Annotated in this window: 85 protein-coding genes and 3 pseudogenes (2 of these 88 cut by a window edge); 48 read left to right on the forward strand and 40 right to left on the reverse strand. The window is 72.5% G+C overall.

The annotated features are described in order from the left end of the window. The 3 genes from JXZ78_RS11365 to JXZ78_RS11375 all read left to right on the forward strand — a co-directional run. Positions 1–1,406, forward strand: partial view of a non-ribosomal peptide synthetase gene (locus JXZ78_RS11365; protein WP_238782857.1) — the final stretch only. 5,713 nt of this gene lie to the left of the window's left edge; the window shows 1,406 of its 7,119 coding nt (coding positions 5,714–7,119); the start codon falls outside the window, past its left edge; the stop codon is at positions 1,404–1,406. A gap of 68 nt (positions 1,407–1,474) precedes the next feature. Beyond that, complete coding sequence (locus JXZ78_RS11370) at positions 1,475–1,705, forward strand: MbtH family protein (RefSeq protein WP_238782858.1); 231 nt, start codon at positions 1,475–1,477, stop codon at positions 1,703–1,705. Positions 1,706–1,733: 28 nt separating this feature from the next. Continuing rightward, positions 1,734–2,798, forward strand: a complete 1,065-nt coding sequence (locus tag JXZ78_RS11375; protein WP_238782859.1) for a TauD/TfdA family dioxygenase — start codon at positions 1,734–1,736, stop codon at positions 2,796–2,798. 68 nt (positions 2,799–2,866) lie between these two features. On the opposite strand, the gene JXZ78_RS11380 is transcribed toward JXZ78_RS11375, so the two are convergent. Beyond that, positions 2,867–3,211: a hypothetical protein gene (locus tag JXZ78_RS11380; RefSeq protein WP_238782860.1), complete on the reverse strand. Its 345-nt coding sequence runs from the start codon at positions 3,209–3,211 to the stop codon at positions 2,867–2,869. Between the two features lie 253 nt (positions 3,212–3,464). Here JXZ78_RS11380 and JXZ78_RS11385 point away from each other — a divergent pair, with 253 nt between their 5' ends. Beyond that, complete coding sequence (locus JXZ78_RS11385) at positions 3,465–3,920, forward strand: hypothetical protein (protein ID WP_238782861.1); 456 nt, start codon at positions 3,465–3,467, stop codon at positions 3,918–3,920. Positions 3,921–3,999: 79 nt separating this feature from the next. Here the strand turns inward: JXZ78_RS11385 and JXZ78_RS11390 are convergent, their stop codons facing one another. Both JXZ78_RS11390 and JXZ78_RS11395 read right to left on the reverse strand, forming a co-directional pair. Next, complete coding sequence (locus JXZ78_RS11390) at positions 4,000–4,389, reverse strand: VOC family protein (protein WP_238782862.1); 390 nt, start codon at positions 4,387–4,389, stop codon at positions 4,000–4,002. After that, positions 4,386–4,679, reverse strand: coding sequence for an ArsR/SmtB family transcription factor (locus JXZ78_RS11395; RefSeq protein WP_238782863.1), 294 nt, complete (start codon positions 4,677–4,679; stop codon positions 4,386–4,388). Before JXZ78_RS11395 ends, JXZ78_RS11390 begins: the two co-directional genes overlap by 4 nt. A gap of 177 nt (positions 4,680–4,856) precedes the next feature. On the opposite strand from JXZ78_RS11395, the gene JXZ78_RS11400 reads away from it, so the two are divergent. The 4 genes from JXZ78_RS11400 (at position 4,857) to JXZ78_RS11415 (ending at position 7,870) form a co-directional block, all read left to right on the forward strand. Then, positions 4,857–5,081: a DUF4328 domain-containing protein gene (locus JXZ78_RS11400; protein WP_238782864.1), complete on the forward strand. Its 225-nt coding sequence runs from the start codon at positions 4,857–4,859 to the stop codon at positions 5,079–5,081. Beyond that, complete coding sequence (locus JXZ78_RS11405; protein ID WP_238782865.1) at positions 5,078–5,287, forward strand: hypothetical protein; 210 nt, start codon at positions 5,078–5,080, stop codon at positions 5,285–5,287. The genes JXZ78_RS11400 and JXZ78_RS11405 overlap by 4 nt, the downstream gene beginning before the upstream one ends. A 73-nt stretch (positions 5,288–5,360) precedes the next feature. After that, positions 5,361–6,398, forward strand: coding sequence for a helix-turn-helix transcriptional regulator (locus tag JXZ78_RS40715; protein ID WP_238782866.1), 1,038 nt, complete (start codon positions 5,361–5,363; stop codon positions 6,396–6,398). Between the two features lie 215 nt (positions 6,399–6,613). Beyond that, complete coding sequence (locus JXZ78_RS11415; protein WP_238782867.1) at positions 6,614–7,870, forward strand: multidrug effflux MFS transporter; 1,257 nt, start codon at positions 6,614–6,616, stop codon at positions 7,868–7,870. Positions 7,871–7,905: 35 nt separating this feature from the next. Here the strand turns inward: JXZ78_RS11415 and JXZ78_RS11420 are convergent, their stop codons facing one another. Beyond that, a complete protein-coding gene (locus JXZ78_RS11420) occupies positions 7,906–8,463 on the reverse strand; it encodes a DUF6221 family protein (protein ID WP_238782868.1) in 558 nt (185 codons plus the stop codon). 138 nt (positions 8,464–8,601) lie between these two features. On the opposite strand from JXZ78_RS11420, the gene JXZ78_RS11425 reads away from it, so the two are divergent. Continuing rightward, complete coding sequence (locus JXZ78_RS11425) at positions 8,602–9,360, forward strand: aminoglycoside adenylyltransferase family protein (RefSeq protein ID WP_238782869.1); 759 nt, start codon at positions 8,602–8,604, stop codon at positions 9,358–9,360. 20 nt (positions 9,361–9,380) lie between these two features. Here the strand turns inward: JXZ78_RS11425 and JXZ78_RS11430 are convergent, their stop codons facing one another. Both JXZ78_RS11430 and JXZ78_RS11435 read right to left on the reverse strand, forming a co-directional pair. Continuing rightward, positions 9,381–10,574: an FxsB family cyclophane-forming radical SAM/SPASM peptide maturase gene (locus JXZ78_RS11430; protein WP_308280998.1), complete on the reverse strand. Its 1,194-nt coding sequence runs from the start codon at positions 10,572–10,574 to the stop codon at positions 9,381–9,383. A 35-nt stretch (positions 10,575–10,609) separates the two neighbouring features. After that, the gene (locus JXZ78_RS11435; RefSeq protein WP_238782871.1) at positions 10,610–10,855 is read right to left on the reverse strand and encodes a YxD-tail cyclophane-containing RiPP peptide; all 246 of its coding nucleotides are present in this window, start codon (positions 10,853–10,855) and stop codon (positions 10,610–10,612) included. 135 nt (positions 10,856–10,990) lie between these two features. On the opposite strand from JXZ78_RS11435, the gene JXZ78_RS11440 reads away from it, so the two are divergent. Genes JXZ78_RS11440 through JXZ78_RS11450 form a run of 3 tightly spaced genes read left to right on the forward strand, consistent with a single transcriptional unit; the run spans position 10,991 to position 13,359 of the window. Next, positions 10,991–11,617, forward strand: a complete 627-nt coding sequence (locus tag JXZ78_RS11440; RefSeq protein WP_238782872.1) for a 2'-5' RNA ligase family protein — start codon at positions 10,991–10,993, stop codon at positions 11,615–11,617. Between the two features lie 33 nt (positions 11,618–11,650). Then, complete coding sequence (locus tag JXZ78_RS11445) at positions 11,651–12,448, forward strand: MerR family transcriptional regulator (protein WP_238782873.1); 798 nt, start codon at positions 11,651–11,653, stop codon at positions 12,446–12,448. Beyond that, positions 12,445–13,359 carry a hypothetical protein gene (locus JXZ78_RS11450; protein ID WP_238782874.1) on the forward strand — a complete coding sequence of 305 codons (915 nt, stop codon included), beginning with the start codon at positions 12,445–12,447 and terminating at the stop codon, positions 13,357–13,359. The genes JXZ78_RS11445 and JXZ78_RS11450 overlap by 4 nt, the downstream gene beginning before the upstream one ends. 41 nt (positions 13,360–13,400) lie before the next feature. Here the strand turns inward: JXZ78_RS11450 and JXZ78_RS11455 are convergent, their stop codons facing one another. From JXZ78_RS11455 to abc-f, 7 genes and pseudogenes are all read right to left on the reverse strand, one after another. After that, positions 13,401–14,360, reverse strand: coding sequence for an alpha/beta hydrolase family protein (locus JXZ78_RS11455; RefSeq protein ID WP_238782875.1), 960 nt, complete (start codon positions 14,358–14,360; stop codon positions 13,401–13,403). A 158-nt stretch (positions 14,361–14,518) separates the two neighbouring features. Beyond that, on the reverse strand, positions 14,519–14,710 hold the full coding sequence (locus JXZ78_RS11460; RefSeq protein WP_238782876.1) for a hypothetical protein: 192 nt from the start codon (positions 14,708–14,710) through the stop codon (positions 14,519–14,521). 178 nt (positions 14,711–14,888) lie between these two features. Beyond that, positions 14,889–15,158, reverse strand: a complete 270-nt coding sequence (locus JXZ78_RS11465; protein WP_238783066.1) for a hypothetical protein — start codon at positions 15,156–15,158, stop codon at positions 14,889–14,891. Between the two features lie 421 nt (positions 15,159–15,579). Beyond that, positions 15,580–15,804 (reverse strand): annotated as a pseudogene (locus JXZ78_RS11470) (HD domain-containing protein); the annotation flags it as partial. 181 nt (positions 15,805–15,985) lie between these two features. After that, a complete protein-coding gene (locus tag JXZ78_RS11475) occupies positions 15,986–16,549 on the reverse strand; it encodes a CGNR zinc finger domain-containing protein (protein WP_238782877.1) in 564 nt (187 codons plus the stop codon). Positions 16,550–16,657: 108 nt separating this feature from the next. Then, positions 16,658–18,427 carry an ABC-F family ATP-binding cassette domain-containing protein gene (locus tag JXZ78_RS11480; protein ID WP_238782878.1) on the reverse strand — a complete coding sequence of 590 codons (1,770 nt, stop codon included), beginning with the start codon at positions 18,425–18,427 and terminating at the stop codon, positions 16,658–16,660. Positions 18,428–18,507: 80 nt separating this feature from the next. Next, complete coding sequence (abc-f, locus tag JXZ78_RS11485) at positions 18,508–20,142, reverse strand: ribosomal protection-like ABC-F family protein (RefSeq protein WP_238782879.1); 1,635 nt, start codon at positions 20,140–20,142, stop codon at positions 18,508–18,510. Positions 20,143–20,580: 438 nt separating this feature from the next. On the opposite strand from abc-f, the gene JXZ78_RS11490 reads away from it, so the two are divergent. Together JXZ78_RS11490 and JXZ78_RS11495 are read left to right on the forward strand one after the other, a co-directional pair. Beyond that, the gene (locus tag JXZ78_RS11490) at positions 20,581–21,543 is read left to right on the forward strand and encodes a quinone oxidoreductase family protein (RefSeq protein ID WP_238782880.1); all 963 of its coding nucleotides are present in this window, start codon (positions 20,581–20,583) and stop codon (positions 21,541–21,543) included. A gap of 38 nt (positions 21,544–21,581) precedes the next feature. Next, positions 21,582–22,181, forward strand: coding sequence for a TetR/AcrR family transcriptional regulator (locus JXZ78_RS11495; protein ID WP_238782881.1), 600 nt, complete (start codon positions 21,582–21,584; stop codon positions 22,179–22,181). 49 nt (positions 22,182–22,230) lie between these two features. On the opposite strand, the gene JXZ78_RS11500 is transcribed toward JXZ78_RS11495, so the two are convergent. Then, on the reverse strand, positions 22,231–22,602 hold the full coding sequence (locus JXZ78_RS11500) for a helix-turn-helix transcriptional regulator (protein ID WP_238782882.1): 372 nt from the start codon (positions 22,600–22,602) through the stop codon (positions 22,231–22,233). 133 nt (positions 22,603–22,735) lie between these two features. On the opposite strand from JXZ78_RS11500, the gene JXZ78_RS11505 reads away from it, so the two are divergent. Next, a complete protein-coding gene (locus tag JXZ78_RS11505; protein ID WP_275127685.1) occupies positions 22,736–23,566 on the forward strand; it encodes an ANTAR domain-containing protein in 831 nt (276 codons plus the stop codon). A 216-nt stretch (positions 23,567–23,782) separates the two neighbouring features. Continuing rightward, a complete protein-coding gene (locus JXZ78_RS11510; RefSeq protein WP_238782884.1) occupies positions 23,783–26,422 on the forward strand; it encodes a SpoIIE family protein phosphatase in 2,640 nt (879 codons plus the stop codon). A 15-nt stretch (positions 26,423–26,437) separates the two neighbouring features. Here JXZ78_RS11510 and JXZ78_RS11515 read toward each other — a convergent pair whose 3' ends face one another. After that, on the reverse strand, positions 26,438–27,250 hold the full coding sequence (locus tag JXZ78_RS11515; protein WP_238782885.1) for an AraC family transcriptional regulator: 813 nt from the start codon (positions 27,248–27,250) through the stop codon (positions 26,438–26,440). 6 nt (positions 27,251–27,256) lie between these two features. Here JXZ78_RS11515 and JXZ78_RS11520 point away from each other — a divergent pair, with 6 nt between their 5' ends. Then, positions 27,257–27,829, forward strand: a complete 573-nt coding sequence (locus tag JXZ78_RS11520) for a class I SAM-dependent methyltransferase (protein WP_238782886.1) — start codon at positions 27,257–27,259, stop codon at positions 27,827–27,829. Positions 27,830–27,956: 127 nt separating this feature from the next. On the opposite strand, the gene JXZ78_RS11525 is transcribed toward JXZ78_RS11520, so the two are convergent. From JXZ78_RS11525 to JXZ78_RS11550, 6 genes are all read right to left on the reverse strand, one after another. Next, entirely contained in the window at positions 27,957–28,580 is a 624-nt protein-coding gene (locus tag JXZ78_RS11525) for a cysteine hydrolase family protein (protein ID WP_238782887.1), read from the reverse strand. A gap of 113 nt (positions 28,581–28,693) precedes the next feature. Next, positions 28,694–29,686: a GlxA family transcriptional regulator gene (locus tag JXZ78_RS11530; protein WP_238782888.1), complete on the reverse strand. Its 993-nt coding sequence runs from the start codon at positions 29,684–29,686 to the stop codon at positions 28,694–28,696. A 48-nt stretch (positions 29,687–29,734) separates the two neighbouring features. Continuing rightward, a complete protein-coding gene (locus JXZ78_RS11535) occupies positions 29,735–30,436 on the reverse strand; it encodes a class I SAM-dependent methyltransferase (protein ID WP_238782889.1) in 702 nt (233 codons plus the stop codon). Between the two features lie 120 nt (positions 30,437–30,556). Beyond that, a complete protein-coding gene (locus JXZ78_RS11540) occupies positions 30,557–30,757 on the reverse strand; it encodes an AraC family ligand binding domain-containing protein (RefSeq protein ID WP_308280999.1) in 201 nt (66 codons plus the stop codon). Between the two features lie 50 nt (positions 30,758–30,807). Further along, a complete protein-coding gene (locus JXZ78_RS11545) occupies positions 30,808–31,407 on the reverse strand; it encodes a hypothetical protein (protein ID WP_238782890.1) in 600 nt (199 codons plus the stop codon). 152 nt (positions 31,408–31,559) lie between these two features. Next, positions 31,560–32,528, reverse strand: coding sequence for a GNAT family N-acetyltransferase (locus tag JXZ78_RS11550; RefSeq protein ID WP_238782891.1), 969 nt, complete (start codon positions 32,526–32,528; stop codon positions 31,560–31,562). 284 nt (positions 32,529–32,812) lie between these two features. Here JXZ78_RS11550 and JXZ78_RS11555 point away from each other — a divergent pair, with 284 nt between their 5' ends. The 3 genes from JXZ78_RS11555 (at position 32,813) to JXZ78_RS11565 (ending at position 37,079) form a co-directional block, all read left to right on the forward strand. Continuing rightward, positions 32,813–33,589: a phosphoribosyltransferase gene (locus JXZ78_RS11555; protein WP_238782892.1), complete on the forward strand. Its 777-nt coding sequence runs from the start codon at positions 32,813–32,815 to the stop codon at positions 33,587–33,589. Between the two features lie 37 nt (positions 33,590–33,626). Continuing rightward, complete coding sequence (locus JXZ78_RS11560; protein ID WP_238782893.1) at positions 33,627–35,303, forward strand: glycoside hydrolase family 13 protein; 1,677 nt, start codon at positions 33,627–33,629, stop codon at positions 35,301–35,303. A gap of 138 nt (positions 35,304–35,441) precedes the next feature. Further along, positions 35,442–37,079 carry a carboxylesterase/lipase family protein gene (locus tag JXZ78_RS11565; RefSeq protein WP_238782894.1) on the forward strand — a complete coding sequence of 546 codons (1,638 nt, stop codon included), beginning with the start codon at positions 35,442–35,444 and terminating at the stop codon, positions 37,077–37,079. 98 nt (positions 37,080–37,177) lie between these two features. Here JXZ78_RS11565 and JXZ78_RS11570 read toward each other — a convergent pair whose 3' ends face one another. Next, a complete protein-coding gene (locus JXZ78_RS11570) occupies positions 37,178–39,568 on the reverse strand; it encodes an ATP-binding cassette domain-containing protein (protein ID WP_238783060.1) in 2,391 nt (796 codons plus the stop codon). Positions 39,569–39,813: 245 nt separating this feature from the next. Here JXZ78_RS11570 and JXZ78_RS11575 point away from each other — a divergent pair, with 245 nt between their 5' ends. Both JXZ78_RS11575 and JXZ78_RS11580 read left to right on the forward strand, forming a co-directional pair. Next, complete coding sequence (locus JXZ78_RS11575) at positions 39,814–40,947, forward strand: amidase domain-containing protein (protein ID WP_238782895.1); 1,134 nt, start codon at positions 39,814–39,816, stop codon at positions 40,945–40,947. A 201-nt stretch (positions 40,948–41,148) separates the two neighbouring features. Further along, positions 41,149–42,417 carry a hypothetical protein gene (locus tag JXZ78_RS11580; protein ID WP_238782896.1) on the forward strand — a complete coding sequence of 423 codons (1,269 nt, stop codon included), beginning with the start codon at positions 41,149–41,151 and terminating at the stop codon, positions 42,415–42,417. A 119-nt stretch (positions 42,418–42,536) separates the two neighbouring features. On the opposite strand, the gene JXZ78_RS11585 is transcribed toward JXZ78_RS11580, so the two are convergent. Both JXZ78_RS11585 and JXZ78_RS11590 read right to left on the reverse strand, forming a co-directional pair. Beyond that, complete coding sequence (locus JXZ78_RS11585; protein WP_238782897.1) at positions 42,537–44,582, reverse strand: transglycosylase domain-containing protein; 2,046 nt, start codon at positions 44,580–44,582, stop codon at positions 42,537–42,539. Between the two features lie 451 nt (positions 44,583–45,033). Next, positions 45,034–45,570 (reverse strand): hypothetical protein, encoded by a 537-nt coding sequence (locus JXZ78_RS11590; RefSeq protein WP_238782898.1) that lies wholly within the window; start codon positions 45,568–45,570, stop codon positions 45,034–45,036. A 170-nt stretch (positions 45,571–45,740) separates the two neighbouring features. On the opposite strand from JXZ78_RS11590, the gene JXZ78_RS11595 reads away from it, so the two are divergent. The 10 genes from JXZ78_RS11595 to JXZ78_RS11640 all read left to right on the forward strand — a co-directional run bounded on the left by JXZ78_RS11595 (position 45,741) and on the right by JXZ78_RS11640 (position 74,959). Continuing rightward, positions 45,741–46,394, forward strand: a complete 654-nt coding sequence (locus JXZ78_RS11595; RefSeq protein ID WP_238782899.1) for a response regulator transcription factor — start codon at positions 45,741–45,743, stop codon at positions 46,392–46,394. A gap of 13 nt (positions 46,395–46,407) precedes the next feature. After that, complete coding sequence (locus JXZ78_RS11600) at positions 46,408–47,733, forward strand: sensor histidine kinase (protein WP_238782900.1); 1,326 nt, start codon at positions 46,408–46,410, stop codon at positions 47,731–47,733. Between the two features lie 214 nt (positions 47,734–47,947). After that, positions 47,948–58,843: a non-ribosomal peptide synthetase gene (locus JXZ78_RS11605; protein ID WP_238782901.1), complete on the forward strand. Its 10,896-nt coding sequence runs from the start codon at positions 47,948–47,950 to the stop codon at positions 58,841–58,843. Further along, entirely contained in the window at positions 58,831–66,396 is a 7,566-nt protein-coding gene (locus JXZ78_RS11610) for a non-ribosomal peptide synthetase (protein ID WP_275127686.1), read from the forward strand. Before JXZ78_RS11605 ends, JXZ78_RS11610 begins: the two co-directional genes overlap by 13 nt. Beyond that, complete coding sequence (locus tag JXZ78_RS40720) at positions 66,381–70,829, forward strand: non-ribosomal peptide synthetase (protein WP_238782903.1); 4,449 nt, start codon at positions 66,381–66,383, stop codon at positions 70,827–70,829. The genes JXZ78_RS11610 and JXZ78_RS40720 overlap by 16 nt, the downstream gene beginning before the upstream one ends. Before the next feature lie 59 nt (positions 70,830–70,888). Further along, the gene (locus JXZ78_RS11620) at positions 70,889–71,842 is read left to right on the forward strand and encodes an ABC transporter ATP-binding protein (protein ID WP_238782904.1); all 954 of its coding nucleotides are present in this window, start codon (positions 70,889–70,891) and stop codon (positions 71,840–71,842) included. Beyond that, entirely contained in the window at positions 71,839–72,678 is an 840-nt protein-coding gene (locus tag JXZ78_RS11625) for an ABC transporter permease (protein WP_238782905.1), read from the forward strand. Before JXZ78_RS11620 ends, JXZ78_RS11625 begins: the two co-directional genes overlap by 4 nt. A gap of 398 nt (positions 72,679–73,076) precedes the next feature. Continuing rightward, positions 73,077–73,508, forward strand: a complete 432-nt coding sequence (locus JXZ78_RS11630; protein WP_238782906.1) for a DUF3662 domain-containing protein — start codon at positions 73,077–73,079, stop codon at positions 73,506–73,508. Between the two features lie 207 nt (positions 73,509–73,715). Next, positions 73,716–74,621 carry an RNA polymerase sigma factor SigF gene (locus JXZ78_RS11635; RefSeq protein ID WP_238782907.1) on the forward strand — a complete coding sequence of 302 codons (906 nt, stop codon included), beginning with the start codon at positions 73,716–73,718 and terminating at the stop codon, positions 74,619–74,621. Between the two features lie 50 nt (positions 74,622–74,671). Next, positions 74,672–74,959, forward strand: a complete 288-nt coding sequence (locus JXZ78_RS11640; RefSeq protein WP_275127687.1) for a DUF5133 domain-containing protein — start codon at positions 74,672–74,674, stop codon at positions 74,957–74,959. A gap of 203 nt (positions 74,960–75,162) precedes the next feature. On the opposite strand, the gene JXZ78_RS11645 is transcribed toward JXZ78_RS11640, so the two are convergent. Next, positions 75,163–75,588 carry a MarR family winged helix-turn-helix transcriptional regulator gene (locus tag JXZ78_RS11645; protein WP_238782908.1) on the reverse strand — a complete coding sequence of 142 codons (426 nt, stop codon included), beginning with the start codon at positions 75,586–75,588 and terminating at the stop codon, positions 75,163–75,165. Between the two features lie 122 nt (positions 75,589–75,710). Between JXZ78_RS11645 and JXZ78_RS11650 the strand changes: the two genes are divergently transcribed. Then, a complete protein-coding gene (locus tag JXZ78_RS11650; RefSeq protein ID WP_238782909.1) occupies positions 75,711–76,541 on the forward strand; it encodes an SDR family NAD(P)-dependent oxidoreductase in 831 nt (276 codons plus the stop codon). 115 nt (positions 76,542–76,656) lie between these two features. On the opposite strand, the gene JXZ78_RS11655 is transcribed toward JXZ78_RS11650, so the two are convergent. Together JXZ78_RS11655 and JXZ78_RS11660 are read right to left on the reverse strand one after the other, a co-directional pair. Further along, entirely contained in the window at positions 76,657–77,130 is a 474-nt protein-coding gene (locus JXZ78_RS11655) for an RICIN domain-containing protein (RefSeq protein ID WP_238782910.1), read from the reverse strand. 64 nt (positions 77,131–77,194) lie between these two features. Beyond that, a complete protein-coding gene (locus JXZ78_RS11660; RefSeq protein WP_238782911.1) occupies positions 77,195–78,073 on the reverse strand; it encodes a ribosome-inactivating family protein in 879 nt (292 codons plus the stop codon). 415 nt (positions 78,074–78,488) lie between these two features. On the opposite strand from JXZ78_RS11660, the gene JXZ78_RS11665 reads away from it, so the two are divergent. The 4 genes and pseudogenes from JXZ78_RS11665 (at position 78,489) to JXZ78_RS11680 (ending at position 84,416) form a co-directional block, all read left to right on the forward strand. Then, complete coding sequence (locus JXZ78_RS11665) at positions 78,489–80,054, forward strand: sigma-70 family RNA polymerase sigma factor (protein ID WP_238782912.1); 1,566 nt, start codon at positions 78,489–78,491, stop codon at positions 80,052–80,054. 505 nt (positions 80,055–80,559) lie between these two features. Then, entirely contained in the window at positions 80,560–82,923 is a 2,364-nt protein-coding gene (locus tag JXZ78_RS11670) for a non-reducing end alpha-L-arabinofuranosidase family hydrolase (RefSeq protein ID WP_238782913.1), read from the forward strand. A 74-nt stretch (positions 82,924–82,997) separates the two neighbouring features. Continuing rightward, positions 82,998–83,414: pseudogene (locus tag JXZ78_RS11675) on the forward strand (hypothetical protein); the annotation flags it as partial. Positions 83,415–83,930: 516 nt separating this feature from the next. Further along, entirely contained in the window at positions 83,931–84,416 is a 486-nt protein-coding gene (locus JXZ78_RS11680) for a fibronectin type III domain-containing protein (protein ID WP_238782914.1), read from the forward strand. Positions 84,417–84,487: 71 nt separating this feature from the next. On the opposite strand, the gene JXZ78_RS11685 is transcribed toward JXZ78_RS11680, so the two are convergent. Continuing rightward, positions 84,488–86,563, reverse strand: coding sequence for a glycoside hydrolase family 36 protein (locus JXZ78_RS11685; protein ID WP_238782915.1), 2,076 nt, complete (start codon positions 86,561–86,563; stop codon positions 84,488–84,490). A gap of 427 nt (positions 86,564–86,990) precedes the next feature. On the opposite strand from JXZ78_RS11685, the gene JXZ78_RS11690 reads away from it, so the two are divergent. The 7 genes and pseudogenes from JXZ78_RS11690 to JXZ78_RS11720 all read left to right on the forward strand — a co-directional run. Then, on the forward strand, positions 86,991–87,779 hold the full coding sequence (locus JXZ78_RS11690) for a GntR family transcriptional regulator (protein WP_238782916.1): 789 nt from the start codon (positions 86,991–86,993) through the stop codon (positions 87,777–87,779). Positions 87,780–87,993: 214 nt separating this feature from the next. Continuing rightward, positions 87,994–89,289, forward strand: a complete 1,296-nt coding sequence (locus JXZ78_RS11695) for a D-tagatose-bisphosphate aldolase, class II, non-catalytic subunit (RefSeq protein ID WP_238782917.1) — start codon at positions 87,994–87,996, stop codon at positions 89,287–89,289. After that, positions 89,286–90,443, forward strand: coding sequence for an SIS domain-containing protein (locus JXZ78_RS11700; protein ID WP_238782918.1), 1,158 nt, complete (start codon positions 89,286–89,288; stop codon positions 90,441–90,443). The genes JXZ78_RS11695 and JXZ78_RS11700 overlap by 4 nt, the downstream gene beginning before the upstream one ends. A gap of 49 nt (positions 90,444–90,492) precedes the next feature. Next, positions 90,493–91,485 (forward strand): BadF/BadG/BcrA/BcrD ATPase family protein, encoded by a 993-nt coding sequence (locus JXZ78_RS11705; RefSeq protein ID WP_238782919.1) that lies wholly within the window; start codon positions 90,493–90,495, stop codon positions 91,483–91,485. Continuing rightward, positions 91,482–92,432 carry a DMT family transporter gene (locus JXZ78_RS11710; RefSeq protein WP_238782920.1) on the forward strand — a complete coding sequence of 317 codons (951 nt, stop codon included), beginning with the start codon at positions 91,482–91,484 and terminating at the stop codon, positions 92,430–92,432. The genes JXZ78_RS11705 and JXZ78_RS11710 overlap by 4 nt, the downstream gene beginning before the upstream one ends. Positions 92,433–92,527: 95 nt before the next feature. Further along, positions 92,528–93,379 (forward strand): class II fructose-bisphosphate aldolase, encoded by an 852-nt coding sequence (locus JXZ78_RS11715; RefSeq protein ID WP_238782921.1) that lies wholly within the window; start codon positions 92,528–92,530, stop codon positions 93,377–93,379. A 99-nt stretch (positions 93,380–93,478) separates the two neighbouring features. After that, a pseudogene (locus JXZ78_RS11720) lies at positions 93,479–93,568 on the forward strand (4-hydroxy-2-oxovalerate aldolase family protein); the annotation flags it as partial. Positions 93,569–93,572: 4 nt separating this feature from the next. Here JXZ78_RS11720 and JXZ78_RS11725 read toward each other — a convergent pair. Next, on the reverse strand, positions 93,573–94,580 hold the full coding sequence (locus tag JXZ78_RS11725; RefSeq protein ID WP_238782922.1) for an NADP-dependent oxidoreductase: 1,008 nt from the start codon (positions 94,578–94,580) through the stop codon (positions 93,573–93,575). Between the two features lie 36 nt (positions 94,581–94,616). Beyond that, complete coding sequence (locus JXZ78_RS11730) at positions 94,617–94,964, reverse strand: ArsR/SmtB family transcription factor (protein WP_238782923.1); 348 nt, start codon at positions 94,962–94,964, stop codon at positions 94,617–94,619. 134 nt (positions 94,965–95,098) lie between these two features. Here JXZ78_RS11730 and JXZ78_RS11735 point away from each other — a divergent pair, with 134 nt between their 5' ends. After that, positions 95,099–96,208, forward strand: coding sequence for a Gfo/Idh/MocA family protein (locus JXZ78_RS11735; RefSeq protein ID WP_238782924.1), 1,110 nt, complete (start codon positions 95,099–95,101; stop codon positions 96,206–96,208). Positions 96,209–96,291: 83 nt separating this feature from the next. Here JXZ78_RS11735 and JXZ78_RS11740 read toward each other — a convergent pair whose 3' ends face one another. After that, positions 96,292–96,759 carry an RICIN domain-containing protein gene (locus JXZ78_RS11740; RefSeq protein ID WP_238782925.1) on the reverse strand — a complete coding sequence of 156 codons (468 nt, stop codon included), beginning with the start codon at positions 96,757–96,759 and terminating at the stop codon, positions 96,292–96,294. Between the two features lie 460 nt (positions 96,760–97,219). After that, entirely contained in the window at positions 97,220–97,750 is a 531-nt protein-coding gene (locus JXZ78_RS11745; RefSeq protein ID WP_238782926.1) for a methylated-DNA--[protein]-cysteine S-methyltransferase, read from the reverse strand. A 439-nt stretch (positions 97,751–98,189) separates the two neighbouring features. Between JXZ78_RS11745 and JXZ78_RS11750 the strand changes: the two genes are divergently transcribed. Continuing rightward, entirely contained in the window at positions 98,190–99,137 is a 948-nt protein-coding gene (locus tag JXZ78_RS11750; RefSeq protein WP_238782927.1) for a DUF1444 domain-containing protein, read from the forward strand. A 162-nt stretch (positions 99,138–99,299) separates the two neighbouring features. On the opposite strand, the gene JXZ78_RS11755 is transcribed toward JXZ78_RS11750, so the two are convergent. Both JXZ78_RS11755 and JXZ78_RS11760 read right to left on the reverse strand, forming a co-directional pair. Continuing rightward, positions 99,300–99,731, reverse strand: a complete 432-nt coding sequence (locus tag JXZ78_RS11755) for a DUF779 domain-containing protein (RefSeq protein WP_238782928.1) — start codon at positions 99,729–99,731, stop codon at positions 99,300–99,302. Between the two features lie 373 nt (positions 99,732–100,104). Then, positions 100,105–100,884 carry an SDR family NAD(P)-dependent oxidoreductase gene (locus tag JXZ78_RS11760; RefSeq protein WP_238782929.1) on the reverse strand — a complete coding sequence of 260 codons (780 nt, stop codon included), beginning with the start codon at positions 100,882–100,884 and terminating at the stop codon, positions 100,105–100,107. Between the two features lie 303 nt (positions 100,885–101,187). Here JXZ78_RS11760 and JXZ78_RS11765 point away from each other — a divergent pair, with 303 nt between their 5' ends. After that, positions 101,188–104,073, forward strand: coding sequence for a helix-turn-helix transcriptional regulator (locus JXZ78_RS11765; protein WP_238782930.1), 2,886 nt, complete (start codon positions 101,188–101,190; stop codon positions 104,071–104,073). Positions 104,074–104,239: 166 nt separating this feature from the next. Here the strand turns inward: JXZ78_RS11765 and JXZ78_RS11770 are convergent, their stop codons facing one another. The 6 genes from JXZ78_RS11770 to JXZ78_RS11795 form a co-directional block, all read right to left on the reverse strand. Further along, positions 104,240–105,253 carry a lantibiotic dehydratase C-terminal domain-containing protein gene (locus JXZ78_RS11770; RefSeq protein ID WP_238782931.1) on the reverse strand — a complete coding sequence of 338 codons (1,014 nt, stop codon included), beginning with the start codon at positions 105,251–105,253 and terminating at the stop codon, positions 104,240–104,242. Continuing rightward, entirely contained in the window at positions 105,240–107,834 is a 2,595-nt protein-coding gene (locus tag JXZ78_RS11775; protein WP_238782932.1) for a lantibiotic dehydratase, read from the reverse strand. Before JXZ78_RS11775 ends, JXZ78_RS11770 begins: the two co-directional genes overlap by 14 nt. 112 nt (positions 107,835–107,946) lie before the next feature. Further along, positions 107,947–109,884: a TOMM precursor leader peptide-binding protein gene (locus JXZ78_RS11780; RefSeq protein ID WP_238782933.1), complete on the reverse strand. Its 1,938-nt coding sequence runs from the start codon at positions 109,882–109,884 to the stop codon at positions 107,947–107,949. A 109-nt stretch (positions 109,885–109,993) separates the two neighbouring features. Then, the gene (locus JXZ78_RS11785; RefSeq protein ID WP_125043509.1) at positions 109,994–110,176 is read right to left on the reverse strand and encodes a hypothetical protein; all 183 of its coding nucleotides are present in this window, start codon (positions 110,174–110,176) and stop codon (positions 109,994–109,996) included. Between the two features lie 145 nt (positions 110,177–110,321). Next, positions 110,322–111,932 carry a SagB family peptide dehydrogenase gene (locus JXZ78_RS11790; RefSeq protein WP_238782934.1) on the reverse strand — a complete coding sequence of 537 codons (1,611 nt, stop codon included), beginning with the start codon at positions 111,930–111,932 and terminating at the stop codon, positions 110,322–110,324. After that, positions 111,929–113,827 carry a hypothetical protein gene (locus JXZ78_RS11795; protein WP_238782935.1) on the reverse strand — a complete coding sequence of 633 codons (1,899 nt, stop codon included), beginning with the start codon at positions 113,825–113,827 and terminating at the stop codon, positions 111,929–111,931. Before JXZ78_RS11795 ends, JXZ78_RS11790 begins: the two co-directional genes overlap by 4 nt. A gap of 280 nt (positions 113,828–114,107) precedes the next feature. Here JXZ78_RS11795 and JXZ78_RS11800 point away from each other — a divergent pair, with 280 nt between their 5' ends. Continuing rightward, a protein-coding gene (locus JXZ78_RS11800) for an ATP-binding cassette domain-containing protein (protein WP_238782936.1) crosses the window boundary here: on the forward strand, positions 114,108–115,343 show its 5' portion. It continues 1,083 nt past the right edge of the window; 1,236 of the gene's 2,319 nt are visible here — the first part of the coding sequence; the start codon lies at positions 114,108–114,110; its stop codon lies off the right edge, out of view.

Consider the following 115,343-nt stretch of genomic DNA (forward strand, 5'->3'; position numbering starts at 1 on the left):
GATGGACCGCGGAGGGGGTACTGGAGTTCGCCGGACGGGCCGACGACCAGGTCAAGCTGCGCGGATTCCGCGTCGAGCCCGGCGAGGTCGAGGCTGTCCTGGCCCGGCACGACACCGTCGCCGCGGCCGCCGCCGTCATCCGTACGGACCGGCCCGGAGAGCAGCGGCTGGTGGCGTACGTGGTCCCCGCGCCGGGAGCCGAACCGCACCCCGTCGACCTGCGGCGCCATGCCGCGCAGCACCTGCCGGAGTTCATGGTGCCGGCCACCGTGCTGGTCCTGGCCGCCCTGCCCCTGACCACCAGCGGCAAGCTCGACCGGCGCGCCCTGCCGGAGCCGGGCCCGCTGTCCGTGACGGCCAGGCGGCCCGCCCGCACCCCCGAGGAGGAGGTGTTCTGCGGCCTGTTCGCCGAGGTCCTCGGCCTGACCGGGACCGGTATCGACGACGACTTCTTCGACCTCGGCGGGGACTCGCTGGCGGCCATCCGGCTGGTCCGCCGCATCCGGGAGGCGGCGGGCGTCGAGCTGTCGGTCAGCGACCTGTTCGCGGCGCCCACGGTCAGCCGTCTGATGGACCGGCTGCGCCTCGGCGTCCGGGGCGACGCCTTCGACGTCCTGCTCCCGCTGCGCGGCTCCGGCGCACTGCCGCCGCTGTTCTGCGTCCACCCCGCCGGCGGCCTCAGCTGGGCCTACGCCGGACTGCTGCGCCACCTGGGCCCCGACCGGCCCGTGTACGGGGTGCAGGCCCGCGGCCTCGCCCGGTCCGAGGCGTACCCGACCGCCATGGACGAGCTGGTCACCGACTACGTCCGGCAGATCCGCTCGGTCCGGCCCACCGGCCCCTACCACCTGCTCGGCTGGTCCTTCGGCGGCCTCGCGGCCCACGCGATCGCCGTCCGCCTCCAGGCCGAGGGCGAGGACGTCGCCTTCCTCGCCCTGCTCGACTCCTACCCCCGCGACCCCGAGGCCGCGGCCCCGCCCGTGGAGGAGCGGGACGTGCTGACGACGCTGCTCGACTTCGCGGGCCACGGCGAGGACGTCACCGATGCCGAACGGCTGCGCGTCGAGGACGTCATGGAGATCCTGCGCCGCGGCGGCGGCCCTTTGGCCGACATCGAGGAACGCCGCGTCGCGGCCCTGGCCGACGTCTTCGTCAACAGCGCTGAGCTCGCGTCCGCGCACGCGCCCGGCCGCTTCGACGGCGACCTCCTGCACTTCACCGCGACCGCCGGCCGCCCGGACGAAGCACCCACGGCGGCCGTCTGGGAGCCCTTCGCCACCGGGCGCGTGCACCGGTACGCCGTGGACTGCACCCACCACGACATGTGCCGCCCCGAACCGCTGGCCGACATCGGCCGGGTGGTCGCCCAGTGCCTGGACGGCACGGACGACGGCCCCGCCCGGTAGGCCGGCAGAGCACATCACGCCCCTCATCCCTCCCTGAAGCCCCTCTCCCGAGAAGAAGGATCACGCCCATGACCAATCCTTTCGAGAACGCCGACAGCACCTACCTGGTGCTGGTCAACGACGAGGGCCAGCACTCGCTGTGGCCGACGTTCGCCGAGGTCCCGGCCGGCTGGACGGTCGCGTACGGGGAGGACACGCGGGACGCCTGCCTCGCCCACGTCGAGGAGCACTGGACCGACATGCGCCCGAAGAGCCTCGTCCGCACCATGGACGAAGCCGGGTCGCCGTCCGCCCGTTGACCGCCGCGGACCGCGAGGAGACACCGCTGTGCTGACGTACCAGGAACCCCCCGCCGGCGGCACCGGGGCCGTGACGGTGGAGCTGACGCCGCAGGAAGCCGAGCAGTTCCGCAAGGTCGCCGACGAGGTCACCGGCATGCTGCCGCAGGGCAGGGCGGCCGGGCCCGAGCAGCTCGACGACCCCAGGCTGCTCGCGGAGATCGAGGTGGCGGCGCGCTGGCTCCCGCCGCGCCTGGCCCGTGCGCTCAGCCACTTCCGCAGGCAGGGCAACGCGCACGGCGTCCTGCTCGTACGCAACGTACCGCTCGACGACGACCTGCCGCCGACCCCCGCCGACGGCGCCGCACCTCTCCGGTCACGGCTGGGAACCGCGACCGTCGCCCAGCTCGCCGCGGTCTCCTGGCTCGGCGACGTCATCGCCTACGCCGACGAGAAGGCCGGCCGGCTGGTCCAGGACATCGTCCCGGTCGAAGGCGCCGAAGCGTGCCAGGAGAACAGCGGCAGTGTGCTGCTCGAACTGCACACCGAAGACGGCTTCCACCCGTACAAGCCGGACTTCGTGACGCTGCTGTGTCTGCGCGCCGATCACGAGCGCCGCGCCCGCACCACCTACGGCGCCATCACCCGGGCGCTGCCCCGCCTGTCCGCCGAGTGCGTCCGCGTACTGCGCCGCCCGCTGTTCCGGATCCACCTCAGCAGCTCGTTCGGCGGACCCGGCACCCGGACGACGGGCACCGGTACCGGCACCGTCTCGCCGCCGCTGCCCGTACTGTCCGGACCGGACACCGACCCCGAGATCGTCGCCGACTTCCACGCCATGGAGCCACTGGACGCGACCGCGGCGCGCGCGTTCGACGAACTGCGCGAAGCCATGCTCGCCGTACTCGACGGCGCGGTCCTCGAAGCCGGCGACCTGATCGTCGTGGACAACCGCGCGGCCGTGCACGGCCGCACCGCCTTCCGGCCCCGCTACGACGGGCAGGACCGCTGGCTGCGGCGCTGCTTCGCGGTCGCCGACCTGCGCCCGTCCCGCGCCGTCCGGCCCCCCGGGTCCCAGGTGTGCGCGCCGCTGAAGCCGGCGGGCGCGCCGTGACGGCGGGCGGTCGCGCCGTCGCCATGGCGACGGCCGGCTCCCGGCATCCGGCTTCCGCTTCTCGCCTCTCAGCTCTCGTCGTCGGAGAACTGCCGCGCGAGGTCGCGGAGCCGGTCGGCGGCCAGCTTCCTCTGGGCGGGAGTGAAGACCGATCCCACCACGCTGCTCATGCCTTCCACCTCCGCCGCGAAACGCAGGTGCTCCTGACATGCGTGCTCGCGGCAGGCGAGGCAGGTGACACGGTCCGGACGCCGTGAGGTCATCGCGTACGGAACCCGCAGCCCGCAACCCGTGGTGACGACGCTCGGCAGGTCACTGACCAGGCCGAACGTGGATGCCATCAGATTGCGGGCAGCGGCGTCGTCGTGCAGCGCCTTTGCCTGAACGTGGATGTGCGGATCGTGCCCGCTCATGGGTCCTCCCTGCCCCGGCGACCGGCCAGGCCCAGAGCGCTCCCGTCCGGTCGCATTCCGTAGGACGAGTCTGCCAGGTGCCCCGGAAGTGCCGCCCCGGCGGGAGCGTGAGCGGGCGGCGCACGCCGGTTCGGTACGTCTGCCGGTGCGGGCAGGGGAGTGGGTCCAGCCCCACCCACCCGTGGGTCCAGCCCCGTACTCCGCCGCTCACGTGCTCCGTAGCGTCGGCATCACGACACGACGGAGGAAGTCCATGACGAACATCAGTGACATCACGGCCGGTACGGCGCACCACGGCGAGCCCGGCGTCCAGCGCGCCTTCGCGACGGTGCGCACGTGCGTCAAGCTCTACGGCGCCCTCTGCGCCCTCGCCCTTGTGACGGTGGCCGCGGTGGCGGTCAGCGGGCACACGGTGACCACGTTCATGTGGGTGCGGGCCGCCGTGCTGCTCGTGATCGCCCCGGTGGTCCACCGGCTGGCCGTGCGCGCGGGGCAGGGATCGCGACGGCACTTCGAGCGGGTGTGCACGCTCACCGCCGTCATGCCGATCGCGATCATCGCCGTCGACGCGGTCCCCGGTGTCTGCCCGCCGTGGTACGCCGTGCTGCAGGGCGTCTGCTCCGTGCCCCTGATCGGTGCCGCGTTCCTGACCCGGGGGGCCGCGCTGCGCACCGCGTTTCCCAAGCAGCGGCCGGAGGGCCGGTCCTGAGCGGGCATGCCTCGCGGGGGGATCGGTCTGCGCACGGTGCCCGATCCACGCACGGGGCACGCCTTGCGTGGGGCACGCTCTACGCGCTGTGCACGATCTGGATCAGGTTGCCGCAGGTGTCGTCCAGGACGGCGGTGGTGACCGTGCCCATCTCCAGGGGCTCCTGGGTGAAGGTCACGCCCAGGCCGCGCAGCCGCTCGAACTCCGCCCGCACGTCGTCCACGGCGAAGGAGGCGGCCGGGATGCCGTCCTGGACCAGCGCCGTCTTGTACGGCTGCACCGCGGGGTGGCCGGAGGGCTCCAGCAGCAGCTCGGTCCCGTCCGGATCCTCGGGGGAGACCACGGTCAGCCACCGGGCCTCCTCGCCCAGGGGGACGTCGTGCTTCTTCACGAAGCCCAGCATGTCGGTGTAGAAGCGCAGCGCTTTGGCCTGGTCGTCGACGAAGACGCTGGTCACGTGGATTCTCATGGGGTGCTCTCCGGAGTGTCGGTGCTGAGCCATCGGGTCACGATGTGCTCCAGGGGTGCGGTGTCCAGGTCGTGGAACTTGTAGCGGCCCTGGCGCCGCGAGCGGACCAGGCCGGCGGATTCGAGGACGGCCAGGTGCTGGCTGATCGCCTGCCGGGACAGCCCCAGGCCGTGCTTGGTCGCCAGCCGGGCGCATATCTCGAACAGCGTCTGGCCGTTCCGCTCCGCCAGTTCGTCGAGGATGCGCCGGCGGGTGGGGTCGGCCAGCGCCTTGAAAACATCCTCTGCCATGACCTCACCATAGGCAAGTGGAGACTTGCCTGACAAGACGGGGGAGCCGGCGGTGCCGGGGCGGGGAACTGTCGGCTCCGTGCCGAACGACCGACGCTCTCTGGTTGCCGTCCGGGCACGTCAGACGCCAATTGGGCGCGGCTGACCGCGCTGGAGGACGGCTACCACATCGTCACCATGCTGGGCAGCGCGGCCACGGTGCTCCGCGCGATCGCCTTCCTGATCTGGCTCTCGCGCGCCCGGGACAACGTCCGCGCCCTCTCCGGAGAGCCGCCGCGCTACGGCTGGCCGTGGGTCCACGCAGGCTGGATCGCGCCCATCGCGAACCTGTGGGTGCCCCGTGGAGTCGTGGCCGGCATCCACCGGGCGAGCGGCCCGAAGAGCGGCTGCCGCACGCCGTGAACTGGTGGCGGGGCCTGTGGCTCGTCGGGATGCCGAGCGGGACGGGCCTGATGTACACCGTCTCCACGGGCCACGTCATCGAGCGTGCCTACCACAACGTGTACCCGCTCCTGGCCGCCGACACGGCAGTCGTCGCGGCGGCGATGGCCGCCGTCTTCGTCGTCCGCGCCCTCACCGCGGCACAGCGGCGACGCGGCGACGTCTGAGTACGGTACGTCCCCGCCGCGGCCACCGGGCGCGCATGACCGGAGCGCCGGACGGGAGCTAACCTGCGGACTTGTGACCAGGGTGCATCAGCTCGCCGGCGTGGCCGGTTCGGCCGTGTCGGAGGCGACGTCCGCGGCGTACTACGCGTCGATCGCGCAGGCCGAGGAGAGCGGCGACGGCACGGTGCGGCACCGGCTGCGTCCGGAGGTCGGCGACGGCACCATCGAGGTGACGTCGCTGCGCAGCGGGTTCGACATCGTCCGCTACGACGTCGCGTTCGCCGGCGGACACCAGGTCGGGTTCCGGTTCCCGGGGGACCACTTCGAGCTGGAGCACTGCGTCGACGGGCGGATGCACATCAGCGAGGCCGGGGCCGGCGCCGGTGACCTGCGCGCCCGCTCGGTGGCGCTGAGTCCCCGCGGTGCCATCGACGGCGTCGTGGCGCACGGCGACGGCGAGCGGTACCGAGCGGTGTCGGTCACCGGAACCTGGTCCGGACTGGAGTCCTATCTCGGCGGCCTCGGCGCGGGCGCCCTGCCGCCCACCGGGCCGGAGAGCGTCGCCCGCGACCGGTACCTGGGCCGGTCCGCCGCGTTGCGCCCGGTCGCCGGCCCGCTGGAGGAGATCTTTCTGCACCGGCGCTCCTCCCCGGGGCGCCTGCTGTTCATGGAGTCCCGGCTCGTGGCGGCACTCGCCGCGCTGATCGACGGGCTCTCGGCCGGGGCATCGCCCGACGACGCGGCAGCCGCCGGCGCCCGGGGCCGCGCCGAGCCGGTCCTGGCCGACCACGAGACGGCCGCGCTGCGCCGGGTGCCCGGGCTGCTGTGGCGGGAGCGCCACGCACCGCCGACGCTCGCCGACCTCGCCCGGGCGTCGTCGATGTCGGTGCGGCGCCTCACCACCGGATTCCGCGCGCTGTACGGGACGTCGGTGATGGAGTACCACCGGCGTCACTGCCTGGACCGGGCCGCGGCGTTGCTCGTCGAGACCGACTGGCCGGTCTCCCGGATCGCCCACGAGGTCGGTTACGCCTCGGCAGGCAACTTCGGCTACGCCTTCCGGCGCGACCGGGGCACGTCGCCCGCCCGGTTCAGGCAGGCGCACTCCTGACATCAGCCGTCCGGGCCGCGAACGGGCGCGCTCCTCCCGCGGCCCGCCGAGGCGCCCCCATGCCCCACGTCCCGGGCCCCGCCCTCCATGCCCCGGGCCCCGCCCTCCACACCCCCGGGCCCCGCCCTCCACACCCCCGGGCCCCGCGCTCCACACCGCGGCACGTCCGCGGCGCCGACGATGGGCGCACCGCAGGCACCCTCGGAGGGAGACCGATGACCGTCCGCACCGCTTCCGTACCCCCACGGAATTCCGCACCCCCACGGGCCGGAACAGGCCTACTGATCATGGTCCTCGGCGGGCTCTCGGCGGTGTCGCCGTTCGCGATCGACATGTACGCGCCCGGCTTTCCGGAGATCGTCACCTCCTTCGGGACCTCGAAGACGGCCGTCCAGCTCTCCCTGACGGCGTGCCTCGTCGGGCTCGCCGTCGGGCAGGTCGTCCTCGGCCCGGTCAGCGACGCGACGGGGCGGCGGCGCCTGCTCCTGGCCGGTTCCGGCGCGTTCAGCCTGCTGTCCCTGGTCTGCGCGTTCGCCCCGAACATCGTCGTGTTCGACGCGGCCCGGCTGCTGCAAGGCGTGGCGGGCGGCGCCGGCATCGTCATCGGGAGGGCGGTCGTCAGCGACCTGTTCACCGGCGCCCCCGCGGCCCGCCGGCTCACCACGCTGAGCGTCATCGGGTCCACCGCGCCGGTGCTGGCGCCGGTGGCCGGCGGCCTCCTTCTCGGCGTCGGCTCGTGGCGGCTGGTGTTCGTGGCACTGGCCGTGACCGGACTGCTGCTGCTGACCGCGATCTGGGCGTGGGTACCCGAATCGCTGCCCGTCGAGCGGCGGAGGGCCGGTGGCCTGCCGGCCGTGCTCGCCGCGATGGCCGGGCTGCTGCGGCGCCGGGAGATGGCCGGCCACCTTCTGGTCATGGGGTGCGGTCTGGCCGCCCTGTTCGCCTACATCACCGGCTCGCCCTTCGTCTTCGAGGGCGTCTACGGACTGTCGCCCACCGAGTACGGCCTCGTCTTCGCCACCAACGCCGTCGGTACGGTGGTGGCCGGGACGGTCTTCGGACGGCTGGCCGGCCGGGTACGTCTCAACCTCCTGCTCACCGTCGGCGTGGCCGTCACCGTGGTCTCCCTGGCCACGCTGGTGACCCTGCTCGCCGTCGGCATCAGCACCTTCCTCACCACCTGGGCCTGCCTGTTCGGCCTGACGTCCGGGTTCGGGCTGCTGCTGCCCGCGTCGACCACCATCGTCCTCGCGGTCGGCGGAGACGCCCCCGGAGCCGCTTCCGGGATGCTCGGCGGCGCCCAGTTCGTCCTCGGAGCCGCGGCCGCGCCGCTGCCCGGGGTGCTGGGGGACACCACCGCCATGTCGACGGCGGTCGTCGTCCTGGGCTGCGTACTGCTGTCCGCGACAGCCCTGGTCACGCTCGCCCGGCCGTGGGAGGGCCATGGCGAGCCGGCCGCCTCACCCGAGTGAGCCGCGTACGGCCCCCGGGCCGCGCCCGCGTGCTGTCACGGCCTCCACTCCTCCCGCCACTGCCGGTGAAGTTCGTACGGCAGCGCGAGCACCTTCAACCGCAACAGGGCCCTCATCTCGCTGTGCGGCCAGTCGCACGCGTCGTGATCGGGATCGTCGATCGCCTCCTCGCAGTCCCGGGCGAGGCCGTGACGGACGAGGACGTCGTGGCGTACCCGTTGCGGGACGAGGCAGTGGCACCCGGACGCCTCGGCGCCCGGGCAGCCTGCTTCGTGGAACAGGTCGGCGGTCCTTCCGTCCTCGTCCAGACGGGCGTGCAGGAAGGTGGTCAGGAGGGTGAGCTGCGCCGCCGGCGCGGCGGAGTTGCGGGGAGCTCCCGTGGCTGGTGAGCGCTGTACGTCGGCATGGTCCGACCGGCACCGGGTCAACATGCGTTTCATGTCGCGGCGCATCTGTGCGGCCCGGAGCCTGGCGGCTGCCGCTTCGGACCGCATACGGCGGGCCCGGTCGGCCGCCTGCCGTGCGGAGCGGTGCAACCGCTCGTATTTCTCGAACGCGTTGCCGGTCGTGGGGCGACCGATGGTCTGGTGCACGGCGCCTCCCCGGCGACCTACGGACAGCAGCCTCGGTGCTCACGAATGTGCCCGAGGAGAGCGACGACAGACAGGAGGTTTTCAGCCACTCGCCGACGGCGCGCCACCGCGCCCGCCCCCGGCGTCGAGACTGCGGTCATGGACCAGAAACAGGAGATCGCGGCACTGGTCGAAGACGTCCTCGGCCCCACGCTCGTCGGCAGCTACCTCCACGGATCAGCCGTGCTCGGCGGCCTCCGGCCGGCGAGCGACCTGGACGTTCTCGCCGTCTCCCGGCGGCGCATGACCGCGCGGCAACGAAGAGCCCTGCTCGACGGGTTGCGCGGCATCTCCGGCTTCACCGGCGGGGCCCGCCCGGTCGAACTCACCGTCGTCGTCCAGGACGAGGTACACCCGTGGTGCTACCCGCCGACCGGCGACTTCCTCTACGGCGAGTGGCTGCGCGACGCGTTCGTGACCGGTGCGGTCCCCGAGCCGGAACCGATGCCGGACCTGGCCCTGCTCGTCACCATGACGCTGGCCGGCGACCACCCCCTCACGGGCCCGCCCCCGGCACAGGTTCTCGACCCCGTCCCGTGGGCGGACGTGGTACGGGCGAGCGTGCGGGGCATCCCCGGCCTGCTGGACGACGTGGACAGCGACACCCGCAACGTCGTACTGACCCTCGCGCGCATCTGGACCACCCTCGCCACCGGGGTGATCAGGACGAAGGACGCCGCCGCAGACTGGGCCCTCGACCACCTCCCGCCCCGGCACCGCCCGGTCCTGTGCCACGCCAGGGAGCTGTACCTCACCTGCCGGTACGCCGAGGAGAGCTGGAGCGGCGAGCTGAAGGCACGGGTACGCCCGCTCGTGGACCACATGCTCGCCGAGATCCGTCAACTGCCCGGCGGGTGAATGTGGTCCGGTGGACCGGTTCACCGGCGCACCGGCTCGTCCGGCGCTCCTCGCCCTCGTGCCGTCCGTCCTCGTACCGTCTCGCGGAGCCGCTCGCCGATGTGGCGGATCAGGTGCTCCAGATCCGCGCAGTACACCGAAGGGTGATCGAAACCCGACCCGTGCAGGTAACGGTCGGTGTATCTGCCGCCCCCGCAGACACCGGCGACGGGGCAGCGGCGGCAGCTTCCGCAGAGCGTGTCCAGCCCCCTGGCCTGGGCGGCCACGGTGTGCGGATGGCCCAGGGCGTCCTCGAAGTCGTGCCGGAAGACGTCCATCCCCAGGTCGGGCGCGCCCGCATAGGCGGTCTTGAGGGAATCGAGCCGCTGGAGGGCACCGTCGGTGTCGATCACCACCACGGCCAGCGGGGACAGCCCCACCGTCTCGGACCTGCTCGCCGCCCCGAGCAGCAACGCCACGATCTCACCGAACAGGCGGACCGGGACGAGCCGTTGATCCGGGGGCGTGTCCCACCACAGGTCGAAGACCCGGGCGAGCCAGGTGCCGTACGGGACGGGACGCGCTGCCCGGCCGACGGGCCCGGCGAACGGGCCGAGGCCGGGCGGCGGATCGCTCCAGTTCCCGTACGGGAGCAGGAAGTCGAGACCGGTGGGCTCCAGCGCGATCAGTGACCGGTAGGTCTCCGCGGGGTCGGTCGCCACGTCGATGGTGCACAGGATGCCCCCGTACGCGGCGGGCGCACCGGCCAGCAGGCCGGCCGCCCGTCGTACCGCGGGCCAGGAGGGCCGCCCCGCGTGGTCGACCCGCCGGTGGTTGAGCCGGGCGCTGCCGCCGTCGAGACTCAGGCCGACGGTGATGCCGGCCGCGCCGAGCCGCCGTACGGCGTCCGCGGTGAGCAGCGTGCCGTTGGTCTGCACCGAGACGGCGACGGCACAGCCGCCGGGCACGGCGTCCCGGACGGCCCGCGCGTGACCGATCAGTGCGGCGGGGCCGACGAGAAGGGGCTCCCCGCCGTGCAGATCGACCCGTATCGACCGCAGCCCGTGGGTGGTGACGTGCTGGGCGATCCGCTCCGCGGTACGGCGTACGGTCTCCTCGGCCACCCGGGCGGGGCGCTCGCGCCAGCTCTGGTCGGGCCCCTCGTACACGTAGCAGTAGGTGCAGGCGAGGTTGCACCTGCTGTGCACCTTGAGCACGAACTGCCGGAACGGCACACGCTGCCGGGAAGGAACAGGCCGGCCGGACTCCCTCATTCAGGGGGCGCGTCGTCGTAGAACGCGACGACGTCCGAGCTGTCCATCCGTTCGCGCACGCCGGGCAGCAGGGCGCTCAGCACCGGGTGTTCGGTACGGGCCGACAGCTCGCCGAGCGGCAGGGCGGCGAAGTCAGGGAGCCGCGCATCGCTTCGGTTCACGGGCAGCGGTTCGGCGGGCAGCGCTTCCGCGGTCGGCGGCTCTATGGACGGCGGCTCTACGGGCAGGCAGGTCTTGGTCATGCCAGGGCCTCTCTCGCTCGTCGGTCCCGCCAAGGCTTCCACGGTCCGGTGGTGAATTCAGCGCGTCGTTCCGGCCAACGCCCGCAGCGACTCGGGGGAGGGGAGGCGCCCCCGCCGATGGGATCATGTCGCGTGATGAACGCAGAGACGGAAGCGCGGGTACAGGTACAGGTACAGGCCGAAAGGAACGCGGCGGGAGCGGCAGACGCGGAGCCCGTCGGAGGCGGGCCCGCGGCGGCCGGCTGGCCGGACGTACCGGGCGACACCGCCCTGACGATCAAGGTCCCGGAAGCCGACCCGCTGGTCCGTGCGGGCTTCCCCGCCCACGTCACCGTGCTGTACCCGTTCCTGCACGAGAGCCGTGTCGACGCCGCGACGCAGCACGCGCTGACCGGCCTCTTCGCCGGGCACGACGCCTTCACGCTGACCTTCGACGCGTTCGGCCGCTTCCCCGGCGTGCTCCACCTCGACCCGTGGCCCCACGATCCGGTGACCGCGCTGACCAAGGACCTCACCCGGCGCTGGCCGGAAGCCGTGCCCTACCGGGGGATATTCGGCGCGGGCCTCGCCCCGCACCTGACGATCGCGAACCACGAGGGCCCGGCGACCCAGGAGGCCGCGTACGACGCGTTGCAGGCCGAACTGGCCCCCGCGCTGCCGCTGAGCTGTTCCGTGGACGCGGTCCACCTCATCGTCTGGGACGGGCGGCGCTGGCAGGACCGGGCGGCGTACCGTCTGGGCGCCCCGTACCGTGTCGCTTGACCTTGTCGCAGCGGCAACGTTTCTACTGAAGCCATGCGCATCGGAGAGCTGGCCGGCATCGTCGGCGTCACCACTCGTGCCGTACGGCACTACCACCGCACCGGGCTGCTGCCCGAGCCACCGCGGCAGCCCAACGGTTACCGTGAGTACTCGCTGCGCGACGCCATCGAACTGGCCCGGATCCGGCGGCTGGTCGAGCTCGGCCTGAGCCTGGACGAGGTCAAGGACGTCCTGGCGGACGACGCGGGCAAGGACCTCATCGAGATCCTCACCGAGCTGGACGCCGACCTGGCACGCCAGGAGGAGGCCATCCGGCAGCGCCGCGCCCGCCTGGCCCGGCTGTTCGAACAGGCCGAGCGGACCGGCCGGCTGCCGGCGGAGGCCCCCGTCTCGCCCGAGCTCGCGGCCGTCTTCGACGACATGGCCCGCGCCTCGGCGCTGGTGCCCGGACCGGAGCCGGCGATGGCGGCCAAGGAGCGGCAGCTCCTGGCCCTGCTGGAGACCGGGGCGCCGGGTGGCGACCGCGGCTGGTTCGACGGTCTGATGCACACCTTCCGGGCCGATCCGGCGGCGGTACGGCGTGCGTACGAGGTCTATGCCCTGATGGACGAGCTGGCCGAGGCCGCCGAGGACGACCCGCGGGTGGAACAGGCCGCCCGGGCCGTCGTCGACTGCATCCCGGACGAGGCACTCCAGGCGATGCGCCTGCCCGCCGACGGCGACGTGGGGGCCGGTGACAGGTTCGCCGACGCCTTCTTCTCCGACTTCACCCCCGCCCAGGCCGCCGCGGTGTACCGCGCCATCGAGCTGCTCAGGGAGCGTGCCGGGTGAACGCGCTGAGGAAGGCCGTGCGCTGGTCCTTCGCCGCGCTCGTGCCCGGGGAGCTGGTGCTCGTCCTGAGTGTGGCCGGCGGGGTGCGCATCGCCCCGGCCGTCCGGCTGGCCATGGAGCCGGCCGTGCTCACGCTCGCCGCCGCGGCGGCCGCTCTGATCTGCCTGGACCACCGCCGCCACCGCCGCGCGGGCCTCGGCAGCCGGGCCGCCTTCGTCGCCGCGATCGCCGACACCGTCCCGGCGCCGGTGCGCAAGCTGACCACCCACGAGGTGTTCCTCTTCACCAGCTTCCTGCGCTGGGCGGCCCGCCGTGGCCCGCACGGGGTACGCGACGGTGACCTGCCCGTCCCGTACGCGCCGGGACAGACGGCGACCATGTACGGCTTCCTGTTCGTCTGCGTCGTCGAGACCGTGGGGCTCGCTTTCGTCATCCCGTGGCCGGTGGTGCACGCGGTGACGCTCGTCCTCGACATCTGGGGCTGCTACTTCGTCATCGCCCTGCACGCCTCCTGCGTGGTGCGCCCGCACGTGATCGGCGCGGACGGCTCGCTGCGCCTGCGCTACGGTGCCCTGCTGGACATCCGTATACCCGCCGGCCGGGTGGCCTCCGTCCGCCGGGAGCAGAAGTTCCCGGACGGCAAGCTGGCCGTCGTGGACAAGAACGGTGTCGCCGACATGGCCGTGGCCGGCCGGACGACGGTCCTCGTCGAACTCACCGAACCGGTGCGCTTCGTACGCGCCCTGGGCAAGCCCGCCGAGGCCCGCGCCTTCCGCTTCTACGCCGAGGACCCGGCGGCCGTCGTCACCGCGCTGAAAGCCGGGGCCGTAGCGGCCGCGGGCGACCGTACGAGGGAGACCGCCGCGCTCCAGCCGGCGGCCACCGGCCACCGGCCGTCGGCTGAAGCGTAACGCCACCCGGAACGGACGTTCCGGAACGGCGCCCGGTCGCCCTACTTGGCCTCGACCCGTCCGAACGCGTCCGGGCCGGACGTCAGCGCGTCGCAGGCCGCCTCCCAGGCGGAGTCCCCCGGGTAGAGCTGAGTCCGGAGGTAGGCCGAGGTGAGCCGCTGCACCGCGGACACCCGCGCGGGGTTCTCGTCCGTGGTCTCGGCGACGTCGTAGCCGGAGACCCCGCCGAGCCCGTGCTCCGCGCCGAACAGGGTGAGCAGGGACTTGGGTCCGGGGGAGAGGACGTACGGGTCGGCGTGCCAGTCGGGGCCCTGGACCGTCAGGTGGGAGGAGTCGTCCTTGTCGCCGGCGACCACGAGCGCGGGCGTCGTCATGCCGGAGAAGTCCATGCCCGCGAGGAACGGAAGCGCCTCGGCCATGGCCTCGGTGAGGGCGTCACCACCCCTGCCGGGTGCGGCGAGCAGGACACCCGCCTTGATCCGGGGCTCCGTCAGGTCGGCCACCGTCCCGTCGTCCGGGTCGGTGAGCCGGGCGCCGAGCAGCATGCTCGCGGTGTGCCCGCCCATCGAGTGCCCGGCCACGGCGATCCGGTCCCGGTCCAGGCGCCCGGGAAGCTGCGGGACCGCCGCTTCGAGCACGTCGAGGCGGTCGAGGATGTGCCGCATGTCCTCGGCCCGCGAGCGCCAGTGCAGAGGGGCGCCGGGGGTGGCGGGGTCCAGGGTCAGTGTCCTGGAACTGAGGTGGGTGGGCTGGATCACGGCGAAGCCGTGCGCCGCCCAGTAGGTGGCGAGGGGCGCGTAGCCGTTCAGCGAGGAGAGGTGGTTGGAGGGTCCCTGGCCGTGCGAGAGGAGGACGACCGGCAGGTCGCTCCCGGTGACCGGCGCGGAGATCCGTACCTGAAGGTCCACGGCCCGTCCGGGTACGGGCAGCGTCACCGGGCTGACCGAGAGGACGGGGGCGGGCGAGCCGAAGGTGCCGGCCGGGGAGCTCGTTGCATTCATGAGGCGCATGTCCCTTCGAGGGCCGCTGCCGGTGGCCGCGTCGGGCGGTCACGGGAAGAGGCGGGCGGGCGCGTCCGGCTCCCGGGGAAGCAGAAGCGGAACGCTGTTCCGGTTACGATATGGAACAGCGTTCCGCTTTGTCAACGGGAGAGGGGCGCCTACAGGCCGAGGTCCAAGGCCAGGCATGAGAAGTGGTTCCAGGAGCCTTCGGGGTGGTGCGCGTGCTGCGCGCGGCTCTCCGGTGAGGGCTGCTCCGTGACCATGTCCTCGTACGGGATGCGCTCGGGCAGCGTGCCGAACCTGGCCTGTCGGACTGCTGTCGTGCTGTCCGTCGTGGTGCCGGTGTTCATCGCGGGCCTCCGTGTGGGGCGAGTGTGTGACGACTCTGGCAGGTGACGCGTCACCGGTCAAGGGGGTGACGGCGAAAGAGTGTGACGGTGCCGGCGGTGGCGGGTGGGCCGGGGCGGCGCCGAAAGTGTCCCCGGCAACTCTGGTGCTACGGAGGGTTGGTGGGCCGAAAGTCGGCGCTCAGTTCCAGCGGACGTGAAACTCGGTGGGCAACGAACGCAGCGCGTCCAACTTCTCCGCCAGCTCGGGCGCGGCCACCTCGACCAGTTGTCCCTTCACCAGGGGTGCCGAGCTGTAGATCTTGCGCAAGGGGTAGTCCCACCCCGAGCTTTCCCGGGCGCCCTGTGCGGCCGCGACCCGCAACCGGTGCGGTTCGTACCGGATCCTGACGCTCTCCGCCCGCGTGACCGAGCAGGCATCGAACGCGGACCACAGGTGCGGGTCTGTCATACGGGCCAGCCGCTCGGGGGCGAGGTCCGTACTGTCGAGCAGCCGGCGGGGCCAGGCGCCGGACCACCGGGACCGGGCCCACGTTGTCCCACGAGGTGTGCAACCGCGCTTCCGCGCACACCAGGCCGACGAGCAGCGCGGCGGTCTCACGGTCGGTCGACACCGCACGGTCCTCGATGCCGAGCCGCCCCAGTAGGCGAGCGGGGCCGGCATCGAGACGTCCGGCCGCGCGCCCACTGCGCACGTACGAATCGAGGTGGTCGAGACCGAGCAGCCCGGAACGGTTGGTGAGGGAGGAGGGCGGCCGGCCGCCCAGTGCGGCGGCGACGGCCCCGGCGTCGATTCCGTGGCGTTCGAGCACCGGCCGGATCGGGGAGGTCCGCAGCAGTTCCAGGCCGATGGCGTGGTGGTTGAGCCCGGCCATGCCTTCGAAGGTGTGGCTCAGCGGTAGACGGCCGATGTCGTGCAGCAGCGCAGCGACCCGTAACAGCTCGTCCTCCGGGTGAAAGTGTGCGGTCAGGGCGAAGACGCCGAGGGAGTGTTCCAGCCTGGAGTACGACTGCGGCGTACTGATCGCCGACGCCCCGGCGTGCGCGACGAAGTGCAGACGCCGGAGCGGTTCGCTGCGCAGCAGGTCCACTTCCACGGGTTTCAGGCGGACGGAGATGCGCCACAACGGGTCGGTGAACTCGGGGGAGGCACCGGCGACATGCGTCGGTACGGGCCGGGCGGCGGTGTGCCCGGGACCTGGTGGCGAGCTGTGCGAGCTGGGATCTGTTCGGCTGCCCAGCAGGGCACTGTAGGGCGTAGGGCAGCGGCCGGTACGGTCAGCGAGCGGCCGCGGCGGGTGCGCTCTTCTTGCGCGCGCGGTAGGCGGCGGCCTTGATCTTGTTGCCGCAGGACTCCATGCCGCACCACTGCCGCCGCGCGCCCCGGGAGCGGTCGATGTAGACACGCGTGCACTCGGGATTCCCGCACTCCTTGAGCAGCGGCACGTCCGGCCCGCTCAGCAACTCCACCGCCAGACGTGCCACGGCGGACAGCGCTTCCTCCGGGGTGGCGTCGGTCCGGCGGCCGGCGCTCGTGAGCTGCGGGGCCGCGGACGGCTTCCGGGCGGCCTTGTTGAGTACGTCCAAGGCCCGGGCGCCGAACGGCTCACCGAGGCGACGCGCGGTGATCAGCTCGTAGACCGCCTCCCGTACGGACTTCGCGCGCTCCACGTCGGACGGCCGGGCGGGCGTCACGGAATCCACCAGCCCGGACTCCACGAACCACGCGTCCAGCCGCTCCGGTGCCGCGAACACCTCGAAGCGGACGGTGCGGCGGGCGCGGAGTGTCGCGGCGAAGTCGAGGGCGGGATGCCCGCAGACGAAGACGTGGTCGGCATTCACGATCACCATCTTGACGGGTGACCAGGGGCGCGGCAAGGCGCGCCCCTGGTCACCGGGCGGAGGCATCAGGCGGGGGCTGCCTTCCGTGCCGTACGTGTCGCCCGTGTTCTACGGGTCGGACGTGCCTTCCGTGTCGTCCGGGAGTACCTGGTGGCCGGAGCGCAGATGCAGTCGGCGGCCGGTCCAGCGGCCGCGCAGCCACCGGTCGTGACTGGCCACGACGATCGCGCCCGGCCCGGCGCCGAGGGCGTCTTCGAGTTCGTCGCACAGGCGCGGGGAGAGGTGGTTCGTCGGCTCGTCGAGCAACAGGAGGTGCGGCGGGTGCGCCACCAGGAGGGCCAGCGCCAGCCTGCGGCGCTGGCCGACCGACAACCGGCCCACCGGCTGGTCGAGATCAGCGACGCTCAGCAGCCCCAACGAGACGAGCGGAACCGCCGCTGCCCGCTCGGCACCCAGCGCCTCGGTGTACGTGTCGCGCGCCGAGCGGTCCGGGCGCTCGAACACGGTGTCCTGCGCCAGCAGGCCCACGGTCAGGCCGGGCCGTCGGCGTGTCCCGCCCTCGCCCGCGGCGTCGAGCCGCCCGGCCAGCAGGGACAGCAGCGTCGACTTCCCGGCCCCGTTGTCCCCGGTGACCAGGAGTCGGTCCCCGTCGGAAAGGTCCAGGCGCGCGACGCTCAGCCGGCCGGGCACACCCGCGTCACGCAGCGCGACGAGCGGGCCGTCCAGCGGATCGCAGTCCACCGGATCACAGTCCGCCGGATCGCTGCTCGTCGGGCCACTGCCCGCCGGTTGGCTGCTCACCGTTCCGCTGTCCGCCAAAGCGCTTCCCGCCGGCGCGCCGGTCAACGCGCCGACGTGCAGGCGCAGCGGCTTCGGCGGCCTGCCGACCTGCGTCCGTTCCAGTTCGTCGAACCGGCGGGCGGCGTTGCGTACCCGCCGGGAGACCTGTTGCTGGACCCGGCCGGCCCGGTGGCCGTACCCCATCTTCTCGTTGTCCCGCGGCCCGCGGTCCGGGGCGACACGGCGCGCGGTCACCCCGGCCGAGCGGCGCAGCGCGGCCAGTTCCTCCTGCTCCGCCGCGTACCGCTGTTCCCAGCGCTCGCGCTCCGCCCGTTTCTCGGCACGGTAGGCGCTGTAGTTGCCACCGAAGCGAACCGGACCGTTCACCGCCGGGTCGAGATCGATCAGGTCGGTGCAGACCGCGTCGAGGAACGCCCGGTCGTGGCTGGCCGCCACGACGACTCCGGGCAGGGCGCGGATCTGCTCCTCCACGAAGACGGCCGCTTCGTCGTCGAGGTGGTTGGTCGGCTCGTCCAGCAGGAGGGCCGCGGGCCGGCGGACGAGGAGCGCGGCCAGCGCGAGCCGGCCGCGCTGCCCGCCGGACAGCGACCCGAGTGTCCGGTCGTGCCCGAACCCGCCGAGGCCGAGCCCGTCGAGGACGATCGCGGCCCGCCGGTCGGCGTCCCAGGCCTCGCTCTCCTGGGCGTGTTCCAGCTGCTTCCCGTACGCGTCCAGCAGCGCGGCGTGTCCGGGGTGGTCGTCCGGTGTGCCGGCGAGCAGCCGGGTGAGCCGGTCGAGTTCGGCCAGGTCGGCGCGGGCTTCCCGCAGGGCGTCGTCCAGCACCCGCGCGATCGTCGTGGCACCGTCGAACGGCATCTCCTGGTGCAGGAAACCCAGGTCGCACGGGCGGGTGACCTGACCGGCGTCGGGCTCGTCCACTCCCGCGAGCAGACGCAGCAGTGTCGATTTGCCGACACCGTTCTCTCCGATGAGACCGACGCGCCGGCCGGGGGAGACGGTGAGGGAGACGCCGTCGAGCACCCGTCGGGTGCCCAGCGTACGGACGAGGTCATGGGCGAGCAGGGCGGGTCGGGACATGGTGGTCCTCCTGATGTGAGGGCGGTACGCGGCCCGCCGGGTGGGCACCTCGGACGCGGGCCAGGCCGTGATCCGCCGCCTCACACCTCGGGGGCCGCCGTCTCCCTCAGCTCTCCGCCGGCCAGCCGCAGCCACCGGTCGATCCCGATCCGGGCGAGGAACCGTTCGTCGTGACTGACCACGACGAACGCGCCCTGGTAGGACGCCAGCGCGCTCTCCAGCTGCCCGGCGCTGACCAGGTCGAGGTTGTTCGTCGGCTCGTCCAGGAGCAGCAGTTGCGGGGCCGGTTCGGCGCACAGCACACACGCCAGGGTCGCGCGCAGCCGCTCGCCACCGGACAGCACGTCGACGGGGAGATGCGCCCGGGAGCCCCGGAAGAGGAAACGCGCGAGCAGATTCATCCGTTCCGCCGCCGTACGGTGCGGCGCGAAGGCGGCGAAGTTCTCGGCCACGGTCCGGGAGAGATCGAGCACGTCGAGGCGCTGCGAGAGGTACGCGATGCGGCTGTCGGCCCGCTTGACCTGTCCCGCGTCGGGTGCGAGACCGCCTTCCAGCAGGCGCAGCAACGTGGTCTTGCCGGCGCCGTTGGGGCCGGTCAGCGCGATGCGTTCGGGGCCCCGGATCGTCAGGTCGACCCCGCCGCCGGCGAACAGCGGCCGCTCGCCGTGGCTGACACGCAGGCCCTCGCCGAGGAAGAGATTGCGCCCCGCGGGCACGTGGGTGTCGGGCAGGTCCAGCGTGATGCGCTGCTCGTCGCGCACGGCACGGCCCGCCTCGTCCAGCCGGGCCTTGGCCTCGCCGACCCGGGAGGCGTGCATCTGACCCGCCCGGCCCGCCGACTCCTGGGCCCCGCGCTTCATGTTCCCGGCGAAGATGCGGGGCAGCCCCGCGTTCTTGAGGTTGCGCGAGGCGTTGCTCGCACGGCGCTCGGCGCGCTCGCGGGCCTGCTGCAACTCCCGCTTCTCGCGCTTGAGTTCCTGCTCGGCGTTGCGGACGTTCTTCTCGGCGACCTCCTGCTCGGCCTGTACGGCCTCCTCGTACGCGGTGAAGTTGCCGCCGAACAGCCGCAGGGCGCCCGGCTCCAGCTCGGCGATACGGTCCATGCGGTCGAGCAGGGCCCGGTCGTGGCTCACCAGGAGCAGGCAGCCGTTCCAGTCCTCCAGGACGTCGTAGAGCTTGTGCCGCGCGTCCAGGTCGAGGTTGTTCGTCGGCTCGTCGAGCAGCAGCACGTCGGGCCGCTTGAGCAGTTGCGCGGCCAGGCCGAGCGAGACGATCTGACCGCCGCTGAGGGTGCTCAGGCCGCGGTCCAGGGTCAGTTCGGTGAGGCCGAGCCGGTCGAGCTGGGCGCGGGTGCGTTCCTCGATGTCCCAGTCGTCGCCGATGGTCGCGAAGTGCTTCTCGTCCACGTCACCGGACTCCACGGCGTCCAGGGCGTGGATCACCTCGGCGACGCCCAGCACTTCGGCCACGGTGAGGCCGGCGGCGAGCGGGAGGCTCTGCGGGAGGTGGCCGAGGGTGCCGGAGACGGTGATCGACCCGGCGGCGGGACGCAGCTCACCGGCGATCAGTTTGAGCAGGGTGCTCTTGCCGGAGCCGTTGGGCGCCACCAGACCCGTACGGCCGGCGCCCACGGTGAAGGACAGATCCCGGAAGACAGGGGTGTCGTCGGGCCAGGAAAAGGACAGGTTCGAGCAGACGACGGAAGCGTCGGACATGGGGTACCTCGGAAAACACGACGGGCCCGGCAGACACCGGTGCCCGGAGAGCGGGCAGGAGGGCACGACAAGGCAGCCACCACGGCGGTGCGTCCGCGCACCGGCCGGCGGCCGTCAGGTCCGGGTATCACCCGGAGATGTCGTCGTCACCCGCCACAGCTGCGTCTCCTCGATCCGAGATCAGGTCATCGCCAGGTTAACACCCGTACGTGGCAGGCGTGCACGACTGGCCCGGCGGGGCGCCCGAGCCGGCCGTACGCCGTCGAGGCGGAGCCGGCCCTGCCGTGCACGGTCGCCGCCCCCAAAAAACTGGACTTGTGGGTCCATTTTCGCCGTCCTACGCTGCGCCGCAGCTGATGGTCGGCGGTGCGCTCCTCCTCCCCGTCCGTAAGCGAATCGCCTTCCTCACTCGCACGACGCGCAAGAAAGGACATCCCCATGCACGCGATACGCATGGACCGGCACGGCGGACCCGAGGTCATGGACTGGACCGCGTTACCGGACCCGACCCCCGGGGACGGTGAGGTGCTCGTACGGCTCGCCGTCGCCGGAGTGAACTACATGGACATCGGAGCCCGGACGGCCGGCGGCCCCGGCTGGGCCGCTCCCGCGATCCTCGGAGTCGAGGGCGCGGGCCGGGTGACCGCCCTCGGGGACGGCGTCGAGGGCTTCGCGCCAGGTGACCGCGTCGCCTGGTTCTACCACCCCGGCAGCTATGCCGAACTGCTCGCCATCCCGCAGGAATCGCTGGTCAAGGTGCCCGACGAGGTGTCCGACGAGACCGCGGCCGCGGTCATGATGCAGGGCCTGACGGCCAACCACTTCACCACCGAGACCTACCGCGTCGGGCCGGGAGACACCGCTGTCGTGCACGCCGCGGCCGGCGGTGTCGGACTGCTGCTGACACAAATGATCAAAGCGCGCGGCGGCCGGGTGATCGGGCTGGTGTCCCGGGAGGAGAAGGCGGCCGCGGCGCGGGAGGCGGGCGCGGACCATGTCCTGGTCTCCCGCGGAGAAGGGTTCGAAGGCCAGGTCAGGGAGCTGACCGAAGGCGAAGGCGCGCATGTGGTGTACGACGGGGGCGGCACCGCGACGTTCCGTTCCTCGCAACGGGCGCTGCGCCCGCACGGAGTTCACGCCTACTACGGGCCGTTCATGGGCGTCCCGTCCATCGCCCCGACCGACCTCCCCGACAGCATCCTTCTGACGTACCCCGTCGTGCACCACCACGTGCCCACGCGTGCGGCCCTGGTCCAGCGCACCGGAGAGGTCTTCGGCCTGGTACGGGACGGGCGGCTGACACCGCGCGTCGGAGGGCGTTACGCCTTGTCGGACGCCGCGCGGGCCCACGCCGACCTCGAATCCCGCCGGACCACGGGCAAGCTCCTGCTCGTACCCTGACCGTCTGGCCCACCGTCCGCCGTCCGGGAGGATCATTCATGCCGCTGACCCGCAAGGGCGCCGCCACCCGGCAGCGCATCGTCGAGGGCGCGGCTTCCGAGATGCGCCGGCTGGGCGTCTTCTCCCTGACGCTGGACGACGTCCTGCGGCGCACCGGGACCAGCAAGAGCCAGCTGTTCCACTACTTCCCCGGCGGGAAGGACGAGCTGTTGCTGGCTGTGGCCCGCTACGAGGCGTCCGGCGTGCTCGGCGACCAGCAGCCGGAACTGTCCGCGCTCAATTCCTGGAGCGCCTGGCGGAGTTGGCGTGACAAGGTCGTCGAGCGCTACCGCGACCAGGGTCCCAACTGTCCGCTCAACGCGGTCATGGGGCAGCTCGGCCCGACGTCGGAAGGGGCCCGGGCCGTGGTGCGGGAACTTTACGCCCAGTGGCAGGGCGAACTGGCCGCGGGCATCCGCAGTATGCAGAGCCAGGGCGAGATCGAGCCCGCCCTGGACGCCGAGCGCGGCGCACGGGCCCTGCTGGCCGGCGTCCAGGGGGGTGTGCTGATCCACCTCACGACCGGGAGCCTGGAGCATCTGGAAGCGGCCCTGGATCAGGGGATCGAGTTCCTGCGCCGGCCACGGGCGCAGGCGTAGGGCCGCACGCGGGCCGCGTCGCGACCAGCGGTCCTCCTGGCGACGTCCCTCAGGCCGTGCTGGGGTGACGGTGGCCGTCGGGGAGCGAGGTGGTGCGGTCCTGCTCGTCCTGGACGAGCAGCGAGAGCAGGGACGCCACGGTCAGGCCGGCTTCGGCCGGGTGGCGCAGCACCTTGCTGGGGTCGATCCGGTAGGTGTTGCTGCGGCCCTCGCGGGTGTGCGAGAGATAACCGTCGCGCTCCAGGTCAGAGATGATCTTCTGGACGGCGCGCTCGGTCAACCGGCAGTGTGCCGCGATGTCACGGATACGGGCGTTGTGATCGTCGGCGATAGCGGCCAGTACCCGGGCGTGATTGGTCACAAATGTCCAGCCGCTGTGCGGTTCGGGTACTCCGTTGTTCGACTCGGTCAGTCCATCCATGCTCCAACTCTACCGACCGAACATTCACGCGTCTCGATACACGCAATGATTTTCGTGTATTAGTTGACGGGTGTCTGTCGATGGGCGAGCCTGAGATGGACGGCGGCCGAGCCGACGACGGGAGAGGAAGACCATGCCGGAAGCTGCGCACTGGGCGTGCCTCCCCGAAGATCCTGCTGAAGGCAACGGGGACGGCGGCCCGTCGGCCGTGCACACGCCGAGCCTGTCGCGGATCGAGGCTTCGCGAAGTGGCGACCGCACACTGGTGTCGGTGCACGGAGAGCTGGATCTGGCCTCGTGCCAGAAGCTCGAAGGCGGTCTGTACGACGCCTTGAGCCATGCGTCCGGAGGCATCGACCTCCACCTCGGCGCGGTGCCGTTCTGCGACTGCTCCGGCCTCAACATGCTGCTGCGGCTGCGCCTGCGGGCCGTCGCGCAGGGCAAGACCGTCGTCATCGTCTCCGCCGCCCGTGCGGTCGAGCGGCTGCTGGAGCTGGCGGAAGCCCGCGAACTGTTCATCCCCCCGGAGCCGCACCTCGCCCCGGGCCCGAACCGTGCCCCGGACGGTGGACACCTGATGTTCTCCACGATCGACGACTCGGCCTGGCCCGAGGACGCTTCCCGGGATCTGCCCAGGGAGAACGCACAACTGCGCCGCGCCATGGAGACCCGCCCGGCCATCGACCTGGCCCGGGGCATCCTGATGGCCACCTTCACCCTGAGTCCGGAAGCTGCCTGGTCCGTTCTGGTCAGCGCTTCCCAGAACACCAACATCAAACTGCACCGTCTCGCTCAGGACCTGGTCAACAGCGTTCAGGGGTCCGCACTGCCGGAAGCGGTGCAGGGCCATCTGGGGGCCGCGGTCGCCAAGGCGAAGGCGGCTCCGACGGTCCCGGCGCAACAGGGCGCGGCCACCGTGCGCGACACCGTGCCCGAACCGTGGTGCGCGGCGCCCGGCGAGTGAGCACGGAGCGACTCCGCGGTGATCGGAAATCGCTGCCGCAACACCCCCGGCAAACCGGGCCGCCCCCCGGCAAACCGGGCCGCCCCCCCGGCCCGGCTCCGCGACCCCGGCGGGCGACCCGGCCCCCTCACCCAGTTGATGGATTCCGGCGCGCACGTTGACGAGATACCTCGGGAGCGCAGCGCCTCGGGGAGTCGCGTACCGCACACTGACGGCATGGACCACATCAGTCAGCCGAAGGCGGTGTCCTCGCAGCGGTTCCCGCCGCGGCCGGAGAGTGCGGGGCAGGCCCGGCGCTTCGTGCGGACTGCCTTGGCCGACCGCGCGCCGGACGCGGTGGAGACCGCCGAGCTGCTGGTCAGCGAGCTGATGACCAATGTGGTGCGGCACGCGCGCACGGAGGCCGAGGTGTCGGCCCGGGTGCTCGACCACCTGGTACGCGTCGGAGTCAGCGACGGCCGCCCGTGCCGCAGGCCGGTACCCGCGGGGGAGTCCGCCCCGTACGCCGGAGCGGGACAGGGACTGGCGGTCGTCGGGCACCTGGCCTCCCGGTACGGCGTCGATGTCGAAGACGCGCGCAAGACGGTGTGGTTCGAGCTGTGGCTCGACGGACGGCCGCCGCCGCCCTCCGACTGGCGGAGCGCCGCGCCGCCCTGCGGCCCGACCCGTACCGTGACGCTCGTCGACCTGCCCGGCACGCTGTACCTGGCGTCCCAGCACCACCGGCACGCACTGCTGCGGGAGCTGACGCTGGCCGCGTTCGCGGGTGCGGACACCGGAGTGGACCCGGAAGACCTCGCCGCCGCGCACGACGCGAACCACGCGATCAGCGCGGGCATGGCGGCAGCGCTGGACGGACAGCCGTCGGTGACCCACGTCCACTCCCTGAGCGTCACCCTGCCGGCGGGCGTCGCACGGGCGGTACGGATCCTGGGCCGGGTCCTCGACGCGGCCGAGGAGGCGGCCCGGGACGAGCGCCTGCTCACCTGGCCGTCGCTCCCCCAGAACCGCGCCTTCCGCCGCTGGCTGCTCGACCAGGTCACCGGCCAGCTCACCGGCGGGCCGCCCACCGCGTGGACCATGGTGCCCCGCGAGCCGAGCGCCAGCCCCTCGGAACTGGTGTCCTGGGACGCCAGCCAGGTATGGGCGAGCAGGGTGCCCACCATCGCGGCCGACGACACGAACCGGATCATCGTGGTGAACGGGCCGGCCGCCGACATGCTCGGCTGGCAGGAGGACGAGCTGGTCGGCCAACGGCTCACCGTACTGATCCCGGAGCACCTCAGGGACCGGCACGTGACGGCCTTCACCCGCCTGCTGCTCACCGGTCAGCCCCGCATCCTGGGCCGCTCGGTACCGCTCCCGGCGCTGCACCGGGACGGCAGGCTGGTCCCCGTCCGGCTGTTCATCCAGACCCAGGTGACGGCTGACGGCCGTACCGTCTACGTCGCCCAGCTCGCCCCCAGGACCGCCCCGCCCGTCCCCGCGCCACTGGCCGCCGGAGAGAGCGAGGCCGTCTCCCCGCAGCTGCCCGGCGGGCCGGAGCTGCCGGACGATCCGGAGCGCGTCACGGGCGCGGACGGTGACGAGCCCGACGGGCCGGCCCGGGAACGCCGGCTGCTGGCCGACATCGGGGAGTCGCTGAGCAGCACCCCGAACCTGGACGAAGGGCTCCAGCGGGTCTGCAAGATCCTGACGCAGCGGCTGGCCGACTGGTGCGTGGTGGACCTGCTCGACGAAGGCGAACTGCTGGAGCGGTTCTGCGTCGCGCACCACAGCTCCACGGAGCTGCCCGCCGAGGCGTACGCGGGCCGCCTCCCACCGGTGACCGGCGCGGCACGGGGGCCGCTGGCCCGGGTGCTGCGCGGCGCCGGACCGCTGCTGCTCACCGAGGGCCCGGAGCCCAGCCAGGTCAAGAGCCCGCTCGACGCCCACGACCGCGAACTGTTCGAACGGGTGGGGGCCAACAGCGCGGTCATCGCCCCGCTCCGGACCCGCGGGGCCGTCTTCGGCGCCCTCACGCTGATCCGCACCGACGGCGAACGGCCGTTCACCGAGGAGTCGCTGCCCCTGATCGGCGACCTCGTCCGCAGCCTCTCCCTGGGCGTGGAGCACGCCCGCCTCTACCAGGAGACCCGGCACATCGCCGAGCGCCTCCAGCGCTCCCTGCTGCCCGTACTGCCCGAGATCGCCCACCTGGACATGGCCGCCCGCTACGCGCCCTCCTCCACGACCGCGCAGATCGGCGGCGACTGGTACGACAGCTTCGTCGTCCCCGGCGACCGGACCGCCGTGGTCATCGGTGACGTCACCGGACACGACCTGGAGGCCGCCGTCGCCATGAGCCAGCTGCGCAGCATGCTGCGCGGGATCGCCATCGACCGCCAGGAACCGCCCGAGGAAGTGCTGCGCCGCCTGGACGTCGCGAACCACAGCCTGTCCGAGGAGGCCACCGCCACCTGCATCTACGGCCTGGTCACCGGCCCCGCGAGCGGGCCCTGGAAGCTCAACCACTCCTCCGCCGGGCACCTGCCGCCGCTGCTGACGACCAGAGAGGGGGACACGCGCTACCTCGACGCGGGCTCGGGCCTGCTGCTGGGCATGGAACCCGACATGCCCCGCCCGGGCGCCATCGACCCGATCCCGGCGCACGCGACCGTCCTGCTCTACACCGACGGCCTCATCGAACGCCGCGACGAGTCCCTCGACCACGCCATGGACCGGCTCCGCCGGCACGCCGCCGCCCTGGCGGACGAACCCCTCGACGTCTTCTGCGACGAACTGCTCATCGCGCTGAGCGCCGACAGCGCCGACGACATCGCCCTGCTGGCCTTCCGTCCCGTACCGCGCGACTGAAGGACGGCGCCCGCCTCACGGCGAGAAGTAGGTCCCGGGCGGCACCCCGACCACGCGCCGGAACGCCGCCACGAACGCGCTCGGCGACGCGTACCCGACCCGGCACGCCGCTGCCGCCACCGTCGCACCGCCCGCCAGCAGCGGCATCGCGCTCTGCAGACGCGCCCGGGTACGCCACTGGCCGAACGGCATCCCCGTCTCCGCGGCGAACGCGCGGGCCAGGGTCCGCGCGCTGGCCCCGACCTCCGCACCCCACTCGGCCAGGGTCCGGTCGTCCGTCGGACACGCGCGCAGGGCGTGCGCGACGCGGCGGGCCCGGTCGTCGCGGGGGAGGGGCGCCAGTACGGTCGCCACCGACACCGGCCGCAGCTGATCGAGCAGGACCGCTTCCGCACGTTCCCTGGCGTGCGCCGTCAGACTGTCGGCCGCCAGGTACCCGATCAACTCGCGCAGCAGGGGCGACACGCCGACGACGGTCGGTGCCGTCCAGCGCACCGGACAGCGGTCGGGCTCGTAGTACAGGCTGTGGCCCTCGACCGGACCGGAAGCCCCTGTCGCGTGCTCGACGCCGGCCGGTATCCACAGCGCCATGGTCGGCGGCAGGACCCAGGTGCTGCCCCGGGCACGTATGGCGACGACCCCCTTCTCCGCCCAGGCCAGTTGGTGCGACGTATGCCAGTGGCGCCCGTACCACTGGCCGTCGGCGACCACGAACGTGCCGACCACCACCGCCGCGTCCGGAAGCCTGTCGCCCGGTACGAGATGTCCGTACCGCGACAGGATGTGTCCCCCTACCTCGTGGTGGACGTCGTCCGCGCTTCTTAACATCGCCACATGGCCTCCATGAATCGCTTGCACCAGTGGATCTGCAGTTCCGAGAGGTGGGCGCGAGGGGTGGAGCGGAACCTGCTGCCCTGGGCCCTCGACGGAGTCGAACTCGGCACCGGAACCCTGGAGATCGGTCCCGGTTACGGTGCCACCACACGCGTCCTCGCGCGCCGCGCACCAGGCCACCTCAGTGTCCTCGAAGTCGACGCGGAGTACGCCAAGAAACTCCAGGACGACTACGGGGGGCGGGTCGAAGTCGTACACGGCGACGGGACGTCGATGCCGTTCCCCGACGGCGGTTTCGACACCGTCGTGTGCTTCACCATGCTGCACCATGTGCCGTCCCCCGACCAGCAGGACCGGCTCTTCGCCGAGGCCCGGCGGGTGCTGCGCCCCGGCGGCGTCTTCGCCGGCTGCGACGGCTGCGCGAGTACGGCCTTCCGCCTGCTGCACCTGGGCGACACCTATGTGCCCGTCCCGCCGGAGACCCTGCCGCGGCGGTTGCGTGCCGCCGGGTTCGGGTCGGCCGAAGTCACCCTCGGGAAAGGGAGGTTCCGCTTCCGAGCCGTACGGGAGTGAGCCGCGCCCGGCACGCGTACGCGGGTGGGGGAAGGGGCGGGGAGAGCGCGGTCATACGGTCCCCGATCACGGAACGGGGGTGGGGACCGTATGGCCACGCGCTGCCGAAGGCCAGGCCAGCAGCAGGTCAGGCAGGCAATCCGTCCGCGGTGGGAACGACGAGCCCGAACAGGTCGGTGACCGTGGTCAGGGCGGCGGTCCGGAGGGCGGCGGCCGGCAGGACGGTGCCGTCCGGCGCGGCGAGGGCGCGGGTGGCGGTGGTGTCGGCGACGACGGTGGGCCGGTATCCCAGGTTGAAGGCGCCCTGCGCGGTGGAGGCGACGCACATGTGCGTCATGAAGCCGGCCAGCACGAGATCCTTGCCGCTGCCCGGCCCGAAGCCCAGCTCGCTCAGGGTCTGCTCCAGCTCGGTCGCGTGGAAGGCGTTCGGGAACCGCTTGACCACGACCGGCTCCCCCGCGACGGGGGCGACCCGGTCGCTGATGGCACCGATGTCGGCGCGGATGTCGTACGGAGTCCCCTCGCCGCCGTCGTTGACGATGTGGACGACTGGGGCGCTCGCGGCACGGGCGCGCTCCAGCAGGCGGGCGGCCGCCCCGAGGGCCTGGTCGGCGCCGTCGAGGGCCATGACGCCGGTGCGGTAGGTGTTCTGGAAGTCGATCATGAGCAGGGCGGACTCGCTCAGCCGCGGCGGTCGGCCGTCCAGTCCGATCACGTCGCGCAGAGGCGTGGCGGGGGAGTGGGCGTTCATCGGGAACCTTTCGTCATGAAGCAGCAGAAAAGGAAAGGGAACGGCAGGGCGGGAACTTCCGCCTCGCTGTGCCGGGGGAGAAGAACGGATGGGTGTGCCGGTGGTGCGGCGGGTCAGCCGGTCCGGGTACGGAAGCGGCGGCGGTAGGCCGCCGGGGTGGTGGCGAGTTGCCTCCTGAACGCCCGGTGCAAGGTCTCCGCCGAGCCGAGTCCGGCGGCGGCCGCGACCTGGTCGAGCGGGCAGTCGGTGGTCTCCAGCAGGCGCCGGGCCAGTTCGGTACGGGCCGCTTCGACGTAAGCGGCGGGGCTGCTGCCCGTCTCCTGTTTGAAGACGCGGGCGAAGTGCCGTTCGCTCAGGCACATCCGGGCGGCCAGGGCCGGTGCGGACAGATCCGCGTCGAGATGGTCGGAGATCCACAGCCGTAGCTCGTCGATGTCCCGGCGCTCGGCGGCGGGACGGCTGAGCGGTACGGAGAACTGGCTCTGACCGCCCTGCCGTTTGAGGTACATCACCAGGTGGCGGGCGACCGCCAGGGCCGTCCGCTCGCCCAGGTCCTCGGCCACCAGGGCCAGCGCGAGATCCAGACAGGCACTGATCCCGGCCCCGGTCCACAGCCGGCCGCAGCCGGAACGGACGAAGATCGGGTCCGGGTCGACCACGACGTCCGGGTGGTCGGCGGCGAGCTGGGCGGCGGTCGACCAGTGGGTGGTCGCCGTCTTCCCGTCCAGCAGCCCGGCCGCGGCCAGCAGATGCGCGCCCACACACACCGACGCGACCCGCCGGGCGTACGGGGCGGTCTCCCGCACCCACGCCACGACAGCAGGATCGGTACGGGCCACCGGGCCGTCGTCGGTCATGTCGACCGCGCCCGGTACGACCAGGGTGTCCACCTGCTCGCCGACGTCCGCGAAGGCCACGTCGGCGAACAGCCGCACACCCGCCGACGTACGGACCGTGCCGGCGGCCGGCCCGGCGAGGCGCACCTGGTAGCCGGCGCGGCCTGCGGTCTCCCGGTTGGCCAGCGCGAAGACCTCGGCCGGGCCGGTGACGTCGAGAAGATCGACATCGGGGAAGACCGCGATGACGACACGGTGCGCAGTGGGCATGAAGCGATCCTCATCGCTGCCGTCGGCGACCGCAATGACGATTACCTGTCACATTCGGACACGGCCGTGCGGGCGGTCGCGCCATACGAGCGTGTACCGCCAGAACAGCCGACGGCGCGGGCGGGCGCCGGGCAGGACGCGGCGGGCCTCGCGGGCGATGGTGGCGAAGCCGGTGTCCGCGGGGCGGGTCAGGGCGGTCATCGCGACCGGCCGGGGTGCGGGCGAGGTACGGCCGCGGTGCTTGAGCCAGCCGGTGGCGGCGTTGAGCGGGGAGGACACGGCGGCGAGCAGGTGGTCCACGGGTGTCTGCTGACGGGCGAGCCCGACGATGACCAGGGTACCGCCGGGAGCCAGGTGGGCACGGAAGACGGCGAGCGCGTCGGCGAGCGGCAGGTGGTGGAGGACGGCGACGCAGGTGATGACGTCGTAGGAGCCGCCCGGGATGCCGGTGAGCGCGTCAGCGACCGTGAAGGTCACGGTGGCCGCGTTCGGGTTCGGGTTCGCGGGCGGAGTCAGCTCCCGCGCGCGGGCGACGATCACCGGGTCGGGGTCGATGCCGTGCACCCTGGCGGCCCGGGTGGCCAGCAGCCTGGCCAGGTCACCGCTGCCGGAGCCGACGTCCAGAGCGCTGTCGAAGCGCCGGGGAAGCTGCCGCAGGATCCACGGGTGGAAATGGGCGTTGTGGTCCCAGGGACGCGCGGCGTTGAACCGGTCGAGCGCCCGGAGGAGGCGGGGCAGCAGTGGCGTCATGCCGCCAGTCCATCAGACCGGGCCCGATGGCCACACCGGACGCCGCCAGGCCCCGGTCGTAGCCTGCTCAGGCCCCGCTCAGGCCCTGCTCAAGCCCGCCCGGGCACGGTCGGCGGCCCGTCACGCGCGGCTCCTCACACTCGGCCTGGTATGGGTGCCGCCCCGGCAGTGGAAGCTCTGCGCGCCGGCGTCGGTGATGCCGAAGGAGTAGCTGTGGTGGCTGTGCGGCGGGTAGACGTGGTCGTAGAAGTGCGCGTGCAAGGCCTTCACGGGGCGGTCGCCGTCGCGCCAGTACCGCACCCGGCCGTCGGCGGTGGTCATGCCGACATGGTGAAAGACGCGGTGGCGTCCCGGACCGGTGGGCCGCCGCCTCAGGCTCGCGCGCGCAAGGAGGGCGCGGTCGCGGCCCGGGAGACGCCGGTCCGCCACAGCGGGGAGTACGACAGCAGAAGCAGTGCGGCACCGAGCGGGATCAGGTCCTTGAAGGTGAAGGTGAGCAGGGAGGCGGCGAGGACGAGGACCGGCGCCCACGGCGCGAGGGTACGCAGGGCGGCCAGCCGGCCGGTGAGCAGCAGCTGGCCCACGAAGAAGAGCAGCGGGCCGACGGTGTAGAACGCGAGCTCGACGCCCGGTACGGACTGGAAGTCGCCCGTCAGCCCGGCCATCTCCGTATGGCTGTCCGCCATCAGTCCCGTCGTGATGTCGACGCTGAACTGCACCGCGAGCGCGACGACTCCCGCGCCGCCGATCCAGAACCCCGCCGACGACCACAGGTCGCTCCCCGCCGCCTTCCGCATGCCGGCGAATCCCTGAGCGAAGAAGACGAGGCCGACCAGAAAGCACAGGTGCCCCGCCGTCCAGGCGAGCCCCGGCCCCCTGACGCCGTCGAGCCCGTCGAGCAGACGGATCACACCGTAGGCGCCGAACAGAAGGGGGCCGGAGAGGAGCGAGCGCTGTGCTGTTGTCATCATGCGTCAAGGGTCGTGAAGGCCGGCCTCCCGTTCATCCGGGACATCCCTGGTAGTACCCCGAGGGCGGGCTGAGGGGTGGTCAGGGAGCCGGAGACATTTTTCCCGGGGCGGGGCGGGGACCACGGCATCCGGGTGGTCCCGCCCGTACCGGGTCAGCTCCAGGTCATCTTGATCTCCCGCTCGAAGTCGCGGTAACCGGCGCGCCGGAAGGCGTTCGCCATCGGGACGTTGCCGAGGTCGGTGGACGCGCGGACACGGGGTACGTGCTGCTCGGCGAGGACGCGGGTGCCCTCGGCGAGGACGGCGTCGACGTAGCCGTTGCCGCGGTGTGCGGGCAGGACCGCGAGGTAGGCGATGATCGGGTTGTAGGCGTTGCGGGCCGGGACGACGAAGCCCACCGGCTCGCCGCCGGGCAGGGTCGCGACGCGCCACCAGTCCCGGGGGCTCGGGTAGCGCGCCAACTCGTCCTCGTAGTGCCGGACGGCCGCTTCGCGCACGGACATCCGGGTCAGGTCGTCACGTCCGTGGGCGTCCAGCGTCCCGTCCAGGGCCGAGGCCATCAGGGCGACAAGTTCCTCGGCGTCGTGGACCGGCCGGAAAGCGAGGCGCTTCCCGGGCTCGGGGAGCGGCGATTCCGGACGCCATTCCAGGCGCAGCCGTTCGACGAAGAGCCGGGCACCGGTCCGTTCCAGTACGGCCATACGGTCTTCGACGGCTTGCCTGGTCGCCGGATCCGCGCGCCAGTGCGGCGGGACGAAACGGCTGTATTCGACGGGACTGCCGTCGGCGGGACGTGGCCCGCCCGGGAGGGTGGCGGCCATCGCGGTGCGCAGCAGCCGCACTCCGATGTCCACGTGGTCGCATTGCGCGTCACCGTCTTCGATGTCGACGATGTCCAGGACCTGCGGTGGGTCGCCGGCCGACCGGCACCACCAGGCCACCCTGGCCAGCAGGCGGTCACCGCGCAGGGCGACCCACATCCATTCCGGGCGCCGACGGCCGGCGGCGAGGTCGTCCGCCAGTTCGTCGTCGAGGACGTACGGCAGCCGGCGGAAGAGGGCGAGTTCGTCGCGCCCGGTGATCGGGCGCAGGGTCAGGTCGTTCGTGTCGTTCGTCTGCACGGTCGAGGCACGCTCCGGTGAAGGCGCTCGTCCGCTCCGGGGTCAGACGCGGTCCGTACTCCGGGAGGACAGCAGCGCGGTGATCATGGGGATCATGGGCTTTACCCCTCCTTTCGGTGTCGTGTCCCCGCACCCTTCATGGCGAGGTACAGCGGTACTGTCTATCCGGCCGACGCCCTGCCCGCAAGCACTTTTGATCGCCCTGGTGGCAGGCAGAGGCGGCTTGTCCCGGTCGCCGCGGTACGCCCCGAAGTCCCCTCGGCGCCCGAGGACAAGGAGCATGCATGCGCTTCACCGACCGCCGGCACGCGGGCCGGGCTCTCGCCCAGTGGCTGCGCGCGCCGACCGACACCGCGACCGGCCCGACCGGCTCGTCAGAAACGTTCGGCCCGTCCGCCTCGTCAGACATGTCCGGCACGACCGGCCCGTCCACCTCATCCGTCTCGTCCGAAGCACCAGACCCCGCGACATGGCCGTACGGCGCAACCGACCCGCTCGTCCTGGCCCTGCCGCGCGGCGGTGTGCCCGTGGCCGCCGCGGTCGCCGAGGAGTTCCGGGCGGACCTCGACGTGCTGGTGGCCCGCAAGATCGGCGTACCCGGTTCGCCCGAGACCGGCATCGGCGCCATCGCCGCCGAGGAACAGCCCGTCTTCGACCACCGGGCCCTGCGGTTCCTGGGCCTGGCCGAGGACGCGCTCGCCCCCTCCGTCGCACGCGAACGCGCCGAACTGCACCGGCGGGAGGACCTCTACCGCGAGGGCCGCCCCGAACCCCGCGTCACCGGGCGGACCGTACTCCTCGTGGACGACGGCCTGGCGACCGGCCTGACCGCCCTCGCGGCCCTGCGGCACCTGCGCCGTCGACAGCCCGCGCACTTGGCGCTCGCCGCACCGGTCGGTTCCCGCGACGCCGTCATGGAACTGTCCGGGGAGGCCGACCGTGTGCTCGTCCTGCACCAGCCGGACCACTTCCGTGCGGTCGGCGAGTGGTACGACGATTTTGGACAGGTCGGTGACGACGAGGTGATCGCCGTCCTCCGCGCCGCGTCCTCCGCGACGTGAAAGGTGCGGACCGTACCGCGAACCGAAAGGCAGCCACATGACCGCACCGCACTCTGCCGGCGGCATGCGCCGCGACACCCGCGACTGGTGGCGGCAGGCCGTCGTCTACCAGGTCTACCCGCGCAGTTTCGCCGACTCCGACGGCGACGGCGTCGGCGACCTGCCCGGCGTCACCTCCCGGCTCGGCCACCTCGCCGACCTGGGGGTGGACGCCGTCTGGCTCAGCCCCTTCTACCCTTCCCCACTCGCCGACGGCGGCTACGACGTCGCCGACTACCGTGACGTCGACCCGCGCCTGGGCACCCTCGCCGACTTCGACACGATGGTCGGCGAGGCACATCGGCTGGGCCTGAAGGTCATGGTCGACATCGTGCCCAATCACTCCTCGGATCAGCACCGCTGGTTCCAGGAGGCGCTCCGGTCCGCTCCCGGGTCCGCCGCGCGGGAACGGTACGTCTTCCGCGAGGGCACGGGCGAGCACGGCGCGCTGCCGCCCACCGACTGGGTCTCCTGCTTCGGCGGACCCGCCTGGACCCGGCTGCCCGACGGCTGGTGGTACCTCCACCTCTTCGCCCCGCAGCAGCCCGACTTCAACTGGGACCACCCCGAGGTGCGCGCCGAGTTCCGTACGACGCTGCGCTTCTGGGCCGACCGCGGGGTGGACGGCTTCCGCGTCGACGTGGCCCACGGCCTGGCCAAGGACCTGACCGCGCCGCTCCGCGACATCGGCAGCGTCGAGGCGTACGAACCGGACGACCTGCCCGAGGACGGCAGCCACCCCTTCTGGGACCGGGACGAGGTGCACGAGATCTTCCGTGACTGGCGCAAGGTCTTCAACGCGTACGACCCGCCGCGCATCGCGGTCGCCGAGGCCTGGGTGCGCAACTCCCGCCGCACCGCCTACGCCACCCCGCAAGAACTCGGCCAGGCCTTCAACTTCGACTTCCTCACGGCGTCCCTGCACGCCGGCGAGGTGCGCGCCTCCATCGACACCGCGCTCACCGACGCCCGCGCGGCCGGAGCCACCGCGACCTGGGTGCTCTCCAACCACGACGTGATCCGGCACGCCTCCCGGCACGGCCTGCCCGACGGCTGCGACGAGGAGGCGTGGCTGCTGTCCGACGGCCTGGCGCCCGCCCTCGACCGCGCGTACGGGCTGCGCCGGGCGCTCGCCGCCACCCTGCTGATGCTGGCGCTGCCCGGCTCGGCCTACGTCTACCAGGGTGAGGAACTCGGTCTGCCCGAGGTCGCCGACCTCGACCGCGCCGTCCTCCAGGACCCGGTGTGGACCCGTAGTCACGGCCGGTCGAAGGGCCGGGACGGCTGCCGGGTGCCGCTGCCCTGGCGGCGCGGCGGCAGCTCGTACGGCTTCGGCAGCGGCGGTTCCTGGTTGCCGCAGCCGTCGTACTGGGGCGAACTGTCCGTCGAGGCACAGGAAGGCCACCCCGCATCAACCCTGGAGCTGTACCGCGCCGCACTGTGCCTGCGCCGCGAACTGCTCGTCGACGAGGCCCTGGAGTGGGTCAGCGGGCCGGACGCGGTCGCCGGAGGGCTGCTGCATTTCCGCCGCTCGGGCGGCTGGCACTGTCTGACGAACCTGTCGGACAGCCCGCAGCCGCTGCCCGACGGCACGCTGCTGCTGTCCTCCGCGCCTGTCCCGGGCGACGCGCTGCCGCCGTGGACCACGGCCTGGCTCCGCGCGGCGTCGGACTGAGCGGGAGGAGGACGTCCCAGGCCCGGACGAGGGATGCGGGGGGCGGCCGTGTCCGCCGGCCCGCCACCGCCGTTTCCTCCACGACCGGCGCACGTCGCGGCCGCGCGGCCCCGCGCCACTTCCGGGAGGAGACCGCTCATGAGGAGTCGCAGAGGACCGGGAAGGAAGGCCGGCGCCGCGGCGGTCGTGGCCCTGCTGTGCGCGGGAGCCGCGGCCCCGGCCGCACCGGCCGACGTGCGGCCGGGGCCCGGGGCCGGACAGGACCACGTCACCGTACGGACCGACACCGGCCGGGTACGGGGCGTCCGCACCACCCGGCACCGGCTCTTCCAGGGCATCCCGTATGCCGGGCCGCCCAAGGGCGCGTACCGCTGGGCCGCTCCCCGCCCGGTGGCGCCGTGGCGCGGGGTCCGGGACGCGACCCGGCCGGGGCCGCTGTGTCCGCAGGTCCCCTCCCCGTACGCGCAGGTGTCCAGCGAGGAGGAGGACTGCCTGGTCCTCAACGTCACCGCACCCGCCCGTGTACGGGGGCGCGCTCCCGTACTGGTGTGGATCCACGGGGACGGCTCGGTCGGCGGCGGCAGTTTCTTCGACGCGCGTCGGCTCGCGGACCGCGACCTCGTGGTCGTCACGGTCAATTACCGGCTCGGGATCTTCGGCGGCTTCGCCCACCCGGGCCTCAGGGGATCGGGGACCTTCGCCCTCCAGGACCAGCAGGCCGCGCTGCGCTGGGTACGGCGCAACGCGGGCGCATTCGGCGGGGACGCGGGCAACGTGACGGTGGCGGGCTCCTCGTACGGAGCCTCGGCCATCACCGCGCACCTCACCTCTCCGGGCGCCCGGGGGCTGTTCCACCGGGCCGTCCTGGCCAGCGGCGAGGGCATGATGGACATGCCGGCCGGGACCATGGGACCCGGAGTGCCCGGCTATCCGTGGTTCGTCTGGCGCCGAGGCCGGGAGATGGAGGACATCAGCGCCGAGATGACCTCCTCGCTCGGCTGCGCCGCGGACGATCCCGCACGGACCCTGCGGTGCCTACGGGCCCTGCCGGTCAAGAAGATCCTCGAAGTGCCGTTCATCATGAACGCCTTCCAGGCCTTCGCCTACGGCAACGAGACCCTGCCGGAACTGCCGCCGCGGGCCCTGCGCGCGGGCCGCTTCCCGCATGTACCGGTGCTTTCCGGAGCGACCCGCGACGAACACCGGACGTTCGTGGGCATGCAGTACGACGCCGTGGGCAAGCCCTTCACGCGGGCGGATTACGGTCGGAGCCTCGCGACCGCGTTCGGCGGGGACGCGGAGCGGGTGCGCGCGCGGTACCCGCTCTCGCAGTTCCCTTCCCCGGCCATCGCCTGGTCGGCGGTCGTCACCGACCGGATGTGGGCCCGCGGCACGCACGCGCAGCACACCGCGCTCGCACGCCGAGTCCCGCTGTACGCCTACGAATTCGCCGACCGCGACGCCCCCATGTACCTGCCCCTGCCGGGCCGGTTCGACTTCGGCGCCTATCACGCGGGCGACACGCCCTACCTGTTCGAGGAGGCGGCGGCACAGCAGCGCTTCACGGCGGCGCAGCGGTGGCTCTCGGCCACCATGACGGGCCAGTGGGCCGCCTTCGCCCGTACCGGCACGCCCAACGGGTCCCGCCTGCCGGTCTGGCGCCCCTACCGGAATGCCGACGCGCGTCCGTACACCCAGTCCCTGGCGCCGGACCGGATCGCACCGGTCGATTACGCCGAGGAGCACGCGCTGGAGTTCTGGCACCGGCTGCCGTGACGTGACGTCACCGGGCCCCCGGGTACGCGGGGGAGCGGCGCGTCGGGCGGAGAGGCGCACGTTCCGCCCGAGGCGCCGCCGATGTGCGAACTGCCGGGTCAGGCGCCGACGTAGGCCGCCAGGTGCTCCCCGGTGAGGGTGGAACGGGCGGCGACGAGCTCGGCCGGGGTGCCCTCGAAGACGATCCGGCCGCCGTCGTGACCGGCACCGGGGCCCAGGTCGACGATCCAGTCGGCGTGCGCCATGACCGCCTGGTGGTGCTCGACGACGATCACCGACTTGCCGGAGTCGACCAGCCGGTCGAGCAGGCCGAGCAGTTGCTCGACATCGGCGAGGTGCAGCCCGGCGGTCGGCTCGTCCAGGACGTACACGCCGCCCTTCTCACCCATGTGCGTGGCGAGCTTGAGCCGCTGCCGCTCGCCACCGGACAAGGTGGTCAGCGGCTGGCCGAGGCTGAGGTAGCCGAGCCCGACGTCCGCGAGCCGGGCCAGGATACGCTGGGCCGCCGGGGTCCGCGCCTCACCCGCGCCGAAGAACTCCGCGGCCTCGGTCACCGGCATCGCCAGCACCTCGCTGATGTCGCGGCCGCCGAGCCGGTACTCCAGCACCGACGGCTGGTAGCGCTTGCCCTCGCACTCCTCGCACGTGGAGGCGGTGCCCGCCATCATCGCCAGGTCGGTGTAGACGACCCCGGCGCCGTTGCAGTGCGGGCAGGCGCCCTCGGAGTTGGCGCTGAACAGCGCCGGCTTCACGCCGTTGGCCTTCGCGAACGCCTTGCGGACCGGGTCGAGCAGCCCGGTGTACGTCGCCGGGTTGCTCCGCCGCGAACCGCGGATCGGCGCCTGGTCGACCGACACCACCCCCGCGCCGGGCGGCAGCGAGCCGTGCACGAGCGAACTCTTGCCGGAGCCCGCCACGCCGGTCACCACGCACAGCACCCCGAGCGGCAGGTCCACATCGACGTTTCGCAGGTTGTGCCGCGTGGCGCCGCGGATCTCCAGCGCGCCGGTGGGCTCGCGCACCGTCTCCTTGAGGGCGGCCCGGTCGTCGAAGTGGCGGCCGGTGACGGTGTCCGCGGCGCGCAGTCCCTCGACGGTGCCCTCGAAGCAGACCGTGCCGCCCGCCGTACCGGCGCCGGGTCCCAGGTCGACGACGTGGTCGGCGATCGCGATCGTCTCCGGCTTGTGTTCCACGACGAGCACCGTGTTGCCCTTGTTCCGCAGCCGCAGCAGCAGGTTGTTCATCCGCTGGATGTCGTGCGGGTGCAGGCCGGTGGTGGGCTCGTCGAAGACGTACGTGGTGTCGGTGAGCGACGAGCCGAGGTGGCGGATCATCTTGACGCGCTGGGCCTCGCCGCCCGACAGGGTGCCCGACGGCCGGTCCAGCGAGAGGTAGCCGAGACCGATCTCCACGAACGAGTCGAGGGTGTGCCGGAGCGTGGTGAGCAGCGGTGCCACCGAGGGCTCGGCGAGGCCGCTCACCCAGGCGGCCAGGTCGCTGATCTGCATCGCGCAGGCGTCGGCGATGCTGGTCCCGGCGATCAGCGACGACCGGGCGGCCTCGCTCAGCCGGGTGCCGTCGCACTCGGGACAGGTCCGGAAGGTGACCGCCCGGTCCACGAACTCCCTGATGTGCGGCTGCATCGCCTCCCGGTCCTTGGACAGGAACGACTTCTGGATCTTGGGGAGCAGCCCCTCGTAGGTCAGGTTCACGCCCTCGACCTTGACCTTCGTCGGCTCCCGGTGGAGGAAGTCCCGCATCTCCTTCTCCGTGAAGTCACGGATCGGCTTGTGCGGGTCCAGCAGGCCCGACTCGGCGTAGACCCGCACGGTCCAGAAACTGTCCGACTTCCAGCCGGGGATGGTGAACGCGCCCTCGGCGAGCGACTTCGTGTCGTCGTACAGCTGGGTGAGGTCGATGTCGGAGACCGTGCCCCGGCCCTCGCAGCGCGGGCACATGCCGCCGGTCCGGCTGAAGGTGGCCTTCACCGCCTTCTTGCTGCCGCGCTCGACGGTGATCGCGCCACTGGCCCGGACCGAGGGGACGTTGAAGGCGAACGCGCCGGGCGAGCCGATGTGCGGCAGTCCGAGCCGGCTGAAGAGGATGCGCAGCATCGCGTTGGCGTCGGTGACGGTGCCGACGGTGGAGCGCGGGTCGGCGCCCAGCCGCTGCTGGTCGACGATGATCGCGGTGGTCAGCCCCTCCAGCACGTCCACCTCGGGCCGGGACTGCGTCGGCATGAAGCCCTGGACGAAGGCGCTGTACGTCTCGTTGATCATCCGCTGCGACTCGGCGGCGATGGTGTGGAAGACCAGTGAGCTCTTGCCCGAGCCGGAGACCCCCGTGAACACCGTCAGCCGGCGCTTCGGGATCTCGATGCTGACGTCCTTGAGGTTGTTCTCGCGCGCGCCGTGCACGCGGATCAGGTCGTGGCTGTCGGCGACGTGCGGCGCAGGCGGCTGCGGGTCCGGTCGTACGGCCTTGCTCATCGGGTCTCCCTCGTTCACGGAGTCCGCCTGCGCGGTCTCTCCGGTGCGGACGGTGCCGTCCACGGCCATGACGCTAGCCGTGGACGGGGCCCGGCGCTTCTCGATTCGTGATCGATGCGGCCGACCGTGCCGGGCCCGGCGGGCGGCGGGCGCGGCCTTCTTCGGACCAGTGATCCACTGATGGGCATTTTGTGCAAAGATTCCCTGCCCGGCCCGGGTGGGCCGGGGTGACAAGGGGAAAATTCGTGACATCAACGATCCTCAGAACCGCCGTCGGCACGGTGCTCACCGTGGCCGCGGTGGCCGTGTGCCTGCCCGCCTCGTCCGCCGCCGCCGCGCCGCGGAGCGTTGCCGCGGACCAGGCGACGACGCAGACCTTCAGCCGCACCGCCGACGCCGTACTGACACAGCGGACGGCGGCGCTGCTCGACAACCGCTCGGGCCGAATAGCCGAGCTGCCCCGCAAGCAGGTGCGCCTGTCGGCGCGCCTGGCGCGGACCGAGGACGCCGGGGTGTCCTCGCTGCGGGCCCGCAAGAAGCGGCTCGCCGACCTGGGGGAGGCGTACACCGCCGCCGACACCCGCGTCACCGTGGACAGCACCCGGCTCACCGGCCGGCACGCCACGGTGGAGGTCACCGAGAGCACCACGCTCACGTACAAGAAGATCCGCGGTGACGAGCCGGCCACCACCGGCTTCAAGGCCCGCCACGAGATGGACTTCACCGCGGCCCCGGGCGGCACCTGGGAGCTGACCGGGATCAGGTCCCGGGACGAGGGCCCCGGCGCGATCAACGCCCCCACGCTGCGGACCGCGGCGGTCGCGGACGACGGCGACACCATGCCCAACGCGCCCCGCGCCAGTATCTCGCGGCCCGCGCGCCCGGCGCCCCGCAAGCAGCTGACCGGCGGTCTCGACTACGCCGCGATGGCCGCGTACTCGGAGAAGTACTGGCGGAACTACAACCCCGAATACCGCAAGTTCAACGCGGCCGGCGGCGACTGCACGAACTTCCTCAGCCAGGCCCTGAAGGCGGGCGGCTGGAAGACGGAGGGCGGCTCGGCCTCGGACTACCGCAAGTGGTGGTACGACGCGAGCCACCAGTCCGACAGCTGGGTGGGGGCCAACGAGTGGTCCTGGTACGCGCTGAACTCCCAGCGCGTGACCAGCCTGTCGAACGTCTACCAGATGGACGTCGGCGACGTCATGCAGATGGACTTCGACGGGGACGGGTCCAAGGACCACTCCATGATGACGACGTACCGCAGCAGTTACGGCGTGCCGTACCTGACGTACCACTCGACCAACACCTACCGGAAGTCGGTGGCGAGCATCATCGCGTCCTACCCGGACTCGGTCTACTACGCCTACCGCACCTGACGGCAGGGCCGGGCGGCCCGTCGTGCCGCCCGGCTGCCGCCCGCACGGCGGACCGTGGGCCCGGCGGACCGGCCGGGCCCACGGCCCGCCGCGATACGGTCACGGTGTGACGCAATACGGGGCGCCCGGGGCTGATGGGCGGCATGACTCCTCTGTGATACTTGGGCCAGAACACGTGTTTTGGTGCCAGGGGGTAGGGAAATGTCGAAGAAGAGCGTGCTCGGCGCGCCGGCGCTGGTCACCGTGGCGGCGCTCGCCCTCGGCCTGACGGCCTGCGGCTCCGACGACCAGGGTGGGGACACGAAGGCGGCGCCGTCGCAGGACGCCGCCCAGCCGAGGCCGGCGCCACCGGAGGGCAAGGACAAGGAGACACCGAAGCCGAAGCCCGAGGAGAAGTGGGACGGCAAGGTCAAGGTGCTCGGCGACGGCTCGACGTCGTACACCGGGCCCCAGCCCCACCAGCCCAAGCCCACGAAGCTCAAGCCCGGCGAGAAGCCGCCGCAGTTCGTGGTGTTCTCCTGGGACGGCGCGCTGGAGGGCGACGACCATCTCTTCTCGCATTTCCGGGAGGTGGCTAAGGAGAACAACGCCAAGATGACGTTCTTCCTCACCGGCACGTATCTCCTGCCGAAAGCGAAGGCGACGATGTACAAGCCGCCGCAGCACAAGCCGGGCGCCTCGGCGATTTCGTACGCGACCAACGAGCACATCAAGGACACCCTGCGCCAGGTCCGGGGAGCCTGGCTGGACGGCAACGAGATCGGCACCCACTTCAACGGCCATTTCTGCGGAGCCAAGGGTGGCGGCGACTGGAGCGTCGCGGAGTGGAAGAGCGAAATCGACCAGGCGTACTCCTTCGTCCAGAACTGGAAGACGAACACGGGCTACACGAGCCTGCCCCCGCTGCCCTTCGACTACAAGAAGGAGCTGGTGGGCGGGCGCGCGCCGTGCCTGGAGGGCCAGGAGAACCTGCTCACCGCGGCCAAGGACTACAACTGGCGCTACGACGCCAGCTCGCCCGGCGACTTCCAGATATGGCCGTCGAAGAAGAACGGCATATGGAACTTCCCGTTGCAACTGCTGCCCTATCCGCAGAGCGAGAAGCAGGTCCTGTCCATGGACTTCAACTTCCTCTACAACCAGTCCGGTGACAACACCAAGGGCGACCCGGCGAAGTACGCGCAGTGGCGGAAGCTGACCCGGGACGGGTATCTCAACGGATTCAACCGCGTCTACCACGGGAGCCGGGCGCCGCTGTTCATCGGCAACCACTTCGAGGACTGGAACGGCGGCATCTACATGAAAGCCATCGAAGACCTCGTGAAGTCGGTCTGCAAACGGGACGGGGTGCGCTGCGTCACCTTCAAGCAGGTGGCCGACTGGCTGGACGCCCAGGACCCGGCGGTCCTGGAGCGGATGCGCGGACTCGACCCGGCGCAGATCACGGACTGGGCGTCGGTGGTGAAGTAGCCCGGTCACGGCTCCGGTCCCGTCCACCGGCCCCCTCCGGTACGCCAGGAGTCACGAAAGCCCCCGGCCCGCGCACCCCGAAGGGATCCGCGGGCCGGGGGCTTTCCCGGTGCGCGCCCCTACCGGACGGCGGTCATGTAGCGCGTCCAGATGTCGATCGGGTACGGGCTGCCGGCCTCGCCCTTCGCCCGGCCGCCGATGCCGTCCAGCGGCAGCAGCTCCTGGCTCTTGGGGTCGATGCGCGCGAGCGAGACGGCGGTCGACACGGTGCCGCGGTAGCCGACGAACCACGCCGACTTGTTGTCCTGTTCGGTGCCGGTCTTGCCGGCCGCCCCCGGGCCCGCCGCCTTCGCCGCGGTGGCCGAACCCCGGCTGACGGCCTCGCGCAGCGCGTCGTCCACGGCGCCCGCCACGTTCTGCGGCAGCACCTGCGCGGCGGCCGGCTTCTCGACCGGCACGTCGCTGCCGTTGCGCATGAGCTTGCCGACCGAGTACGGCTCGCTGTGCTTGCCCTGCCCCGCGAACGTGGCGTACGCGTCGGCCATGCGGATCGCGCTGGGCGTGGCGGTGCCCAGGGCGAAGGACGGCAGCTTCTCGCCGAGGCTGCTCTCCAGCAGCCCGGTCTGCACGCCCACCTTGCCGACCCGCTCCAGGCCCACGTCCATGCCCAGCTGCATGATGCTGCTGTTGACGGACTGCGCGACCGCGCTCTTGAGGGGAATCCTGCCCCAGGACTTCCCGCCGTCGTTCTCCGCCTTGGCGATCTTTCCCGCGCGGTCCCAGTACGGGCCCTCCGGCGTCCGCAGCGTGATCTTGTTGTCGCCGTCGTAGACCGTGGCCGGTGTGACCGGGGTACGGGGCTTGCCGCGCTCGCGCTCGACGCCGTCGCGCAGCGCCGCCGCGTAGACGAACGGCGTGAAGGCGCTGCCCGCCGGCACCACCGAGGAGTTGGCGTCGTTGAAACCCTGCTCAAGGTAGCCGGGACCGCCGTACAGGGCCACGATCCGCCCGTCCGTGGTCACCGAGGCCGCACCGATGCGGGCGTGGCGGTCGGCGGCGCGGCGGCCCGGGTCGAGCTTGGTCCGTACGGACTCGACGGCCTTGGTCAGCGCGGTCGTGCGGGGCGCTTCGAAGGTGGTGTGGATCTGGTAGCCGCCCAGGGCGAACTCCTTCTCGGAGATGTCGGTGTGCGCGCCGACATAGGCCCGGGCGGTCTCCACGAGATAGCCGTTCTGGCCGGTCAGGCCGGCGGGCTTGGGCGGGGCCTGCGGCTCGGGGAAGCGGGTGTAACGGCCTCGCTCCTCCGGGGAGAGCTTGCCGATGGACACCATTCGGTCCAGCACCCAGTTCCAGCGCTCCACGGCGCGCTTGCGGGGCTCGGCGCCGAGCGCCGGGTCGTAGAGCGCGGCGCCCTTGAGGAGGCAGGCGAGGAACGCGCCCTCGCTGGCGTTCAGCTGGGCGGCGTCCTTGCCGTAGTAGGCGTGCGCGGCGCGCTGGATGCCGTAGGTGCCGCGCCCGAACCAGCTCGTGTTCAGATACCGCTCAAGGATCTCGTCCTTGGTCATCTTGTTGTCGAGCTTGATCGCGATGAACATCTCGCTGAGCTTGCGGGTGAAGGTCTGGTCCTGGTTGAGGTACGCGTTCTTCACGTACTGCTGGGTGATGGTGGAGCCGCCCTGGGTGTCGCCGCCGGTCACCATCCGGGTGGCGGCCCGGAGGATGCCGCTGGGCGAGATGCCGCTGTCGGAGTAGAACGTCTCGTTCTCGGCGGCGAGCGCGGCCCAGCGGACGTGTTCGGGGACGGCGTCGAGCGGGGTGTCCTGCCGGTTGATGTCGCCGGTACGGGCCATCTCGGTGCCGTCGGCCCAGTAGTAGACGTTGTCCTGCTGGGTGGCGAAGGCGTTGAGGTCGGCGGGTATCTCGGTGCGCGCGTACATGATCGCCACAAGGATGGACAGGACGCCGAAGCAGGAGCCCGCCAGTCCCAGCGTCTGGCGCCAGGACGGCACCCAGCGCCGGAAGCCGGTGCGTCCCGGGCGTGGGTAGGCCGGGCGGCGGAGCCGGAGTCTGCGGCGGTTGGCGGCCCACCACCGGTTGAGGACGGACCATCGGCCGCCCGCGGCGGCGGTGGCCCGGGCGTGTGCCCCTTTTCGACGTTCGATCACCGCTCGACCCTATGGGATTACTCCCCGTACGAATGTTCTGCTCTGCCACGAAAACGTTACGTTTCCCTGGCGCAGGGGCGACGGGACGATGGGATCGACGGTGGAGCCGCCGGCCGGCCGTGGTGCGGGCCGGCCGGCCGACGGCGGGGCGGACCGCCGGAGACCGGGGTGCGGCGCCCCCGGCCTCGTCGTGCGCACGGGGGACGGCCGGGGCGGCCGTGTGGTCTCCGGCGGCCCTGGGGAGGTCATCGAATTCGGCGGCCGCCGGGCTCGCCGAACCGAATGTGGGCCGGTTGTTCGAACAATGGCCGGAATTCGTGGGCGTGGTGCGAAACTTCCATGATGCCGGGTGTGCGGTTACGCCGCGGTTACAGGCCGGATTCCGTGGAATAAGGGCACACCGAGAATGTCCAACCGCCCGAAGAAGGCGGTTGGACGTGCTGCCGGAAGGTCAGAACTCGGAAGGCAGACTCGGTGCCTTGGGCACCGCCGGGCAGTCCTCGGTGCAGGTGAAACCGAGCTGCGGAGTCTCGGGCGTCACCGCCGCGGGCTCCTTCGGCAGGCTGCTGTTCTCGGGCAGTTTCGACGCGCAGGCCTTGGCCGCGGCCCGGTACGCCTTGGAGACCGGGTTGATGTCGCTGCCCGGCTTCAGCTGGAGCTGCCCGTTCTCCTTGACGGTGATCCCCGGGAAGTCCTTGATCCCGTTGTCCTTCATGCACTGCGTGAAGGCCTCGGCCTGCCGCTCCCGTGCCGCCGAGTCCCCGGCGGCGGCCTTGCCCGTACCGCTCGAAGCGGACGCCGAAGACGCCGAGGACGCTTTCTGCGCCGCGTTGGCGACGGACTGCGTCGAGGCGGCCGGGGCCGCGGACGACGAGGTCTGGACCGCCAGGACGGTCCCGCCGGCCGCCAGCGCCGCGATGAGCAGCGGCACGGCGAGCAGCCTGCGCTTCCTGCGGGGTGGTGTTTCTTCTTCGGACGGTGCCGACATGTCAACTCCTCTGGGACGCTGGATGTCTGGAAGCCAGTTCACCAACCGGGCGGTTACCGCGGCGGAACATCGGGTGTTAGGCGTCTGTAACCCCCGACCAGCCCTTACGCCGCTGTAACCGCCCACCGCGCAAGATCACGGACAACGGTGCCGAACCGACGGTGGGGGCCATGCGGATTCTGGTGGTGGAGGATCATCGCGATCTCGCGGAGACGCTGGCCGCGGGCCTGCGCCGGGAGGGAATGGCGGTCGACGTCGTCCTGGACGGCACGGCCGCGCTGGAGCGCACCGCGGTCAACCGGTACGAGGTCGTGGTCCTGGACCGCGACCTGCCCGGCCTGCACGGCGACGAGGTGTGCCAGACGCTGATCACCGAGGGCTATCCGGCGCGGGTGCTGATGCTGACCGCCGCCGCCACGATCGAGGACCGGGTCGAGGGCCTGACCAGCGGCGCCGACGACTATCTGCCCAAGCCGTTCGCCTTCGCCGAACTGGTCGCCCGTATCCGGGCCCTGAGCCGCCGCAGCCAGCCCGCGCTGCCCCCGGTCCTGTGCCACGCCGACCTTAAGCTGGACCCGGGCAAGCGCACCGCGCAGCGCGCGGGCACCCAGCTCGACCTCAGCCCCAAGGAGTTCGCGGTGCTCGAACTGCTGCTGGCGGCCGGCGGGCGGGTGGTCTCCGCCGAGGAACTGCTGGAACGGGCCTGGGACGAGGCCGCCGACCCGTTCACCAACACGGTCAAGGTGACGGTGAGCCGGCTGCGGCGCAAGCTGGGCGACCCGCCGCTCATCGAGACCGTCGCCCAGGCCGGCTACCGGATCTGAGGGGAGGCCGGTGATGCGCCGCACACTCCGCCCGGGCCGCCGCCCGTCCGGGGGCCGCCCGTCCGGCGGTTCCGCGCCCGAGGCCGCTGCGTCCGGCCGTCCAGCGCCACCCGGCCGTCCCGCCTTCAGCCGCGCCTCCGGCCGTCCCGCCCCCGGCCGTCCCGCCTCCGGCCCCCTGGCCAAGGTGCGCTGGACCATCCGGCTCCGGCTCACCCTCCTCTACGGGGCGCTCTTCCTGGTCACCGGCGTGCTGCTGCTCACCGTCGTCTACCTGCTGGTGGCCGGGCGGCCGCCGTGGGCCGGCGTCGAACCGCCCGCTCCGCCGGCCGCCTCCGTGACACCCAGCGGCCTCGGCCTCGGCGCCGACGTACCGGCCCCGACGGTGGACCTGGAACAGCAGCTGAACCAGCAGCGCAGCGACTACCTGCAAAAACTCCTCACCTCCTCCGGGATCGCGCTGGCGCTGCTGACCCTCCTGTCGGTGTGGCTGGGCTGGCTGATGGCGGGCCGGGCGCTGCGGCCGCTGCGGACCATGGCGGACACCGCGAAGGAGATCTCGGCCAACGACCTGCACCGGCGGCTCGGCGCGCCCGGCCCGTCCGACGAGATCAAGGACCTGGCCGACACGTTCGACGCGCTGCTCGACCATCTGGAGGGCGCCTTCGAGGCGCAGCGCAGGTTCGTCGCCAACGCCTCCCACGAGCTGCGCACCCCGCTCACCTTCGAACGCAGCCTGCTGGAGATCACCCTCGCCGACCCGGACGCGAGCACCGCCGAACTGCGGGAGACGTGCGTCCGCGTGCTGGGCAGCAACGCCCGGCAGGAGAAGCTGATCGAGGCGCTGCTGACGCTGGCCCGCAGCCAGCGCGGCCTGGACCGGCGGGTGCCGGTGGACCTGGCGGCGCTGGCCGCCGACCACCTGGACCGGCCGCGGGACGCCGACGGCCCGTCCGGTGTGCGGATCGGCAGCGAACTGGCGCCCGCCGCCGTGCTGGGCGACCCGCCGCTGGTCGAGCGGCTGATCATCAACCTGGTCGACAACGCGGTCCGGCACAACGTGCCCGACGGCCAGGTCCGGGTGCGGACGGGCCTGCGCGAGGGCCGGCCGGCGCTGAGCGTCCGCAACACCGGGCCCGAAGTCCTCCCGTCCCAGGTCGAACTGATATTCCAGCCGTTCCAGCGGCTGCGCGCGACCCGCCTCGGCGGCCACGACGGCCAGGGCATCGGCCTGTCGATCGTCGCCGCCATCGCAGCCGCCCACGACGCGGATCTGCATGCCGAGGCGCTGCCGGAAGGCGGCCTCGAAATCCGCGTCGAATTCCCACCCGTCGCACACTGACGCCGCTGGGAATTCCCCTTCTTCTGGACGTCAATATTCCGCTGTCTGGACACTGCGCGGGTCCGGCGCGTTACGGGTATGTTCGCCGCAAGAGCTGCCGCCGCGCGCCCCGGATAACGGTGTGGCGCGCGGCGTTGCAATTCACCGGGGGGAGCTCGGCGTGCGCACAAACGGGAATAACCGCGGTGACCGGACGGAACCGACGGGGATTCCGTTGTCGTTCGGTCAGCAGCGGATGTGGTTCGTCAACCGGCTGGAGAACGCGGGCGCCGCGTACACGATGGCCCTGGCGGTCCGGCTCGTCGGCAGGCTGCACAAGGCGGCGCTGGAGGCAGCGTGGGCCGACGTCGTCGGGCGCCACGAGGCACTGCGTACGGTCTTCGCCGAGGCGGACGGGGAGACCTGGCAGCAGGTGCGGGACGAGCCGCCGGCCGGACTCGGTGACCGAGGCGTCACCGAGGAGGAACTGGCGGCGGTCCTCGCCGCCGAAGCGGGCCGGGAGTTCGACCTGCGGGCCGAACCACCGTGCCGGGCGACGCTGTACGCCCTCTCCCCGCGCGAGCACGTACTGCTGCTGGTCGTGCACCACATCGCCGTGGACGGCCGGTCCCTGGAGGTGCTGGCCCGGGATCTGTCACGCGCCTACGCCGCCCGGTCGCAGGGCCGGACGCCGGACTGGCCGCCCTTGCCCGTCGCGTACACCGACTTCGCCCGGCGACAGCAGGAACTGCTCGGTGCCGAGCAGGACCCGGAGAGCGTGTACGGGCGGCAGCTCGCCCACTGGCGCCAGGCCCTGGCGGGCCTGCCCGCCCAGCTGGACCTGCCCTGCGACCGGCCGCGTCCCGCCGAACCCCGGCACGAGGGGAGTTCGGTGCCGGTCCGCATCCCGCCGGACACCCACCGGGCCCTGCTGAAGATCGCGGACGACTGCGACGCCACCCCGCTCACGGTCGTGCGGGCCGCGCTCGCCGTCCTGCTCTCGCGCCTGGGCGCGGGGGACGACATCCCCATCGGCTCCCCGGTCGACGGACGGACCGACCCGACGCTCCGGGACCTGGTCGGCTTCGTGGCCAACACCCTGGTCCTGCGCACGGACCTCTCCGGAGACCCCGCCTTCACCGACCTGGTGCGGCGGGTCCGCGCCACCGGCCGCGCCGCCGAGGCCCACCAGGACCTGCCCTTCGAACACCTCGTCGGCGTGCTCAACCCGGACCGCTCGCTGGCCCGCCACCCGCTCTTCCAGGTGCTGCTGGTGATGGAGGACTCGCCCGGCTCGGCCTGGGACCTGCCCGGCCTGACCGCCGTACCGGAGCGGGTCGGTATCGAGGCGGCGCGCGACGATCTGACGTTCGGCCTCTTCGACCTCTACCTCAGCCTGACCGAACGCCACGACGCGGACGGCCGGCCCGACGGCATCGACGGCGGGCTCTGGCACAACGCGGAACTCTTCGACCGGGAGACGGCCGCCCTGCTGGCCGCCCGGCTCACCGCGGTCCTCGCCCAGGTCACCGCGGACCCGGCGCTGCGGGTGAGCGAGACCGGCGTCCTGCTCGACGGTGAGGAAGCGCGGCTGCTCACCGAGGTGAACACCGGCCGGGCGGCCGCCCCCGACACGACCGTCCCCGCACGCTTCACGGAGATCGCCGCCCGCTTCCCGGACGCGGCCGCGGTCGTCTCGGACGCGGACACCCTCACGTACGCGGAACTCGACGCGCGGGCGAACCGGTTCGCCCGGTACCTGCACGCCGGGGGAGTGGCTCCGGGCCACCGCGTCGGCGTCGTGCTGCCCCGTTCCGCCGGGCTGGTCGTCGCCCTGCTGGGCATCGCCAAGGCCGGTGCGCTGGCCGTACCGGTGGACCCGTCCTACCCGGCCGAGCGGGTGCGGTACCTGCTGGAGGATTCCGCCCCCACGCTGGTCGTGAGCGGGGACGAGGCGCTGCGGGAAGCCTTCCTGCGGGACTTCTCGGCCGCACCGCTCCCGGTACGGATCTCGCCGGAGTCGGGCCTGTACGTGATGTACACCTCCGGTTCGACGGGCACGCCCAAGGGCGTCACGGCCACCCACGGCAACGTCGCGGCACTCGCCCTGGACACGTGCTGGGACGACATCGGCTCCGGGCGTGTCCTCTTCCACGCCCCGCACGCCTTCGACGCTTCGACGTTCGAACTGTGGGTGCCGTTGCTCAACGGCGGGTGCGTCGTGGTGGCACCGGAGGCGGAGCTGACCGGGAGCGCCCTGGCCCGGCTGACCGCCGCCCACGCGCTGACGGCCGTCCATGTCACGGCCGGACTGTTCCGGCTGCTGGCCCAGGAGACGCCCGACTGCTTCAGGGGCCTCCGGCACGTCCTGACCGGCGGCGACGTGGTCCCCGCCGAATCCGTCGCCCGCGTCACCGAAGCGTGCCCGGACGCCACGCTGCACCACCTGTACGGACCCACGGAAATCACCCTGTGCGCCACCACGTACACCGTCCCGCCGGGAGCGAAGGCACCGGTGGTGCTCCCGATCGGCGGACCGCGCGACGGCGTACGGGTCTTCGTCCTGGACCGGGCCCTGCGCCCGGTACCGCCCGGCGTCGCCGGTGAGCTGTACGTCGCGGGGCGGGGCGTGGCCCCCGGTTACCTGAACCGCCCCGCGCGCACCGCGGAACGTTTCGTCGCCTGCCCGTACGGCGGCGGGCGGATGTACCGCACCGGCGACCTCGTGCGCTGGGACCGCCACGGCCGTCTGGTCTTCCTGCGCCGCGCCGACGACCAGGTGAAGGTCCGGGGCTTCCGGATCGAGCCGGGCGAGGTCGAGGCCGTCCTCGGCCGGGCACCGGGCGTGGAGCAGGCCGCCGTCGTCGTCCGCGAGGACCGGCCCGGTGACAAGCGGTTGGTCGCGTACGTCGTCGGGAAGGCGGACGGCGTACGGGACTTCGCCGCCGGGCACCTGCCGGACCACATGGTTCCCGGCACCGTCGTCCCCCTGGACGCGCTGCCGCTGACGGCCAACGGCAAGGTCGACCGGGCCGCGCTGCCCGCCCCCGACCGCGCGAAGGCCGTCTCGGACCGGCCGCCCCGCACCCCGCAGGAACAGACCCTGTGCCGGCTCTTCGCCGAAATCCTGGGCCTGGACCGGGTCGGGATCGACGACCGGTTCTTCGACCTGGGCGGCGACTCCCTGCTGGCCATGCGCCTGACCAGCAGGGCCCGCACCGCCCTGGGCGTCGAGATCCCCCTCGCCGTGCTGTTCGAGACGCCTACGGTCGCGGGGCTGGCCGGGCTGCTCGACGAACTGGGCACCGGCCGTCCCCGCGTGGTCGCGGAACGGCGGCCGGAGATCCTGCCACTGTCGTTCGGGCAGCAGCGCATGTGGTTCGCGAACCGGCTGGAGAACACCGGCGCCTACAACATGGCCATGGCCGTCCGGCTGACCGGCAGCCTGGACCTGCCCGCGCTCCGCGCCGCCTGGGCGGACGTGATCGCGCGCCACGAGCCGCTGCGTACGGTCTTCCCGGAGCGGGACGGCGTACCGCACCAGCTGGTGCTGGACGGTGGCCGACCGGAGGACGCCCCGGAGCTGCCGGTCGTCTCCGCCGACGAGGAATCGCTCGACGCCGTACTGACCGAGCACATCGGCCGCCGCTTCACCCTCGACACGGCACCGCCCCGGCGGGCCACCCTGTTCGCCCTGTCCGCCGACGCCCACGTACTCCTGGTGGTCGTGCACCACATCGCCGCCGACGGCTGGTCGATGGGCGTCCTGGCCCGCGACCTGTCGACGGCGTACACGGCGCGAAGCGCGGGTCGCGCGCCCGGCTGGGCGCCCCTGCCCGTCCAGTACGCCGACTTCACCCTCTGGCAGCACGCGCTCCTCGACAGCGCCGACGGCCTGCTCGACACCCAGCTCGCCCACTGGACCGAGGCACTGGCCGGCCTGCCGGACCACATCGAACTGCCCACCGACCGGCCGCGCCCGGCCACGGCGAGCCACCGCGGCGCCGTGCTGCCGTTCACCGTCGACGCCCGGACGCACCAGCGGCTCGGCGCCGTCGCCCGCGCGTGCGACACCACCCTGTTCACCGTCGCGCAGGCCGCGGTCGTCCTGCTGCTGTCCCGGCTCGGCGCGGGCGAGGACATCCCGCTCGGCACCCCCGTCACGGACCGCGCCGACGAGTCCCTGGACGGCGTCGTCGGGTTCTTCCTCAACACTCTGGTGCTGCGCACCGACGCCGGGGGCGATCCGACCTTCACCGAACTGGTGGCGCGTGCCCGGGACGCCGACCTCGCCGCCTACGCCCACCAGGACCTCCCGTTCGAACACCTCGTGGAGGCGCTGAAGCCCGCCCGTTCGACCGCCCGGCACCCGCTGTTCCAGGTGCTGCTGGTGCTGGAGGACGAGCTGCACCCCGCGTGGGACCTGCCCGGCCTCGGCACGGAACCGGTCCCGGTGCCCCCGGCCACGGTCGAGTTCGACCTGGTCTTCGGCCTGGGGGAGCGGCCCGGCGGCTCCGGCCTCGACGGCTACCTGGAGTTCGCCACCGACCTCTTCGACCCGGACGGCGCGCAGAGTTTGGTCACCCGGCTGCTCGCGGTGCTCGACCAGGTGGCCGGCGACCCGGAGCTGCGGGTCGGCGAGGTCGAACTGCTGGCCCCCGAGGAGCGGCGGCGGCTCGTCACCGGCGTCAACGTCGGTGCGGCGGACACCGGAGCCCGTACGGTCCTCGGCCAGTTCGACGCCACCGTGCTGCGGTCCCGCGCCGACACCGCCGTGACGGCGGGCGCCACGTCGCTGACGTACGGCGAACTGGACGCGCGGGCCAACCGGTTCGCCCGGTACCTGCGCTCCAGGGGCGTGGCCTCCGGTGACCGGGTGGGTGTGGCGCTTGCGCGGTCGGTGGAGTTGGTGGTTGTCCTGCTGGGTGTGGCGAAGGCGGGGGCTGTTTTCGTGCCGGTGGATCTGGCGTATCCGGCGGAGCGGGTGGGGTGGTTGCTGGCGGACGCGGGTCCGGTGCTGGTGGTGGGGGAGGCGGAGGTGCGCGAGGCGGCGCTCGGCGGTTTCCCGGCCGCTGCGTTGCCGGTGGAGGTGTCTTCGGAGTCGGCGCTGTACGTGATGTACACCTCCGGATCGACAGGTGTGCCCAAGGGTGTGGTCGCGACGCACGGGGGTGTGGCGGGGCTGGCGCTGGACTCCTGCTGGGGTGACATCGGGACGACGGGGCGCGTCCTGTTCCATGCGCCGTACGCCTTCGACGCTTCGACGTTCGAGCTGTGGGTGCCGTTGCTGAACGGTGGGTGCGTGGTGGTGGCGCCAGAAGTGGACCTGGACGGCGGGACCTTGTCCCGTCTGGTCGGTGAGCACGCGCTGACGGCCGTCCACGTGACCGCGGGGCTGTTCCGGGTGCTGGCGCAGGAGACTCCGGAGTGCTTCACCGGCCTCCGGCACGTCCTGACCGGCGGCGACGTGGTGCCTGCCGAAGCCGTCGCCCGAGTGGCCGAGGCGTGCCCCGGCACCGAGATCCGCCACCTGTACGGGCCGACCGAGACCACCCTGTGCGCCACCACGTACGTCATCGAGCCAGGTGAGAAGGTGCCACCGGTGCTGCCGATCGGCGCGCCCCGGGACGGCCTGCGGGTGTTCGTTCTGGACGGCTTTCTGCGGCCGGTGCCGGTGGGGGTTGTCGGGGAGCTGTACGTGGCCGGGCGGGGTGTCGCGCGGGGGTACCTCGGCCGGGCGGCGCTGACCGCCGAGCGGTTCGTGGCGTGCCCGTACGGCGGTGGGCGGATGTACCGGACGGGCGACCTGGTGCGCTGGGGCCGGGACGGCAACCTCGTCTTCCTGGGCCGGGCCGACGACCAGGTGAAGATCCGCGGCTTCCGCATCGAACCGGCCGAGGTCGAGGCCGTCCTCGGGCAGTGCCCGGGCGTGGACCAGGCCGCCGTCGTCGTCCGGGAGGACCGGCCCGGCGACAAGCGCCTCGTCGCCTACGTCGTCGGGGACGCTTCGAACATCCGGGAGTTCGCGGCCGAGCGGCTGCCGGACCACATGATCCCGTCGGCCACGGTCGTCCTGGACGCGCTGCCGCTGACGGCCAACGGAAAGGTCGACCGGGCGCTGCTGCCCGCCCCCGACTACGCCACGGCGGAGTCGTCGGCCCGCGCTCCCCGTACCCCGCAGGAGCAGATCCTGTGCCGGCTGTTCGCCGAGGTGCTGGGGCTGGACGCGGCCCGGGTCGGCATCGACGACGGGTTCTTCGACCTCGGCGGGGACTCGCTGCTCGCGACGCGGCTGGCGAGCCGGGTCAAGGGTGCGCTGGGGGCGGAGATCCCGGTACGGGCGCTGTTCGAGGCGCCCACGGTCGCCGGGCTGTCCGGGCGGCTGGACGAGTTCGAGGCCGTGCGGCCCGTACTCGTACCGGTGGACCGGCCCGATCCGCTGCCGCTGTCGTTCGGGCAGCAGCGGATGTGGTTCCTGCACAGCCTCGAAGGACCGAGCGCGACCAACAACATCCCGCTCGCCGTCCGGCTGACGGGAGAGCTGGACGTCACGGCGCTGGAGGCGGCCTGGGCCGACGTCGTGGCCCGGCACGAGACGCTGCGCACCCGCTACCCCGCGCACGGCGACAGCGCGCGGCAGGACATCGTGGCCGCCGCCGAGGTGCCCGTACACCTCGCCACCGTCCGGATCGGTGCGGACGACGTGGAACGGGCGCTGGCCGCCGGTGTCGAGCAGGGCTTCCACATCGAGCACGAACTGCCGTGGCGCGTGACCCTGTTCGAGGTGCCGCCCACTGATCACGTCCTGCTGATCGTGGTGCACCACATCGCCGCCGACGGCTGGTCCATGGGCGTCCTGGCCGACGACCTGGCGACCGCCTACGCCGCACGGGCCGCGGGCCGCGCGCCCGGCTGGGCACCGCCGGCCGTCCAGTACGCCGACTTCACCGTCTGGCAGCGCGACCTGCTCACCCAGGACACCCCGGACGGCCTGTTCGGCAGGCAGTCCGCGTTCTGGTCCGAGGCCCTGGCGGGCCTGCCCGAACACCTGAAGCTGCCGTTCGACCGGCCCCGACCGCCGGTGGCGACCCACCGGGGAGCGTTCCTGCCCTTCACGGTGGACGCCACGGCGCACCGGCGCCTGACGGAGATCGCGCGCGAGTGCGACGCGACGCTGTTCATGGTCGCGCAGGCCGCCGTCGCGGTGCTGCTGTCCCGGCTCGGCGCCGGGGAGGACATCCCGCTCGGCACACCCGTCGCGGGCCGTACGGACGAGGCCGTGGACCACCTGGTCGGCAACTTCCTCAACACGCTGGTGCTGCGGACGGACATCGGCGGCAATCCCTCCTTCACCGAGCTGGTCGGCCGCGTACGGGAGACCGACCTCGCCGCCTACGCCCACCAGGACCTGCCCTTCGAGCACCTGGTGGAAGTGCTGAACCCGGTCCGCTCGCTGGCCAGGCACCCGCTCTTCCAGGTCGCCTTCGCCCTCCAGAACGCGCCCGAGACGCACTTCGACGCCCCGGGGCTGGAGTCCCGGCCGGTACCGGTGCGGATGTCCACCTCGAAGTTCGACCTGTCCGTCCTGATGTGGGAACGCCGGGACTCCGACGGCGCCCCCGCGGGCCTGGACTGCTACCTGGAGTTCGCCACCGACCTGTTCGACCCCGCCACGGCGCAACGGCTGGTGGCCCGGCTGCTGCGGGTGCTCGACCAGGTCACCGCGGACCCCGCCGTACGGGCCGGTGCGGTGGACGTGCTCGGTGACGACGAGCGGACCCGGGTCACGGCGGCGGTGGCGCCACGCCGGGCGGACGCCCGGGACGCGACCGTGCCGCAGTGCTTCGAACGGGTCGTCGCCCGGCACGGCGACGCGGTGGCCGTGGAGTCCGCCGACGGCACGCTGACCTACCGGGAACTGGACGCGCGGGCCGACCGCTGCGCCCAGTACCTGCTCGCGAAGGGCGTCACCGCCGGCGACCGGGTCGCCGTGCTGCTCGACCGCTCGGCGGAGCTGGTCGCCGTACTGCTCGGCATCGCCAAGACGGGCGCGACGGCCGTGCCCCTCGACACGGCGTACCCGGTCGAACGGGTGCGGTTCCTGCTGGAGGACGCCGAGCCCGTCCTGGTCATGACGCGCTCCGAAGTGCTGGAGGCACTGCGGTACTTCCCGGCCGCCCCGCCGGCCGCGCAGGTCGCGCCGGACTCCGGGCTGTACGTGATGTACACCTCCGGCTCGACCGGGACGCCCAAGGGCGTCCTCGCGACGCACGCGAACGTCACCGCGCTCGCCCTCGACCCCTGCTGGCACGGCATCGGCAGCGGCCGGACGCTCTTCCACGCCCCGCACACCTTCGACGCGTCCACCCTGGAGCTGTGGGTGCCGCTGCTCAACGGCGGTCGCGTGGTCGTCGCGCCGCCGCTGGACCTGGACGGGGAGACGGTGACCCGGCTGGCCGACGCGCACGCGCTGACGGCCGTCCACGTCACCGCCGGGCTGTTCCGGGTGCTGGCGCAGGAGACGCCCGACTGCTTCAAGGGCCTCCAGCACGTCCTGACCGGCGGTGACGTGGTCCCTGCCGAAGCCGTCGCCCGCGTCACCGAAGCCTGCCCCGGCGTCGCCGTCCACCACCTGTACGGCCCGACCGAGACCACCCTGTGCGCCACCACCCACACCCTCGCCCCCGGCACGCAAGCACCCTCCGTCCTGCCGATCGGACGCCCGCGCGACGGCGTACGCGTCTTCGCCCTGGACCCGCTGCTGCGCCCGGTGCCCACGGACGTGGCGGGTGAGCTGTACGTCGCCGGGGAGGGTGTCGCGCGGGGCTACCTCGGGCGTGCGGCGCTGACGGCGGAGCGGTTCGTGGCGTGCCCCTACGGGGGTGGGCGGATGTACCGGACGGGCGACCTGGTGCGCTGGGACCGGGACGGCAGGCTCGTCTTCCTGGGCCGGGCCGACGACCAGGTGAAGGTACGGGGTTTCCGTATCGAGCCGGCCGAGATCGAAGCCGTCCTCGGGCAGTGCCCCGGCGTGGACCAGGCCGCCGTCGTCGTCCGGGAGGACCGGCCCGGCGACAAGCGCCTGGTCGCGTACGTCGTCGGGGAGGCGGACGGCGTACGGGACTTCGCGGCCGAGCGGCTGCCGGACTACATGATCCCCGGCGCCGTCGTCACCCTCGACGCGCTGCCCGTCACGGACAACGGCAAGGTCGACCGGGCCGCGCTGCCCGCACCCGACTACGCGGCGGCGTCCGCCGGACGCGCGCCCCGCACCCCGCTCGAAACGCTGTTCTGCGGCCTTTTCGCGGAGGTTCTCGGGCTGGTGACGCCGGACGCGCGTGCCGAGCCGCCCGTCCCGCAGCCGGACGTCCGGCCACCGGACCTACCGCGCCCGGACGTGCCGGAACCGGTCGTCCCGCGCCTGGCCGGCCCGCACCCCGGCGCCCCGCGGCCCCCGGCAGCCCCCACATCCCCGGCGGCCCCCGAGGCCCCGGCACCGGCCTTCGGCATCGGCGCCGACGCCAACTTCTTCGAACTCGGCGGCGACAGCATCATCTCCCTGCAACTCGTCGCCCGCGCCGCCCGGGCCGGGTACCGGATCAGCGCGACCGACGTCTTCCAGCACAAGACCCCGGAAGCCCTCGCGCTCGCCGCCCGGCCCGTCACGGAGGAGGAGACCCGGCACGACGACAGCGACGGTCCCGTCCCCCTCACCCCGGTCATGCGGCAGCTCGCCGACCGGCAGGCCCTGGCCGGGCCGCTGCACCAGACCGTCATGGTCTGGACCCCCACCGGCCTGACCGCCGCCGACCTCACCACCGCCCTGCAAGCCGTCCTGGACCACCACGGCGCCCTGCGGCTCCGCCTCGGCCCCGACGACACCGGCGCTCTGCACATCAGGCCGCCGGGTTCCGTCCAGGCGGCGGACCTGCTGCGGACCGTACGGCTGCCCGGACCGGCCGAGCAGATCACGGCGACGATCGTCCGTGAGCAGTGCGCCGCCGCGACCGGCCGGCTCGACCCGCGCGCCGGCACCGTCCTGCAAGCCGTCCGGTTCGACGCGGGCCCGCACCGGCCGGGCCGGCTCTTCCTCGCCGCCCACCACCTGTGCGTGGACAGCGCGTCCTGGCGCATCCTCCTCGACGACCTGGCGCTCGCCTGCGAGGCGGTCCAGGCGGGCACCACCCCGGCCCTGCCACCGGTCCGTACGTCCTTCCGCCGCTGGGCGGGCCTGCTGCGGCAGGCCGCCCACGACCCCGCCCGTACCGCCGAACTGCCGCTCTGGCAGCGGGTCGGCGCGCCCACCGCCCCGCTGCTGCCGGCCACGCCCACCGGGCCGGGCGGGTCCGGGGAACTGCGCATGACCCTGGCCCCCGACACGTCGGCAGCCCTGCTCACCACCGTCCCGGCGGCCTTCCACGCCGAGGTCACCGAAGTGCTCCTCGCCGCACTGGTGCTCGCGGTCGCCGACTGGCGCGGCCGTTCCGGCGCCGTTCTGGTGGACCTGGAGCGGCACGGCCGCGAGAGCGGCCTCGCCCCCGGCACCGACCTGTCCCGTACGGTCGGCTGGTTCACCAGCGTCCACCCGGTCCGGCTCGACCCGGGCGGGACGGAACCCGGAGCCCGCACCGGCGCCGCCGACCCGGGGGCCGTGCTCAAACGCGTCAAGGAACAGCTCAGGGAGCTGCCCGAGCACGGCATCGGCCACGGACTGCTGCGCCACCTGAACGCGCGGACGGCCCCGGCCCTGGCCGGACTCGCCACGCCGTCACTGCTGTTCAACTACCTCGGCCGCGTCCCCGCCGCGGACGAGCGCCGGGCGGCCACCGCGTGGACCGCCACCGGCGACGCCCGCCCGCCCGAAGGCGTACGCACCCACCCGGTCGACCTCGACGCCCGCACCGTGGACACCGACGACGGGCCCCGGCTGACGGCGCACTGGGCCTGGGACCCGGCGCTGGTCTCCGAGGCCGACATGCGGCGGCTCGGCCACGCGTGGTTCCGGGCCGCCGAGGCCCTGGTGGCGTGCGCCGCGCAGGCGGGCGCGGGCGGGCGTACCCCGTCGGACCTCGACCTTGTCGCCCTGACGCAGGACGACATCGACCAGCTCGAAACGGAATGGGGAAAGTAGCCGTGAGCAAGCCCGGACTGGCCGACATATGGCCGCTCGCGCCGATGCAGAAGGGCATGTTGTTCCACGCCCTGTACGACGCCGAGGCCACGGACATCTACCGGGGCCAGGTGGTCCTGGACCTGGACGGCCCTCTCGACACGGACGCCCTCAGGTCGGCGGGACACGCGCTGTTACGCCGGCACCCGACCCTCAGGGCCGGGTTCCGCACCCTGAAGTCCGGCGACACGGTGCAGATCGTCCCGCAGCGCGCGGACCTCCCGTGGCAGGAACTGGACCTGCGCACCGTCCCGGCCGGCCGGCGTGCGGACACCCTGGACGAGGCGGTACGCGCGGAGTGGACCCGGCGCTTCGACCTCGCGGCACCGCCCCTGCTGCGACTGACCGCCATCCGCGTCGCCGACACCCGTACCCGCGTCGTGCTGACCGTCCACCACATCCTCTGCGACGGCTGGTCGACGTCGATCATCGCGAACGAACTGGTCGAGCTGTACCGCAACGGCGGCGACGAGCACGCCCTCCCGCCGGTCACCCCGTACCGCAGCTACCTCGCCTGGCTGGCCCGCCGCGACAGCGCGGCCGCCACCGAAGCGTGGCGGCAGGCGCTACGCGGGGCACGTCCCACCCTCGTCGCACCGGAGACGGGCAGCCGCGCGCCGGTCGACCCCGACGAGGTACGGGTCGAACTGCCCGCCCCGCTGGTGACGGACCTCGCGGCGCTGGCCCGCCGCAACGGGGTCACCATGAGCACCGTGATGCGCGGCGCGTGGGCCGTGCTGCTCGGCACCCTGACCGGACGCGACGACGTGGTCTTCGGCGGGACCACGGCCGGGCGCCCGCCGGAGATCCCGGGCATCGACACCACCGTCGGCCTGTTCATCAACACCCTGCCGGTACGGGCCCGCTGGTCGCCCACCGACACCGTCGCCCAGCTGCTCACCCGCCTCCAGGAGGCACAGGCGGCGCTGCTGCCGCACGAACACCTGAGCCTGGCCGAGGTCCAGAACACCGCCGGGACCCGGACCCTGTTCGACACCCTGACCGTCTTCCAGAACTACCCCGTCGACCTCCTCGACCTGACCGGGACCACCGCACGATCGGTGTCGGGGGACCTCGACCTCGCGAGCGTCGGCGGCCGGGACGCCGCGCACTACCCGCTGACGTTCACCGCGATGTCCGAGCGCTTCCGGCTGACCTACCGTCCCGACCTGTTCACCCGCGCCGACGCCCAGCTCCTGGCCGACCGCCTCGTGCGCGTCCTCGGACAGCTGGCCGCCGGCCCGGCCACCCGGATCGGCGACCTCGACGTCCTGGTCGACGGCGAACGGGACCGGCTGCTGCACGGCGTGAACACCGGTGCCCCGGGCGCCGCACCGACGACCGTGCCCGGCCTCTTCGCGCGGACCGCGCGGCGGTACGCGCGGGAAGCGGCGGTGGTGTCCGCGGCGGAGACCCTGACCTACGAGGAGCTGGACGCGCGGGCGAATCGATTCGCCTGGTACCTGCGGGCCAAGGGGGTGGTCCGCGGCGACCGGGTGGGTGTGGCGCTTGCGCGGTCGGTGGAGTTGGTGGTCGTTCTGCTGGGTGTGGCGAAGGCGGGGGCTGTTTTCGTGCCGGTGGATCTGTCGTATCCGGCGGAGCGGGTGGAGTGGTTGCTGGCGGACGCGGGTCCGGTGCTGGTGGTGGGGGAGGCGGAGGTGCGCGAGGCTGCCCGCGGGCCCTTCTCGGCCGTTCCGCTGCCGGGTGGGCTGTCGCCGGAGTCGGCCTTGTACGTGATGTACACCTCCGGGTCGACAGGCACGCCCAAGGGTGTGGTCGCGACGCACGGGGGTGTGGCGGGGCTGGCGCTGGACTCCTGCTGGGGTGACATCGGGACGACGGGGCGCGTCCTGTTCCATGCGCCGTACGCCTTCGACGCTTCGACGTTCGAGCTGTGGGTGCCGTTGCTGAACGGTGGGTGCGTGGTGGTGGCGCCAGAAGTGGACCTGGACGGCGCGGCGTTGTCCCGCCTGGTCGGCGAGCACGCGCTGACGGCCGTCCACGTGACCGCCGGGCTGTTCCGGGTGCTGGCGCAGGAGGCCCCAGACTGCTTCCAGGGCCTCCAGCACGTCCTGACCGGCGGCGACGTGGTCCCCGCCGAAGCCGTGGCGAGCGTCATGGACGCCTGCCCGGTAGTGACGGTACGCCACCTCTACGGCCCCACGGAGACCACCCTCTGCGCGACCGCCCTCGCCCTCGGCCCCGGCGCGAAGGTGCCCTCCGCCCTCCCCGTCGGAGGACCTCGGGACGGCGTACGGGTGTTCGTTCTGGACAGTTTCCTGCGGCCGGTTCCGGTGGGTGTCGCCGGGGAGCTGTATGTGGCCGGCAGCGGGGTCGCGCGGGGGTACCTCGGCCGGGCGGCGCTGACGGCCGAGCGGTTCGTGGCGTGCCCGTACGGTGGCGGACGGATGTACCGGACCGGTGACCTGGTGCGTTGGGACCGGGACGGCAACCTCGTCTTCCTGGGCCGGGCCGACGACCAGGTGAAGATCCGCGGCTTCCGCATCGAACCGGCCGAGGTCGAGACCGTCCTCGGGCAGTGCCCGGGTGTGGCGCAGGTCGCGGTACTGGCGCGCGAGGACCAGCCGGGCGACAAGCGCCTCGTCGCGTACGTCGTCGGAGAGGCCACCCGCCTACGGGAGTTCGCGGCCGAGCGGCTGCCGGACCACATGGTGCCCTCGGCGACGGTCGTCCTGGACGCGCTGCCACTCACCGTCAACGGAAAGGTCGACCGGGCCGCGCTCCCCGCCCCCGACTACGCGGCAGCGGCAGCCGCCTCGGACCGCGTGCCCCGCACGCCCCAGGAGCAGATCCTGTGCCGGCTGTTCGCCGAGGTGCTGGGGCTGGACACGGCCCGGGTCGGTATCGACGACGGGTTCTTCGACCTGGGCGGGGACTCGCTGCTGGCGATGCGGCTGGCGAGCCGGGTGAAGGGCGCGCTGGGGGCGGAGATTTCGGTACGGGCGTTGTTCGAGGCGCCCACGGTCGCCGGGCTCGTCGGGCGGCTGGACGAGTTCGAGGCCGTACGGCCGGCGCTGGTCCCGGCCGAACGCCCCGATCCGCTGCCGCTGTCGTTCGGGCAGCAGCGGATGTGGTTCCTGCACAGCCTCGAAGGGCCGAGCGCGACCAACAACATTCCGCTCGCCGTCCGGCTGACGGGAGAGGTGGACGTCACGGCGCTGGAAGTCGCCTGGAGCGACGTCGTGGCCCGGCACGAGACGTTGCGCACCCGCTACCCGGAGGACGGCGGCAGCGCCCGCCAGGAGATCCTGGCAGCCGTACCGGCACGGATACCCGTGACCGCCGTCGCCGAGGAGACGGTGGACGCGGCGCTGGCCGCCGAGGCCGCCCGCGGGTTCCGGCTCGACACGGAACTGCCGTGGCGGGTCACGCTGTTCGAGGTGTCGCCCGCCGAGCACGTCCTGCTGATCGTGGTGCACCACATCGCCGCCGACGGCTGGTCCATGGGCGTTCTGACGCGGGACCTGTCGGCGGCGTACGCGGCACGGTCCGAGGGCCGTGCGCCCGGCTGGGTGCCGCTGCCCGTCCAGTACGCCGACTTCACCCTCTGGCAGCGCGAACTGCTCGACCGGGGCACCGAGGACGGCCTCTTCGGCAAGCAGCTCGACTTCTGGACCCGCGCCCTCGCCGACCTCCCCGAACAACTGGAGCTGCCCTTCGACCGGCCCCGCCCCGCCACGGCCAGTCACCGGGGCGCGATGCTCCCGTTCACCGTGGACGCCGCCGTGCACCGGCGGTTCCTGGAGATCGCCAGGCAGTGCGACGCGACGCTGTTCATGGTCGCGCAGGCCGCCGTCGCGGTGCTGCTGTCCCGGCTCGGCGGCGCCGAGGACGTAGCACTCGGAACGCCTGTCGCCGGACGTACCGACGAGACCCTCGACGGCCTTGTGGGCAACTTCCTCAACACGCTGGTGCTGCGTACGGACGTCAGCGGCAACCCCTCCTTCACCGAGCTGGTCGGCCGCGTACGGGAGACCGACCTCGCCGCCTACGCCCACCAGGACGTCCCCTTCGAGCACCTGGTGGACGTCCTGAACCCGGTCCGCTCGCTGGCCAGGCACCCGCTCTTCCAGGTCGCCTTCGCCCTCCAGAACGCACCGGACACGGCGTTCACGGCGCCCGGGCTCGGCGCCGAAGCCGTCCCGGTGGAACTGGCCTCCTCGAAGTTCGACCTGTCCGTGGTGCTGCGGGAGCGCCCCGACGGAGGCGGCCTCGACGGCCTGCTGGAGTTCGCCACCGACCTGTTCGACCCGGTCACCGCGCAGGCCCTGGCCACCCGGCTGGTGGAGGTGTTCGGCCGGCTCGCCGGCGACGCCCGGGCCCGGGTGGGGGACCTGGACATCCTGCTGGACGGCGAGCGCGACCACCTCGTCTCGGGGGTGAACATCGGGCAGCCGGGCACCGGCGCCGCGGAACGCACGGTTCCCGCCGTGTTCGAGGAGGTCGCGGCCCGCCACCCGGACGCACCGGCCGTCGTGTCGGGCGCGCTGACCCTGACCTACCGGGAACTGGACGCACGCGCCAACCGTTACGCGCACCACCTGCACGCGCAGGGCGTCGGCCCGGGGGACCGGGTGGCGGTGCTGCTGCCGCGCACCGCCGAGCTGGTGACCGTCCTCCTCGGCATCGCCAAGGCGGGAGCCGTGTCCGTCCCCGTCGACACCGGTTATCCGGCCGAGCGGGTGCGGCACCTGCTGGAGGACTCGGCCCCCGCGCTCGTGGTGACCGAGGCCGGGGCGCGGGAAGCGCTCGACGGCTTCCCCGCGTCCCCGCCGCCCGTGCACGTGGCACCGCCGTCCGGCCTGTACGTGATGTACACCTCCGGCTCGACCGGGACGCCCAAGGGCGTGCTGGTCACCCATGGCGGCGCGGCGGCCCTCGCACGCGACACGTGCTGGGGCGGCATCGGCACGGGCCGGGTGCTGTTCCACGCGCCGCACGCCTTCGACGCGTCCGTCTTCGAGCTGTGGGTGCCGCTGCTGAACGGCGGCTGTGTCGTGGTCGCGCCCGCCGTGGACATGGACGGCGGGACGCTCGCCGGGCTCGTCGCGGAGCACGCGGTGACGGCGGTGCACGTGACGGCCGGGCTGTTCCGGGCGCTGGCGCAGGAAACCCCCGAGTGCTTCGCGGGGCTGCGGCACGTGCTGACCGGCGGTGACGTGGTGCCCGCCGAAGCGGTCGCCCGGGTGGCCGACGCCTGCCCGCACGCCGAGGTGCACCACCTCTACGGGCCGACGGAGACCACCCTGTGCGCCACCACCCACACCGTCACACCCGGCACACCGGTCCCGTCCGTCCTGCCGATCGGCCGCCCGCGCGACGGCTTCGCGGTCTTCGCCCTGGACCGGTTCCTGCGGCCGGTCCCGGTGGGGGTGCCGGGTGAGCTGTACATCGCCGGGGAGGGTGTCGCGCGGGGCTACCTCGGCCGGGCGGCGCTGACGGCGGAGCGGTTCGTGGCGTGCCCGTACGGTGGTGGGCGGATGTACCGGACCGGTGACCTGGTGCGCTGGGGCCGGGACGGGAATCTGGTCTTCCTCGGGCGGGCCGACGATCAGGTGAAAGTGCGGGGCTTCCGTATCGAGTTGGCGGAGGTCGAGGCCGTTCTCGGGCAGTGCCCGGGCGTGGACCAGGCCGCCGTCGTCGTCCGGGAGGACCGGCCCGGCGACAAGCGCCTGGTCGCGTACGTCGTCGGGGACGCCTCCGGGACGCGGGACTTCGTGGCCGAGCGGCTGCCGGACTACATGGTCCCCTCGGCGACGATCGTGCTGGAAGCGCTGCCGCTTACCGTCAACGGCAAGGTCGACCGGGCCGGACTCCCCGCACCCGACTACGCGGCGGCGTCTGCGGGGCGCGCCCCCCGCACCCCGCTCGAAACGCTTTTCTGCCGCCTGTTCGCGGAACTCCTGGGCCTCGGGACACCGGAAGCGGAAGACGGGGGGCACGCCTGCCCGGTCGCCGCGGACGCGAGCTTCTTCGCCCTCGGCGGGGACAGCATCGTCTCCCTGCTGCTCGTCGCCCGCGCCGCCAAGGCCGGATACCGCATCAGCGCATCCGACGTCTTCCAGCAGAAGACCCCCGAGGCCCTGGCCCTGGTCGCCGAGCCCGTCACGGAGGACGGGATCCAGCACGAGGACGGCCACGGAACCGTCCCCCTCACTCCGGTCATGCGGGAGCTGACCGCGCGCGGCGGCCCGGACACGCTGGCCGCCAGGTTCGCGCAGTGGACCGTCGTACGCGTCCCCGCCGACGCCGGGCCGGCCCGGCTGACGCGGGCCGTCGAGAAGGTGGTGGACCACCACGCGATGCTGCGGGCCCGCCTGGTCGTCCCGGGTGACGCCGAGCCGTACCTGGAAGTCGGTGACGCGGCAGCGGTGCCGGACCGGGTCCGGCGCGTGGACGCCGAAGGGCTGTCGGAACAGGCGCTGGAGGAGCTGATCGACATCGAGGCGCGGGCGGCGTCCGGCCGCCTCGATCCGCGGACCGGCACCACCCTGCGGGCGGTCTGGTTCGACCGGGGGAGCGGACGGCCGGGACGGCTCGCGGTCGTCGTCCACCACCTGGTCTTCGACGCGGTGTCCTGGCGCATCCTGCTGCCGGACCTCGCCGCGGCCTGGACCGATCCGGAAGGGCAGCTGGCCCCGGTGGCCGTCTCGTTCCGCACGTACGCCCGGCAGGCGGCGGAGGCAGCGGGGCCACCGCGGCCCGCCGGCCCGGCGCAGGGCACCGAAGGGCAGATGCGGCAGCGGACGTTCACCGTGCCCGCACGCACGGCGTCCGCGGTGCTGACCACCGTCCCCGCGGCCTTCCACGCCACGACGGGCGACGTCCTGCTCGCCGCGCTCACCGCCGCCCTCACCGAGGAACGGCCGGGCCCGGTCGACCTGGACATCGAGGGGCACGGCCGCGACGGCGACCTGGACCTGTCGCGCACGGTGGGCTGGTTCACCACCCTGCGCCCGGTCCGGCTGGACGCGGGTGTCACCGACTTCGACGAGGTGCGCGCGGGCGGTCCGGCCGCCGGCCGGCTGCTCAAGCGGGTCAAGGAACAGGCGGGACGGTCGTACGGGGACGGGCTGCCCGTACCCACGGCCGGATTCAACTACCTGGGCCGGTTCTCCGTCGCGGGCCAGGAGGCGGGCGACTGGCAGCCGGCCGGCCCCCGCTCCATGGGCGCCGACGCCGACCCGGAGCTGCCCGTCCCGCACGCGCTGGAGTTCGGCGGCCTGGTCCGCGACGGCGACGGCGGCCCGGAGCTGGTGCTGCTGGTGTCGTGGCTGGCGGGCGCCCTCACCGAGGACGGCGCCGTCCGGCTGGCCGACCGCTGGACCGGCCTGCTGGCCGGCCTGGCCGCACTCGCCGAAGCACCGGACGCGGGCGGCCTGACCCCCTCCGACCTGCCGCTGGTCGACCTGACGCTGGGTCAGCTGGAGGCGCTGGAGGACGACTTCAACGAAGTACCCGGTGAAGGAGGTATGCCGTGGACCGCCGCATAGAAGACGTGTGGCCGCTGACACCGCTGCAAGAGGGACTGCTGTTCCACTCCCTGTACGACGGGCAGGCCGAGGACACCTACGTGGTCCAGGACGTATTGGACATCGAAGGCGACCTCGACGCGGCCGCGCTGCGGGCGTCCTGGCAGGCCCTGGTGGCCCGGCACGCCACCCTGCGGGCCTGCTTCCGCCAGCCACCGGGCCTCGAACACCCCGTCCAGGTCATCCCGGCCCGCGTACAACTGCCCTGGCGGAACGTCGACCTGACCGGCAGGCCGCCCCAGGACGCCCTCGCCGCCGCGGAACGCCTCGCGGACGAGGAACGCGCCCGGCGCTTCGACCTGGCCGTACCGCCGCTGCTCCGGCTCGTCCTGCTCCGCTTCGGACCGGCCAGACACCGGCTCGTCCTCACCAACCACCACATCCTGATGGACGGCTGGTCGCTGCCGACCCTCCAGCGCGAGCTGTGGACTCTCTACGCGGCGGGCGGCGACCCCGCCGGCCTGCCGCCCGTGACGCCCTACCGCGACTACCTCGGCTGGCTGAACGCCCAGGACAAGGACTCGGCCCGCGCCGCCTGGCGGGCCGACCTCGCCGGGCTCCGCGAGCCGACGCTGCTGGCACCGGCGGCCGGCCGTCCGCCGTCCGCCGCCGGGCACGGCCAGGTGCACACGAAACTGGACCAGCCGGCCACCGAGGCGCTCACCGAACTCGCCCGCCGCCACGGCCTGACCCCCAACACCTTCGTCCAGGGAGCCTGGGCGCTGCTCCTCGGCCGCCTGCTGGGCCGGGACGACGTGGTGTTCGGCGCGACCGTGGCCGCCCGGCCCGCCGAGCTGCGCGGTGTCGAGTCCATGCTCGGGCTCTTCATCAACACCGTTCCGGTACGGGTCCCGCTGACAGCCTCCCGGCCGGTGTCCGCCCTGCTCACCGAGGTGCAGACCCGGCAGGGCGCCCTGATGTCCCACCAGTACCTCGGGCTCAGCGAGATCCAGAAGGCCGGCGGCCCCGGAGCCGGGTTCGACAGCCTGCTGGTCTACGAGAGCTTCCCGCGCGGGGCACCGGAGGAGGAGAACGGGCCGCCGCTGAAGCTCACCCCCGTACGCGGCCACAACGTCAGCCACTACCCGGTCAGCCTGGCCGCCTTCCCGGGCCCCGAGCTGCTGTTCCTTCTGACACACCGCCCCGAACTGATCGGCGCCCGGAGCGCACGGCTCCTCGCCGACCGGTTCACCGGCATCCTGCGACAGCTGGTCGCCGACCCGGACGTCCGCGCCGGTGACCTCGACATCCTCGTCGACGGCGAACGGGACCGGCTGCTGCACGGCGTGAGTACCGGCGCCCCCGGGCCCGCGCCGACGACCGTCACCGGCCTCTTCGAACGGGCCGTACGGCAGCACCGGCACGAGACAGCGGTGGTCTCCGGGGAGACGACCCTGACGTACGGCGACCTCGACGCCCGGGCCAACCAGGTCGCCCGGCACCTGCACGCGTCCGACGCCCGGCCGGGGGACCGGGTCGTCGTCACGCTCGCCCGCTCACCCGAACTGGTCGTCGCCCTGCTGGGCATCGCCAAGGCGGGCGCAGTGGCCGTGCCGGTGGACACCGCCCAGCCGGCCAGGCGGGTACGCACGCTGTTCGACGACGCCGCGTCCGCAGTCGTCCTGACGGAGGCCGACGTCGAGGACGCGGTGCGCCACCGCTCCGCCGCTCCGCTCACGGCCCGGGTGACACCGGACTCCGGCCTGTACGTGATGTACACCTCCGGGTCCACGGGCACGCCCAAGGGCGTCGTCACCACCCACGGCAACGTCGCCGCCCTGGCCCAGGACCCCTGCTGGGACGGCATCGCCGCAGGCCGCGTCCTCTTCCACGCACCGCACACCTTCGACGCCGCCACCCTCGAACTGTGGGTGCCGCTCCTCAACGGCGGCCGTGTGGTGATCGCGCCGCCGGCCGGCCTCACCGCGAAGACGCTGGCCCGACTGGTCACCGACCACGGGCTGACGGCCGTGCACCTCACGGCCGGACTGTTCCGCGTCCTCGCGCAGGAGACCCCCGAGTGCTTCGCCGGTCTCCAACACGTCCTGACGGGCGGCGACGCGGTACCGGCCGAGGCCGTCGCCGGGGTACGGGACGCCTGCCCCGACGTCACCGTCAGCCATCTGTACGGGCCGACCGAGACCACCCTGTGCGCCACCGCCTTCGTCGTCGGGCCCGGCGCACCCGCCCCGGCCGTCCTGCCGATCGGCGGGCCGCGCGCCGCGGTACGGGTGTACGTGCTGGACGCGGCGCTGCGGCCGGTGCCGCCCGAGGTCACCGGGGAGCTGTACATCGCCGGGGAGGGAGTCGCCCGGGGGTACCTCGGCCGGGCGGCGCTGACCGCCGAGCGGTTCGTGGCGTGCCCGTACGGCGGTGGGCGGATGTACCGGACCGGTGACCTGGTGCGCCGGGACCACGACGGGAACCTGGTCTTCCTCGGGCGGGCCGACGACCAGGTGAAGGTGCGGGGCTTCCGTATCGAGCCCGCCGAGGTCGAAGCCGTACTCGGGCAGTGCCCGGGGGTGCGGCAGGCGGCGGTGATCGTGCGCGAGGACCGGCCCGGGGACAAACGGCTGATCGCGTACGTCGTCGGGGACGCCTCCGGGACGCGGGACTTCGTGGCCGAGCGGCTGCCGGACTACATGGTCCCCTCGGCGACCGTCGTCCTGGACGCACTGCCGCTGACCGCCAACGGCAAGGTCGACCGGGCCGCGCTGCCCGCCCCCGACCAGCCGTCCGGCTACAGCGGACGCGGCCCCGGCTCGCCCGTGGAAGAAATTCTCTGTGCCCTGTTCGCCGAAGTCCTGGGTGTGCCCCGGGCCGGCGCCGAGGAGGGGTTCTTCGACCTCGGCGGCGACTCCCTGCTGGCGACCCGCCTGGCCGGCCGCGTCCAGGCCGTCCTCGGCAAGGAACTCGAAGTACGGATGCTCTTCGAAGCACCCTCCCCGGCCGCCCTGGCGGCCCGGCTGGCGGGCACCGGCGACCGGCACGGACCGGCTCCCGGGCCGCGCCCCGACGTCATACCGCTGACCCCCGGCCAGCGGTCCATGCTCTCCGGCGAGAGCCGGTACAACATCCCGCTGACGGTCCGCCTCGGCGGCCCGCTGCGCACGGACGCGCTCGAAGCGGCCTGGCAGGACGTGGTGACCCGGCACGAAGCCCTGCGCACCCGCTTCCCGGAGACCGGCGGGCAGGAGGTCACCGACCCCCGCCGGACGCGGCTGACCGCCGTCCCCGTCACCGAGGACGAGCTGCCCGGGGCGCTGGAAGCGGCCCGCGCCCAGCCTTTCGACCTGGCCTCCGGGCCACCGAGCCGGGCTGCCCTCTTCGCTCTCGCGCCCGACGACCACGTGCTCCAGATCGTGGTGCACCACATCGCCGCGGACGGCTGGTCGACCGGGCTGATCGCCCGCGACCTGTCCACCGCGTACGCCGCGCGGGCAGCCGGCGGCGAGCCGCGGTGGGCGCCGCTGCCCGTCCAGTACGCCGACTTCGCCGTACGCCTCAACGAGCAGGCAGCCCGCCTGGACGAGCCGGACAGCCCGTTCGGACAGCGCCTCGCGTACTGGACCGGCGTACTCGCCGACCTGCCGGAGGCGCCCCTGCTCCGCCGGGACCGGACACCGCCGGCCGAACCCAGCGGCCTGGGCGGCAGCGTCCCCTTCGCGCTCGACGAGACCGCGCACCGGGCACTGCTGGAGACCGCCCGGCGCGAACGGGCGACCCTGTTCATGGTGCTGCGGGCGGCCATCGCCGCCCTGTGGGCGCGGCGGGGCGCGGTGAACGTACCGATGGGCACGGTCTCGGCAGGCCGGGCCGACCACGCGACGAGCGACGTGGTGGGCCTGTTCGCCGACCACCTGGTGCTCCGCGCGGACGCGGGCGGCGACCCGACGTTCGCGGAGCTCGTCCGGCGGGTCCGCGCGGCCGACCTCGCCGCTTACGCCCACCAGGACCTGCCGTCCCAGCTCGTCGAGGAACGCCTGGGGCACCGCCCGTTCCAGATGATCACCGGCATGGAGAACCTGCCCGAACCGCCCTGGGACCTGCCGGGGCTGACGGCACAGTCCCTGCACCCCGCGCACCGCAACCGGGGCGCGGCCCGCAGCGAACTGGCCGTCACCCTGCGCGAGCTGCGGACCCCGGGGAGCGGCCCGGCCGGAGTGGAAGGCGTCGTCCGGTACAGCGCCGACGTGTACGAGCGCCGGACCGCCGAGGCCTTCGCGGTCGAGCTGACCGGCGTACTGCGACAGGTCGCGGCGGAGCCCGCGGTCAGGATCGGCAGGCTCCGGACGGATCCGCCGGCCCCACCACGACGGTCGGCCTGCCCCGGCATCGCACCCGCCGCACCCGCGGACGGCGCCCTCCGCCCGAAGGTGAGCGACCGCACATGACCCGACACCCCGCGACAACGGCCCCGGTGACGGGGCGGCGACAACAGAAAGGTGCCCGGATGACCGGCAACCTGGCGATCCACGCCGACGGTCTGCGCAAGAGCTACCCAGGGCCGGGCGGCGAGGCCGAGGCCGTCCGCGGTCTCGGGCTGAGCGTGGCGAAGGGGGAGTTCTTCGGTCTGCTCGGACCCAACGGCGCCGGCAAGTCCACCACCATCGGCATGCTGACGACCATGGTCCGGCCCACGGCGGGCCGTGCGGAGGTCTGCGGCCTGGACGTGGCCGCCGACGCGGTGGCCGTCAAGCGGCGCATCGGCGTGGTGGCGCAGGACAACACGCTCGACATCGAGCTGACCGTGGCCGAGAACCTGGAGTTCCGCGGCCGGTACTTCGGCCTCGGCCGCCGGGACGCCCGCGCCAGGGCGCGGGACCTGCTCACCCTCTTCGGGCTCTTTGACCGGGCCCGGGCCCGGGTCTTCGAGCTCTCCGGCGGCCAGCTCAAACGCGTCATGATCGCACGGGCCCTCGTCCACCGCCCGGACGTGCTCTTCCTCGACGAACCGACGGCCGGACTCGACCCGCGGTCCCGCCTCCACCTCTGGGACGTCCTGCGCGGACTGCAGGCCAAAGGACAGACGATCCTGCTCACCACGCACCACATGGAGGAAGCCGAGACGCTGTGCGACCGGCTCGCCGTGATCGACCAGGGCCGGGTCCTGGCCTGCGACAGCGTCCGGGCCCTGCGGGAGACGGTCGGTGCGGAGACCGTGGTCACCGTCGTCTACGAGGGCGGCGCCTTCGACCTCGCCGCGGTCCGCGCGATGGCGCGGGCCGACCGGGTGGAGGCCACGGACGGACAGGTACGGGTCTTCGCCGGGGACCCCGACGGGGTGCTCAGCGACCTGGTGGCGCTGGCCGCCAAGGCCGGGCTCACCGTCGTCGACGCGTCCCAGCTCGCCCCCAGCCTGGAAACCGTGTTCTTGACCCTCACCGGACGGGAGTTCCGCGAATGACCACCACCGTGCCCACCGGGACGCGGGCCGCCAAGAACCGCGCTCGTGCTCTGCACACCTTCGGGGCCATGATGGCGCGGGACGCCAGAGTGCTGCGGCGCACCTTCGTGATGAGCGCCGTCCGTATCGTCATCCAGCCGCTGCTGTTCGTCTTCGTCTTCGCGTACGTGCTGCCGAAGGTCGGGGGCGGCGGTGCCGGACCCGGGGGAGAGGCCTTCTCGACGGTCATGGTGCCGGGGCTGGTGGGCTCCTCCATGGTGTTGCAGGCGATGGCGGCCGTGACCTTCCCGCTGGTGATGGAGCTGTCCGGGCCCGGCGCCATCGAGGACCGGGCGCTCGCCCCGGTGTCCGTCCGGGTGCTCGGTCTGCAGAAGATCCTCTCCGCCGTCGTCGAGGGCCTCGTCGCCGGTCTGCTGGTCTTCCCCGTCGTCCTGCTGGTGCACGCCCAGGGCCACGGGCCCGCCGTGGAGGTCGCGAACTGGCCGATGCTGGTCTTCGTCCTGCTGGCGGGCGCGGTGCTGGCCGCGTCGATCGGCATGTATCTGGCCACCCGTATCGACCCGCGCCAGATCCAGGTCCTGTTCACGCTGGTGATGTTCCCCGCGATGATGCTCGGCTGCGTGTACTTCCGCTGGACGGCGCTGGAGAGCACGCCCTGGCTCCAGTACGCCGTCCTCCTGAACCCGATGGTCTACATGAACGAGGGCCTGCGCGCCGTCCTCACCCCGCAGATCGACTCCATGCCCGCCTGGGCCTTCCTGACGGCCCTCCTGGTGGGCGCGGTGGTGTTCGGGTGGCTCGCCATGCGCTCGTTCGCCCGCCGCGTCCTGCGGTGACCTTCCGTCCACTGCCGTTCCCGTTCCCGCCGTACGCCCAGAAAGGAAGCACCATGTCCGCATCGTCATCGTCATCGCCCGAGAACGCGGAATCCGGGATCCGGGTTCCGGCCCCGCCCCGGCCGCCCGCTCCCGAGCCCGTCGCGCCCGTACCGCCTCCGGCGCCGGTCGCGCCGCAGCCCGCACGCCCGAGGTCGGCGGTGGAGGAACCGCCGCCGTTCGACGCCCCGGCGGTCCCCGTCGCTCCCGCGCCACCGGTCCCGCCGGAGATCCGGCACCCGTGACCGGCCGGACATCCGACACCCGTAACCGGTAGAGGGAACGCGCGTCCGGCGGGTCGCCGCCGTCGTGGTCCGCCGCGCCGAATGGGATACCGCGAAGCGGGCACCCGGCGGGGCATGGGATTGCTCACGCGCATGGAGAAGACGGTGGAGCACTGGGAGAGCGCGCTGGTCGACAAGGTGCTCGGCAACGATCCGGTCGAGCTCTGCGACGACCTGCGACGCGAATGCGACCGCCACGCCGTGGTGTGCGGCCGGCGCCGCGTCCTCGTCCCCAACGCCTACAAGGTGGAACTCGCCGCCACCGTCCACGAGCAGCTCGGCGAGCGTGACGGGCAGATCGGCCAGGAACTGACCGATGTCCTGGCCCGGCACGCCGCCGAGCACGACTACGAGTGGGCCGGTCCGCTCACCGTGCACGTGACCGGCGCCGAGCAGCCGCTCGACGGGCTTTACCGCATCACCAGCCAGGCCATGCCCAACATACCGGCGGACGCGTTCAGCGAAACGCCCCCGGAGGCGCCCCGCACGACACCGCCCTCCCCGTGAGACGCACTCCGCGAGAGCCACGACGTGCCACTCTTGCCCGAGTTGCGGCATTTACGTTGAATGCCCCTCTTGCTCCCATCTGTTGGTCTGTATCGCGCCACTGATGGACCGACCTGCGCCGACTGTTTTTGATCTGTGAGGAATGAGTGGTGTGGATCTGGGAACCCGCTCCCTCACATCGTCGTCGACGCAGGAAAGGGCGAGTCAATGACAACGGCAGCAGTGCGGACTGTGGAACTCGGACGGACGGCCGGTACGGACCAGCCGGCGAGCGAGTCACGGGGCGTTGCCGAGGGACTGCCGTGGGTCGAGGACGCGGGGAAGGTCGCTCCCAAGGACGCGCGTGAGCTGTCGAAGCTGTTCTTCGAGCAGCTCTGCCATCTCGAAGAAGGCACACACGAGTACCAGTACGCGCGCAACACGCTCATCGAGATGAACCTGTCCCTGGTGCGGTTCGCCGCCAGCAGGTTCCGCAACCGCGGCAGCGGCGAGATGGAAGACATCATCCAGGTCGGCACGATCGGCCTGATCAAGGCGATCGACCGGTTCGACCTGTCGCGCGAGGTGGAGTTCACCTCCTTCGCGGTGCCGTACATCGTCGGCGAGATCAAGCGCTTCTTCCGCGACACCAGCTGGGCGGTGCACGTCCCGCGCCGGCTCCAGGAGCTGCGGGTGGAGATAGCCAAGGCCAAGGAGCAGCTGGCCGGCGCCCTCGACCGCGACCCCACGGTCAAGGACCTCGCCACCCATCTGAAGATCACCGAGGAAGAGGTCCTGGACGGCCTCGTCGCCGCCAACGGCTACGCCGCCGGTTCCCTGGACTCGCCCAGCGAGCAGTCCGAGGACGGCCCGGCGAGCGGCAAGGCCCGTACGGTGGCCGACACCATGGGCGAGGCCGACCCCGCCATCGAGACCGTCGAGAACCTGCACGCCCTCGCCCCGCTGATCCAGGAACTGGACGACCGGGAACGCCAGATCATCGAGATGCGCTTCGGCCAGGAGATGACACAGTCGAAGATAGGCGAGGCGCTCGGCATCTCGCAGATGCATGTGTCCCGGCTCCTGGCTCGCACCCTCGGCAAGCTCCGCACGGGCCTGTGCGTCGAAGCCTGACGCAGCCGCCCGGCACCCTGAGGTGACAGCCCGTGAACAACCCTACGGCCATGGAGGGAAAGACCGTGTTGACGGCCCACCCCGCGATTCTGCGGGATCTTGTCGAGCAGTACGAGACGCTGCGGCTTCTCCACGCGGAGCAGGGTACGGACGCGTCCCGGCAGCGGCTGGAGGACGTCTCGTACACCTTGTGCGTCTCGACGGGAACCCGGAGGACCGAGGACGCCCTCGACGTCGCTCGCCGGCAGCTCGCTGCCGCGCCCCGCGTGACGGACGCCTCGCACCGGATCGAGGACGCTGCACCGGCAGCCGGTCCGGACGTGCGGCTGACCGCTTGAGCGCGATGGTCTGAGCGCTCCCGAGCCCCCTTCCCGCCGTGTGCGGGGAGGGGGTTCGCGCATGGCCGGGGGTCGCCGGGGCGAAGGAAGCCCGGCCCTGGTGAAAGGGCCCGGGCGGGAAACCCGGCCTTGGTGAAAGGACCCGGGCGGCACGCGACGCCTGGGCCCTCCTCGATGACGAGCCCGGCTCTCCCGGGCGAAGCTCAGTCGGCCGACCTGTCCAGCACCCGCTCCAACAGCTCGGTCAGGTGCCGCAGCTCCTCGGCGCCGCACTCGGCGAACGGGCTCTGCCGCAGCAGCAGGTCCACGACACGCTCCCGCATCTCCCGGCCCCGCCCGGTCAGTACGGCCACCCGGGCCCGCCGGTCGGCGGGATCGGTGCCGCGCTCGACGAGTCCGCGGTCGACCAGCTGGTTGACGACGAAGCTCAGGTTGGGAGCGTTGCAGTACAGCCGGCCCGCCAGCACCTTCATCGACGGTGGCGGCCGGTCCGGGTCGATGGCCCACAGGGCCTGCGCGGTCGCCAGGGTGAGACCCATCTCCTCCAGCGGCCGGGACACCCGGTCGCCGGTGCGCATGAAGAGTTCGTGGTTGGCGCGCACCACCGATTCCAGCAGCGGGTCGGTCATGATCCGAGATTACCACTTGCTTCGAGACTCGAAGCTGTTACCTTTTCCGCAACAGTGCTTCGAGACTCGAAGTAAGTGTGCGGTGTGCCGGCTGTGGCCCGCCGTGAACGAAGGGATCGCGCATGACCCGCTACTCCGGCATCACCGCCCTGGTCACGGGCGCCTCGAAAGGCCTGGGGGAGGCGTACGCCCGGGAACTCGCCCGGCGCGGCGCACGTCTCGTCCTCGTGGCCCGCTCGGGGGACGCGCTGCGCCGGGTCGCCGACTCCGTACGCGAGGAGTACGGCGCCGACGTGACGACCGAGACGGCCGATCTCGCCGCACCCGACGGCGTCTCGCGGTTGGTCGCGGCGCTCGACCGGCGGGACATCGCCGTCGACCTGCTGGTCAACAACGCCGGCTCCGGTGCCGTCGGCCCGTTCCTCGGCTCCCCGCAGGACCGGCACGTCGACAGCGTCGAACTGAACATCGTCGCCCTCACCCGGCTCTCCCACGCGCTGGGCGGCAGGATGGTCGCGCGGGGCAGCGGCGGCATCATCAACGTGGCGTCCACGGCCGCCTTCCAGGCCATGCCGTACCAGGCGACCTACGCGGCCACCAAGGCGTACGTGCTGTCCTTCACCGAGGCGCTGGCCGAGGAGTTCCGGGGGAGCGGGGTCCGGGTCATGGCGGCCCACCCCGGCGCCACCGCCACCTCGTTCTTCGAGGGCACCACCGCCGCCATGAAGCCGGCTTTCACCGACCGGCCCGAGACGGTCGCCGCCCGGACCCTCGACGCGTTCGCCAAGGGAGCCGTCAACGCCTATCCCGGCCGCACCGGGCTGAGGGCCGTCACCTGGGCCACCCGGATCCTTCCCCGCACCACGACCACGCGTGTCTCGGCACGCCTCAACCGGGCCTTGGGTTTGGACCGGGCCCACGACATCGGTGCCCCGGCCGCGGAGCGTTCCTGAACCGGAACGGCGAACCAGTCCGCCGGCCGCCCCCGGGACGGGGAACGGTCGGCGGCCCTCTACCCGCATCTGCACCGTCACCCGCCGGGCGCAGGCGTCGCGGGTATCGGCGCTGTTACAGATACGTCTTCCACTCCTGATAGGTGTTGCCCGCCCCAGGCGACTTCAAATAGGCCTGGCCCCTGCTGTCCGAGTCCAACGCCATCCGGTTCTTCGTGTTTATCAGCATGACCACGCCGTCGGTGACGTATTCCTCGGTCCACCACTGAGCACTGTCGTCCTTGTTGCAGTTCTTCGCGAAGACCGATTCGCTGCTGGTGGCGGCGAGGCACTTACCGGATTTGGTGTTCTGGAGCTGGACGGCGCCGTTGCTGTCATACCGGAACCAGTGCTGATAGGGGTTGCTCGACCCGCAGGACTTGGTGTAGGTGTACCCGGCCATGTCCGAGTCGAGGCACAGTCCGGTCGCTCGGTTCTTGTACTGCGAGGTCGGCGGCGCGGCCGCGGCTTCCGTGGCGCAGGCGACCGACAGGAGGAGGCCCGCACAGGCGGCGGCCGCGATCCCGGAAATGCTGTTTCTGATTCTCATGTACTTTTCCTTAGCTGTTGGTTGACGGTGGGCGCAGGGTCGGTCTGGATCGGGCCGCCGGCCCTCAACGGGATCCCTGCGCCATGATGTATCCCGAGGCCGCGAGCAGTGCATTCAGCGTGGCGTAGTGCACGCCGCGGAAAGTGATGCCCTCCCCGGTGGGATTCCGCAGTCGAGCGAGGAGCCAGCTGGAAAGGGTGTTCCACTGGTTTTCCATGGTGCTGTCCTGGCTGCTCAGATGCGTTTCCCGGTTCTGCCTCAGGTTGTCGGCGACATGGGACGCGATGCTCTCGAACCGGGCGGCTTCCGCGGTGGCCTGAATCAGGGTGAGATAGGCGTCGTTCATGGACTGCACTTCATCTTCGCTGGTGGGGCGCTGATAGTGCTGAATCCTCTGGATGGCTTCCCGGAGACCGTTCCCGCCCATGCGGACCTGAGTCCGTCGGCTGCTTCCCAGAGCGTCGTAGCCGGCGCCGACGCGAAGGTCCCCGACCGGATGATTCACCGTGGTGGCCCGCCGGACGATGTTCCGCATCTCACCGTCCATGTTGCGGAAGGCCATGAGGCCGCTCACCGGCACGTCCCCGCCCCCGTTGGGGGTCCAGAGCCCCATCACGTACAGGTCGTTCGACCGCAGATACAGCGAGGCCACACTGTTTCCAGGAGTGTCCGGGCCGTTCACCATTCTGATCTCGACGGCGCGGTGGTCGTTGTTCGCCCGCACCTCGGTAGCGCCCAGTCGCTGCGTCAGGAGACTGTGCCCGGCCCTGTCACGAAGAGCGCTGATCATGTTCTGGTAGTCGGTCGCGGCTGCCCTGAAGTTTCCCGCGAAGAGATTGTGGACGTTCCAGACGATCTGCTCGCGAGGCTCGTCCGTGTCGGCACGCGCTTGCGGAGCCGCCACGACGAACCCGGCCAGCACACACACCAGGGCAAGCAGCATGCTGAGCGCCCGCGGACTTCTCCCGGCCGGCCCGGCCGGTGAAGCAGCTCTTTCGTATCTCACGGAGTTCCTTTCACGAAGCGTCGCACCCGTAGGCGTAGGCCGAATTCCCCCACCGTGCTGCCCCTCTGAGGGCACCGTCCGGCACCAGAAGCGGCGGAGCGGGGCGGCCGGGTGGGTCCGGCCCCGCGTTCGTACGGCCTCCAGCCAACCCGAGGCCGACCAGGCGCAACAGGAACTTCCACCCGCAAAAGTAGGATGCCGCGTACTTCTGCAGGCAGGGGTGGGGGCCGGTGCGGCCATGCCGTCGTGGGAGGCGGGGGCGGCGCAGGCTTTGGCCGTCTACCTTTGCCGACGCTAAGGTGTGCCGCCGTACCCGGCGGATCGCTTCCTTGACGAAGGTGGGATGGGGCTCATGGACGCGGGCCACGCGGAGCTGGTTGTTGCGGCGCAGGCCGGTGACGATCGGGCGCGGGAGAAGCTGATCGCCGCGTACCTGCCCTTGCTCTACAACATCGTCGGGCGGGCGCTGAGCGGACACGCCGACGTGGACGACGTCGTCCAGGAGACCCTGCTGCGCGTGGTGCGCGACCTGCCCGACCTGCGTGTCCCGGAAAGTTTCCGGTCCTGGCTGGTGTCGATCGCGCTCCGCCAGATCCATACCCAGTGGCACCGGCAACGCACTCTCGCCGACCGGACCACGGTCATCGACGAGGCACTCCGGACACCGCGCGCCGGCGCCGCGCTCGAGGACGTGACGATCCTGCGTCTGCACATGTCGGACGAGCGCCGTCAGGTGGTCGAAGCCGGCCGGTGGCTCGACCCGGACCATCGGGTGCTGCTGTCGCTGTGGTGGCAGGAGTGCGCCGGTTTGCTGAGCCGTCAGGACATCGCCGACGCGATGGGGCTCAGTGCCGCCCACGCCGGAGTACGTGTGCAGCGCATGCGCGAGCAACTGGAGCTGAGCCGGACGATCGTCGCCGCGCTGGAGGCGGACCCGCGCTGTCCGCAGCTGAACGAGACCGTCGTCGGCTGGGACGGTCTCCGTACATCTGTGTGGCGCAAGCGGATCGCGCGGCACACCCGTGACTGCCCGATCTGCACGACGACCGAACGGGTCCCGGCCGAACTGCTGCTTCTCAACATCGCGCCGCTGGCCGTCCCGGCCGCACTCCTCGCCGCGCTGGCCGCCAAGGGGCTGTTGTCGGGTACGGCTGCTGCGGGCGCCGCCGGGCTGGCCGCGGCGCACGTCAGCGCCGGCACGGCGGCGGGGGGAAGCAGTCTGCACGGCTCGCTGATCGGCAAACTGCACGTGGTGACCGCTCATCCGATGGTGAGCCTCGCCACCGGAGCGGTGCTCATCGCCGGGACCGCCACCTACGCGGCCTGGCCCGAACCGGCGCCCCGGGCGCCCGCTGTCATCGCCTCTCCCACGGCCGGCACCTACACGCCGGTCCCGTCGCGCACCCCCACGCCGACCCCGTCGCGCGCCACCACGTCGCCCAAACCGTCCCCGGCGAGTCCGTCCGCCGTCGCAGGCACGGTTCCGCTGGGCGCGCAGTCACTGGAGTCCGTGGACCGGCCCGGCCTGTTCGTCACGTATGCCGGTGACTTCGCGATGCTCGGCGGCCGAGTCTCCGCGCCCGGCGGCGCGCAGGCACCGCGACGGGTCACCTTCACGGTCGTCGGGGGACTGGCCGACACGCGGTGCGTCACGCTCCGCGCCGCGGACGGCCGGTACCTTCGCCATCAGTACCTGCGGTTACGGCTGAGCCCCGACGACGGCAGCGAACTGTTCCGTGAAGACGCCACCTTCTGTCCGCGCCCCGGGGCGGTCGCCGGGTCGGTGACCTTGCACGCGCACAACTACCCCGGATCGGTCCTCCGCCACCGCGACGGCGGTATCTGGCTCGATGGCTCCGACGGCACGCGGGACTTCGCCGGCCAGGCTTCCTTCATCACGCGCGGGGCCCGGGCCTGAGGGCTGTTTTTCTTGAGCATCCTGGGCCGGGTCGCTCGGTGACAGCCGGCGATTCCCAAGCACGAGCCCACACCACGCCCCCACCCGCAGTGAGCCGAGCGCTGCGCCGGATCCAGGTTCGTTCCGCCTGTCATCGACGGCTGCCTCGCCGTGACGGACAGGCCTGAATCCCTCCCCACGGGGACGACCGGACCACGGGGCCCGGCATAACGCTTTCTGCCTGCGATATGCATCACTGAGCAATCGTCCGGACGGCGCGACTTTTCCGTTACGGGACCGCGAGTTCGACAGCCTCCACTTCAGGGGTGCCCTTCCCGCCGCTCACATGGTGTGCCGGCGCGGCAGGTCTCCCGATGTCCCCGTTGACGTATCCCCTGAAGAAAGCGGCTCCCATGACCCGACACACCCACGAACCCCGGGTGACCGGCAGGCAGGAACGGCCCCACGCCCTGCACCGCACCCACCCCGCGGCAGATCAGGTGACCCGCGGCCTCCGAGGAGAATCATGAAGGGCCTGCACCGGCTCCGCCGGAGCCGCCGGACCCTGACAGGAGGACTGTCGGCCGCGGCGGTGATCGCCGGAGTCGTGACGCTCCTCCCCAGCTCCGCCGGAGCCGCGGCCTTGAGCACCCAGGCGGCCCCCTCGGGCAGGTACTTCGGCACGGCCGTGGCTGCCGGGAGGCTCGGCGACCCGACGTACTCCACGATTCTCGACCGGGAGTTCAACATGATCACCCCGGAGAACGAGATGAAGTGGGACGCCACCGAACCCTCCCGCGGCACCTTCACCTTCGGCCCGGCCGACCGGATCGTCGGCCACGCCACCGCGCACAGGCAGCGGATACGCGGCCACGCCCTGGTCTGGTACAAACAGCTGCCCGGCTGGGTGAAGTCCATCACCGACGCCAACACCCTGCGCAGCGCGATGAAGAGCCACATCACCACCGAGATGAACCACTTCAAGGGCAAGATCTATGCCTGGGACGTGGTCAACGAAGCCTTCGCCGACGGCTCCTCCCAGCACCGCGGTTCGAAGTTCCAGGACCTGCTGGGCGACGGCTACATCGAGGAAGCGTTCCGCACCGCCCGTGCGGCCGATTCCTCGGCCAAGCTCTGCTACAACGACTACAACATCGAGAACTGGTCGGACGCCAAGACCCAGGGCGTCCACCGCATGGTCAAGGACTTCAAGTCCCGCGGTGTGCCCATCGACTGCGTCGGGTTCCAGAGCCACTTCGGGGCGGGCGGCCCGCCGGCGAGCTTCAAGACCACCTTGGCCGCCTTCGCAGCCCTGGGCGTCGATGTCCAGATCACCGAGCTGGACATCGCCCAGGCACCACCCGTCCACTACGCGAACACGGTCAAAGCCTGCCTGTCCGTGGCCCGGTGCACCGGCATCACGGTGTGGGGCATCCGTGACAGCGACTCCTGGCGCCGCGACGAGCGCCCCCTGCTGTTCGACGACAACGGCAAGCCGAAGCCCGCGTACACCGCAGTCGTGAACGCTCTGCATTCCGGCTCCGGTACCACCCCGGCCAAGCCGGCCGACGGTACCGGCGAGATCAAGGGCGTGGCCTCCGGCCGCTGTATCGACATCCCCGACTCCGCCACCACCGACGGCGCCCCGGCGCAACTGTGGGACTGCAGCGGACGGGCCAACCAGCGCTGGACCTACACCGCCGCGAAGCAGTTGAAGGTCTACGACAACAAGTGTCTGGACGCCAAGGGCAAGGGCGCCACCAACGGCACCTCGTTGGTCGTCTGGGACTGCAACGGCGGCGCCAACCAGCAGTGGAACATCAACAGCAACGGCACGATCACCGGCGTCCGGTCCGGGCTGTGCCTCGACGCCGTCGGCGCGGCCACCGCGAACGGCACCAAGCTTCAGCTGTACGCCTGCGCGCCCGTCGACAACCAGAAGTGGAGCGTCCCGTCCGGGACGGCGGGCAGCGGCACGTGTGCTCTTCCCGCGACGTACAAGTGGAAATCGACGGGTGCCCTCGCACAGCCCTCGAACGGGTGGGCCGCGGTGAAGGACTTCACCCATGTGGTGCACCACGGCAAGCACCTGGTCTACGCGTCGACCGCGTCCGGAGCCTCGTACGGCTCGATGGCCTTCAACCCCTTCACGAACTGGTCGGACATGGCGTCGGCCCGCCAGACCGCCATGCACCAGGGCGCGGTGGCGCCCACCCTGTTCTACTTCGCACCCAAGAGGGTCTGGGTGCTGGCGTCCCAGTGGGGTGCGTGGCCCTTCAGCTACCGCACGTCGAGCGACCCCACCGACCCGAACGGCTGGTCAGCGCCCCATCCGCTGTTCACCGGCAGCATCCCCCGCACCGATTCCCCCACCGGCCCGATCGACCAGACCCTGATCGCCGACGGCCGGAACGTGTACCTGTTCTTCGCCGGTGACAACGGCAAGATCTACCGGGCGAGCATGCCGATCGGGAACTTCCCGGGCACCTTCGGTTCCTCCTACACGACGGTCATGAGCGACACGCCGGACAACCTGTTCGAGGCGCCGCAGGTCTACAAGGTTCAGGGCCGGAACCAGTACCTCATGATCGTCGAGGCAAAGGGCGCGCACCAGACGCGCTACTTCCGCTCGTTCACGGCCTCCAGCCTGAGCGGTACGTGGACCCCGCAGGCCGCCGGCGAACGCAACCCCTTCGCGGGCAAGGCCAACAGTGGTGCCACCTGGACCGACGACATCAGCCACGGCGACCTGGTCCGCGACAACCCCGACCAGACCATGACCATCGATCCCTGCAACCTGCGGTTCCTCTACCAGGGCAAGTCCCCCGCGGCGGACGGCGACTACGACCGGCTCCCGTACCGGCCGGGTGTCCTCACCCTGCAGCGCTGACCTGCCTGATCCCACGGTGATACGCAAGGTGATACGCGAGGAGAACACCTCCGTCCGTGAGGTTCTTCATGGGAACCAAGGTGCCCGCCGGGAGGATGAACAACCCGATGATGACCAACAGCACCGACATGGACTTCGATGAGGCCAACCCCTCGATGATGGTCCGTGTCGGCCGTGGCGGCGCGCAGGACGGCGCCTACTCCGCCGACGGCGGCAACAGCTGGACCGGCTTCCGGCCGGAGCCGGTGGCCGGCGCCGACAGCGGCCAGGTCGCGCCCGCGGCGGGCGGTTCGAGCATCGTGTGGACCGAGGCCGGCCAGGTCCCGTACCGCTCCACCGACAAGGGCGCCACCTGGCTCCGCGTCAACGACGACGACCACCAGTGGGGCGGCATCGGCGGTGTCGGCGTCATCACAGGCGACCCCGACACCTTCGGCCGCGTCTACGTCGGCACCAACGGACGCGGCCTCCAGTACGGCGACCCGTCCTGACCCCGACGCCGGAGCGGACGCACGTCCGACGCATGACATGAGCTGACGCGACGACAGCAAGAGACAGCCGCCCTCCTGACCAACGCGAGACCTCGGTCGGAGGGCGGCTTTCGAGGAGATCCGTCACGGCTGGAGATCACTCGGGAGGCTGTCGCGCGGGTGTTGGCGGACCTGTGGGAACAGTTCTCCGGCGTCTCGGACACCCTCTGGCCCGGGGCCGCCGGGAGGCGGCAGCGGCACGAACGCCGTCGGCAACCCCACAGCGTTCGCCGTCGACGCCTCTCAGGGCACCGGGCCGGTCGTCCCGCCCGCCCTGTCATCCCTTCGGGATGTTCGTCCCGGCAATGCGCCCCTTGTAGGCACTCTCGGTACGAGGTCATCACCTGGGACAGAGACACCCCCGGGGCATTTCTCGACAGCACCGCGGTCAGGGGGAGATCCGCCCACATCGACGGGCTGAAGCCGGGCCACCACTACCTCGTCGCGGTGGTCACGTGGAACGCCGCCGGCGGCGGCATGCCTGGCGTAGCCCGTTCCGTCACCGTCGGCGCGGGAACGCCACCGGTCCCCACCGGCCTGAAAGTCACCTCCACCGACGCGACCACCGTCCAGTTGTCCTGGACCGGGTCCGGTCAGGCCGTCGGCTACCGCGTCTGGATCCGCAACGTCAACGACGGCAGCCCGCCCAAGGCCGACGAGTACGTCGTCAACGAGACCAGCCGGGTCATCGCCTACCTGGTCCCCGGTGTCTGGAACTACGCATTCTGTGTCACCGCCATCAACGGCGAAGCCGAATCCGGCAAGTCCACCTGCGTGACCGCAGCACGGCCGCCGGGTGATGGCAACCCGTCACGGCCGCCCGGCGATGGCAACCCACCACGGCCGCCGGCCGATGGCAACGCTCTGCCCCTGCCGACGGTCGCGAACAAGCAGGGCAACCCTCTCTCCGCTCCAACCCGGGCTCCCCGAACCCTGGTCGCGTCGGCCGGACAGCCCACCTGACGAGCAGGCGGCGGGGAACCCGCCCCGCCGCCCCTCGCCTGTCCATGGCACACGCCCGACGCGTCCCGTGATCAGCCGATGGGCTCGGCCACGATGAGCTGGAACCGCTCGAAGGACAGCTTCACGGTGTTGTGCTGAGCAGTGGCAGTTCCGAGTGACGTGCCGGTGAACGGGTCGGTCAGGCGGTACCGCCTGCGGCCCAGACCGCGCAGCTCGACGATCCCGTCCCACCGGTCGGCGTAGAAGGCGTAGTGGAGGCTGCGCTTCTTGGCCACGACATGCGCCTCGGGCTTGTCGAAGCCGATGTCGTACAGCTCACCGCGGTACTCGCCGGTGGACAGCATGTTCTTCTCGTACAGGGACACCCACTTGCGCCAGAGAACCTCCTTCTCCGGGGTGAGGTCGGTCGCCTTGTCCGGGGCTCCGGATCCGGGGAGGGTGAACTTGGTCGACAGGACGGCTCCGATCCCGTAAGAGGACGCGAAGTCGTCGCCGCCGTCGCTCAGTTCGACGTGGTCGCCGGCGTAGCTGCTGCCCGCGCCCATCAGCGCCTTCATCGACTTGCCCTTGCTCCGGACCTGGTAGGAGGACTCCGGGTCCGAGCTGGGGTACTGGTCGACGTAGGGCAGGTTGTGGAAGGCGAAGGCGGTGCCGCAGGGGCAGAGCTCGACGAGGGCGTCGGGGTTCGCCTCGTGCGCGGCTTCGTGGATCGCCTTCCAGAACAGGGCCACGCCCTCGGTGGATTCCTCGGGGCGGGCGTGCCGGTGCTTCGGGTTGTAGCAGGGCGCGACGCTGTTGAGGTGCTGACCGTCGATCTTGAGCCCCTCGTAACCCCAGTCACCGATGAACCTCTTCGCCTGCTCGACGAAGTAGTCCACCGTCGGCCGGTAGGCCGGACAGAGGGTGTAGGCGTCCCACCAGGTGACGTCCTGCTTGTTGCCGTCGCGGTCCAGCAGCAGCATGTCGGGCCGGTCCCGGAACAGGTTGCTGCCGGGGTCCGCCGCCAGCGGGGCCCACCACAGGCGCGGCCGCAGACCGGCGTCCCGTATCTCCTTGGTGAAGGCCCGCATGTCCGCTGCGCCGCGCGGGAACTTGGCCGTGTCGATGTCCCAGTCACCCTCGTTGGTCTGCCAGCCGTCGTCGAGCGCGGCCCAGCGCAGGCCGACCTCGTGCGCCTTCGGCAGCGTTCCGGTGACCTGCTCGGTGGCGAAGCCGCGCTCGTAGCCCCAGGCGCACCAGATGGGCTCGAAGGCCGAGGCGGGGACCTCGGGGGCGCGCTGGCCGATGTCGCTCATGTAGTCGCGGTACCGCTGGAGCGGCACGAAGTGGTCGCCCGGGAGGGCGGTCAGGAACGTGGTGTCGGTGCTGAGCCGACGGCCCGGCTTCAGGGTGCGGGCGGTGTCGTCCTGGATGGCGATGCTCGCTCCGGCGTCCGTCTTGCGGACCGGCATGCGCAGGACCGTCGCCACGGGCTCGACATGTCCGACGGAGAGGCCCGCACCCCGGCGCCAGACGGTCGCCAGCGGGGTGCCGCCCCCGTAGTCGGAGGAGTCCATCCCCAACGAGTTCTCCTGGACATAGCCGTCCTTCACCGGCATCACCCAGTCGCGGCGGTTCGTGTACGTGGTGCCGGAGAAGGTGTGGAAGCCGCCGGGAGTCTCCAGGAGTTCGTGGGCTCCGTTGCGCCACCCGGTCACGTTCAGCGCGGTGGAGGACCTGTTGGTGTAGGTCACCTTCATCACGATCATGCCGGTAAGACGTTTGAAGGAGGTCAGCTCGACCGTCTTCTGTACGCCTTCCTCGGACGTGCCCTCGATCGTCACCCGGACGCCCGCGCCGTGGCGGGGGTGCCGGGTGTGGCGGGTCCGGTGCCCGCGGTAGGCGAACGCCTCGACGGCCTTGCCGCCCACCAGCAAGGCTTCGCCGGCGTCGAAGCGGGTGAGGTCGACACCCTTGAGCGCCACCCGGCTGCGCAGTTGGTCGTCGAACTCCAGGGTGATGGAGGTGTCGCCGACTCCGACGAGGTCAGGACCCGAGTTCGGTGCGGCGGCCGCCGGTGCGGCGCCCATGGCCACGGCGGGGAAGGCGGCCAGGCCGGCACCCCCCAGCGCCACCTTCAGTACGCTGCGCCGGTTCATGTCCGTCATGTCGAACTCTCTTTCGGTCGTGCGTGCCCGACTGGGGCAGCCGCCTTTTGTCCGTCGTTGTGGATCGTCGAAGTCGAGCCGCACGCTCGCGACGAAGCGACCGTCCGTAAGGCTGGTCGCCGCCTGGTCTGCTACCGGTTTTCGCAGTGGGTCGGCTGGGGTCGGGGGACGGCGTATCGTCCGAACGGGTACCCCAGTGCGCGGTCGCCTCGGGCAGTAGCGGGCGGGCATCCTCGGTGAGCTGCGCCGACGCCGCCTCGATCACCGGCGGGTGCCCGGGGCGCGGCGAACGGAAGGTCGCTCACGGGCGACTTCCTCATCATCGGGTGGCCTGCTTCGAGAACGTAAGTGGTATTCGAGTGGCATGTCAACGGGTGGGACTCCTGGAGGACGGTTCGTGCCGTCCACGGATTGGTATGCTTCTGGTATGGCAGATGCGAGAACGTCGATGCCCAGAGGCCTGTTCGGTGACGATGCCCTCCCGTTGTACGAGCGCACTGCCACGCAGTTGCTCGACGACCTGCGCGCCGCTGCCGCCCGCCCCGGTGACCGGCTGCCCTCCGAGCGGGCTCTGGTCGACCGGTACGCCGTGTCGCGTGTGACGCTGCGGGCGGCCCTCGCGCAATTGGAGTCGCGGGGCATCGTGCGGCCGTCGTCGTCGCGCGGGTGGTTCGTCGCCGAGCTCGGTCTGCTCCCCGAGGCGACGACGACGGCCGCCTCGGCGGCCCCGCAGGTCCAGGGGTTCGCCGACTATGCGCAGGCCAACGGCTTGACGACGGCCGGCAAGGTGCTCTCCGCCACCGTCCGTCCGGCCACGGTGTCCGAGGCCGAGCAGCTCCGGATCGCTCCGGGCGCCGACCTCTTCGACCTCCACCGGCTGCGCTTCCTCGACGGTCTGCTCGTCGTGCTCGAGCACAACCGGCTTCCGTTGGCGGCCTGCCCTGCCCTGGCCGAGACCGACTTCAACACGGCCTCGCTCTACGCCACCCTGCGCGCCGCCGACCCGCCCCAACTGCCCCGCGTCGCCGACTACTCGGTCGAGGCCCGCCACCCGACGCCACGGGAGATCGAGCTGTTCGAGATCGGGGAGACCATGCCGATGCTCGTCGCGACCCAGCTGACGTCGAACCAGGAATCACGCCCGATCGAACTGACCGTGCAGGTCTACCGGGGGGACCGCTACCGGTTCCGGGCCTCCATCACCAACCAGTCTTAAGCAATTACCGACCGGACTTGGATGATCGCCGACCGGACTCGGCGATCACCAACCGGACTTGGGCGATCGCCGTGACCTGCCGGTTCGGCTATGTAATACCAGTTGCATACCAGAATAAGACTATTGACGACCCCAAATGAGACCAGTACTGTCCGGAATGAGCCGCCCATGACGGCACATCGGCTTGAGACGCACAGTGCGTAAGGGGTTGGCAATGCAGAGCTTGTTGAGCGAGGTGGTCCGGCGTCAGAAGGCCGGACAGCCGCAGGGCATCACCTCGGTGTGCTCGGCTCATCCGCTGGTCATCGAGGCAGCCGTGGTGCAAGCACGGGAGACCGGCGGTCATGTACTGGTGGAGGCGACCTCGAACCAGGTCGACCAGTACGGCGGTTACACGGACATGCGGCCCGCGGACTTCCGCGACCTCGTGTACGGCATCGCCGCCGAAAGTGGTCTGCCACTGGACCGCGTGGTTCTCGGCGGCGACCACCTCGGACCGAACCGTTGGCAGTCCCTGACGCCCGACGAGGCGATGGAACGGGCCGACGCCCTGGTCGCCGCCTACGTGGCGGCGGACTTCACCAAGATCCACCTGGACTGCAGCTTCGCCTGCGCCGGTGACCCCGTACCGCTGACCGACGACGTGGTCGCCGAACGCGCCGCACGGCTGATCCGGGTGGCCGAGGAGACGGCCGGCCCCGAGCGGGCCGAGCGGATCCGGTACGTGATCGGTACCGAGGTGCCCACACCCGGCGGCGCGCACGAGACGCTCGACGCGCTCGTCCCGACCACACCCGAGGCGGCGCGCACCACTCTGGAGCAGCACCGCAAGGCGTTCGCCCAGCACGGCATCGACGAGGTCTGGCCGCGCGTCATGGCCCTCGTGGTCCAGCCGGCCGTCGAGTTCGACCATGTGCAGGTCGTCGGCTACCGACGCGAGCTGACCGAGGAGCTGCGCAAGGTCCTCGACGACGAGCCCACCATGGTCTACGAGGCCCACTCGACCGACTACCAGACCGCCGAGGCGCTCACCGCGCTGGTCGAGGACCACTGGGCGGTCCTCAAGGTGGGCCCCGGGCTGACCTTCGCCCTGCGCGAGGCGCTGTTCGCCCTCGCCGCCATTGAGGACGAGCTGGTCCCGGCCGCCGAGCGGTCACACCTTCCCGAGGTCGTCGAGGAGCGGATGCTTGCCGAGCCCGCCAAGTGGGAGGGCTACTACCCGGGCAGCGCTGCCGAGCAGCGCCTCGCACGCCGCTACAGCTACAGCGACCGGATGCGTTACTACTGGCCCGACCCTGAGATCGAAAAGGCCCAGGCCCGGCTGATGGACAACCTCTCGGCCGTGGACATCCCCCTGCCACTGCTCAGCGCCCACCTCCCACTCCAGTACGTCCGCGTCCGCCACGGCGAGCTCGCCGCCCGGCCGCGCGACCTGGCCGTGGACCACGTCCGCGACGTTCTGCGCGACTACGGCCGCGCCTCCCACCCCTACCTGATGGAGCACGTGTGACCACACCCTCCGGCACCCCGTCCCTGGACGACGGCGCCGCCCACACCGTCCGCGAGATCGCCCAGCAGCCCGCCCTGTGGCGGGAGGTCGACCGGATCGTCGCCGCCTCCCGGGAGTCGCTGGACGCCTTCTTGCGTCCGCTCGTCGCCCGCGGTGACCTGCGCGTCGTACTCACCGGTGCCGGCACCTCCGCGTTCGCCGGCCAGGTGCTCCAGCCCGCCCTGGCCCGGCGCCTGGGACGCCGCGTCGACGCGGTCCCCACCACGGACCTCGTCGCCGACCCCCGCGGCTGTCTCGCCGAGGACGTTCCCACGCTGCTGGTCTCCTTCGCGCGCTCGGGTGACAGCCCGGAGTCCGTGGCCGCCACCGCCCTGGCCGACCAGGTCCTCTCCGAGGTGCACCACCTCGTGATCACCTGCAACGAGCAGGGCCGCCTGGCCCGCGAGCACGCGGAGCTGCCGAAGTCCCGCGTGCTGCTGATGCCGGCCGCGTCCAACGACCGCGGTTTCGCCATGACGTCGAGCTTCACGTGCATGACGCTCGCGGCACTGCTCGCTCTCGGCGGCAGCGCCTACGACGGGGTCGCCGAACGCCTGGCCGGGGCGGCCGAGTCGATCTGCGAGAGCGACGCCGTGGACCGCACCGTCGGCGCCCTCGTGGCCCGCGCGCCCGAGCGCATCGTCTTCCTGGGCAGCGGCCCGCTGAAGGGCCTCGCCGAGGAGTCGGCGCTGAAGGTGCTCGAACTCACCGGTGGCAGGCTCATGGCCGTCTCGGAGAGCTCGCTGGGATTCCGGCACGGTCCCAAGGCGGTGCTCGACGACCGTTCGGTCGCCGTGGTGTACATGTCGAACGACCCCTACACCCGCAAGTACGACCAGGACATCTCCGCGGAGCTGCGCGGAAATCTACCCGCCGGCAGCGTCGTCACGGTCTCCGCGGGCCCCGGCACGGAAGCGGACGGCGACGACGCCTGGCCGCTGCCGGGCCTCGACGGCGTCGAGGACGTCGCCCTGGCGCTGTCCGCTGTGGTGTACGCCCAGCTCATCGCCCTGCGCGCCGCCCAGGCCCGGGGCCTGCGGGCCGACAACCCGTTCCCCTCGGGCGAGGTCAACCGCGTCGTGCAGGGCGTGACCCTGCACTCCTTGCACAACTGATCAAAGGCATCAACGGCGCGGCTCCAGGGCGCCCGACGGAGGTACAACGATGTTCCTAGGTGTCGACGGTGGCGGTACGAAAACCGCATTCTGCCTGGTCGACCGCGGCGGACAAGTCGTGGCGCGAGCGCAGGCGGCAAGTTCGTACTACTTCTCCCACGGCATCGAGCTCGTCGAGCGTGTGCTGGGGGAAGGCGTCGACGCTGTCTGTGCGGCGGCCGGGCTGACCCCCGCCGACATCGAGTACGCCTTTTTCGGCTTGCCCGGTTACGGGGAGGCTGCCCGCGATCTGCCCGTCCTGAACGCGACCCCGCGAGCCGTGCTCGGACACGACCGCTACGCCTGTGACAACGACATGGTCTGCGGCTGGGCCGGTTCACTGGGCGCGGTCGACGGCATCAACGTCATCAGCGGCACCGGCTCCGTGACCTACGGCGAGCGGCTGGGCCGGGGCGTGCGCGTCGGTGGCTGGAGCGAGCTGTTCGGCGATGAGGGATCGGCGCACTGGATCGCGGTCCGCGGCCTCAACGCCTTCTCGCGGATGAGCGACGGACGGCTCCCCGAGGGCCCCCTGGCCGAGGTGTTCCGGCGCCACCTGGATCTCGCGTCCGATTTCGACGTGATCGACGTCGTCCACAACCGGTGGCAGGGCGACCGCGGCCGGATCGCCGCGCTCAGCCGCTCGGTGGCCGAGGCGGCCGGTCTGGGCGACGAGGCCGCCTCGGCGATCCTCGCCGAGGCCGGCCGGGAACTCGCCCGGCTCGTCGACGTCACCCGCGAGCGGCTGGAGTTCGGCCCGGACGAGGCCGTACCGGTCTCCTACTCGGGCGGCACCTTCGGCGCGGACGCGGTTCTGGAGGCGTTCGCCACCGGACTGAAAAATCGTTTCACTCACTACGAACTGCGACATCCTCTGTACGAGCCCGTCGTAGGTGCCGCCCTGTACGCGGCGAGAATCGCCGGAACCCCGCTCGACCGGCCCGCGCTCGAAGCGCTGCGCATGGCCTCCGGGATCTCCGCCTCAGGAGGGGAAGACCGATGAACGCAGGCACGAAGAGCTGGGTCCCGTACGCGTCGCTGCTGGTCCTGTTCTGGGGTGTGTGGGGCGCCTTCTCCAGCGAGCCGAACAGCAGGTACGGCTACCCCAACGAGATGATCTACATCATCTGGGCCTGCACGATGCTCATACCCGCGTACTTTGCCATGCGCGGCAACACGTTCGACCGCCGGCCGACCGCCGCCGTGTACGGACTGATCGCGGGACTGACCGGCGCCGGCGGCCAACTCCTGCTGTTCCACGCGCTCGCCAACGGCCCGGCGTACCTGATCTTCCCCCTGGTGTCGCTCTCCCCGGTGGTCACCGTCCTCATGGCGATGGCGCTGCTGCGGGAGCGGATCAACCGGCTCGCCCTGGTGGGAGTCGTCGCGGCGCTGGCGGCGATCGTGCTGCTCAGCATTCCCAGCGGCACGGACGACTCGAACTCGCACGGTCCGTGGCTGCTGATGGCCATCCTGATCTGTGTTGCCTGGGGCGTGCAGGCGTTCTGCATGCGCAAGGCCGCGGTGGTCGGGGTCAACTCCGCGACGACGTTCGGCTGGATGACCATCAGCGGACTGCTGCTGGTTCCGGTGGCGTTCGTGATGATGGGCGATTTCCCGTCCGACGCTCCGTGGCAGGCGCCGGCACTCACCGCGGTGACGCAGGTCCTCAACGCGGTCGGCGCGTTGTTCCTGGTCATGGCGTTCAGCCGGGGCAAGGCCACGGTCGTCGCCCCCGTCACCAACGCGCTGGCCCCGGTGCTGACCATCGTGCTGTCCCTGGCGGTCTACCGGACACTCCCGAACGTGTGGGGCGCCCTCGGTATCGTGCTGGCCCTCGTGGGCTCGACCCTGATGGTCTACAGCGACGAGAAGAGCGGCGAGAACTCCGTGGCCCCGGGCGCGGCGGACGACGGCGCGGACGTGCTTCCGGCCCCGCAGAAGTCCTGATCGCCCACATACCCGTACCGGCCGAACCACGCAGCGGTACGGGCCGGCACCGGCCCGTACCCACCGAACCGACAGGAAAGCGAGGGGACACCTTCATGCCCCTGGTTCCCACGTGCGAACTCGTCTCGAAGGCCGCCGCCGCGGGCCGGGCCGTCGCGGCGTTCAACGTGATCACGCTGGAGCACGCCGAGGCGATCACCGCCGGCGCGGCCGCCGCGGGCGCCCCGGGGGTGATCCTGCAGATCAGCGAGAACGCCGTACGGTTCCACGGCGGCCGGGCCGAGCCGATCGCGCGGGCCGCGGCCGAGGTCGGCAAGGCCTGTGACGTCGATGTCGCACTGCACATGGACCACGTGACGGACATGCGGCTGCTGCGCACGGCGGCCGACGCGGGGTTTACCTCCGCGATGTTCGACGCCGGGGCGCAGCCGTACGCCGAGAACCTCGCCGCCACCCGCGCCGCGGCCCGGTGGGCCCACGACGCGGGCCTGTGGCTGGAGGCCGAACTCGGCTACGTCGGCGGCAAACCCGACGCTCCCGCGAGCGCCCACGCGGCCGGGGTGCGCACCGACCCGCAGGAGGCGGCGCGCTATGTCGAGGACACCGGCGTGGACGCCCTGGCCGTCGCCGTCGGCAGCAGCCACGCGATGACCGAACGCTCCGCGACCCTGGACCACGCGCTCATCGGACGCCTGCGGGCGGCCGTGCCCGTACCTCTGGTGCTGCACGGCTCCTCGGGCGTCGGCGACGACGATCTGCGACAAGCCGTTCGGGCGGGCATCGTGAAGATCAACATCGGTACCGCTCTCAATATCGCGTTCACCGGCGCGGTCCGCGAGACGCTGGCGGAGCGCCCCGCCCTGACCGACCCCCGCCCCTACGTCGCCCAGGGCCGGGAGGCGATGGCGGAGACGGTCCGGGCTCTGCTCGGTGTGGTGAGTGGCTGAGCGGGGCCGAAGCTTTCCCCAGCCTTTTCGGCGTAGCCGAAGACCGAGCGGTAGCACGTGGTGACGCTCGCGGTCTCCCGCGTCACCAGCCGCCACGCCGAGGCCGACCGGCGCAAGATGGTCGGCGGCCAGGAGGACATGATCCCCGATATCGCCCTCGACCTCACGGCGGCCGACTCCGCCGACTGACCACTCACAGCCGTACCAGCATCTTCCCCACGCTGCGTCCGTCCATCATCCCGAGGAACGCCTCCACCGCCCGGTCGATCCCGTCCTCGACCGTCTCCCGGAACACGAGCTGTCCGGCGGTCAGCCACTGGGCCACCTCGCGTTCGAAACGCGGGCGCAGGGCGGCGTGGTCGCCGACCTCGAAGCCGCGCAGGGTGAGGCGCTTTTTGACCAGTTCGGTCATGTTGCGCGGGCCTCGTGGCTCCGTAGTGGCGTTGTACTCGGAAACGGCCCCGCACAGTGCCACCCGGCCGTCGCGGTTCAGCAGGTCGATGGCGGCCTCCAGGTGCTCACCCCCGACGTTGTCGAAGCAGACGTCGATGCCGTGCGGCGCGATCTCCGCGAGCCGGTCGCGCACATCGCCGTCCTTGTAGTCGAAGGCGGCGGTGAAGCCGAGTGTGTCCGTCAAGTAGGCCACCTTCTCCGTCGACCCGGCGCTGCCGTACACCGCCGCGGCACCGCGCAGCCGGGCGATCTGGCCGGCCAGGCTGCCGACCGCGCCGGCCGCGCCGGAGACGAACACGGCGTCACCCGCCCGCAGGCCGGCGATCTCGGTGAGGCCGACGTACGCGCTGAGCCCCGGCATCCCGAGCACCCCGAGATACGCGGAATCCGGTACGTCCGCGATGCGCTCCCGCTCGGTGAAGCGCGCGGCGGGTGCGACGGCGGCCGTGCGCCAGCCGAGATCGCTGAGCACCAGGTCCCCGGGGGCGAACCGGGCCGACCGTGACTCCATCACCTCGCCGACGGCGCCGCCGCTCATCGGCCGGCCCAGTTGGTAGGCCGGCGAACCGGAGTGTTCGGTACCCATCAGGGCCCGCATGTACGGGTCCACCGAGAGGAACCGGTTGTGCACCAGGACCTCCCCCTCGGTGAGCGGCGGCAACTCCCGCTCCACCAGCCGGAAGTCGCCGGGCGCCGGGCGCCCTACGGGCCGTGCGGCCAGCTGCCACTCCTGTGACGTGGTCGGCATCCGCCGTTCCCCCCTCGTGAGTCGTGCCGGTCTGCTTCAGCCGGTCACCGGCTGCGGTGCGCCCCGCTCGGCGCCTTCCTTCAGGACGAGGGTGAGCAGGCCGGGGAAGCGGCGGTCCAGTTCCCGCGCGCGCAGTGAGTTGATCCGGCGGGTGCCCTCGTCCCGCTGGCTGATGACGCCCGCCTCGCGCAGCACCCGCAGGTGGCGGCTGAGCGCGGACTTGGCGACGGGCAGGTCGAAGGTGCCGCAGGGCACCGCCGGCTCGGTGGCGAGCCGCAGGACGATGCTCAGCCGGACCGGGTCGGTGAGCGCGCTCATGACGGCGAAGAGGTCGAAGTCCCGCTCGTCGGGGTGGAGCAGGGGGGAGGACGTACGGCTGGCCATGGCCTCAGTATCCCCCACCGTCCCGCGCGGTGACCGCCCCTGGGCCCATGTTCACGTCCGTGTGAACATGGGCTACGGTCGTGATCACCGCTCGACCGAGCACCCCACCGCATGACCGGTGAAAGGAATCCGCCATGCCCGCGCACCCGCCCTCCGCCGCCCCGATCGGCGTCGGCATCATCGGCCTCAGTGCCTCCGGCGGCTGGGCCGCCCGTGCCCACCTGCCCGCACTCGCCGCCGTGCCGGGATTCGAGCTGCGGGCCCTCTCCGCCACCACCCCGGAATCCGCGCGCGCGGCGGGGGAGAAGTATGGCGTTCCGCTGGCCTTCGGCAGCGCCCGGGAACTCGTGCGGCGCGACGAGGTCGACCTCGTGGTTGTCGCCGTGAAGGTCCCGCACCACCGCGAACTGGTGCTGACCGCCCTCGAAGCCGGCAAGGCGGTGCTCAGCGAATGGCCGCTGGGCAACGGCCTCGCGGAGACCGAGGAGTTGGCCGCCGTCGCCGAAGCCAGGGGCGTCCGTAGCTTCGTCGGGCTCCAGGCCCGTTCCGCGCCGCCCGTCCGGTACGTACGGGACCTGATCGCCGACGGCTACGTGGGCGAGGTCCTGTCCACCAGTGTCATCGCCTCGGGGCGCCGCTGGGGGCCGCGGTTCGAGCCGGACGGCGCCTACCTCCTCGACCGGCGCAACGGCGGCTCCCTGCTCACCATCCCCTTCGGACACACCGTGGACGCCGTGACCATGGCCCTCGGCGAGTTCACCGACCTCGGTGCCGTCATGGCGACCCGCCGCCCGAAGGTGCACGACGAGGTGACCGGCGAGCCGGCGCGGATGGACGTGCCGGACCAGATCGCCGTCAGCGGTGTGCTCGAAGGCGGCGCGGTGGCCTCGCTCCACTTCCGCGGCGGCCTGTCCCGCGCCACCAACTTCCACTGGGAGATCAACGGGACCGCCGGCGACCTGCTGGTCACCGGGGACTCGGGGCATCTGCAATTCGGGCAGGTCACCGTGTACGGCGCGCGGGGAGAGGGTACGGAGCTGGCGGAGTTGCCGGTCCCCGGCACGTACGACGCGGCGCTTCCCGCGCTCGCCGGCCGCACCACGGAAGTCGCGTACACCGTGGCCCATGCCTACGAGCAGATCCGCCGCGATCTCACGGACGGCACCCGCCACGCCCCGGACTTCGCCCACGCCGTACGTCGCCACCGCCTGCTGGACCGCATCGAGCGCGCCGCCGGGTTCTGAAGGGGCGGCAGAGCCGGGGCTCCGGGCCCCCGGGCGGCCGCGGAACCGGATTGCGGGGAGGCCGGGCCGGAGGCCGCTGTGTGTCAGCGGCTCTCCAGCTTCCACCACTGGCCCGGGCGGTCCCGGTCCTCCCACTGCTGGACGTTGGCCCCCGGCTCCTTGCTGTCGTCGGCGACCTCCAGCAGCAGCCCGCTGGCGTAGTTGGTCAGCGTGAACGTGCCGGGCTCGGCCACGTCCTGTTCCAGCAGCCACTCCTGCGCGCCGTAATGGTTGGCCTTCCACTGCTGGACGTTGGCGCCGTTCTCGGTGGAGGCGCCGGTGACGTCCAGGCGCTTGCCGCTGCCCACGTTGGTCAGGTGGCGCAGTCCGCTGCCGGGGTGTACTTCGGTGACCCGCCACAGCTGAGCCGGTGAACCGTCCTCCGTGCCCTGCCGCACGTTCGCCCCGCTGCCCTTGCGGCCGTCCTCGACCTCCAGCAGCAGGCCGCTGCCCACATTGCGCAGCGCATACGCCCCCTCGCCGACCGCCGCAAGCCTCTCGGCATCCCTCACGTCCGCCCCTTTTTCCGTCGTCGCGGCCCGTCGCCGCCATATCGAGCAAGTGTACGAATGTGGGTGGGGCCGGCGAGGTTCCCGCGCCGGGAGGCCGTACGGGAGACGGCCGAATCATGATCGTCGGGGCTGCTGAGGGGGCCGCTCGAAAATGGTCATGGTGCAGCCGCTGCGTTGACTGGCCCGGAGCCAATATACTCGGCATGGCTTCGGACGCCCGCCCCGTCGTGGGCAGGCTCCGGCCGAGGCTGCCTGGGTTGGGTGGTGCGGGGGATCGCCCGACTCGGGTCCAGCCGCTGCCCGGCCGCTCCTCCCGGCCCGCGTGAGCGGGTGGTGGGGGGAAGGGAGGAGCGGCGGGCGGAACGGCGCCGGGACAGGGGACTTGGCGCCGTTCTTCATGTCCGCTCTTCAAGCCCGCTCTTCATGCCTGTTCTTCATGTCCGCACGGGCGCGGGGCCGGTCAGGCCGGAAGGGTTCCCGGCACGCAGGCCGCGCCTTCGAGGCGGAGCAGCTGTTCCTTGCGGCGCAGACCGCCCGCGTATCCGGTGAGGGTGCCGTCGGCGCCGATGACCCGGTGGCAGGGACGGACGATCAGCAGCGGGTTCCGGCCGATGGCGGTGCCGACCGCGCGCACCGCGGCGCGCGGGGCGCCGATCCGGGCGGCGATGTCGCCGTAGGTGCACGTCTCGCCGTACGGGACGTCCTCCAGGGCCTGCCAGACGCGCTGCTGGAAGGGGGTGCCGCCGGACACGTACGTGATGCCGAAGCGGGTGCGGGCGCCTTCGAAGTACGCGGTGAGCTGCGCGGCGATCTCCGTGAAGGCCGCGGGGTCGTGGGTCCATGCCCCGTCGACCGTGGCGCCGCCCTTCTGGTCCGGTACGGACAGCGAGGTCAGCGCGGTACCGCCCGGCGCGGTGGCGGACGGCTCGCCCACCAGCAGCAGGTCGCCCAGCGGGCTGCCGAGTGTCGTGTGGACCGTCGTGGCCGTCATCGTCCGGCCCCTTTCTCTTTCTCTGTTCTCCGTGCACGTGAGCCGTACACCGGCTCGTCCGTCACCCCCACTGTGCCGCCGCGGACACGTGACGGCTGGCGGTATCCGGACGTCGCATCCCCGCCGGTGGGGCGGGGCGGGGACGGCGGGAACCGGTCGCCCGCCGGGCGGCCCCGCAGCGTACCTCGGCCCGGGCGGAGGGGGTCCGTGCCCGTGGCCCGGGCAGCGCCGGTCCCTGCTCGCGGCCCGCCCTTCGTTCCCGCTGCTCGCGGGCGCCATGACCGGCCCGCTTCCTGGGCAGGATGACCATGGGGGACCCCGGCGGGCCGTGCGGCGGTGAGGCGGGGGAGCCGGGGCGCGGCCGGGCCGGGGACCGGTCGAGGGGCTCCGGCACACCCGTTACGATCGGCGGCATCGTGGCCGTCGCCGGGAGGAAGAGATGGGCTTGTTCCGCCGTGGACCGAAGCGGGACCCGCGGGAAGCCCCGCGCGACGGGGAGTTCGGGTTCTTCTCGGAGCGGGAGGGCGGCGTCTTCCGTTCGCAGGTCAGGCAGGCGTTCGCCGAGCGCGGCCTGGAGGTCACGGTGTACGCGGGGGTGGTCGCCGACTCCGGCGGACGGCAGTTCGGCCTGGGCAACCTCGCCGCGGTGTGCCACCGCGACCGGCGCGGCGAACGGGTGTGGCCCGCGATGATCCGCGACCACGTGGGCAAGGTGCTGCGCACCATGGACGGGCCGCAGCCGATGGAGACCCTGGCGGAGGACGAGATCCGGGCGCGGCTGTTCCCGCGGGTCGTCGCCGAGGAGACGCTGCCGCCGGCGGACTCCTTCCGGTACGGGCGGGCGCCGGCCCCCGGGCTGCGCGAGGTGCTCGCCCTGGACCTGCCCGAGGCCGTGCAGATGCTCAGCGAGGACTCGCTGTCCGACCTCGGCGAGGTGGCCGAGCTGCGCATCAGGGCGCTGAACAATCTGCGGGCGCTGCCGGTGGAGGGCCACGAGACGGTACGGCGCGGGGACGGCTCGTCCTTCGAGGTGGTGCTGGGCGACTCGTTCTTCACCGCCAGCCGGGTGCTGGTCCTGGACGACCTGGTCGAGCGGATCATGGGAACGCCGCTCACCGAGGACGGCGCGCTGGTCGCGATGCCCTTCCGCCACCAGCTGGCCTTCCACCCCATCCACGACGCGCAGGTCGTCCCGGCCCTCCAGGCCATGGCGCAGTTCGCCGCGGCGGGCCACGAGGACGCGGCGGGGGCGATCAGCCCCAATGTGTTCTGGTGGCGGCGCGGTGCGATGACGCGGCTGAGCGAGCCGGACGGGGACGGGCTCCGGGTGGTCGTGGACCTCGACTTCCAGGACATGCTGGAGCGGCTGGTGCAGGACGAGGCGTGAGTACGGCGGGCGGGCCGATGTGCCGGGTGACGAAAACTTTTCGTAAAGTCCGCCTTGGTGGGGAACCCCCTCCCCGGTCCGGTCGTTCAACCTGGTGAGGCCCCGCGTCATCCCCCGTGCGCGGGGCCTCACCAAACCCGTGGTCGGCGGCCCGGACGGTGCTCAGTCGCCGAGCCGCGCCCGCTCCTCCTCGCTGAACAGCCGCGAGCGGATCAGGAAGCGCACACCTTCGGGAGCTTCGAGCGAGAAGCCCCCGCCCCGCCCCGGTACGACGTCCACCGTCAGATGGGTGTGCCGCCAGCGGGCGAACTGGTCCGCCGCCATCCAGAAGTCGACGGGCTCGGCGACACCGGGCACGGACAGCCGCCCCAGCAGTACGTCCGCCGCGCCCGTACGGAACTCGCCCGCCGGGTAGCACATCGGGGAGCTGCCGTCGCAGCACCCGCCGGACTGATGGAACATCAGCGGTCCGTGCGCCTCCCGCAACCGACGGAGCAGTTCCTCGGCCGCCGGACTCAGGGCGATGCGCCCCGTACGGAGTTCGGCATGGTGTTCGGTGCGATGCTCGGTGCCGTGCTCCGCCCCGGTGCTCATGGCGTCCTCCGGGACGGTTCCCGCCTCTCGGGCCCGCAGCGGTTCATATGCCCCCTCCTTCGCCGTTCGTCCGGACCAGGTGCGGTGCGACTCCGGGGCGCGCGCCGCGGAGACGGCCGGCCGGTGCTGCCGTGCCGACGCTGCGAGCAGTGTAGTCAGGGGGTGTGCCGCCGTCCGGTACGAGAGGCCGGGTGACGGACCACCGCGGGGGACCGCCACTGTGGTCCACCGCGGAGGCCACCGCCGTGGACCACAGCGGTGCATCGCCGCTGTCCGGCCGCCCGTCCCACGCCCGTACCGTGTCAGTCTCGGACCCGTACCGCGCCCCTACCGCGTCCGTCCCGCGCCCGTCCCGCGCCCGTCCCGCGCCCCTTCAGTGGACCGACAGGCCGCCGTCCACGAAGAGCGACTGCCCGGTGACGTACGCCGAGGCCCGGCTCGCCAGGAAGACCGCGGCGCCCGCGAAGTCCTCGGCGAGGCCGTTGCGCCCGGTCATGGTGCGGTCGGCCAGCGCCGCCACCTTCTCCGGGTCGGACGACAGCCGGGCGTTGAGCGGCGTCATGACGAAGCCCGGCACGAGCGTGTTGCACGTGACGCCGTACGGCGACCAGGCCTCGGCCTGGGAACGGGCCAGCGACTCCAGCGCCCCCTTGGACACGCCGTACGCACCGCTCTGGACGAACGCCCGGTGCGCCTGCTGGGACGTGATGTGGATGATCCTGCCGAAGCCCCGCTCGGCCATGCCGGGGCCGAAGCGCTGCCCCAGGAGGTAGGGCGCCTCCAGGTTCACCGCCATCGTGGTGTCCCACACCTCGTCGTCCAGCTCGTCCATCGGCGGCCGCAGGTTGACCCCGGCGCAGTTGACGAGGATGTCCGGCTCGCCGAACACGCCGGCCGCCCGGTCGGCGGCTTCGCGCACGGCCGTCCGCGTACCGAGGTCGGCGCTCACCCACGCCGCCCGGCAGCCGTCGGCCGTCAGCTCGTCGGCCGTGGCGCGGAGTTCCGCCTCCTTGCGCGCCACGACCACGACGCTCGCGCCGGAGCGGGCGAGCGCCCCGCTGATGGAACGTCCGATACCGGAGCTGCCGCCGGTCACCACGGCGACCCTTCCGTCCAGCGAGAACAGTTCGGTGAGATAGGTGTGCGAAGTCATTGCCGCACCTTAGACGGGGGGCGAACGCCGGGGGCCTGTGGGGCGACGGTACGGACGCGGTGGGACGGCGACGGCCCGGACGCCCTCAGCAGCCGGGACCGGACCGGCGGTCCGGCACCCCGCGGCCACCCCGGAACCGGGCCCTAGGCGGTGCGGAATCGGCCGCCGGGGGTAGCGAACCAGCCGTTCTTGGCCCGGTCGGCGATCGCAGACCGGGCAAGGCACGTATCAGGATGAAAGATGGACGAACCTGTCGGGTGTAAGGACGTCCCGACATATTCATGTCTATGGGGAGGGCTGTTGATGCCGTTAACCGGTCGTGAAGCGGAGCTGGCCCGGCTGGACGGGCTGATCGGGCGGGCCGGCGGCGGCGTACCGGTGATCGTCGCGGTGCGGGGGGAGCGGGGCATCGGCAAGAGTGCGCTGCTGGAGGCGGTGGCGGCCCGCGCGGCGGACGCGGGCTTCCGGGTGGGGGCCGCCGCCGGGGGACCGGCCGTGCGGGACTCCTTGTTCGCCGTGGCCCGCCAGGCCCTCGGCCGCCCGGACGACGGGGCGGACACCCTGGAGGGCTATGTCGCCCGCGGCCGGGACGTCATGGCGCGCACGCCCCTCGCGCTGTGCGTCGACGACCTCATGGACGTGGACGCGTCGTCGGCCCGCTGGCTGGTGGCCCTGGCCTCGCTCGACCGGCCCGTACCGCTGCTGCTCGTCGCGGCGGCCGGCGATGACCCGGGATCCGGCCGGACGGCCGGCGCGGCCGAACTTCTCGCCCGTGCCGAGCACCTGGAGCTGACCGGCCTGCCCGAGGCCGGGGTCGCCGAGTTCGCCGCGCGGCACTGCGGCCTCACGCTCGACGCCGCGGCGGCCGCCGTGTGCCACGAACTGACCGGCGGCAACCCCGGTCTGCTGCTCGCCCACCTGGCGGGCCGCCCCGGCACGGCCGTCACGGCGCGGGAGCTGCGCGGCGCGGCCGGACCGGAAGCGCTGCGATGTACCCGGCGGTGGCTCGACGACCTGCCCCGACCAGCCCTGGCCATGGCCAGGGCTGTCGCGGTTCTGGGAGACAGCGCCGAGGTCACCCACGCCGCCTCGCTGGCCGAACTGCCGGTTCCCGACGCGCTGCACGCCATCGACACCCTGGTGGCACGGCAGGTGCTCGCCAACCGGGTGCCGCCGGCGTTCCGGCACCCGCTGCTGGGCACCGCGGTGCTCGCCGGGATGCCCGTCGGCTCCCGGATCGCCGCGCACCTGGAGGTGGCCCGGTTCATGCGGGACGAGCAGTGGGGCGCGGAACGGGTCGCCCAGCAGCTCGCCGCGGCGGGCCCGACCGGGCTGGACTGGGCGGTCGAGCCGCTGCGCACCGCGGCACGCAAACTGCTGCACGAGGGGCGGGCCGAGGAGGCGAGCCGCTATCTGCGGTGCGTGCTGCGGGACCGGCTGCCCGCGGACGTCCGCGCCGCCGTCCGGCGCGAACTGGCCGAGGCCGAGACCTTCGTCGACCCGGACCTCGCGCTGAGCGAACTGGACACCCTGCTGCGCGAGTCCGAGGACCCCGAGGTCTGCGCCGAACTGGCCCTGGACGTGGCCGGCATGCTCATCGACCGGGCCAGGCCGGCGGACGCCGCGTCCGTACTGGACGAGACGGCCGGCCGGATCGGCGCCGGCCACCCGGCGGCGGTGCGCAGGCTCACGCTCCGGAAGGCGACCGTCTCCCTGCTCGACGTGGCCGGCCCGTCGGCCGAGGCCCGACGGCTGGCGGACGCGCCGGAGCCGGCCGACGGCGCACGGAGCAGGGAACTGGCCAACCTGCGGGCCGCGATCGCCGCCGACCGGGGAGCGGACCGGGAAGCGGCCCTCGCCCCGGCACGGGAGGCGCTGGCCGACGCGGCGGGCGGCGACCTCGGACGCCTCTGGCAGAGCTGCGCGGCCCTGATCCGCGCCGACGAACTCGTCGAGGCACGGGCCCACTGCTGGCGTACCGGCCGGCTCAGCCGTGCCATGTCGGGCCGGCGGGCCGGGCTGGCGGCGGACATCTTCCGGGCCCGGATCTGCCGGGTCACCGGGGACCTGCCCGGCGCCGTGGCGATCCTGCGGCCGGTGGTGGAGGAGATCGGCCCCGGCAGCACCGCGCTGCCGACCGTCACCGGTTTCGCGGTGGCCGGCCTGGTGGAGGCGCTGGCGCAGCTGGGCGACCAGGACGAGGCCGCCGCGCTGCTGGCCGCGCACGGCCCCGCCGGCCATGGCCCGGACGACGACCGGTACGGCCGGTACGAGGGCCCGTACCTGCTCGCCGCCCGGGCGGCCCTGTGGCGGCTGCGCGGTGAGCCGGGCCGTGCGGCGGCGGATCTGCTGGCCGCCGGACGGCAGTTGGTGCGCCGGGGCGCCGTCAGCCCGGCGATCCTGCCGTGGCGTTCCCGCGCGGCGCTCGCCCTGGCCGCCGACGGCGCCGCCGACCGGGCCGAGACCCTGGCGCGCGAGGAACTGGAGGCCGCCCGCCGCTGGGGGACACCGCGCACGATCGGCGTCGCCCGGCATGCCCTGGCCATGACCCGGCAGGGCGAGCGCAGGCTCACGCTGCTGACCGAGGCGGTGCGCCACCTCGAAGCGTCGCCCGCCCGCCTGGAACTCGCCGTGGCCAGGGCCGACCTGGGAGCCGCGTTGCGCGCCGCCGGACGGACCGCCGAGGCGGACCGCGAGAGCGCCGCGGCGCTGGCCCTGGCGGGCGAGTGCGGTGCCACACCGCTGGCCCGGCGGCTGCGGGCGGCGCCGGAGCCCGTACCGGCCCACGACAAGCCGGTCCGTACTCATCCGCTGCTGACACCGCAGGAACTGAAGATCGCCGGGCTGGCCCGGAGCGGACACACCAACCGGCAGATCTCCCAGATGCTGTTCCTGACCATGCGTACGGTGGAGTTCCACCTGTCCGGTGTGTACCGGAAGCTGGGCATAGCGGGACGTCAGGGACTGGCCGGGGCGATTCCGGCGGAGCCGTCCGCCGAGCCGCCGGAGGACCTGGCACGCCCGTCGGTCCAGCCGGCCGACGGCCGGTCCCGCCACGCCGCTCCGGAGCCGTGCTCCTGCTCCCGGGCCCTGCCGCCCGGGACGCCGTGCTCCGACACCCCGGTACGGCCGTCCAGGTGGCACGACGGCCCCCGGCCCGCGGAGCTGCGGCCCAGCGCGTCGAGGTGACGGACGGGCCCGCCGTACGGGGGCGGCGGGCCGGGCGGGGGCGACAGACCCGGAGAATCAGCACACCGGAAGCGACGGCAGGCCCGGACGCCCGGCGGACCGGAAGCGACTACTGACTACAGACCCGGAGGCCCGGCGGACCGAAAGCGACTACAGCCCCGGAGAATCAGCACACCGGAAGCGCCGGCAAATCGGTGACGATCCGGCCGGCCAGGAAGCGCAGCTGGTTTTCCTGGCTCAGGGTCAGCCCGAGCCGGTTGTTCGCCAGGTGAGCGCAGCGCAGCAGGATCAGCGTGGTGGCGGGGTGTGGCAGCGCTGCCAGGTCGGGGCCCTGGTTCAGCGGCGAGCGGGCCCACTCGGAGGTGAACGTGCCGGAGTCCTCCCAGCCGCTGAGCCGGTCCCGCAGCGTGCGCAGCGACCGCAGCCAGTGCGCCTGCGGGGTCGCTCCGGCGGGTTCCGGGGCGAGCTGCCACACCCGTAGCGCGCGCTCCCGCAGGTGTTCCCGCCGGGCGAGGTAGTGCTCTTCGGTGGCGGCGGGTTCGGTGCCCTCGGCGAAGGGGATCAGCGGCTGCCCGCTGTCCACCCACTGCGCGCGCAGTTCGTCGCACAGGGCCAGTACGGCCAGCATCAGGTCCAGGGCGATCAGCGCCCGCTGCTGATCGGTCGTACCGGCCGCGATCAGCGCCAGGGCCAGTTCGCTGGACTCCTGGAAGTGTTCCTCGGTCGCGGCCATGGCCGCCCCCTGCCCGTACACCGTGTGCTCGCGCAGGTACGGCAGGAAGTCGACCGTGTTGTTGGGCCGCAGTTCCCGGTCGTGGTCCGGAAGGTCCTCCAGGGCGGCCAGTTCGCCGGCCAGCCCGGCGTACCGGGTGCGGTCCACCGTGTCGGGGGCAGGGTGGTCCCGCAGGAACGTGCCGATCGCCGTGGCAGCCCGCTGCCGTACCTCCTGGGAAGCCGCCGTACCGGTGGGCAGGAAGCGCAGCCGGACGTGCGGGCCGCCCTCCCAGTACCGCAGGAAGAAGTACCGGTGCAGCAGCCCGTCGGCGGACAGCTCCTTGACCAGCGGCCGCAGACAGCCGGTGAGCAGGGCGTCGTGGCCGGTGTCCTGGAAGACGTGGGCGCACACCCAGTCGGACGCGTCGGCGGTGCCGGGGTCCAGGGGGCGGTCAGCTGCGGCCATGGTGACCGACCTCCACGAGATGTTCGGTGACGCGGGCTCCGGCGTCGCCGTAGTGCGGCGCGGCGGACGGGTCGGGCAGGGCTTCCTGGAGGAACAGCAGGTTGCCCCGCTCGGCGAGCATCCGCTCGAACAGTCCGGTCAGGAGCAGGTTCGCGAAGTCGATGTAGAGCGGTTTGCGCGACTTGAGCTGCCAGACGTTGCCGTCGGTCAGCATGGACGGGTCCAGCGCGCGCACGAAGCAGCGCTCGGGGATGCCGTGTTCACGCAGCCAGGCGGCCAGCCGCAGCAGGTACGGGCGGTCCGCCTCGCCCTTGGCGCGTACCGGTGCCTCGTCGGTGCGGAACACCCACTGGCGGCGGCTGACCGTGACCGTGCCGATCGTGATCCTGGGCTCGTGCAGCAGGCCCTGCTGCGTGGCGGGGGAGATGTCGCCGAACATCCGCCGCCCGGGGATCAGCAGTGTCGGCGTGTCGCCGAACGCCTGGATCAGCAGCCGCATCGCCGGCGGCAGCCAGAACTCCGCGATCAGGCTGGGGTGCACCGGCCGCACCTCGCGGTCGCGGGTGCGCGACCACAGCACGAGGAGGTCCAGCACCGGGTCGTGGCGCACCTCCAGGTCGCGCAGCGGGATGCGCCGCTCCGCCGGGCGCGGGCTCGCCGAACCGGGGTAGTCGATCTCGTCGGTCATGGTCAGGTCGCGCAGGCCCACGTTGCTGCCGTAGTGGCGGCAGGTGTCCGCCAGGATCACGTCGCCGGGCGGGCCGGACGGTTCGCCCGCCATGGTGACACCGGCCTGGCCGAGCAGCCGCCGGATCCGGTCGCGGCCCCGTCCGTGCCCCGCGTTGACGGCGTTCACCACGAATCCGGCCGGGTCCTCGGGTCCGCCGGTCAGCTGGCCGTAGAACGCGACCGAGCCGGGCGGCCGCATCCACGCGGGCCAGCTGTCGGCCAGCGCGGCGAGCCGCGCGGGATCGACGTGCACCACCCCGTCGGCGTCCGGCCGCGCGTTCAGGGCCGCGCCGGTGAGCCCGGCCCGTACCCGCAGCAGTTCCTTGATCCGGGGCAGCGGGCTGTCGGCGAGCGGCGCGTAGCCGTGCTGCGAGACGGACAGCAGGCCGGGCAACCGCGGGTCCGTGCGCATCTCTTCCTGGACGGCACGGTGGAACGCGAGGAACGACACGCTCGCGCCGGACCCGAAGCGCGTGGTGAACAGCCGGGCCAGCGCCACCCGGCCGGGCAGCGCCGGGTCGAGCGCCGCGTAGCAGCGGCGGACGGTGTCCAGGTCGCGCAGCACCGGTTCCCAGGCCGCCCGGTCCTGAACCGGCGGCGGCCCGACGAGCAGGGCGTTCTCGATGACGTAGTTCTTGGGCGGCACGATGACGTGCTCCGGGCCGACGAGTTCGGCGACCCGGCCCAGCGCCCGGTGGATCTCCTGGTTGCGCCGTTGGCGGGCGTCCGGGTCGGTCAGCTCCGGGTAGCCGTCCAGCAGCGCGGCCACCTCCTTGAGCCGCGCCGACACCTCGGCCAGCTCCGGACCGCCGGTCTCCACCCACGCCCGCAGCTCGGCGAGCGGGTCCGCCGCCTGCTCGGAGAACGGGGGCACGACCTCCAGCACGCCGACTTCGGTGAGCCGCGCGAGATAGCGCTCGGCCTGCTCCGGGGAGGCGCCGCTCCGCTCGGTCAGGTGGGCGGCCACCTCGTGCCGCGGGCGGGCGCCGTCGGAGACGAAGTCCAGACAGGCCTGGACCGGCGCGGACACCGGCAGCGTACGCAGCGGCTCCTCCTCGCCGGGGCCCAGGAACTCCCAGTGGCCGTCGGCCGGGTGGGCGCTCGGGTTGACCCGCAGCCGGACGGCGGGCGCCAGGGCCGGGTGATCGCGCAGCTGCCGGACGAGCTGCTGGACGAGCCACAGGTTGATCTCGACGGTGTCGCGCACCGCCGCTCCGCCCGCGTCCGGGCGCGGCCCGTCCCACCGGCCGAGGCCGCTGACGGTGAAGGTGCTGAACGGGCTGGTCTTGGCCGCCACCCGGGCGAGGTACTTGGCCAGCCGGAGCGCCAGCTTGCGGTCCGGCACGGCGCCTTCGGGACGCGCCAGCCACTTGCGCAACTGTTCGTGGAGGACCGGGCTGCCCTGGATCAGGCCGTGCCGGAACACCGGCTGCGCGGCCGCCTCGCGCAGGACGGCGTGACGGTCGGCCGCGTCCCGTGGGAGCAGGTCGTCCAGGGCGGCGGTGTCCGCGCGGTGGGCCGCCAGCAGCTCCGCCCACCGCTCGACGTCCGCCACCACCGCGGCGGGCAGAGCGGCGCGCACCTCGTCGTTCCAGCAGCGCTCACCCGGCGTCCGCTGGTTGTGCACCGCCCGGCGCAGCGCGACCAACGCCGGCTTGACGCCGGTCTCCTGCCCGATCAACGCGTACAGCGCGTCGGAGAGTTCCGTGCCCCGGTCGGCCAGTTCCCGGGCGCCGTCGAGCAGCGCGCCGGTCCGCCGCCACACCTCGTCCGACCGCAAACCGTCCAGCACCGACACCGGCAGACCACCGATGCGTACGCCGAATGTGTCCGCGACGTGGAAGCCACTCATCGTTGTCCCTGCCTTCGCGTGCGGGTCGGTTCTGGTCGTGCGGGGAAGCGGCCCCGGCCGTACGGAGAACGGGAACCGTACGGGGGGATCGGGGAAGCGGGCGGCCGCGACGTCACGGGAACGGGTGCGGATGCGGGTTGACGTCGGCCGGCTCCAGCGGCCCGTCCCGGTACCCGAGCCGGGCCGGCAGGTCGTACAGCCGGGGCAGGCCGTGGGTCCGGCTCATCCGGTGCCCGAAGGTCATCGGCAGCAGACCGGGAATGATCACTTTCGCGCAGGCGAAGCCGGCGGCGCGGTGCTCGTCGGTGGTCTGGTCGACCACGATCACGTCCAGGCCGCGGGCGGTGAAGCGCTCGACCACCTCGGCGAGGTCGTCGCGGAGGTCCGTGTGGCGCGGCCGGCAGGTGGCGCGGGCGAAGGCCTCGGCCACGGGCCGCGCCGTCTCCTCGCCGGGCAGGAAGGCGAACCGGTCGTAGGCGTCCGGGTGGCAGTACAGCAGCGCGTGGTCGCGCATCTCCCGCACCTCGTGCGGGTCGGCGACCATGCCCTCGATCCGGCGCAGCTCCTCGTGGTAGGCCGCGCGGTTCCAGCCCAGGTTGGCGGTCAGCTCCAACAGGCCGTTGAGCAGCGCCTTCTCGGGGTCGAAATGGGCGCCCGCGGCACAGATCGCGGCGGGCTCCGAGCCGTCCCCGGGGTGTACGGCCATCACCCAGGACGTGGCGATGCCGTGCTCGGGCGTGGTCGCGAACGCGGCGACGCGGTGCCCGGTGTCCTGCCGGATGCGTTCCACCAGCAGCCGGATCGCGGGATCGGCCACGGTGTCCAGGTCCACGCGCGGCACCGGCAGCCGGGCGTACCAGGTGAGCAGGAACGCGTCCCGCTCGGCCAGCTCCAGGATGCCGTGCAGCGCGGCCTCCTCCAGGCAGCCGCCGAGGGCGCAGCCGTTGGAGACCTCGTACGCCAGCGGGCGGGCCGTGTCGTTGCCGTGCCGGGTGCGGTAGTAGGCGTAGTCCTCGGGCACCAGCACGGGGCCGCCGCGGCCGAAGGAGTGCCCCCACACCCAGTTGATCTTCAGGTCGGGGGTGAACGCCGGGTAGGGGAACTCCGGGTCCGCATAGCGTTCCGGCGGGTAGAGGCCCAGGTCGGTGGGGCAGACGGCGCGGTCGGCGACCTGCTCGTAGCCCGCGTGGACCGTCGTGCGCCGGCCGCCGGGCCGGGCGCCGCCCAGCCGCTCCAACGCCTCGGCCAGCGCGGTGCGTTCGCACCCGGTGTAGTCCAGGCCGCGGCCGAAGCCCGCCTCCTGGATGCCGTCGGGCAGCCGCAGCGGCGCGGAGACCATGGGGTAGGCGTAGTCGGTCCGTACGTCGAGCTGCTGGACGATGCCGGTGTGCCCGTCCACGTAGGTCCGCAGCAGGTCGTCCCAGCCGGTGTCGAGGCTGCGTACGCGGTAGGTGTCCCGGTCGAGTTTGGGCCGCGGCGTGTCCATCAGGACCGGCGGCCCGTCGTCGGGGAGGGTGCCGCAGCGGGGGCAGCAGGGGTCGGGCAGGAACGGGTGGGAGTCGGCGGTGAGACCGGCCAGACCGATGAGGGTGATCGCGTTGCGGGTGGCGGCGCGCTCCGGGTCGTCGAGCACGGCGGCGGCTTCCGCCTCCACGAAGGCCGCGACGGTGTCGCGCGCCCAGGCGGACAGCAGCGGGGACGGCCGTTCGGCGAGCTGATCGCCGTGCCGGCGCAGCAGTTCGGCGCGCGGGCTGTCCTGCCCCAGGGCCCGCTGCCTGCGGGTACGGGCGCACTGCGCACACCCCGGCCGCCCCGGCAGTTCGAGCGGCCCGATGACGACATTGCCCAGCTCCACCCGGACGGGCAGCCACGGCAGGTCCGGGCGGCTCGTCGTGCCGGCGTCCTGCCAGCCGTCGTCCACGGTGAGCAGTCCGGCGCACCGGTCGCTGTCCTCGGCGGCCGACGGGTGCCGGCGGGAGACCGCCGCGCGGACCGCCTGGGCGAGCAGCCCCTCGCCCCGTACCGCGAGTCCGGTCGGCCGCTCCGGCACGATCCCCTCCTGCATCCTTCGCACGTCCCGTCTTCCAAGTCCCGTCATGGGCACCGGGCCGTGCCCGGCGCGTGGTGCGCGCCGGGCACGGCCCTGCAGTGCGGCCTGATCAGCAGCAGCAGCAAGAGCAGCAGCTCGCGGGCGAGCCCTTCGAGGTGCAGTTCGAAGCGCCGATCTCGACCATGGCGTGGCCGACGTTGATCGACTCCAGGGTGGAGCCGGGGGCCGTCGGGAGAATGTCGAGCTGGTCCACGCTCAGGTCATCGAGGTCCAGCACCAGGTTCGCGTCCATGACGTGTACCTCCTTCCTCTGTGGGTGACGACTGCGGGCGGCGGTCGCCCGCTGTCCGAGCTGATTCTGTGATCCGCGGGGGCTCCGGGTCTCTACGGAGGCCCCGTAGGGTCTGCCGGGAGGTCGCGCCCTACGGTGCCTGTGGTCACCAGTCCAGCGGGGGCTCGTACTGGGAGGTGGCCTGCCGCCGCCCCAGCACGATCGCGAAGATCGGTACGTGCGCGTCCCCGCCGCCCAGCAACTCCCGTACGACCCGGTCGTCGTAGCCGTTGGTGATCCGGGCCGAGAGGCCCTCGGCGGCGGCCAGCACGCTCAGGCGCTGGGCCACGATGCCGCCCTCGTGGTGCAGGACGCGGTAGCCGCGGTCCCCGAACCCGCGGGCGCCCTCGTAGCGGTCCACGGTGAGGAAGACGACCGCGTTGGCGCGGGCGGTGTTCACCGAGGGTGTGCGGTCGCACAGCATGGCCACCGTGGGCCGTCCGTCGCGCCCGGGTACGGGGACGAGCGCGGGGGACGGGTCCAGCCGGTACAGCCCGGCTGCCTGGCCGGCGGTGTTGAGGGCCAGTACGTGGCAGTCCAGCAGCGGCCGCAGCGGTGTGTCGCCGTGGTCGGAGGGCACCGGGTCCAGCGCGTACCGCAGGAGGTCCGCGAGCTGCTGCTGCGGCAACGCGGCGCGGTCCGGCAGGAACATCCGCCCGCCCGAGTCCCTGCGCCGCAGCGCGTCGCCCAACTCGACGCTTCCCGGCGGCCGGTCGTCGTCGGCGAAGAACTCCGCGGGGCCGTCGGCGGGCTGGTGGAACGGGTCCGCGGCAACCGGTGCGAAGCGCGCCTCGCCGGTCAGCCGGCTGCCGGCGTCCAGCGTGGTCAGCCGGCTCCAGAGCGCCGCGTCCTCCCGGCAGGTACGGACGTGCTCCGTCACGAGGGGCGGCAGACGGTCCGGTACGGAGGGCGGCAGGCGGCCCGGCGCCGGGCTAGCGGCCACCTCGTCCAGCGCGCCGATCTCCAGCACGGCGAACGTGGTCTCCTCCGTACCGTCCAGGCCCAGCGCCCGGTTCACCGGCTCGTCCAGGAACCGGTGGTGGACCCGGGCGTCCAGGCCGAGCGCGCCGGCCACCAGCAGGGCATTGCCGACGACCATGCCGGACTCCTGCGCGCACAGCCGGTAGGCGTAGTCGCGGTACCGGAAGGCGGTCTTGCGGAAGTACGCGGAGAGCAGCAGCAGCGCGGTCGTGTCGCGGCCCTTGCAGGCCACCGCCGCCCGCAGTTCTTCCGGGATGCCGCCGGGCCGCAGCGCGGTCAGCGCGTGGTGCAGCGGGTCGTAGTGGTAACACCCCGCCGGCACGCCCCCGGTGTCGCCGCCCAGCCACACGTACAGCTCCACCGGGTAGAAGCAGCGCGCCGAGGCCACCACCCGGTGGTACGGCCACGCGGCCTGCGGGCCCAGCTCCATCCGGCCGAGGCCGTAGGTGTGGTGCAGCAGCGCGGACAACGTGCTCCCGTCCCAGGGCCTGCGCGGCGGGCCTTCGGGATGCCGGTCCCGGAAGCCGGGGAACGACCAGCGCGCGTCGCCGATGCGCCGGGGCGGGGCGGCCAGTACGTGGCGGGGCAGCCCGCGGTAGGTCTTGCTCGGCAGCGGATCGTCCGGCCCGCCCTCGGAACCGTGCCCCTCGGCGAACAGCTCCCGTACGCCCTCGAAGGTGTCGTACCAGAACCGCAGCCCCAGCGCTCCGGCCTCGTCGGTGGCGGCCCCGGTCATCCGGCGAGCACCACCCGTACGACGTTCGGCAGCACCTCGTGCACAGCCGGGTCGTGGTCGAGCGGAACCACGACCGGGGACCGCCCCCGCGAGGCCAGCGCCTCCACCAGGGCGGGCAGGTCCGCGTCCGCCGGTACGGCCGTGCCGCCCGGCCCGCGCGGCGGCGCGCCGAGTCCGGGGACCGGCTGCGGAGCGTACGCGGACTCGCCGGTCAGCTCGGACTGCCGGTCCAGCAGGGCCAGTTCGAGGCCGTCGGTGACCGCGCCGGGGCCGCAGGTCACCCCGACCGGCCGGGTGCCCTGCCACCAGGCCAGGACCGGTACACCGAGCGCTGAACCGATGTCAGCGGCCGTGACCTCGCCGCCCGCCGGACGCAGCATGTCCAGGTGGCGGCGGCCCGCCTCGTCCACCGAGGCGCCCGCCACGTCCAGCCGGACCGGCTCGGCCGTGCCCGCCCGTACGTCCTCCAGCGCCAGCCGTGCACACTGCTGCGCCACCGCCGCGGTGACCGCCTCGGTCCAGTCGAGCGCGGCGGCCATGCCGGGTCCCGACGTGAACACCTCGGCGGCCGGTACCGTCGTGACCTCCTTGCCGGCGAGGTCCCAGCCCCGTACCGAGCCGTCGTCGGCGAAGCGCCGCGGGTCGGGGGTCGTTGCCGCGTACCCGGCCAGGCCGCGCAGCGCCGCCCGCTGCCGGGCCTCGGCGAAGCCGGTGCCCCAGCCGAAGACCCGCTCACCGGGCCCCTCGGGCCGTACCGCCTCGGTCACGTTCAGCGGCAGCTGCGTGAAGCCGCCCTCCTCCAGCGCCCGCAGCACCCCCGTGTACCGGTCGAAGCAGGCCGCGGCGCGAGCGGAGAACTCCGCCGGGAGCAACGGCTCGGCCGAACGGAGCCGTTCCACGCGCTGTCCGAACTCCTCGGCGCTCTCCTGCGGCGCGGCCACCGCCGACGGGTGGGGGAGGAAGGGGTGCGTCGAGGTACGCAGGGTCTCCAGGTCGATCCGGGTCAGCGTCGGCTGTCCGTCGTCCCGGGCGCCCGTCAGCGCGGTGAAGCAGGCCAGCCCCAGGTGACCGGCGACCACCGCGGCGGTCGGCCCGGTGAGGAAGGTGCTGGGCCGCGACGGCTCCGGCGCCGCGAGGCGCTGCCAGGCCGAGGCCCAGGCGGCGCCGGACGGCCCCAGCCACGCCACGTCGTCCAGCACGACGCCCTGGACCAGGAGCCGGCCGGCCTGTTCGCACAGCCGGTGCAGCCGTACGGCCCGGTCCGTCACCGGCGCCGAGGACACGTGCAGCACGGCGTCGGCGCCCTCCAGCGCCGCCGCGAGTTCCGCGTCGGAGTCGCCGGACAGCACCGTCCGGATCAGCTCCTGGTCCGGGTCGCGCCGCTCGGACCCGCCGGTCAGTTCGGTCAGCCGGTCCTCGTCGGTGGGGAACTCCGGGGTGCACACGGCGCGCAGGCGGCGGACGCCCGAGTGCAGCGCCGAAGCGATCAGCGCGGTGAACGCGGGTCCGGCGCCCAGCACCACCACCGAGCTGTTGCGGTACGTCTCGAAGCGCCGGGCCGCCGAACCGCGGTGGTACTCCACGAAGGCGATCTCCGGCGCGTACGTCTCCAGCTCGCGGTCGGTCAGGCCGTGCGGCTCGTCCGCTTCCGCGTCGGTCAGGCAGCCGCCGTCCTCCAGGCGTTTCAGCAGGGCCGCGACCACGGTCCGCTTGTCGTCCGGGAGGCCGCGCAGCAGGTTGTCCAGGGTGATGGTGCCGTTCAGATGGGGCGCCAGCCGGTCCACCCACTGGTAGATGGCGCCGCCCCGCAGTTCGAGGTTGGCGCCCGCGCCGAACAGGTGCACCCCGTCCGCGGTGGGCACGTACAGCACGTCGGGCTTGAGTTTCGGTCGCATCGTCTGTCCTCGGGGTCGGCGGATCGCCCCCGAGTGTCACCACCGCCCGCGCGAGACGTCTCTACGGGCGGACCGTAGACCGACCACAGTGATCGGTCCGCGGTCCGGCGGCGGGCCGTCCGCGAAAACTCCGTACGCCGTACGCGGAAAGTGTGGGAGAGTACCCCGGCACGACGGGGGCCCGGGTCCGCTGCCCGCCTCCGCCGTTCCCGGCCGCGCGCGCCACCGCCGCCCGGCCGTTGTACCGCCGTACCGCCGTACCGGAGGAGAAGAGACCGAGATGCCCGCCGACCCCAACCGCCCCCGGCCGGCCGCCGCGGACCTGCACCACGTCATCGAGGTACGCGGCGCACGGGAGAACAACCTGGCCGACGTCTCCCTGGACCTGCCCAAGCGACGGCTCACCGCCTTCACCGGGGTCTCCGGGTCGGGCAAGTCCTCGCTGGTCTTCGGCACCATCGCCGCCGAGGCGCAGCGGCTGATCAACGAGACGTACACCGCGTTCGTCCAGTCCTTCATGCCGAGTCTGGGGCGCCCGGACGTGGACGCGCTGCGCAACCTGAGCGCCGCGATCGTCGTCGACCAGGAGCGGATGGGCGCCAACTCCCGCTCCACGGTCGGCACCGCCACCGACGCCTACACCATGCTGCGGATCGTCTTCAGCCGCCTCGGCACCCCGCACATCGGCACCTCCAGCGCCTTCAGCTTCAACAGCGCCGAAGGCATGTGCCCGCGCTGCGAAGGCATCGGCCAGGTGTCGGCCATCGACGTCGACCAGCTCGTGGACCGCGAACTCTCCCTCGCCGAAGGCGCCGTCACCGTGCCCAACTTCGCCGTGGGCTCCTGGTACTGGCAGGTGATGACGGGCTCCGGCTTCTTCCCGCCGGACAAGAAGCTCAAGGACTACACCGAGCGGGAGTGGCACGACTTCCTCCACAAGCCCGCGACCAAGGTGAAGGCCGCCGCCCTCAACACGACGTACGAAGGGCTCGTCACCAAGGTCCAGCGGCTGTTCCTGGCCAAGGACCGCGACGCGCTGCAACCCCACATCAGGGCCTTCGTGGACCGGGCCGTCACCTTCGCCGACTGCCCCGTCTGCGAAGGCACCCGGCTGAGCGCCGCCGCGCTCTCCTCCACCATCGACGGCGTCACCATCGCCCGGTGCTCGGCCATGCAGATCAGCGACCTCGCCGCGTTCCTGCGCACGGTCGAGGACCCCTCGGTGGCGCCACTCCTCGCCAACCTGCGGCACCTGCTCGACTCCCTCGTGGAGATCGGCCTCGGCTACCTGAGTCTGGACCGGCCCGCCGGGACCCTCTCCGGCGGCGAGGCGCAGCGCGTGAAGATGGTGCGGCACCTCGGATCCAGCCTCAGCGACGTCACGTACGTCTTCGACGAGCCCACCGTCGGGCTCCACCCGCACGACATCCAGCGGATGAACGACCTGCTGCTGCGCCTGCGCGACAAGGGCAACACCGTCCTCGTCGTCGAGCACAAGCCGGAGGTCGTCACCATC

Source organism: Streptomyces monomycini, assembly GCF_022271435.1.
Lineage (GTDB): Bacteria > Actinomycetota > Actinomycetes > Streptomycetales > Streptomycetaceae > Streptomyces > Streptomyces monomycini.

Bases quoted from the DNA above. Each gene is read 5' to 3' on its own strand.
- JXZ78_RS11370 (WP_238782858.1), top strand. From the start codon at position 1,475: ATGACCAATCCTTTCGAGAACGCCGACAGCACCTACCTGGTGCTGGTC.
- JXZ78_RS11380 (WP_238782860.1), bottom strand. From the start codon at position 3,211: ATGAGCGGGCACGATCCGCACATCCACGTTCAGGCAAAGGCGCTGCAC.
- JXZ78_RS11385 (WP_238782861.1), top strand. From the start codon at position 3,465: ATGACGAACATCAGTGACATCACGGCCGGTACGGCGCACCACGGCGAG.
- JXZ78_RS11390 (WP_238782862.1), bottom strand. From the start codon at position 4,389: ATGAGAATCCACGTGACCAGCGTCTTCGTCGACGACCAGGCCAAAGCG.
- JXZ78_RS11395 (WP_238782863.1), bottom strand. From the start codon at position 4,679: ATGGCAGAGGATGTTTTCAAGGCGCTGGCCGACCCCACCCGCCGGCGC.
- JXZ78_RS11400 (WP_238782864.1), top strand. From the start codon at position 4,857: ATGCTGGGCAGCGCGGCCACGGTGCTCCGCGCGATCGCCTTCCTGATC.
- JXZ78_RS11415 (WP_238782867.1), top strand. From the start codon at position 6,614: ATGACCGTCCGCACCGCTTCCGTACCCCCACGGAATTCCGCACCCCCA.
- JXZ78_RS11425 (WP_238782869.1), top strand. From the start codon at position 8,602: ATGGACCAGAAACAGGAGATCGCGGCACTGGTCGAAGACGTCCTCGGC.
- JXZ78_RS11435 (WP_238782871.1), bottom strand. From the start codon at position 10,855: ATGACCAAGACCTGCCTGCCCGTAGAGCCGCCGTCCATAGAGCCGCCG.
- JXZ78_RS11440 (WP_238782872.1), top strand. From the start codon at position 10,991: ATGAACGCAGAGACGGAAGCGCGGGTACAGGTACAGGTACAGGCCGAA.
- JXZ78_RS11445 (WP_238782873.1), top strand. From the start codon at position 11,651: ATGCGCATCGGAGAGCTGGCCGGCATCGTCGGCGTCACCACTCGTGCC.
- JXZ78_RS11455 (WP_238782875.1), bottom strand. From the start codon at position 14,360: ATGAATGCAACGAGCTCCCCGGCCGGCACCTTCGGCTCGCCCGCCCCC.
- JXZ78_RS11460 (WP_238782876.1), bottom strand. From the start codon at position 14,710: ATGAACACCGGCACCACGACGGACAGCACGACAGCAGTCCGACAGGCC.
- JXZ78_RS11465 (WP_238783066.1), bottom strand. From the start codon at position 15,158: ATGACAGACCCGCACCTGTGGTCCGCGTTCGATGCCTGCTCGGTCACG.
- JXZ78_RS11480 (WP_238782878.1), bottom strand. From the start codon at position 18,427: ATGTCCCGACCCGCCCTGCTCGCCCATGACCTCGTCCGTACGCTGGGC.
- abc-f (WP_238782879.1), bottom strand. From the start codon at position 20,142: ATGTCCGACGCTTCCGTCGTCTGCTCGAACCTGTCCTTTTCCTGGCCC.
- JXZ78_RS11490 (WP_238782880.1), top strand. From the start codon at position 20,581: ATGCACGCGATACGCATGGACCGGCACGGCGGACCCGAGGTCATGGAC.
- JXZ78_RS11495 (WP_238782881.1), top strand. From the start codon at position 21,582: ATGCCGCTGACCCGCAAGGGCGCCGCCACCCGGCAGCGCATCGTCGAG.
- JXZ78_RS11500 (WP_238782882.1), bottom strand. From the start codon at position 22,602: ATGGATGGACTGACCGAGTCGAACAACGGAGTACCCGAACCGCACAGC.
- JXZ78_RS11505 (WP_275127685.1), top strand. From the start codon at position 22,736: ATGCCGGAAGCTGCGCACTGGGCGTGCCTCCCCGAAGATCCTGCTGAA.
- JXZ78_RS11510 (WP_238782884.1), top strand. From the start codon at position 23,783: ATGGACCACATCAGTCAGCCGAAGGCGGTGTCCTCGCAGCGGTTCCCG.
- JXZ78_RS11515 (WP_238782885.1), bottom strand. From the start codon at position 27,250: ATGTTAAGAAGCGCGGACGACGTCCACCACGAGGTAGGGGGACACATC.
- JXZ78_RS11520 (WP_238782886.1), top strand. From the start codon at position 27,257: ATGGCCTCCATGAATCGCTTGCACCAGTGGATCTGCAGTTCCGAGAGG.
- JXZ78_RS11525 (WP_238782887.1), bottom strand. From the start codon at position 28,580: ATGAACGCCCACTCCCCCGCCACGCCTCTGCGCGACGTGATCGGACTG.
- JXZ78_RS11530 (WP_238782888.1), bottom strand. From the start codon at position 29,686: ATGCCCACTGCGCACCGTGTCGTCATCGCGGTCTTCCCCGATGTCGAT.
- JXZ78_RS11535 (WP_238782889.1), bottom strand. From the start codon at position 30,436: ATGACGCCACTGCTGCCCCGCCTCCTCCGGGCGCTCGACCGGTTCAAC.
- JXZ78_RS11540 (WP_308280999.1), bottom strand. From the start codon at position 30,757: ATGACCACCGCCGACGGCCGGGTGCGGTACTGGCGCGACGGCGACCGC.
- JXZ78_RS11545 (WP_238782890.1), bottom strand. From the start codon at position 31,407: ATGATGACAACAGCACAGCGCTCGCTCCTCTCCGGCCCCCTTCTGTTC.
- JXZ78_RS11555 (WP_238782892.1), top strand. From the start codon at position 32,813: ATGCGCTTCACCGACCGCCGGCACGCGGGCCGGGCTCTCGCCCAGTGG.
- JXZ78_RS11560 (WP_238782893.1), top strand. From the start codon at position 33,627: ATGACCGCACCGCACTCTGCCGGCGGCATGCGCCGCGACACCCGCGAC.
- JXZ78_RS11565 (WP_238782894.1), top strand. From the start codon at position 35,442: ATGAGGAGTCGCAGAGGACCGGGAAGGAAGGCCGGCGCCGCGGCGGTC.
- JXZ78_RS11570 (WP_238783060.1), bottom strand. From the start codon at position 39,568: ATGAGCAAGGCCGTACGACCGGACCCGCAGCCGCCTGCGCCGCACGTC.
- JXZ78_RS11580 (WP_238782896.1), top strand. From the start codon at position 41,149: ATGTCGAAGAAGAGCGTGCTCGGCGCGCCGGCGCTGGTCACCGTGGCG.
- JXZ78_RS11590 (WP_238782898.1), bottom strand. From the start codon at position 45,570: ATGTCGGCACCGTCCGAAGAAGAAACACCACCCCGCAGGAAGCGCAGG.
- JXZ78_RS11595 (WP_238782899.1), top strand. From the start codon at position 45,741: ATGCGGATTCTGGTGGTGGAGGATCATCGCGATCTCGCGGAGACGCTG.
- JXZ78_RS11600 (WP_238782900.1), top strand. From the start codon at position 46,408: ATGCGCCGCACACTCCGCCCGGGCCGCCGCCCGTCCGGGGGCCGCCCG.
- JXZ78_RS11610 (WP_275127686.1), top strand. From the start codon at position 58,831: ATGGGGAAAGTAGCCGTGAGCAAGCCCGGACTGGCCGACATATGGCCG.
- JXZ78_RS11620 (WP_238782904.1), top strand. From the start codon at position 70,889: ATGACCGGCAACCTGGCGATCCACGCCGACGGTCTGCGCAAGAGCTAC.
- JXZ78_RS11625 (WP_238782905.1), top strand. From the start codon at position 71,839: ATGACCACCACCGTGCCCACCGGGACGCGGGCCGCCAAGAACCGCGCT.
- JXZ78_RS11630 (WP_238782906.1), top strand. From the start codon at position 73,077: ATGGGATTGCTCACGCGCATGGAGAAGACGGTGGAGCACTGGGAGAGC.
- JXZ78_RS11635 (WP_238782907.1), top strand. From the start codon at position 73,716: ATGACAACGGCAGCAGTGCGGACTGTGGAACTCGGACGGACGGCCGGT.
- JXZ78_RS11640 (WP_275127687.1), top strand. From the start codon at position 74,672: ATGGAGGGAAAGACCGTGTTGACGGCCCACCCCGCGATTCTGCGGGAT.
- JXZ78_RS11645 (WP_238782908.1), bottom strand. From the start codon at position 75,588: ATGACCGACCCGCTGCTGGAATCGGTGGTGCGCGCCAACCACGAACTC.
- JXZ78_RS11650 (WP_238782909.1), top strand. From the start codon at position 75,711: ATGACCCGCTACTCCGGCATCACCGCCCTGGTCACGGGCGCCTCGAAA.
- JXZ78_RS11655 (WP_238782910.1), bottom strand. From the start codon at position 77,130: ATGAGAATCAGAAACAGCATTTCCGGGATCGCGGCCGCCGCCTGTGCG.
- JXZ78_RS11660 (WP_238782911.1), bottom strand. From the start codon at position 78,073: ATGCTGCTTGCCCTGGTGTGTGTGCTGGCCGGGTTCGTCGTGGCGGCT.
- JXZ78_RS11665 (WP_238782912.1), top strand. From the start codon at position 78,489: ATGGACGCGGGCCACGCGGAGCTGGTTGTTGCGGCGCAGGCCGGTGAC.
- JXZ78_RS11670 (WP_238782913.1), top strand. From the start codon at position 80,560: ATGAAGGGCCTGCACCGGCTCCGCCGGAGCCGCCGGACCCTGACAGGA.
- JXZ78_RS11680 (WP_238782914.1), top strand. From the start codon at position 83,931: ATGCCTGGCGTAGCCCGTTCCGTCACCGTCGGCGCGGGAACGCCACCG.
- JXZ78_RS11685 (WP_238782915.1), bottom strand. From the start codon at position 86,563: ATGACGGACATGAACCGGCGCAGCGTACTGAAGGTGGCGCTGGGGGGT.
- JXZ78_RS11690 (WP_238782916.1), top strand. From the start codon at position 86,991: ATGGCAGATGCGAGAACGTCGATGCCCAGAGGCCTGTTCGGTGACGAT.
- JXZ78_RS11695 (WP_238782917.1), top strand. From the start codon at position 87,994: ATGCAGAGCTTGTTGAGCGAGGTGGTCCGGCGTCAGAAGGCCGGACAG.
- JXZ78_RS11705 (WP_238782919.1), top strand. From the start codon at position 90,493: ATGTTCCTAGGTGTCGACGGTGGCGGTACGAAAACCGCATTCTGCCTG.
- JXZ78_RS11710 (WP_238782920.1), top strand. From the start codon at position 91,482: ATGAACGCAGGCACGAAGAGCTGGGTCCCGTACGCGTCGCTGCTGGTC.
- JXZ78_RS11715 (WP_238782921.1), top strand. From the start codon at position 92,528: ATGCCCCTGGTTCCCACGTGCGAACTCGTCTCGAAGGCCGCCGCCGCG.
- JXZ78_RS11725 (WP_238782922.1), bottom strand. From the start codon at position 94,580: ATGCCGACCACGTCACAGGAGTGGCAGCTGGCCGCACGGCCCGTAGGG.
- JXZ78_RS11730 (WP_238782923.1), bottom strand. From the start codon at position 94,964: ATGGCCAGCCGTACGTCCTCCCCCCTGCTCCACCCCGACGAGCGGGAC.
- JXZ78_RS11735 (WP_238782924.1), top strand. From the start codon at position 95,099: ATGCCCGCGCACCCGCCCTCCGCCGCCCCGATCGGCGTCGGCATCATC.
- JXZ78_RS11745 (WP_238782926.1), bottom strand. From the start codon at position 97,750: ATGACGGCCACGACGGTCCACACGACACTCGGCAGCCCGCTGGGCGAC.
- JXZ78_RS11750 (WP_238782927.1), top strand. From the start codon at position 98,190: ATGGGCTTGTTCCGCCGTGGACCGAAGCGGGACCCGCGGGAAGCCCCG.
- JXZ78_RS11755 (WP_238782928.1), bottom strand. From the start codon at position 99,731: ATGAGCACCGGGGCGGAGCACGGCACCGAGCATCGCACCGAACACCAT.
- JXZ78_RS11760 (WP_238782929.1), bottom strand. From the start codon at position 100,884: ATGACTTCGCACACCTATCTCACCGAACTGTTCTCGCTGGACGGAAGG.
- JXZ78_RS11765 (WP_238782930.1), top strand. From the start codon at position 101,188: ATGCCGTTAACCGGTCGTGAAGCGGAGCTGGCCCGGCTGGACGGGCTG.
- JXZ78_RS11770 (WP_238782931.1), bottom strand. From the start codon at position 105,253: ATGGCCGCAGCTGACCGCCCCCTGGACCCCGGCACCGCCGACGCGTCC.
- JXZ78_RS11775 (WP_238782932.1), bottom strand. From the start codon at position 107,834: ATGAGTGGCTTCCACGTCGCGGACACATTCGGCGTACGCATCGGTGGT.
- JXZ78_RS11785 (WP_125043509.1), bottom strand. From the start codon at position 110,176: ATGGACGCGAACCTGGTGCTGGACCTCGATGACCTGAGCGTGGACCAG.
- JXZ78_RS11790 (WP_238782934.1), bottom strand. From the start codon at position 111,932: ATGACCGGGGCCGCCACCGACGAGGCCGGAGCGCTGGGGCTGCGGTTC.
- JXZ78_RS11795 (WP_238782935.1), bottom strand. From the start codon at position 113,827: ATGCGACCGAAACTCAAGCCCGACGTGCTGTACGTGCCCACCGCGGAC.